This window comes from Mesoterricola sp. JemC181 (assembly GCF_055384585.1).
The window spans coordinates 4,179,830-4,292,179 of sequence record NZ_AP045076.1 but is presented as its reverse complement, the minus strand read 5'-3'; the positions used below and the strand labels follow the sequence as shown (position 1 = coordinate 4,292,179).

The 112,350-nt window shown below is 69.9% G+C and carries 98 protein-coding genes and 1 tRNA gene (2 of these 99 only partly in view); 45 read left to right on the top strand and 54 right to left on the bottom strand.

Features of this window, described 5'->3' with window-relative positions; genetic code table 11:
• The 5 genes in view from ACZ5MC_RS18825 to ACZ5MC_RS18805 are tightly spaced (at most 59 nt apart) and all read right to left on the bottom strand, a layout consistent with a single transcriptional unit that may run on beyond the window.
• On the bottom strand, positions 1–3,263 hold the 5' portion of the coding sequence (locus ACZ5MC_RS18825; protein ID WP_464516486.1) for a GH36-type glycosyl hydrolase domain-containing protein. Its footprint begins 22 nt before the window's first position; 3,263 of the gene's 3,285 nt are visible here — the first part of the coding sequence; the start codon lies at positions 3,261–3,263; its stop codon lies beyond the left edge, outside the window.
• Positions 3,264–3,279: 16 nt separating this feature from the next.
• Positions 3,280–6,228, bottom strand: coding sequence for a discoidin domain-containing protein (locus tag ACZ5MC_RS18820; protein WP_464516485.1), 2,949 nt, complete (start codon positions 6,226–6,228; stop codon positions 3,280–3,282).
• Complete coding sequence (locus ACZ5MC_RS18815; RefSeq protein ID WP_306602024.1) at positions 6,225–7,661, bottom strand: glucoamylase family protein; 1,437 nt, start codon at positions 7,659–7,661, stop codon at positions 6,225–6,227. The genes ACZ5MC_RS18820 and ACZ5MC_RS18815 overlap by 4 nt, the downstream gene beginning before the upstream one ends.
• 19 nt (positions 7,662–7,680) lie before the next feature.
• Positions 7,681–10,533, bottom strand: coding sequence for a TonB-dependent receptor (locus ACZ5MC_RS18810; protein WP_464516484.1), 2,853 nt, complete (start codon positions 10,531–10,533; stop codon positions 7,681–7,683).
• A 59-nt stretch (positions 10,534–10,592) separates the two neighbouring features.
• Positions 10,593–11,666, bottom strand: coding sequence for a LacI family DNA-binding transcriptional regulator (locus ACZ5MC_RS18805; protein ID WP_306602022.1), 1,074 nt, complete (start codon positions 11,664–11,666; stop codon positions 10,593–10,595).
• Positions 11,667–11,905: 239 nt separating this feature from the next.
• Between ACZ5MC_RS18805 and ACZ5MC_RS18800 the strand changes: the two genes are divergently transcribed.
• Entirely contained in the window at positions 11,906–13,321 is a 1,416-nt protein-coding gene (locus ACZ5MC_RS18800; RefSeq protein ID WP_306602021.1) for an MFS transporter, read from the top strand.
• A 1-nt stretch (position 13,322) separates the two neighbouring features.
• On the opposite strand, the gene ACZ5MC_RS18795 is transcribed toward ACZ5MC_RS18800, so the two are convergent.
• The 6 genes from ACZ5MC_RS18795 to ACZ5MC_RS18770 are packed head-to-tail and all read right to left on the bottom strand — an operon-like array spanning position 13,323 to position 20,487.
• Positions 13,323–14,072 carry an SDR family NAD(P)-dependent oxidoreductase gene (locus ACZ5MC_RS18795; protein WP_306602020.1) on the bottom strand — a complete coding sequence of 250 codons (750 nt, stop codon included), beginning with the start codon at positions 14,070–14,072 and terminating at the stop codon, positions 13,323–13,325.
• A 29-nt stretch (positions 14,073–14,101) separates the two neighbouring features.
• Positions 14,102–15,556 (bottom strand): hydrogenase large subunit, encoded by a 1,455-nt coding sequence (locus tag ACZ5MC_RS18790; RefSeq protein ID WP_306602019.1) that lies wholly within the window; start codon positions 15,554–15,556, stop codon positions 14,102–14,104.
• Positions 15,553–16,980, bottom strand: coding sequence for a proton-conducting transporter transmembrane domain-containing protein (locus ACZ5MC_RS18785; protein ID WP_306602017.1), 1,428 nt, complete (start codon positions 16,978–16,980; stop codon positions 15,553–15,555). The genes ACZ5MC_RS18790 and ACZ5MC_RS18785 overlap by 4 nt, the downstream gene beginning before the upstream one ends.
• 4 nt (positions 16,981–16,984) lie before the next feature.
• Positions 16,985–17,620 (bottom strand): hypothetical protein, encoded by a 636-nt coding sequence (locus tag ACZ5MC_RS18780; RefSeq protein WP_306602016.1) that lies wholly within the window; start codon positions 17,618–17,620, stop codon positions 16,985–16,987.
• A gap of 3 nt (positions 17,621–17,623) precedes the next feature.
• The gene (locus ACZ5MC_RS18775; RefSeq protein WP_306602015.1) at positions 17,624–18,550 is read right to left on the bottom strand and encodes a respiratory chain complex I subunit 1 family protein; all 927 of its coding nucleotides are present in this window, start codon (positions 18,548–18,550) and stop codon (positions 17,624–17,626) included.
• Positions 18,547–20,487 (bottom strand): proton-conducting transporter transmembrane domain-containing protein, encoded by a 1,941-nt coding sequence (locus ACZ5MC_RS18770; RefSeq protein ID WP_464516483.1) that lies wholly within the window; start codon positions 20,485–20,487, stop codon positions 18,547–18,549. The genes ACZ5MC_RS18775 and ACZ5MC_RS18770 overlap by 4 nt, the downstream gene beginning before the upstream one ends.
• A 168-nt stretch (positions 20,488–20,655) precedes the next feature.
• Here ACZ5MC_RS18770 and ACZ5MC_RS18765 point away from each other — a divergent pair, with 168 nt between their 5' ends.
• The 9 genes from ACZ5MC_RS18765 to bioA all read left to right on the top strand — a co-directional run bounded on the left by ACZ5MC_RS18765 (position 20,656) and on the right by bioA (position 27,439).
• On the top strand, positions 20,656–21,072 hold the full coding sequence (locus tag ACZ5MC_RS18765) for an organic hydroperoxide resistance protein (protein ID WP_306602012.1): 417 nt from the start codon (positions 20,656–20,658) through the stop codon (positions 21,070–21,072).
• Complete coding sequence (locus tag ACZ5MC_RS18760; RefSeq protein WP_306602011.1) at positions 21,069–21,554, top strand: glutathione peroxidase; 486 nt, start codon at positions 21,069–21,071, stop codon at positions 21,552–21,554. The genes ACZ5MC_RS18765 and ACZ5MC_RS18760 overlap by 4 nt, the downstream gene beginning before the upstream one ends.
• 1 nt (position 21,555) lies before the next feature.
• Positions 21,556–22,014 (top strand): MarR family winged helix-turn-helix transcriptional regulator, encoded by a 459-nt coding sequence (locus ACZ5MC_RS18755; protein WP_464516482.1) that lies wholly within the window; start codon positions 21,556–21,558, stop codon positions 22,012–22,014.
• Positions 22,015–22,077: 63 nt separating this feature from the next.
• Positions 22,078–23,019, top strand: a complete 942-nt coding sequence (bioB, locus tag ACZ5MC_RS18750) for a biotin synthase BioB (protein WP_306602009.1) — start codon at positions 22,078–22,080, stop codon at positions 23,017–23,019.
• A gap of 2 nt (positions 23,020–23,021) precedes the next feature.
• The gene (locus ACZ5MC_RS18745) at positions 23,022–24,191 is read left to right on the top strand and encodes an aminotransferase class I/II-fold pyridoxal phosphate-dependent enzyme (protein ID WP_464516481.1); all 1,170 of its coding nucleotides are present in this window, start codon (positions 23,022–23,024) and stop codon (positions 24,189–24,191) included.
• Entirely contained in the window at positions 24,188–24,766 is a 579-nt protein-coding gene (locus ACZ5MC_RS18740) for an alpha/beta hydrolase family protein (RefSeq protein WP_306602007.1), read from the top strand. Before ACZ5MC_RS18745 ends, ACZ5MC_RS18740 begins: the two co-directional genes overlap by 4 nt.
• Positions 24,763–25,506, top strand: coding sequence for a methyltransferase (locus ACZ5MC_RS18735; RefSeq protein WP_306602006.1), 744 nt, complete (start codon positions 24,763–24,765; stop codon positions 25,504–25,506). Before ACZ5MC_RS18740 ends, ACZ5MC_RS18735 begins: the two co-directional genes overlap by 4 nt.
• Complete coding sequence (gene bioD / locus ACZ5MC_RS18730; RefSeq protein WP_464516480.1) at positions 25,506–26,132, top strand: dethiobiotin synthase; 627 nt, start codon at positions 25,506–25,508, stop codon at positions 26,130–26,132. The genes ACZ5MC_RS18735 and bioD overlap by 1 nt, the downstream gene beginning before the upstream one ends.
• Positions 26,132–27,439: an adenosylmethionine--8-amino-7-oxononanoate transaminase gene (gene bioA / locus ACZ5MC_RS18725; RefSeq protein ID WP_464516479.1), complete on the top strand. Its 1,308-nt coding sequence runs from the start codon at positions 26,132–26,134 to the stop codon at positions 27,437–27,439. The genes bioD and bioA overlap by 1 nt, the downstream gene beginning before the upstream one ends.
• 1 nt (position 27,440) lies before the next feature.
• Here the strand turns inward: bioA and ACZ5MC_RS18720 are convergent, their stop codons facing one another.
• Positions 27,441–28,724, bottom strand: coding sequence for an O-acetylhomoserine aminocarboxypropyltransferase/cysteine synthase family protein (locus ACZ5MC_RS18720; RefSeq protein ID WP_464516478.1), 1,284 nt, complete (start codon positions 28,722–28,724; stop codon positions 27,441–27,443).
• Positions 28,725–28,826: 102 nt separating this feature from the next.
• Between ACZ5MC_RS18720 and ACZ5MC_RS18715 the strand changes: the two genes are divergently transcribed.
• Entirely contained in the window at positions 28,827–29,270 is a 444-nt protein-coding gene (locus tag ACZ5MC_RS18715; protein WP_464516477.1) for an RrF2 family transcriptional regulator, read from the top strand.
• Between the two features lie 71 nt (positions 29,271–29,341).
• Positions 29,342–29,755 carry a globin family protein gene (locus ACZ5MC_RS18710; protein ID WP_306602001.1) on the top strand — a complete coding sequence of 138 codons (414 nt, stop codon included), beginning with the start codon at positions 29,342–29,344 and terminating at the stop codon, positions 29,753–29,755.
• On the opposite strand, the gene ACZ5MC_RS18705 is transcribed toward ACZ5MC_RS18710, so the two are convergent.
• Entirely contained in the window at positions 29,752–32,718 is a 2,967-nt protein-coding gene (locus ACZ5MC_RS18705) for a PEP/pyruvate-binding domain-containing protein (protein ID WP_464516476.1), read from the bottom strand. The genes ACZ5MC_RS18710 and ACZ5MC_RS18705 overlap by 4 nt on opposite strands.
• An 86-nt stretch (positions 32,719–32,804) precedes the next feature.
• Here ACZ5MC_RS18705 and ACZ5MC_RS18700 point away from each other — a divergent pair, with 86 nt between their 5' ends.
• Positions 32,805–33,848 carry a GAF domain-containing protein gene (locus tag ACZ5MC_RS18700; RefSeq protein WP_306601999.1) on the top strand — a complete coding sequence of 348 codons (1,044 nt, stop codon included), beginning with the start codon at positions 32,805–32,807 and terminating at the stop codon, positions 33,846–33,848.
• Here ACZ5MC_RS18700 and ACZ5MC_RS18695 read toward each other — a convergent pair whose 3' ends face one another.
• From ACZ5MC_RS18695 to ACZ5MC_RS18650, 10 genes are all read right to left on the bottom strand, one after another.
• A complete protein-coding gene (locus ACZ5MC_RS18695; RefSeq protein WP_306601998.1) occupies positions 33,849–34,496 on the bottom strand; it encodes a cytidylate kinase-like family protein in 648 nt (215 codons plus the stop codon). It lies immediately after the preceding gene.
• Between the two features lie 84 nt (positions 34,497–34,580).
• A complete protein-coding gene (locus tag ACZ5MC_RS18690) occupies positions 34,581–35,525 on the bottom strand; it encodes an NmrA/HSCARG family protein (protein ID WP_306601997.1) in 945 nt (314 codons plus the stop codon).
• A 9-nt stretch (positions 35,526–35,534) separates the two neighbouring features.
• The gene (locus tag ACZ5MC_RS18685; protein WP_306601996.1) at positions 35,535–35,822 is read right to left on the bottom strand and encodes a hypothetical protein; all 288 of its coding nucleotides are present in this window, start codon (positions 35,820–35,822) and stop codon (positions 35,535–35,537) included.
• Between the two features lie 11 nt (positions 35,823–35,833).
• Positions 35,834–36,268, bottom strand: a complete 435-nt coding sequence (locus ACZ5MC_RS18680) for a YybH family protein (RefSeq protein WP_306601995.1) — start codon at positions 36,266–36,268, stop codon at positions 35,834–35,836.
• Between the two features lie 164 nt (positions 36,269–36,432).
• Entirely contained in the window at positions 36,433–37,482 is a 1,050-nt protein-coding gene (locus ACZ5MC_RS18675; protein ID WP_464516475.1) for an aldo/keto reductase, read from the bottom strand.
• A gap of 20 nt (positions 37,483–37,502) precedes the next feature.
• Complete coding sequence (locus tag ACZ5MC_RS18670) at positions 37,503–38,642, bottom strand: iron-containing alcohol dehydrogenase (protein WP_464516474.1); 1,140 nt, start codon at positions 38,640–38,642, stop codon at positions 37,503–37,505.
• A 19-nt stretch (positions 38,643–38,661) separates the two neighbouring features.
• A complete protein-coding gene (locus tag ACZ5MC_RS18665; protein ID WP_306601992.1) occupies positions 38,662–39,246 on the bottom strand; it encodes a TetR/AcrR family transcriptional regulator in 585 nt (194 codons plus the stop codon).
• A 62-nt stretch (positions 39,247–39,308) separates the two neighbouring features.
• A complete protein-coding gene (gene mobB / locus ACZ5MC_RS18660) occupies positions 39,309–39,806 on the bottom strand; it encodes a molybdopterin-guanine dinucleotide biosynthesis protein B (protein WP_306601991.1) in 498 nt (165 codons plus the stop codon).
• Between the two features lie 23 nt (positions 39,807–39,829).
• Complete coding sequence (locus ACZ5MC_RS18655) at positions 39,830–40,084, bottom strand: hypothetical protein (RefSeq protein ID WP_306601990.1); 255 nt, start codon at positions 40,082–40,084, stop codon at positions 39,830–39,832.
• Positions 40,081–41,325: a DUF438 domain-containing protein gene (locus ACZ5MC_RS18650; protein WP_306601989.1), complete on the bottom strand. Its 1,245-nt coding sequence runs from the start codon at positions 41,323–41,325 to the stop codon at positions 40,081–40,083. Before ACZ5MC_RS18650 ends, ACZ5MC_RS18655 begins: the two co-directional genes overlap by 4 nt.
• A 141-nt stretch (positions 41,326–41,466) precedes the next feature.
• Between ACZ5MC_RS18650 and ACZ5MC_RS18645 the strand changes: the two genes are divergently transcribed.
• The 3 genes from ACZ5MC_RS18645 (at position 41,467) to ACZ5MC_RS18635 (ending at position 50,429) form a co-directional block, all read left to right on the top strand.
• A complete protein-coding gene (locus ACZ5MC_RS18645; protein WP_306601988.1) occupies positions 41,467–43,350 on the top strand; it encodes a S9 family peptidase in 1,884 nt (627 codons plus the stop codon).
• 124 nt (positions 43,351–43,474) lie between these two features.
• Positions 43,475–47,557 carry a putative Ig domain-containing protein gene (locus ACZ5MC_RS18640; RefSeq protein WP_464516473.1) on the top strand — a complete coding sequence of 1,361 codons (4,083 nt, stop codon included), beginning with the start codon at positions 43,475–43,477 and terminating at the stop codon, positions 47,555–47,557.
• A 100-nt stretch (positions 47,558–47,657) separates the two neighbouring features.
• A complete protein-coding gene (locus ACZ5MC_RS18635) occupies positions 47,658–50,429 on the top strand; it encodes a putative Ig domain-containing protein (RefSeq protein WP_464516472.1) in 2,772 nt (923 codons plus the stop codon).
• Between the two features lie 36 nt (positions 50,430–50,465).
• On the opposite strand, the gene ACZ5MC_RS18630 is transcribed toward ACZ5MC_RS18635, so the two are convergent.
• The 8 genes from ACZ5MC_RS18630 to ACZ5MC_RS18595 form a co-directional block, all read right to left on the bottom strand.
• Positions 50,466–50,645, bottom strand: a complete 180-nt coding sequence (locus ACZ5MC_RS18630; RefSeq protein ID WP_306601985.1) for a hypothetical protein — start codon at positions 50,643–50,645, stop codon at positions 50,466–50,468.
• Positions 50,642–51,661, bottom strand: a complete 1,020-nt coding sequence (locus tag ACZ5MC_RS18625) for a hypothetical protein (RefSeq protein ID WP_464516471.1) — start codon at positions 51,659–51,661, stop codon at positions 50,642–50,644. The genes ACZ5MC_RS18630 and ACZ5MC_RS18625 overlap by 4 nt, the downstream gene beginning before the upstream one ends.
• Positions 51,662–51,667: 6 nt before the next feature.
• A complete protein-coding gene (locus ACZ5MC_RS18620) occupies positions 51,668–52,189 on the bottom strand; it encodes a c-type cytochrome (protein WP_306601983.1) in 522 nt (173 codons plus the stop codon).
• A gap of 25 nt (positions 52,190–52,214) precedes the next feature.
• On the bottom strand, positions 52,215–53,213 hold the full coding sequence (locus tag ACZ5MC_RS18615; RefSeq protein WP_306601982.1) for an alpha-ketoacid dehydrogenase subunit beta: 999 nt from the start codon (positions 53,211–53,213) through the stop codon (positions 52,215–52,217).
• Positions 53,214–53,225: 12 nt separating this feature from the next.
• The gene (locus tag ACZ5MC_RS18610) at positions 53,226–54,188 is read right to left on the bottom strand and encodes a thiamine pyrophosphate-dependent dehydrogenase E1 component subunit alpha (protein ID WP_464516470.1); all 963 of its coding nucleotides are present in this window, start codon (positions 54,186–54,188) and stop codon (positions 53,226–53,228) included.
• Between the two features lie 156 nt (positions 54,189–54,344).
• Positions 54,345–55,694, bottom strand: a complete 1,350-nt coding sequence (locus ACZ5MC_RS18605) for a GAF domain-containing protein (protein ID WP_464516469.1) — start codon at positions 55,692–55,694, stop codon at positions 54,345–54,347.
• Positions 55,691–56,176 (bottom strand): hypothetical protein, encoded by a 486-nt coding sequence (locus ACZ5MC_RS18600; RefSeq protein WP_306601979.1) that lies wholly within the window; start codon positions 56,174–56,176, stop codon positions 55,691–55,693. Before ACZ5MC_RS18600 ends, ACZ5MC_RS18605 begins: the two co-directional genes overlap by 4 nt.
• A 98-nt stretch (positions 56,177–56,274) precedes the next feature.
• Positions 56,275–56,469, bottom strand: a complete 195-nt coding sequence (locus ACZ5MC_RS18595; protein WP_306601978.1) for a hypothetical protein — start codon at positions 56,467–56,469, stop codon at positions 56,275–56,277.
• A gap of 192 nt (positions 56,470–56,661) precedes the next feature.
• On the opposite strand from ACZ5MC_RS18595, the gene ACZ5MC_RS18590 reads away from it, so the two are divergent.
• Entirely contained in the window at positions 56,662–58,089 is a 1,428-nt protein-coding gene (locus ACZ5MC_RS18590) for a PAS domain S-box protein (RefSeq protein WP_464516468.1), read from the top strand.
• Here the strand turns inward: ACZ5MC_RS18590 and ACZ5MC_RS18585 are convergent.
• Positions 58,078–60,396 carry an ATP-binding protein gene (locus tag ACZ5MC_RS18585; RefSeq protein ID WP_464516467.1) on the bottom strand — a complete coding sequence of 773 codons (2,319 nt, stop codon included), beginning with the start codon at positions 60,394–60,396 and terminating at the stop codon, positions 58,078–58,080. The two genes, ACZ5MC_RS18590 and ACZ5MC_RS18585, sit on opposite strands and share 12 nt — an antisense overlap.
• A gap of 331 nt (positions 60,397–60,727) precedes the next feature.
• Between ACZ5MC_RS18585 and ACZ5MC_RS18580 the strand changes: the two genes are divergently transcribed.
• The 8 genes from ACZ5MC_RS18580 (at position 60,728) to hisD (ending at position 70,089) form a co-directional block, all read left to right on the top strand.
• On the top strand, positions 60,728–63,154 hold the full coding sequence (locus ACZ5MC_RS18580; RefSeq protein WP_464516466.1) for a hypothetical protein: 2,427 nt from the start codon (positions 60,728–60,730) through the stop codon (positions 63,152–63,154).
• A gap of 36 nt (positions 63,155–63,190) precedes the next feature.
• A complete protein-coding gene (locus ACZ5MC_RS18575; RefSeq protein ID WP_306601975.1) occupies positions 63,191–64,522 on the top strand; it encodes an OmpP1/FadL family transporter in 1,332 nt (443 codons plus the stop codon).
• 320 nt (positions 64,523–64,842) lie between these two features.
• Positions 64,843–65,682: an ATP phosphoribosyltransferase gene (gene hisG / locus ACZ5MC_RS18570; RefSeq protein ID WP_306601974.1), complete on the top strand. Its 840-nt coding sequence runs from the start codon at positions 64,843–64,845 to the stop codon at positions 65,680–65,682.
• 22 nt (positions 65,683–65,704) lie between these two features.
• Entirely contained in the window at positions 65,705–66,265 is a 561-nt protein-coding gene (gene hisB, locus ACZ5MC_RS18565) for an imidazoleglycerol-phosphate dehydratase (RefSeq protein WP_306601973.1), read from the top strand.
• Positions 66,262–66,846 carry an imidazole glycerol phosphate synthase subunit HisH gene (gene hisH / locus ACZ5MC_RS18560; protein WP_306601972.1) on the top strand — a complete coding sequence of 195 codons (585 nt, stop codon included), beginning with the start codon at positions 66,262–66,264 and terminating at the stop codon, positions 66,844–66,846. Before hisB ends, hisH begins: the two co-directional genes overlap by 4 nt.
• Positions 66,837–67,592, top strand: coding sequence for an imidazole glycerol phosphate synthase subunit HisF (gene hisF / locus ACZ5MC_RS18555; RefSeq protein ID WP_306601971.1), 756 nt, complete (start codon positions 66,837–66,839; stop codon positions 67,590–67,592). The genes hisH and hisF overlap by 10 nt, the downstream gene beginning before the upstream one ends.
• The gene (hisE, locus tag ACZ5MC_RS18550) at positions 67,586–68,854 is read left to right on the top strand and encodes a phosphoribosyl-ATP diphosphatase (RefSeq protein WP_306601970.1); all 1,269 of its coding nucleotides are present in this window, start codon (positions 67,586–67,588) and stop codon (positions 68,852–68,854) included. The genes hisF and hisE overlap by 7 nt, the downstream gene beginning before the upstream one ends.
• On the top strand, positions 68,848–70,089 hold the full coding sequence (gene hisD, locus ACZ5MC_RS18545; RefSeq protein WP_306601969.1) for a histidinol dehydrogenase: 1,242 nt from the start codon (positions 68,848–68,850) through the stop codon (positions 70,087–70,089). Before hisE ends, hisD begins: the two co-directional genes overlap by 7 nt.
• Position 70,090: 1 nt before the next feature.
• Here the strand turns inward: hisD and ACZ5MC_RS18540 are convergent, their stop codons facing one another.
• Positions 70,091–71,002 carry a prohibitin family protein gene (locus ACZ5MC_RS18540; RefSeq protein ID WP_306601968.1) on the bottom strand — a complete coding sequence of 304 codons (912 nt, stop codon included), beginning with the start codon at positions 71,000–71,002 and terminating at the stop codon, positions 70,091–70,093.
• A 224-nt stretch (positions 71,003–71,226) separates the two neighbouring features.
• On the opposite strand from ACZ5MC_RS18540, the gene ACZ5MC_RS18535 reads away from it, so the two are divergent.
• Positions 71,227–72,408, top strand: a complete 1,182-nt coding sequence (locus ACZ5MC_RS18535) for a GGDEF domain-containing protein (RefSeq protein ID WP_306601967.1) — start codon at positions 71,227–71,229, stop codon at positions 72,406–72,408.
• A gap of 59 nt (positions 72,409–72,467) precedes the next feature.
• Entirely contained in the window at positions 72,468–73,169 is a 702-nt protein-coding gene (locus ACZ5MC_RS18530; protein WP_306601966.1) for a cytidylate kinase-like family protein, read from the top strand.
• Between the two features lies 1 nt (position 73,170).
• Here ACZ5MC_RS18530 and ACZ5MC_RS18525 read toward each other — a convergent pair whose 3' ends face one another.
• Complete coding sequence (locus ACZ5MC_RS18525; protein WP_306601965.1) at positions 73,171–73,416, bottom strand: hypothetical protein; 246 nt, start codon at positions 73,414–73,416, stop codon at positions 73,171–73,173.
• Positions 73,417–73,651: 235 nt separating this feature from the next.
• Here ACZ5MC_RS18525 and ACZ5MC_RS18520 point away from each other — a divergent pair, with 235 nt between their 5' ends.
• Positions 73,652–74,614: a serine O-acetyltransferase gene (locus ACZ5MC_RS18520; RefSeq protein WP_306601964.1), complete on the top strand. Its 963-nt coding sequence runs from the start codon at positions 73,652–73,654 to the stop codon at positions 74,612–74,614.
• A gap of 15 nt (positions 74,615–74,629) precedes the next feature.
• Here the strand turns inward: ACZ5MC_RS18520 and ACZ5MC_RS18515 are convergent, their stop codons facing one another.
• The 3 genes from ACZ5MC_RS18515 to ACZ5MC_RS18505 form a co-directional block, all read right to left on the bottom strand.
• On the bottom strand, positions 74,630–75,292 hold the full coding sequence (locus ACZ5MC_RS18515; RefSeq protein WP_306601963.1) for a MarC family protein: 663 nt from the start codon (positions 75,290–75,292) through the stop codon (positions 74,630–74,632).
• A 57-nt stretch (positions 75,293–75,349) separates the two neighbouring features.
• Entirely contained in the window at positions 75,350–77,842 is a 2,493-nt protein-coding gene (locus ACZ5MC_RS18510) for a S9 family peptidase (RefSeq protein WP_306601962.1), read from the bottom strand.
• Between the two features lie 133 nt (positions 77,843–77,975).
• Positions 77,976–78,050 (bottom strand) — tRNA-Thr (locus ACZ5MC_RS18505).
• A 132-nt stretch (positions 78,051–78,182) separates the two neighbouring features.
• Here ACZ5MC_RS18505 and ACZ5MC_RS18500 point away from each other — a divergent pair.
• From ACZ5MC_RS18500 to ACZ5MC_RS18455, 10 genes are all read left to right on the top strand, one after another.
• On the top strand, positions 78,183–79,511 hold the full coding sequence (locus tag ACZ5MC_RS18500; RefSeq protein WP_464516465.1) for a PhoH family protein: 1,329 nt from the start codon (positions 78,183–78,185) through the stop codon (positions 79,509–79,511).
• A 10-nt stretch (positions 79,512–79,521) separates the two neighbouring features.
• Positions 79,522–80,025, top strand: a complete 504-nt coding sequence (locus ACZ5MC_RS18495) for a hypothetical protein (protein ID WP_306601960.1) — start codon at positions 79,522–79,524, stop codon at positions 80,023–80,025.
• Between the two features lie 40 nt (positions 80,026–80,065).
• A complete protein-coding gene (tyrS, locus tag ACZ5MC_RS18490; protein WP_306601959.1) occupies positions 80,066–81,256 on the top strand; it encodes a tyrosine--tRNA ligase in 1,191 nt (396 codons plus the stop codon).
• Entirely contained in the window at positions 81,253–82,980 is a 1,728-nt protein-coding gene (locus ACZ5MC_RS18485) for a hypothetical protein (protein WP_464516464.1), read from the top strand. The genes tyrS and ACZ5MC_RS18485 overlap by 4 nt, the downstream gene beginning before the upstream one ends.
• 155 nt (positions 82,981–83,135) lie before the next feature.
• Positions 83,136–83,993, top strand: coding sequence for a septal ring lytic transglycosylase RlpA family protein (locus ACZ5MC_RS18480; protein ID WP_464516463.1), 858 nt, complete (start codon positions 83,136–83,138; stop codon positions 83,991–83,993).
• Positions 83,983–84,720, top strand: coding sequence for an IspD/TarI family cytidylyltransferase (locus tag ACZ5MC_RS18475; RefSeq protein ID WP_306601956.1), 738 nt, complete (start codon positions 83,983–83,985; stop codon positions 84,718–84,720). The genes ACZ5MC_RS18480 and ACZ5MC_RS18475 overlap by 11 nt, the downstream gene beginning before the upstream one ends.
• 54 nt (positions 84,721–84,774) lie before the next feature.
• A complete protein-coding gene (gene lpxC / locus ACZ5MC_RS18470) occupies positions 84,775–85,695 on the top strand; it encodes a UDP-3-O-acyl-N-acetylglucosamine deacetylase (RefSeq protein ID WP_306601955.1) in 921 nt (306 codons plus the stop codon).
• Between the two features lie 82 nt (positions 85,696–85,777).
• Entirely contained in the window at positions 85,778–87,025 is a 1,248-nt protein-coding gene (locus tag ACZ5MC_RS18465; protein WP_306601954.1) for an HAD family hydrolase, read from the top strand.
• The gene (locus ACZ5MC_RS18460; protein WP_464516462.1) at positions 87,022–87,645 is read left to right on the top strand and encodes a type 1 glutamine amidotransferase family protein; all 624 of its coding nucleotides are present in this window, start codon (positions 87,022–87,024) and stop codon (positions 87,643–87,645) included. Before ACZ5MC_RS18465 ends, ACZ5MC_RS18460 begins: the two co-directional genes overlap by 4 nt.
• Before the next feature lie 9 nt (positions 87,646–87,654).
• Positions 87,655–88,290 (top strand): HisA/HisF-related TIM barrel protein, encoded by a 636-nt coding sequence (locus tag ACZ5MC_RS18455; RefSeq protein WP_464516461.1) that lies wholly within the window; start codon positions 87,655–87,657, stop codon positions 88,288–88,290.
• Between the two features lie 3 nt (positions 88,291–88,293).
• On the opposite strand, the gene ACZ5MC_RS18450 is transcribed toward ACZ5MC_RS18455, so the two are convergent.
• Positions 88,294–88,608, bottom strand: a complete 315-nt coding sequence (locus ACZ5MC_RS18450) for an addiction module antidote protein (protein WP_464516460.1) — start codon at positions 88,606–88,608, stop codon at positions 88,294–88,296.
• 29 nt (positions 88,609–88,637) lie between these two features.
• Complete coding sequence (locus ACZ5MC_RS18445; protein WP_464516459.1) at positions 88,638–88,928, bottom strand: type II toxin-antitoxin system RelE/ParE family toxin; 291 nt, start codon at positions 88,926–88,928, stop codon at positions 88,638–88,640.
• Positions 88,929–89,006: 78 nt separating this feature from the next.
• Here ACZ5MC_RS18445 and ACZ5MC_RS18440 point away from each other — a divergent pair, with 78 nt between their 5' ends.
• Entirely contained in the window at positions 89,007–91,187 is a 2,181-nt protein-coding gene (locus ACZ5MC_RS18440) for a hypothetical protein (protein WP_464516458.1), read from the top strand.
• Between the two features lies 1 nt (position 91,188).
• Here the strand turns inward: ACZ5MC_RS18440 and ACZ5MC_RS18435 are convergent, their stop codons facing one another.
• The 3 genes from ACZ5MC_RS18435 to ACZ5MC_RS18425 form a co-directional block, all read right to left on the bottom strand.
• Positions 91,189–91,365, bottom strand: coding sequence for a hypothetical protein (locus ACZ5MC_RS18435; protein WP_306601948.1), 177 nt, complete (start codon positions 91,363–91,365; stop codon positions 91,189–91,191).
• The gene (locus ACZ5MC_RS18430; RefSeq protein ID WP_306601947.1) at positions 91,365–91,778 is read right to left on the bottom strand and encodes a hypothetical protein; all 414 of its coding nucleotides are present in this window, start codon (positions 91,776–91,778) and stop codon (positions 91,365–91,367) included. Before ACZ5MC_RS18430 ends, ACZ5MC_RS18435 begins: the two co-directional genes overlap by 1 nt.
• 117 nt (positions 91,779–91,895) lie before the next feature.
• Positions 91,896–92,951 (bottom strand): tartrate dehydrogenase, encoded by a 1,056-nt coding sequence (locus ACZ5MC_RS18425; protein ID WP_306601946.1) that lies wholly within the window; start codon positions 92,949–92,951, stop codon positions 91,896–91,898.
• 2 nt (positions 92,952–92,953) lie between these two features.
• Here ACZ5MC_RS18425 and ACZ5MC_RS18420 point away from each other — a divergent pair, with 2 nt between their 5' ends.
• Positions 92,954–93,991 (top strand): alpha/beta fold hydrolase, encoded by a 1,038-nt coding sequence (locus tag ACZ5MC_RS18420; protein WP_464516457.1) that lies wholly within the window; start codon positions 92,954–92,956, stop codon positions 93,989–93,991.
• 155 nt (positions 93,992–94,146) lie between these two features.
• On the opposite strand, the gene ACZ5MC_RS18415 is transcribed toward ACZ5MC_RS18420, so the two are convergent.
• From ACZ5MC_RS18415 to ACZ5MC_RS18380, 8 genes are all read right to left on the bottom strand, one after another.
• Positions 94,147–94,692 (bottom strand): OsmC family protein, encoded by a 546-nt coding sequence (locus tag ACZ5MC_RS18415; protein ID WP_464516456.1) that lies wholly within the window; start codon positions 94,690–94,692, stop codon positions 94,147–94,149.
• Positions 94,693–94,901: 209 nt separating this feature from the next.
• Entirely contained in the window at positions 94,902–96,170 is a 1,269-nt protein-coding gene (locus ACZ5MC_RS18410; protein WP_306601943.1) for an ABC transporter permease, read from the bottom strand.
• Positions 96,163–97,413, bottom strand: coding sequence for an ABC transporter permease (locus tag ACZ5MC_RS18405; RefSeq protein ID WP_306601942.1), 1,251 nt, complete (start codon positions 97,411–97,413; stop codon positions 96,163–96,165). Before ACZ5MC_RS18405 ends, ACZ5MC_RS18410 begins: the two co-directional genes overlap by 8 nt.
• Positions 97,410–98,093, bottom strand: coding sequence for an ABC transporter ATP-binding protein (locus ACZ5MC_RS18400; protein ID WP_306601941.1), 684 nt, complete (start codon positions 98,091–98,093; stop codon positions 97,410–97,412). Before ACZ5MC_RS18400 ends, ACZ5MC_RS18405 begins: the two co-directional genes overlap by 4 nt.
• Before the next feature lie 280 nt (positions 98,094–98,373).
• Positions 98,374–99,588: an efflux RND transporter periplasmic adaptor subunit gene (locus ACZ5MC_RS18395; protein ID WP_306601940.1), complete on the bottom strand. Its 1,215-nt coding sequence runs from the start codon at positions 99,586–99,588 to the stop codon at positions 98,374–98,376.
• A gap of 170 nt (positions 99,589–99,758) precedes the next feature.
• Entirely contained in the window at positions 99,759–100,946 is a 1,188-nt protein-coding gene (locus ACZ5MC_RS18390; protein ID WP_306601939.1) for an acetate/propionate family kinase, read from the bottom strand.
• A 71-nt stretch (positions 100,947–101,017) separates the two neighbouring features.
• Positions 101,018–101,893 carry a TIGR02757 family protein gene (locus ACZ5MC_RS18385; RefSeq protein WP_464516455.1) on the bottom strand — a complete coding sequence of 292 codons (876 nt, stop codon included), beginning with the start codon at positions 101,891–101,893 and terminating at the stop codon, positions 101,018–101,020.
• Positions 101,890–102,492, bottom strand: coding sequence for a hypothetical protein (locus ACZ5MC_RS18380; RefSeq protein WP_306601937.1), 603 nt, complete (start codon positions 102,490–102,492; stop codon positions 101,890–101,892). Before ACZ5MC_RS18380 ends, ACZ5MC_RS18385 begins: the two co-directional genes overlap by 4 nt.
• A gap of 112 nt (positions 102,493–102,604) precedes the next feature.
• On the opposite strand from ACZ5MC_RS18380, the gene ACZ5MC_RS18375 reads away from it, so the two are divergent.
• Positions 102,605–103,435, top strand: a complete 831-nt coding sequence (locus tag ACZ5MC_RS18375; protein ID WP_464516454.1) for a GspE/PulE/PilB domain-containing protein — start codon at positions 102,605–102,607, stop codon at positions 103,433–103,435.
• 1 nt (position 103,436) lies between these two features.
• Here the strand turns inward: ACZ5MC_RS18375 and ACZ5MC_RS18370 are convergent, their stop codons facing one another.
• Genes ACZ5MC_RS18370 through ACZ5MC_RS18360 form a run of 3 tightly spaced genes read right to left on the bottom strand, consistent with a single transcriptional unit; the run spans position 103,437 to position 106,030 of the window.
• Complete coding sequence (locus ACZ5MC_RS18370; RefSeq protein ID WP_464516453.1) at positions 103,437–103,616, bottom strand: hypothetical protein; 180 nt, start codon at positions 103,614–103,616, stop codon at positions 103,437–103,439.
• 7 nt (positions 103,617–103,623) lie between these two features.
• The gene (gene feoB, locus ACZ5MC_RS18365) at positions 103,624–105,783 is read right to left on the bottom strand and encodes a ferrous iron transport protein B (RefSeq protein WP_464516452.1); all 2,160 of its coding nucleotides are present in this window, start codon (positions 105,781–105,783) and stop codon (positions 103,624–103,626) included.
• Between the two features lies 1 nt (position 105,784).
• On the bottom strand, positions 105,785–106,030 hold the full coding sequence (locus ACZ5MC_RS18360) for a FeoA family protein (RefSeq protein WP_306601934.1): 246 nt from the start codon (positions 106,028–106,030) through the stop codon (positions 105,785–105,787).
• A 119-nt stretch (positions 106,031–106,149) separates the two neighbouring features.
• Here ACZ5MC_RS18360 and pgsA point away from each other — a divergent pair, with 119 nt between their 5' ends.
• From pgsA to ACZ5MC_RS18340, 4 genes are read left to right on the top strand one after another with little or no spacing between them, the layout of a single operon-like run.
• Positions 106,150–106,710: a CDP-diacylglycerol--glycerol-3-phosphate 3-phosphatidyltransferase gene (gene pgsA, locus ACZ5MC_RS18355; protein WP_306601933.1), complete on the top strand. Its 561-nt coding sequence runs from the start codon at positions 106,150–106,152 to the stop codon at positions 106,708–106,710.
• Positions 106,707–107,750, top strand: a complete 1,044-nt coding sequence (locus ACZ5MC_RS18350; protein ID WP_306601932.1) for an AI-2E family transporter — start codon at positions 106,707–106,709, stop codon at positions 107,748–107,750. Before pgsA ends, ACZ5MC_RS18350 begins: the two co-directional genes overlap by 4 nt.
• Positions 107,747–111,637: an ATP-binding protein gene (locus tag ACZ5MC_RS18345; RefSeq protein ID WP_306601930.1), complete on the top strand. Its 3,891-nt coding sequence runs from the start codon at positions 107,747–107,749 to the stop codon at positions 111,635–111,637. Before ACZ5MC_RS18350 ends, ACZ5MC_RS18345 begins: the two co-directional genes overlap by 4 nt.
• Positions 111,638–111,663: 26 nt before the next feature.
• Positions 111,664–112,275, top strand: coding sequence for a response regulator (locus ACZ5MC_RS18340; RefSeq protein ID WP_306601929.1), 612 nt, complete (start codon positions 111,664–111,666; stop codon positions 112,273–112,275).
• 36 nt (positions 112,276–112,311) lie between these two features.
• Here the strand turns inward: ACZ5MC_RS18340 and ACZ5MC_RS18335 are convergent, their stop codons facing one another.
• Positions 112,312–112,350: the end of an asparagine synthetase B family protein gene (locus ACZ5MC_RS18335; protein WP_306601928.1), read on the bottom strand. It continues 1,704 nt past the right edge of the window; the window shows 39 of its 1,743 coding nt (coding positions 1,705–1,743); its start codon lies beyond the right edge, outside the window — the gene reads right to left on this strand; its stop codon occupies positions 112,312–112,314.

Sequence of the window (112,350 nt, the reverse complement as noted above, 5' to 3'; positions counted from 1 at the left end):
ACCGTGTGGTCACCGGCGGCGAGGGGCACGCGGATCTCCGGGCTCCAGGGCAGGGCCAGCCCGTCCAGGCGCGCCTCCGGGATGGACGCGGCGCGCTCCAGGAGGATGTCGTACGTGCCGCCGGTGCGGGGATCGCGGTAGCGGATGCGCGCCCGGTCCCAGGCCGAGGGCAGGGCGGGCCGCAGGCGGATCGTGTCGCCGCCCTCCAGGCCGAAGCCCAGCACGTCCTCCACGGCCACGCGGTACATCCACCCGGCCGACCCCGTGTACCAGGTCCAGCCGCCGCGCCCGGTGTGGGGGGCCACGCCGTAGACGTCGGCGGCCACCACGTAGGGTTCGGTCTGGTAGGTGGCGGGCCTCCGGCCGTGGGACACGGGGCTCAGCATGGCCAGGAGCGAGGCGGCGCGGTCCAGCCTGCCGGAGGCGGCCACGGCCTTCACGGCCCACAGCGCGCCGTGGGTGTACTGCCCGCCGTTCTCGCGCACGCCGGGGATGTAGCCCATGATGTAGCCGGGATCGTTGGGGAACGTGTCGAAGGCGGGGGTGAGCAGGCGGATCATGCCGGCCTCCTCGTCCACCAGATGGGCCTCCATGGCCGCCAGGGCCTGCTCGGAACGGGCCTTCGGCACGGCTCCGGAGAGGGTGGCCCAGGCCTGGGCCAGGCAGTCGATGCGGCACTCCGGGTTCTGGGCCGAGCCCAGGGGGGTGCCGTCGTCGAAGTAGGCGCGGCGGTACCAGTCGCCGTCCCAGCCCGAGGCCTCCAGGGCCGCCGAAAGGGAGGCCATGCGCTCCCGGAACCGCCGGGCGCGGTCCGGGTCGCCGCGCCGCTCACAGACGGGGGCGAAGGCCTCCAGGATCGAATAGAGGAAGAAGGCCATCCACACGCTCTCGCCGCGGCCTTCCCTGCCGACGCGGTTCATGCCGTCGTTCCAGTCGCCGGTGCCCATCAGGGGCAGGTCGTGCGCGCCGGTGCGGCCCAGGGCCAGGTCGAGGGCGCGGCAGCAGTGCCCGTAGAGGTCGCCGCGCGTGCCGGAGTCCTCCGGCGCCAGGTAGGCCTCGTCCTCCCCGGGCTGCAGGGCCCGGGCCGTGAGGTAGGGGGCGGTCTCGGCCAGGATGCCCCAGTCGCCGGTGGTGCGCAGGTAGTGGGCGGTGACCAGGGGCAGCCACAGGAGGTCGTCGGAAAAGCGCGTGCGGATGCCCTGCTCGACGGGGGGGTGCCACCAGTGCAGCACGTCGCCCTCCACGAACTGGTGGGCGGCGTGCAAGAGGATCTGGTTGCGCGTGAGGCCCGGCAGCAGGTACAGCAGGCCGGCGGAATCCTGAAGCTGGTCGCGGTAGCCGAAGGCGCCTCCGGACTGGTAGTAGGCGGTGCGGCCCCACATGCGGCAGGCCAGGTTCTGGTAGGGGAGCCAGCCGTTGACCATGAGGTCCAGGGCGGGTTCGGGCGTCTCGACCTGGAGCGTGCCCAGCGTCCGTTCCCAGTAGTCGCGCACCCCGGCCAGGGAGGGGCGGGTGGCCGAAAGGCGCCGGGCCTCGGCCAGGTCCGCGGCCTCGCCGGAGACGATGACGCAGGTGCGGGTCTCGAAGGGCTCCAGCTCAACCTCCAGCTGGAAGGCGAAGCAGGGATCCGCCACGCGGCCCGTGGCCCCGTCCAGGGGCCGCGCGCCGGTGACGGCGGCGGGTTCCGACGGGCTGCCGGGGCGCCCCAGGAAGGAGCCCCGGTCGGTGGTCACGGCGCGCAGGATGCCGTCCCCGGCCACGGAGGCGAAGGCCACCCGGCCCCGGAAGGGGCCGGGGGCGGTGCTCCAGGCGAAGAGGCCGTCGCCCTCGCGCACCGTCTCCACGAGGCCCGCGGTGGCCTCCGGGGTCTCCCCCAGCACCAGGTGCGCGTGCCAGAACAGGGTCAGGCGGCGCCTGGCGGCGCCGGTGTTGGCCAGGCGCACGCTCAGGACCTTCATCGGGTCCTCGAGGGACGCGAAGACCGTGACGTCCTGGTCCAGGCCGTCCAAGGAGCTCTCCCAGCGCGTGGATCCGAAGCCGTGGCGCACGGTGAAGGCGATGCCCGGGCCGGAGGGCCCCGGGGTGGGGGACCAGAACTCCCGGCTGTCCTCGTCCCGCAGGTAGAGCGACTCGGAGAGGGGGTCGGCGATGGGGTCGTTGTGCCACGGGGTGAGGCGGTGCAGGCGGCTGTTGCCCGCCCAGGAGCAGCTGATGCCGCGCTCCGTGGTGATGAAGCCGAAGCCCTCGTTGGCGATGACGTTGGACCAGGGCATGGGGGGCAGCACGGGGTGGCCGTCCGCGCCGGGGCGCACGTGGATGACGTATTCGCGGCCGTCCGGGGAGAAGCCGCCGAGGCCGTTGTCCAGGCGCGTCTCCGGCTCGCGGAGGGCGGCGGGCCGGAAGGGCCTGGGGATGAAGAGGGCCGGCTCCGGAAGCCGGATCGGCCGGATCGCGCCCGTGGGTGGGAAGGGCGTTTCCGCCGCGCACAGCGCGATGGCCTCCTCCCGCTCCAGGGCGAAGCCCAGGCCCAGGGTGAGGGAGGCGCTGGCGCCGGGGGCGAGCTCGAGGACGCAGCGCAGGGCCAGGACCGGGTCCAGGACGGAACCCGCGGTGCCGGCGAGGGGGCCGCTTGCGAGGAGCGCCGCGGGCTCGGCGAGGGTGCGTCCGCGGCCCAGGAAGGAGGCGCGGTCGGTGGCGAAGGACAGGCCCCCGGGGCCGGAGGCCAGCCAGTGGCACATCCACCGGGGCTTCTCGTCGGCCCCCCGGGGCCGGCGGCGGGCCAAGAGGGCCCGGGACTCCGGGCACCACTCCGTCTGCACGAAGAGCTTGGAGAAGGCGGGGTGGGCCAGGTCGGCGCCGCGCTCGTTGAGCACCGCCTCCAGGCACGAGGTGACTTCGATGCGCCGGGGCAGGGAGGTGCGGTTGACGAGGGTGAGGCGGCGCGCCTCGGCGTCCCGGCCGGGGAGCACGGCCACTTCCAGGGTCGTCTCGATGCCGCCGTCCGCGCGGGTCAGGGTGGCCTGGCCGTCCTGGAACGAGGCGCCGGCTGAATCCGGGACCTTCCGCGCCGGACGGAGTCCGGCGGACCACAGTTCGTTCGAATCCAGGTCCTTGAGGTAGATGAAGAAGCCGTCCGGGTCCTCGACGCCGTCGCCCCTCCAGCGCGTGAGGGCCTGCCCCGCGCACTCGGAGTATCCGGTGCCCAGCTCCGTCAGGAGGACGCGGTACCGGCCATTGGAAAGAAGATGCCCACGGTTATCCATTACTTCGACTTCCTTTTCACTGTTCCATCACCACCGTGGCGGGAATCCGCCGCAGGGTCACGCTCGTTCCGGAGAGACCTTCCATCACCTTCCCATCGATCCGCGCCCGGCGGAACGCCCCGGCCAGGGGCCACCGGAGGACAAGGCCCCCCGGAGGGCAGGGCGCCGTGCCGGAGAGGACGTAGGTGACCCGCGTCCCTTCCGCCCGGGCCGAATAGCCCAGCTCGCCGCCCGGGACCCTCAGGCCCGCCAGGCTGAATCCGCTCCGGAACCAGGCTTCCGGGACGCCGGCCCCCAGTTCCAGCGCGCCGGCATCCTCCCGCTCCAGCACCAGGAGGGCCAGGAGGGAGCGGATGTAGTCCGAGCCCACCCACGCGTGGGGCAGGTCGCCCAGGTAGACCGGGCTGCGCAGGCCGCGCTGCACCACCTCGGGCCACTGGTTCCAGGCCAGGGGGCGCCGGTCCTCCAGGTAGGCCGCGAGCAGGTCCCGGGCGCGCTCCGGCCAGCCCAGGTGGGCGCAGGCGCCGATGATCCGGGTCTCGTAGGGCGTGTAGCGGTCCTCGGGCGCGCCGCCCTTGCGGCGCTCCTGGAACTGCCGCCAGAACTCCCCGAAGGTGGCCTCCAGGGCGGGCCTCGGCAGGAAGGGGAGCTCCCCTCCCGGCAGGAGGGCCACCGTGGTGGAGGTGGCGTCGAAGTCAGCCAGCTCCGCGCACCCCGGGAGCCAGGCGATGCGGCCGCGCTCCATGGTCGCGCGCAGGGAGGCCAGCAGGTCCGCGCGGAACCGGTCCCGCAGGGCCTCGAAGTGCCGGGCCGAGGCCGGGTCCCCCAGCTCTGAGCAGATCCAGGCCGCGTCCTTGAAGCCGCGCAGGGTCCAGAAATCGTCCCAGTAGCTGTGCATGGGCTTGGCGGAATAGCCCTCGTGGCTGATGGAGGCCGGCATCATGCCGTCCTTTTCCAGGATGCTTTCCATGTAGTCCGCCGCGCGCCGGCCCTGGGGCCACACCCGGGCCAGGAAGGCCCGGTCCCCGGTGAAGCGCGCGTACTCGGCCAGCAGGTGGAGGAATTCGCCGTGGCTGTCGTTCTCCGGCACGGGGTCCGCGCCGCGGTCGTCCACGACGCAGGGCACCTTCCCGTTGGGGAAGAGGTTGGGGGCGTACCACTCGATGAACTCCCGCACCTCCCGGGCGTGGCCCAGGCGCAGCAGCGCAACGGCCATCATGGCGCCGTCGCGGATCCAGCTCCGGGCGTAGGAGCGGGTGCCGGGCCGGAGCGCGGGGCCCTTGCGGCTGATGAGGATGTGGGCCAGGCAGGTGCGGAGGGTGTCGGCCGCCCCGGGCTCGGGGAGGTCGACGCGCACCCGGTTGAGCTTCTCGTCCCAGGAGGCGATGGTCTCCCGCAGGTCGGCCTCGAAGGGGGGCCGGGGGGCGGCGTCGCCCAGCGGCAGGTCCACCAGGATGTCGCGGGTTCCGCCCGGGGCCAGGTCCACGTCGTACCGGAAGGCGCCGGAGGCGTGCCCGGCGGGGTCCTCCACGGCCGCGGCCGGGGGCAGGACGCCCCGGTGGAGATGGTCCACGATGGAGCCGCCGTGGAACCCGGCAGCGCCGGCCCCGTCGGGGCGGGTGGCGGAGACCAGCAGGCGCTTGCCGTTGACGGCGGCCGAATCCGGGCCGAAGGCCAGGGCGCGGATCTCCGTTGCGCCCCCGGGCGTGCCCAGGAACTGCAGGGGCGGGTTCACCTGGAAGGGGCGCACGGCCAGGAAGAGGGTGCCCTTCCAGGGCTTGGCGCCCGCCGACAGCCGGTAGCGGGCCCGGATGACGGGCGCCGCGGGCGTTCCGGTCCCGAAGGCGGTGACGCGCAGGGTCAGGTCGCCGTGGGTGCGGGTGACGGTAGGGATGGGCAGGGCGCCCCGCTCCAGCGACTGGGAGGTTTCCCCCTGGGCCCAGCCCAGGAGTTTCCCGCCGCTCCACAGGAACGGTTCGACGGAGGGCCCCCCGGCGCCGGCCTCGAGGGAACCGTCCTCGCCCATGAGGGCCGAGTCCAGCCCGCCGTCGACGCCCACCAGGGTCCAGTAGGGCTGTTCGCCCAGGTAGGCCCGGGGATAGTCGCCCCGCGGGGCCTTGCGGGCGATGGCCTCGAAGGCGGCGTTCCAGGACTCGCCGAAGGCCAGGGGCTGCACGGCCAGGGACCGCGCCGCGCCCCCTTCGACCCGCAGGAACCGCGCCTCCGTTTCCGGAAGGAGCAGGTGGCTGGCGGCGCCCGCCGCCCCGCGCACCTCGGCGAGCGTGGTCCAGGTCGAGCCTTCGGGTGAGCCCAGGACCCGGAAGTCCCGGGGGCCCGGGTCGGCCCAGTCGATGCGGAGCCCGCCGAACTCGCGCGGGATCCCGAAGTCCAGCTGGCGCCAGCCGGGCCCCCGGGTGTCGGCCGGGGTCCGGTCGTAGGGGACGTCCACCGGCAGCTCGCGGATGGCCAGGTCGCGGAACTCGGCGTGGCCCTTGCCGCCGGAGCCGGCGGTGACGCACCACTCGATGGAGGCGATGCGGGTGGGATCGGCCCCGCCGGGGCCCCAGGCGAACGAGACGTGGCGCTTCTTCAGCGTCACGCGGGTCCACGCCTTCGGGAAGGCGAAGGCGGGCCTGCGCACCCACCAGACGTTCTCTCCGGAGGGATCCACCAGCTTGAACTCCAGGTTCTCGGGCGGGCAGTCCCCGCGCACCTCGAAGGTGATCTCGTAGTTGGGGGGCAGGGTGAGGGGCAGGTTCCGGCGCGCGGCCGCGTAGCCGCCCCGGCCCTGGAAGTCGAAGTCCATGCGCAGGCTGCCGGCGCCGCCAAGGGCCAGCAGCACGCCGTCGGAGGGGACCGCCTTCCAGGCCTGGACGGTCTCGAACCGGTCCAGGACCCGGGGAGGCGCGGCCAGGGCCGCCCCGGCCGCCAGGGCCAGGAGGAGCCCGCGGAGGCGTCCGGTCATGGCTTCTTCGCCGCGGAAACGTCGAGCCAGCCGCCCTTGAACCCGGCCAGGCGCATGCCCCGCTGGAGCGTGGGGTCCTTCCTGAGAAGGCTCCAGACCAGGCCCGAGCGGTAGTTCTCGACCATGCCCAGGATCAGGCCCTGGTCGATGCCCAGGTAGTCGGTGTCCACCCAGCCCAGGCCCGGGACGCTGCGACCATGATGGGCCGGGGCCCCCGCGGGGAAGGTCTCGTTGAAGGCGTCCAGGAAGCCGTACGTCGAGAAGAGGCTGTCCCCGAAGCGGCGGCGCATCTCCTGCAGGGCCGGCAGGGAGATCTCCGGCGTGAAGGGCAGGGAGCCCGCGGCCGCGTTGGGGGTGATGGTGCCGTCGTCCAGGATGCCGTTCGCGGCGGCGCCCCGGGCGGCGTAGGTGAGAAAGGTGCGACGGACCCCGTCCACGGTGAGGACGGCGTCGGAGGGTCCGTCGCAGGCCGAGATGCCCCAGATGTTCGGGCCGTAGCCCTTCCAGTTGCCGGGGTTGGCCATGGCGTAGGAACGTTGGGCCAGGGTGGCCCGGCGGGTCTCCTCGGCGTAGTCGATGCCCGCTGCCGCCGCGGAGGCGTCGCGCACGCCGCGGAAGTCGACCCAGACGTGGGAGAACTGGTGCCCGAAGAGCGGGCCGAACTGGAAGGAGGCCTGGCCCTGGAAGGTGCCCCAGACCTGGGACTTCGTGTACTCGGGCCAGGCGGCGGGGGGGATGGGGTGGGTGGGCGAGCCCATGGCCAGGAACTCGAGGAGCATCGCCTCCATGTAGCCGTGCCAGTCCCAGGTGTTGAAGCCCTCCTCGGGCGTCCAGCCCATGCTGACGCGGTTGGCGCGGGGCATGGCCCAGGTCCACTCGACCCGCTCGTTGAGGCGGGACGCGATGGCGCGGATCTCGGCCTCGGCGGGCCGGTCGAAGTAGGCCTGGCAGGTGAGGGCGCCGGCGATGAGCAGGGCCGTGTCGATGGTGGAGAGCTCGACGTTCTTGAACCGGAGCCCGGTCTTCATGTCGAGGAAGTGGTAGTAGAAGCCCCGGTAGCCCGAGGCGTTGACCGGATCGGGGCCCTGGGGGGCCCGCTCCAGGAAGCGCAGGGTCTTGAGGACCCGCTGCGCGGCCTGGTCGCGGGTGACGTAGCCGCGCTCGGCGCCGATGACGTAGGCGGTGAGCCCGAACCCCACCGCCGAGATGCTGGCGAAGGAGGGGGTGGGATGGCGGTCCGGGATGAGTCCCGTCCCCGGATCCGCCGTGTCCCAGAAGAACTGGAACGTCCGCTGTTCCAGCAGTTCAATGAATGCCTGGTCCGAAAGCTCCGGCACGGGAGGGGCGGGCTTGGCGGCGCCGCAGGCGGTGGACACCGCCAGCAGCATCGCCAGGCCTACGGACGCCTTGGTGAAAAATGTAAACGTTCCCATGTCGGTTGGACCTTCCTGCTCAGAACTGGAACGTGGCGCCGAACTGGATGCGGCGGCCGGTCATGGCGTCCACGGGCTGGCCGAACTTCGCGGCCGCGCCGGCGGATCCGTCAATGTACCCCGAATCCCAGCCATAAATGAAGTTGTGATAGTTGAAGACGTTGAGCGCCTCCACGTTCACGCCCAGCCTGCTCTTGCCGATCCGGAAGTCCTTCTGGAGCTTCAGGTCGACGGAGCGGTAGCCCCAGGCGTCGGGGATGATGAAGCTGAACTTCTGGGGGCGGCCGGCGTTGTAGTGGAAGTGGCGCTGGTTGTAGCCCCAGCCGTTGGTCACGTCCCACAGGGTGTAGGGCAGGCCGGAGCTGAGGGTGATCAGGCCGCTGAGGCGGAAGCCGAAGGGCAGGCTCACGATGCCGTCCATGACCAGGCGGTTGCGCTCGTCGTCGGCAGTGGGGTGCTTGCCGTAGGCGTCCGCGTTGACGAAATCGAGGCTGAACAGGTCGTTGCCGGTCTGCTTGGCGCTCGAGAGCGTGTAGTGGACGCCGGCGCCCCAGCCCGAGGCCTCGGTGAAGGGCTTCTCCACGACCACGTACATCGCGTCGTACCAGGTCTTCTTGGTGTCGCTGAGCAGGACGTTGGAGTAGCCGGGGACGGGGATGTAGTTCAGCTGGGCGTCGCGGTTGCCCCACTTCCAGGTGATCGCGTCGAAGCTGCGCACGTCCGTGAAGGTGACCGAGGCGTTGACGCTGCCGACCTTCGTCCGGAAGCCCAGGCTGACCTGGTCGGAGTGGGCGGGCTTGGCGTTGTTGTCGAGGAGGAAGACCTCGGGGTTGGGGGCCACGCCCTGGGCGATGAGGCCGTTCAGGCCGTCCTTGGACATGTACTTGGGGTCCCACTTGATGGCGGGGGTGCCGTTCACGGGGGAACCGTCGGCGGAGAAGGTGAAGGTGCGCACGCCGTACTGCAGGCGGAAGCGCTCGTCGAGCACGTTGTTGAAGGACTCGCGGTCGTAGTAGCGGCCCACGCCGCCGAACACCACCGCCGTGCCGTCGCCCTTGACGTCGTAGGAGAAGCCGATGCGGGGCTGGAAGGCGCCGTAGAAGGGCTTGCGCTGGCTGCCGTTGGAGAAGTACTTGGAGTCGTACGTGGAGCCGAGCGCCGTCACCACGGCCTGCGGGGTGACATAGTCCTTGTTGAACATGTCGGCCTCGAAGTCCCAGCGCAGGCCGAGGTTCACCAGGAGGCGGGGGGTGACGTTCCAGTCGTCCTGGGCGTACCAGCCGATCTGCTTGTTGGTGGCGCTCATGTCGGGGTTGCCCGTGCCGTACTGGGCCTGGAAGGGGATGGTGAGGGTGGGGTCGATGTTGGGGTCGAAGTTGAACACGGGGTTGCCCACCTGGTACTTCTTGATCCCGTAGTCCATGAAGTCGATGTTGCCGCCGAACTTGAAGCTGTGGTTCGCCACGGCGACGTAGGAGAAGTCGTCGCGCAGGGAGATGCGCTTCTGGACGAAGTCCTGCTGGTCGGTGTGGCCGCCGGTGACCAGGATGCCGAAGTAGTTCTTGGCGACGAGATCGGGGTTGATGGCCTTGGGATTCCACTCCGATTTCTGGTAGGTGACCATGAACTCGTTGACCCAGTTGGCCGTGGTGAACTTGTCCTTCAGGCTCGTGGTGAAGACCTTGTTGGACATGTCCGAACCGTTCTCGAACGTGGTCTGGCCGCCGAAGTCGCGCTTCTCGTGCTCGGAGCGCAGGTTGAGGGAGTACTCCAGCACGTGGGCGGTGTCGATCTGGTAGTCCACCTTGGCGAACAGGAGGTTGGACCGGAAGGGGGAGCCGTAGTTGCCGGCGTAGCTCTTCAGCTGGCTCACCAGGGCGGGCGAGGCGCCGCTGATTTTGCCGCCGCCCAGGAAGACCTGGTTGTCGCGGTTCTGCTGGTTGCCTTCATAGGACACGAAGTAGTGCATCTTGTCCTTGATGATCGGGCCGCCTGCGCTGAAGCCCTCCTGGGTGCGGGAGTATTCGGGCTTGGGCTGGCCGCGCTTCTCGGCGAAGTAGTTGTTCGAGACCAGGGACTTGTTCTGGTAGTAGACGAAGAGGTCGCCGTGGAAGTCGTTGGTGCCGGACTTGGTGACGGCGCTGATGACGGCGCCCGAGGCCTTCTGGTATTCGGCCTTGTAGTTCTCGGTCATCACGCGGAATTCCTGCACGGCGCCCAGGGGGAAGGGGTTGCCGCGGCTGCTGTCCTGGCCGACGGTGCCGCCGGAGAGGAGGTCGCTCTTGTAGCTGGCGCCGTCGATGAAGATGTTGACGCGCTGGTTGGTCTGGCCTCCGGAGGAGAAGGACTGGTTCATCTCGTCGTTGGAGAGCTTGATGCCGGGGGCCAGGGCGGCGTAGTTCAGGAAGTTGCGGTTGCCCTGGGGCAGGTCCTCGAGCTGCTCGAGGGTGATGTTGGTGGCCACTTCGGCGGAGCGGAGCTCGACGAGGGAGCCCGTGACCTCCACGACCGCGGCGGCCTGGGGCGCCAGGGCGAAGTCCAGGTCGAGGGCCTGGCCCACCTGCACGCGCACGGACTTGACGGCGGTGCCGGAGCCCGGGGCGGTGGCGGTGAGGGTGTAGGTCGCCGGCTCCAGCGTGAGGTGGTACGTGCCGTCGGCCTTGGCCACCGCGATGGTGGTGAAGCCCTTGGCCTTGTTCACGGCCGTGACCCTGGCGCCGCCCACGGCGTTCCCGGCGAGCCGGACGTGGCCCCGGAGGATGGCCGTGGTGGTCTGGGCCATGAGGCATGGGGCGGCGCCCATGGCGATGAGGGCCGCCGCGAAGGCGGGGATATGGGCTGCGCTAACCCTGGCTCGGAGGGTTCGGCTCATGTTTCTCTCCTTTTGTTGTAAAAATTTAACTTATGGTAATGCTGGGGTGGAGGGGGGGGTCATTGACCCCCGCTTCCGGAAAGGGGCGGGCAGGTGGAGCCGCGGGGGACCAGGAGCACTTCGAGGGTCTGCTGCCGGGGCTGGACGGCGCCGCCGGACTCGATGACCGTCAGCAGCCTCTCGGCGGCCCTGGCGCCCAGGTCGGAGATGGGCGCGCGGATGGAGGTGAGGGCGGGGGTCAGGTACCGCACGATGGGCACGTCGTCGAAGCCCGCCAGGGAGATGTCCTCGGGGACCCGGAGGCCCTGGTCCTTCAGGGCGGCCAGCGCCCCGATGGCCATGTCGTCGTTGGCCGCGAAGATGGCGGTGGGGCGGACCGGGGCCTTCAGGAGGCGGCACGCGGCGCGGTAGCCCGAGGCCTCCCCGAAGTCGCCCTGGGCCTCCAGGGTGCATTCCCGCGTTCCGGGAAGGGCCGCCATGGCCTCCCGGTAGCCCTGGAGGCGCTGCTGGGCGTCGGTGTTGTTCTCGGGCCCGCGGATGAAGGCGATGCGCGCGTGGCCCAGGCCGATGAGGTAGCGCACCATGGACAGGGCGCCGCCGTGGTTGTCGACGCTGATGGAATCGAAGCGCTCCTCCAGGCCCCCCGCCACCTGGCTGAGGAAGACCGCCGGGGTGCGCCGGAGAAGCCGGGCCATGCCCTCGTGGACCTCCAGCTCGGAGGACAGGATCACCAGCCCGTCCACCTTCCCGTGCATGGTCCTGAGCATCGCCTCGGCGGACTCCATGTCCCCGTGGGTGCAGGTCACCAGCAGGCTGTAGTGCCGGTTCCGCGCCACCTGGTCGAGGCCCCGGATCACCTCCGAGAAGAACTCGCCGAACATGTCGGGCAGGAGGGCCCCGATGGTGCGGGTCTCCTTCTTGATCAGGCCCCGGGCGCCGCTGTGGGGGATGTAGCCGAGGCTCTCGATGGCCTCCTGGACGCGGGTGCTCGTGGCGCCCTTGACCGGGTTGCTGCCGTTGAGCACCCGGGACACGGTGGCGATGGAGACGTTCGCCATGCGGGCCACGTCGTGGATGGTCACCTCGGCCCGGTCGTCGTGGCTGGCGGCACCTTCCTGGGGGCGCTCCGTCATGGCTCGGTTCTCCGGGTGAGAGGAAATGAAAACGTTTACAAGATGGGGACAAGTAGTAATATACCCCTGACCTTGAAACCTGCAAGAAGAAAGTAACGAATCTGTAACGGGCCGCTTGGCGTTGAAACAGGCTTGGCCCACATGGATCCGGCAAGGCAAAAACAGGCATGCATGTTGGAACACTGAATCGGATTCTCGCTTTTTCCCTTCAAAATTTCCCACTCCCGTCAGGAACCCCCATGGCCAGCCGCCCCCACCACACGACCCTCGCCGCCGACCGGGTTCCCGTCCGGCAGAAGATCGCCTACGGGCTGGGGGCGATCGTCACGATCGTGGCGGTGAATTCCGTCGTCCAGCTCACGAGCCTCGTCTACGTCGTGGGACTGGGCATCAGCGCCATCTGGATCGGGTACGCCCAGGCCATCCCCCGCCTCTGGGACGCGCTCGTGGACCCCTTCCTGGGCAACCTCTCGGACAACAGCCGCTCGCGCTTCGGGCGCCGGATCCCCTTCCTCGTGGTGGGCGGGATCCTCCTGGGCGTGGCCTTCACGCTCCTGTGGACGGTGCCCAGGGACTGGAGCCGGCCGGCGATGTTCGGCTACTTCATCGCCACCTCCCTGTTCTTCTACACCGTCGTCCCCATCTACTCCATCCCCCACGGCGCGCTGGGCCTGGAGATGACCGAGGACTACCACGAGAAGACCAGCATCTTCGCCTACGCCAGCTTCATCGGCAACGTGGGCGCCTTCTTCCTTCCCTGGGTGTACTACCTGGCCAACAGGCCGGTGTTCCACGGCGACACCGTCGCCGGGATCAAGTGGGTGTGCCTGGGCATGAGCTTCTTCCTGACGGGTTCCGCGCTGGTGTGCGCCCTGGTGTGCAAGGAGGGCAAGCTGACCCAGGCCCGCAAGCAGGAGCGGATCCCCATCCTCAAGGGCTTCCGCGCCACCTACCGGAACCGCGCCTTCCTGAAGCTGGTGGCCGCCTTCACCCTGCTCATCGTGGGCTTCCAGGTGGTGATGGGCTTCAGCAACTTCACGACGATCTTCTACCTCTTCGGAGGCGACAAGGACGCCGCCTCCAGCCTCATGGCCCAGAACGGAACCCTGTGGGCCGCCGTGGGCATCGCCGGCGTGTTCCCGATGCTCTGGCTCTCGAAGCACCTGGGCAAGAAGGGCACCGTGATCCTCAGCTTCTCCGTCATCGCCGGCGGCAACCTGCTCAAGCTCGTGTGCTACAACCGCGCGTGGCCGCGGCTCACCTTCCTGCCGACGATCTGCCTGTCGCTGGGGATGGTGTTCTGCTTCTCGCTGGTGAACTCCATGATCTCGGACATCTGCGACGAGGAGGAGGCGCGGGTGGGGACCCGCCAGGAGGGCGTCTACTTCGCCGTCTACAACTGGTGGTGGAAGGTGGGCGTCTCCATCGCCTCCGTCACCGGCGGCTACCTGCTCCGGTGGACGGGCTTCCTGGAGGGCGTCGGGACCCAGACGGCGAGCACGATGTTCTGGATCCGGTTCTGGGAGATCGGACTGCCGACGGCGCTTTGCCTGGCGGGGATCTTCCTGCTGGCGAGCTATCCGCTGACGGAGGAGAAGGCCTACGAGACCAAGGCCCTGCTGGCCGGGCGCAAGGATGCCGCCGCGGCGACCTGAACTAGAGCATCATCCCGCCGCCCCCGGCGGACAGGTACTGGCCGGTGAGGTACCCGGCCTCGTCCGAGGCCACCAGCGCAATGATCCCCGCCACGTCATCGGGCTGGCCGATGCGCCTCAGGGGCAGCCGGCTTCCCGCGGCGGTCTTGGCCGCCTCGGGGAAGTGGGCGGTGGCGTCGGTCTCCGTGAGGCCGGGGGCCACGACGTTCACCCGGATGCCGTGGGGGCCGAGCTCCAGGGCGAGGGACTTCATCAGGGCGTCCAGGCCCGACTTGGCGGTGGTGTGGGCCGAGAAGCCCTCCCCGGGCTGCCGGGAGAGGCCGCTGCTCACGGCGATGATGCAGCCCTTCCGCCGCTGGATCATGCCGGGCACCGCCGCCTTGCACGCGTGGAAGGCCGAGGCCAGCTCGCCCAGGAGCTTCTGCTGGAACCCCTCCCAGGGCATCGCGGTGAAGAGGGCCACGGGGAAGCTCATGTTGGCGTTGAGCACCAGGGTGTCGATGGGGCCCAGGGCGGCCTCGGCCTGCCTGAAAAGGGCCTCGACCTGGACGGGGTCCCGGGCGTCGGCCTGGATGGCGACGGCCCGGCCGCCCGCGGCCGTGATGGCTTCAACGACGCCGCGGGCCGCTGCCTCGTTGGAAGCGTAGTTCACCGCGACGGCGGCGCCGTGGCCGGCGAGACGGCGCGCGGTGGCGGCGCCGATGCCCCGGCTTCCGCCGGTGACGAGGATGGTGCGTCCTGCGAGCAGCATGGTCTGCCTCCTGGGGGTCAATGTCCGTTTCAGAGATCATGCCCGCAATAGGAGAGGTTGAAGCTCTTGTTGCACAGCGGGAAGTCCGAGATCTGGCCCTCCCGCATGGCCAGGGCCAGGCCCATCCAGTTGTGGAAGGAGGGGTCGACGAGCTTGTAGAGGCGGAACCGGCCCCGGGCGTCGGTGATGGCCAGGTGGAGCACCTCGCCGCGCCAGCCCTCCACCAGGGACACGCAGAAGCTCTCGGGCTCCAGGGCCGGCGGGGGGGCCGGGGCCGGATCGCAGGGGAGCTCCGCGAGGGCCGCCAGGCCCTCGTCGATGAAGCGGTGGCTTTCAGCCAGTTCCAGCCACCGCACCCAGGCGCGGGAGAAGACGTTGCCGCTCTGCGCCAGGGCGGGGACGACGGGGCGGAGCCCGTAGGGCCCGAAGGGGTGGTCCCGGCGCACGTCCAGGTCCAGGCCGCAGGCCCGGGCGGGGACCCCCACGAGGCCGATCTCCCGGGCCGCGATGGGATCCAGCGCTCCGGCGGCCTCGAAGCGGTTCATGGCCGAGGCGGCGTCCCACAGGAGCTGGACGGCCTGCCGCGTCTCGGCCCACACCCCGGCCAGGCGCGGGGCCAGGGCCCGGGCGCGGCCGGGCTCCAGGTCCATGCGCAGGCCCCCGGGCCGCAGCCAGTCCCGGCCCAGGCGGCTGCCGCACACGGCCGCGGTAAGGTTCAGCCAGTCGCCCCGCACCAGCCCGCAGAGGGCGGAGGTGGGCTGGAACCCGACGTCCCCGGCCAGGGCGCCCAGGTCTCCGGTGTGGTTCGCAGCCCGCTCCAGTTCCAGGGCCACGCCGCGCACCAGGTCCGAGCGGGGCGGCACCTGGGCGCCCGAAAGGGCCTCCAGGATCCGGCAGTGCGCCCACCCGTGGGCGATGGAGGAATCCCCGGCGGCGGTCTCCGCGTGCTTCAGGCTGAGGGGGTGCGGGCCCCCGAGCAGGGCGCGCTCGACGCCGCGGTGCTGGTAGCCCAGGACGATCTCCAGGTGGAGCACCTTCTCGCCGTGGCACTGGAAGCGGAAGTGGCCCGGCTCGATCACGCCGGCGTGGACGGGGCCCACCGAGACCTCGTGCACCTCCTCCCCGCTGGTGTGGTAGTACGCGTGGCGCCGGGGCTCGCGCACGGGCTGGAGCCAGGGATGGCCTTCCGGGACGATGCCGCCGTGCTCGGCCAGCTCCCGCTCGAAGAGGTGGGCCTGGGGGAACCTCGGCGTGAAGGCCGGATACCGCGGGCCGTCCAGGTGCGTGCGCCCCGCCAGGAGCCGGCCGTGGCCGTCCTCGGCCAGGACGGCGTAGAGGTTGAGGTCGCCGTCCGCGCAGAGGCAGGCCAGGCGCGCACCGCCGGTGAGCCCCTGGACCACGGCCTCCCGGAAGTCCGGCCACCGGAGGTCCCGGATCTCCTTCAGGGGCAGCCTCTGCCCGTTGCGGAAGGGCTGCAGGGTCATGGGCGCGCCTCCAGCAGGGCCGCGGAGCTCCGGAGCATCGAAGCCAGGGGGCTCGGCAGCCAGAGGCCCATGACCAGGGCCAGGGCGAGGGCGGCGATGAGGGGGGCCGTGGTGCCGAAGGTGTCCCGGTAGGGGGTGCGGGCCCGCTCGCGGCTGGGCGCCCCGAACACCACCTTCACCAGCGTGTCGCTCATGGCGAGGAAGACTCCGGCCAGAAGGATCAGGAAGAGGAGCCCCGGCCAGGTCCGGCCCGGTCCCAGGGCCAGCAGGGCCAGGTTGAACTCGCTCACGAAGGGCGCGAAGGGCGGGGTGCCGGTGATGGCCAGGAAGGCCAGGAGCAGGAGCCAGGCCGACACGGGCGTGCGCCGGATGGCCCCGGTGACGTACGGCAGCTGGCGGGAATCGTACGAGCGGTGGATGTTGCCCACGGAGAGGAAGAGCACGCACTTCACCAGGGCGTTGGCGGCCAGGTGGTAGAGCGCGAAGGCCGCGGCGGGTCCGCCCAGCCCTATGCCGAAGAGCAGGATCCCCATGTGCTCGACGCTGGAGTAGGCCAGCATGCGCTTGAGGTCCCCCTGGCGAACCAGGAAGACGAAGGCCCAGGCCATGGAGACCAGGCCCAGCACCACCATGAGCCCGCGGGCGAAGGGGCCCTCCCCGGCGGCGGCCATCACGGTCTGGACGCGCAGCAGGGCGAGGAAGGCGCAGCTGGTCATGCCCCCGGCCAGCAGCGCGCCCACGACCCCGGGCGTCTCGCCGTAGGCGTCGGGCTTCCAGGTGTGCAGGGGCGCGATGCCCATCTTGGTGCCGTAGCCCACCAGGCTCAGGATGAAGCCCACCCGCAGCCAGGGCCGGGAGAGGCGCGCGGCCTCCAGGCAGAGCCGGTCGAAGCGGAGGGGTTCCCGCAGGCCCCCCATGTGGGCCGCGTAGGCGATGAACAGCGTTCCCAGCAGGGCGAAGGCGATGCCCACGGAGCCGATCATGAGGTACTTCCAGGCGGCCTCCAGGGAGCGCTGGTTCTTGTTGAAGTAGATGAGCGGAGCCGTGGACAGGGTGAGGGTCTCCATGGCCACCCACACCAGGCCCGGATGGGTGGCCTGGGCCAGCAGGGAGGCCAGGCCCAGGAAGCTGAGGAAGCACGTGATGAAGATCCGGTTGTCCCGGTTGGGGCGCAGGGCCAGGTAGGCCGGTGTGTACCAGGCGCAGAGGAGGAACAGCACGCTGATGACCAGGAGGACCCAGCCGCCCATGGGATCCAGGGCGAGCCACGCGCCCGGCCTCAGGGGTCCGCGCAGGGCCGCCAGGAGCCCGCCCAGGTGGAGGACCGCCGTGGCCGGCAGGATCCGCGGCCGCCACGCCGGGCTGGGCGTCAGGAACGCGAGGAGCGCGGCCAGGAGCGGGAGGAGGATGAGGTACCAGGCCATCGCGTCAGTCCTTCAGCTTGGCCAGGTGGTGCGTGTCCATGGAGTCGAACGCCACCGAGATGTGGTTGATGACGATGCCCATGACGAAGATGCCCACGAACAGGTCCAGGAGGATGCCCGCCTCCACCAGGAGCGGCATCTCCTCCACGAGCATGAGGCCGAAGAGGTAGATGCCGTTCTCCAGCACCAGGTAGCCCACCACCTGGGTGAGGGCCTTCTTGCGCGACACCAGGAGCAGGCACCCGGTGAAGAGGGTGGCGAGCCCCGCGGGGAGCAGGAGGGGGTGGGCCGCGCCGGGCTCCAGGGGCAGGGTGTGGGCCAGCATCAGGCTCAGTGCCGTCCCCAGGGCGCAGAAGATGACCGAGGTACCGTACCCGATGTAGGGCTCGACCTCCCGCGGCGTCTTCACCTGCTTCAGGGCGCGGCGGAAGAGGAAGGGGATGAACCAGCCCTTCACGGCGACGGTGCTGACCGCCATGAGCAGGATGTGGGGATGCCGGCCCAGGCCCATGGCGATGGGCAGCGAACCCAGGATGATGCCCTGGATCACCGCCAGCCGCACCACCTTCGCCACCCGGCTGGAGGTTACCAGCGCGAAGTTGGTGAGCATCGTCAGGGCGATGAGGAGGTCGCAGAGCATCGTCTACACCAGCAGGATCAGGAAGGCGAAGGCCGAGGCCAGCACGCTGGCCACGAGGAACTGGGGCACCCGGGTCATGCGCAGGCGCGAGGTGACGCTCTCCACCACGCCCACCCCCGCCGCGAGCAGGGCCAGGCCCAGGAAATAGGCGCCCCAGTCCAGCCATGGGTGGCGGGTGCGCGGCAGGAGGGGCCCCAGGATCAGGGCCCCCAGCACCTGGAGCTTGAGGCTGGCGCCGTAGAGCACCAGGGCCAGGGGCCGCCCGGAGTGGTCCAGCACCATGGCCTCGTGGATCATGGTCAGCTCCAGGTGCGTGTTGGGGTCGTCCACCGGGAGCCGGGCGTTCTCGGCCAGGAAGACGATGGCCCAGCTCACCAGCACCAGGATGAAGGGCGCCATGGCGCGGGAGAGCCCGAAGCCCGGGGAAGCCAGCATGTCCGAGAGGGAGACGCTGCCCGAGGCCTTGGCCAGGGCCGCGAAGCCCAGGAAGAGGGCGGGTTCGGCCAGGGCCGAGAAGGTGGCCTCCCGGGCCGAGCCCATGCCCTCGAAGCTCGAGCCCGTGTCCAGGGCCGCGAGGATGGTGAGGAAGCGCGCGAGCCCGAAGAGGTAGACGAACAGCACCGCGTCCCCCTGGAAGTGCACCGGGGCCGGGAAGTGACCGAAGGGCACCAGCAGGGCGGCGGTGAGCACCGCCGCCACCGCCGCCACGGGCCCCGCCAGGAAGATGGGGGTGGTGGTGCGGCTGAAGAGGGCCCGCTTGCGGGAGAGCTTGGCCAGGTCGTAGTAGAGCTGGAGCACCGGGGGCCCCGTGCGTCCGGCAAGGACGGCCTTGACCTTGTTGATCAGGCCCGGGACGAGGGGCGAGAGCGCCAGGGTGGAAACCACCTGGAGGAGCACGTGGAGGATCCGGACCCCGGGCGTCCCGATCATGCCGCCGTCCACAGGAGAAGGAGGATGAGGGTGAGCATCACGTAGAGGAGGTACACCGGAAGGTGCCCCCCCTGGAAGAACCGGAGCCGCTCCAGCCAGCGGGACGCGAGGCCCGCGAGGGGGATGCCGGCCCGGTCCAGGACCGGGTCGGGCAGGTGGCTGGCGAAGCGGGTCGGGAAGGGGAAGAGGGTCGTGAGCCGGCGCCAGTGGACCTTGGGCCACAGCGCCCAGTGCATGCCCGTGACCAGGCCGTCCGCGAAGGAGGAGGCGGTGTACTGCATGCGGGGCGTGCCCCCCTCGAACCCGCAGTCCCAGGTGGGGACGTCGCGCTCCGAGCGGGACCGGCCCGCCCAGCGCCACAGGAGGGCGCCCAGCGCCAGGAGCAGGGCGGCCAGGATCGAGAGGGCGGGGAGGTTCACCAGGGTGCCCAGGCGGGGCAGGGCCTGCGCGCCGGTCATGCCCGCCACCACCCGGTCCAGGGCCGGGGCCGCCAGGGCCGGCGCCAGGCCGATGGCGAGGCACGCCAGGGCCAGGATGCCCATGGGGGCCAGCATGGCCCGGGGCGCCTCGCGGGCCTGGTCCGCCCCGGGGGACCGGGGCATCCCCAGGAAGGCGATCCCGTAGGCCTTGGCGAAGCAGGCCAGGGCCAGGGCGCCGATGAGGGCCAGGGACGCCAGCGACACGGCGGGCCAGGGGGAGCGGGACAGGGGCAGGGCGTGGAAGGCGGCGAGGTAGATGAACAGCTCGCTGACGAACCCGTTCAGGGGCGGCAGGCCGCAGATGGCCCAGGCCCCGGCCAGGAAGCCCCCGGAGGTCCAGGGCATCCGGTGGGCGAGCCCGCCCATGCGTTCGAGGTTCCGGGTGCCCGTGGCGTGCACCGCCGAGCCCGCGGCCAGGAAGAGGAGGCCCTTGAAGAGTCCGTGGTTGAGCACGTGGAGCATCGCGCCCGCGTAGCCCAGGACCATGATGGCGGGGTGCCCCGTACTCTTTCCCAGGGTGCCCAGGCCCAGGCCCAGGAGGATGATCCCGATGTTCTCGATGGAGTGGTAGGCCAGGAGCCGCTTGAGGTCGTGCTGGCCCAGGGCCAGGGCCACGCCCAGGATGCCCGAGAGGGCGCCCAGCGCCACCCAGGCCCCGCCCCACCAAAGCGGCGGATCCGGAACCCAGGAAAGGAGCCGGACCATGCCCAGGATCCCCGTCTTGATGAGCACGCCCGAAAGGTAGGAGGACACGTGGCTGGGCGCGGCCGCGTGGGCCGGGGGCAGCCAGTAGTGCAGCGGCAGGGCCCCGGCCTTGAGGCCGAAGCTCACCAGGTAGAGGACGAAGGCCGCCGTGCCGCGTCCGCTGGCGACGAAGCCCCCGGGTAGGGCTCCGAAGCCCAGGCCTCCGGTGGCCGGGACCGTCAGGGCGAAGGCTCCGAACAGGCACAGCGTTCCCAGGTGGGTCGTGACCAGGTAGAGCCACCCGGCCTGTCGGGCCTCGGGCTCCCGGTCCTCGGTGGTGACCAGGAAGAAGGCGGCGATGGCCATGCCCTCCCAGGCCACGAGGAAGGTGACCATGTGGGAGGCGGCGGTCAGCAGCCCCGTGAAGGCCGCCAGGATCCCCAGCAGCAGCCGCAGCCTGCGGGCGTTCTCGTGGTGGTCCTCCCAGTAGCGGACGCCGTACAGCGCGCCGCAGGCCGAGAGCGCCACGACCGGAATAAGGAAGAAGGCCGCGACGGCGTCGAAGGCCAGCGACCCCGCCGGCCCCAGGGGGGTGGCCGGGAGGGCCTGGCTCCACGCGAGGCCGAAGCAGAGGACCCGCGCCGAGGCGGCGAGGCCCGCCACCGCGGCCAGGCAGAGCAGGACCGCCGACGCGACCCCGCCCTTGCGCGGGAGGAAGAGGCCCGGGATCCCCGAAAGGGCCGAGAGTCCCAGAGCGGTCCAGTACAGGATCATGATCGCGGGCTCGCGGGTACAGGTCGTCGCATGGGTTGCATGGGTCCGTCTCGGGGTTTTTCCAGAGTCTAGCAGAGGGGGGGCCGCAGGCCGGCCTTGACAGGGCGGCGGGGGGGCGTATTGTTATCGCAAGCGACTAAATCGCTTGCGATATATAAGGGACCCGCCATGAACGCACTGTACGAAATCAAGGCTTCGGCCAACGGCGGCCGCGCCGGCCGCGTCACCAGCAGCGACGGCGTCCTGGACCTCCAGCTCGCCCTTCCCAAGGGCCTGGGCGGCCCGGGCGGACCCAATCCCAACCCGGAGATGCTCTTCGCGGCGGGCTACGCGGCGTGCTTCCAGAGCGCCCTGGGTTTCGTCGCCGGGTCCGCCAAGGTGCGCCTGGGCACCCAGCGGGTGGACGCCACGGTGGGCATCGGGCCCAAGGATGGCGGCGGCTTCCAGCTTGCGGTGAAGCTCGAGGTCTTCCTTCCCGACGTCTCCCGGGAGCAGGCCCAGTCGCTGATGGAACAGGCCCACCAGGTGTGTCCCTACTCCAACGCCGTGCGCGGCAACGTGCCGGTGGAGCTGGTGCTGCTTTGAGCGGCCTCGAGGCCTTCACGGCCACCTCCCTGAAGGGGGAGGAGATCCCCCTCTCCCGGTACCGCGGCAAGGTCGTGCTGGTGGTGAACACCGCCAGCGAGTGCGGCTTCACGCCCCAGTACGCCGGTCTGGAGCAGCTCTGGCGGGACCACCGGGACGAGGGCCTCGTGGTCCTCGGCTTCCCCTGCAACCAGTTCGGCAGGCAGGAGCCGGGGGACGAGGCCTCCATCGCGGGCGGGTGCCTGCTGAACTACGGCGTCACCTTCCCCATGTTCGCGAAGGTGGAGGTGAAGGGCCCCAAGGCCCACCCGCTCTTCACGTGGCTCACCGGCGCCCTGCCGGGGGTCCTGGGCAGCGAGGCCGTGAAATGGAACTTCACGAAGTTCCTCCTGGACCGGGAAGGGCGGCCGGTGAAGCGGTACGCGCCGTCGACCGTCCCCGCGAGGCTGGAGAAGGCGATCCTGCAGCTCCTGGGAAGGTGACATGGACCCCCTGCTCCTGGAACGCCAGCTGTGCTTTCCCCTCTACGCCGCCTCGCGGCTCGTGACGCGGCTCTACCAGCCGCTGCTGGAGCCGCTGGGGCTCACCTACCCGCAGTACATCGTCCTGATGATCCTGTGGGAGGACGCGCCGTGCGCCGTTTCACGCCTCTGCGACCGGGCCCTGCTCAACACCAACACCCTCACCCCGCTCCTCAAGCGCCTGGAGGCGTCCGGCTTCATCACCCGCACCCGCAGTCTGGACGACGAGCGCGTGGTCCGGGTGGACCTCACCCCCCGGGGCGCCGCCCTCAAGGAGGCGTGCGGGTGCGTCCCCGGGACCCTCTTCGCGGCCCTGGGCTGCCCGGAGGAGGATCTGTTGGCGCTCAAGGAGCAACTGGACGGTCTGGTCGCGCATCTCCGGAACCTGGAGACGGGCCTGGAAAACAAGGGCGGTCTCTAGCTCGTCCGGCTGTGGCCGCGGGGCGCCCATGCTAGGCTGTGTCCTTTGTTCCAAAGGCCACCCATGACGACTCCCGCCGAGATCCGCGCCATCCATGACCTGCCCCTGCCCGAACTGGTCTTCCGGGCGGCGACGGCGCACCGGGCCCACTGGAACCCCGAGGAGATCCAGTTCTGCACCCTGGACTCCATCAAGACCGGGGCCTGTCCCGAGGACTGCGCCTACTGCCCCCAGAGCGCGCGGTACGACACCGGCCTCAAGGTCGAGCCCATGAAGGAGCTGGAATCGGTCCTGGAAGGCGCCCGCGCCGCCCGGGACCAGGGGTCGACCCGCTATTGCATGGGCGCCTCCTGGCGCGAGGTGCGGGACAACGAAGGCTTCGAGGCCGTCCTGGCCATGGTGCGGGGCGTCTCCGGGCTGGGCATGGAGGTGTGCGTGACCCTGGGCATGCTCACCCAGGACCAGGCCCGGCGCCTGAAGGAGGCCGGCTGCCAGGTGTACAACCACAACATCGACAGCAGCAGGGACTTCTACGAGACCGTGATCAGCACCCGGAAGTTCGAGGAGCGCCTGCGCACCATCGACGCGGTGCGCCGGGCGGGGCTGGAAGTCTGCTGCGGCGGCATCGTGGGCATGGGCGAGACCATCGACCACCGCATCCACTTCCTCCACGAGCTCACCCAGCTGCACCCGGCCCCGGAGAGCATCCCCATCAACCACCTGGTGCCCGTGGCCGGCACGCCCCTGGCGGACCTGCCGCCCGTGCCGCCCCTGGAGTTCATCCGCATGATCGCCACGGCGCGGATCCTGTTCCCCGCCAGCCGAATCCGCCTCAGCGCCGGGCGCACCGCCATGAGCGACGAGATGCAGGCCCTGGCGTTCCTGGCGGGGGCCAATTCGCTCTTCACCGGGGACAAGCTCCTCACGACTCCCAATCCGGGCGAGAACCACGACCGCCGCCTCATGGCCGCCCTGGGCATGAGGGTGGAAGGCGCGCGGGTCTAGGCGTGGACCCCTACCGCGACACCCTGGCCCGGGCCCTGGACGACCTGGGCCGCGCCTCGCGGCGCCGCACGCTCACGCCGGTGACCCCCCTGGACGGCATGGCGGTGGAGCGCAACGGGCGGCGCCTCGTGAACTTCTCCAGCAACGACTACCTGGGCCTGGCCCGGGATCCGCGCCTGGTGAAGGCGGATGCGGGGGGAACCGGGGCCACGGCCTCGCGCCTGGTGTGCGGCACCCTCCCCGTGCACCCGCGGCTGGAGGGCGCGCTGGCGGCCCTGAAGGGCACGGAGGCCGCCCTGGCCATGGGCTCGGGCTTCCAGACCAATGCAGCCGTGCTGTCGGCCCTGCTGGATCCGCGGGCGGCGGGCCACGAGCCCCGGGTTTTCATCGACCGGCTCGCACACGCCTCGATGTACGAGGGCCTGCGCCTGGCCGGGGTGCGCGCCCAGCGGTTCCGCCACAACGATCCGGGGCACCTGCGGGAGCTGCTGGAGCGGGGCGGGGGCACGTTCCGCATGATCCTCACGGAGAGCGTCTTCAGCATGGACGGGGACCGCGCCGACCTGCCGGCCCTGGCGGACCTGGCCGCGGAGCACGGGGCCTTCCTCTACGTGGACGAGGCCCACGCCACCGGCGTGCTGGGCCCCAGCGGCGCAGGCCTGTGCGCCGAGGCCCGGGTGAAGGGGCGCGTGGACCTGGTGATGGGCACGTTCGGCAAGGCCCTCGGGGGCTACGGGGCCTTCGTGGCCTGCGACGGCGTCCTGGTGGACTGGCTTGTGAACACGTGCCGCGGCTTCATCTTCAGCACGGCCCTGCCGCCCCCCTCGGCCGGGGCGGCCCTCGCGGCGGTGGAGCTGCTCCCCCGCCTGGACAGGGAGCGGGCCGTCCTCTCCCGCCACGCGGAGCGGGTGCGGAGCGCCCTGCGGGCCTTGGGGATCGACACCCTGGCCTCGGACACCCAGATCGTCCCCGCCGTCCTGGGCTCGGACGCCGATACCCTGGCGGGCTCGCGGTTCCTGGAGGAGCGGGGCGTTCTGGCCATGGGGATCCGTCCTCCGACGGTGCCTCCGGGCACCGGAAGGCTGCGCCTGGCCCTGAGCGCGGCCCACACCGAGGAGGACCTCGGCCTGCTCGTCCACGCCCTCCAGGGGCTGGGGAGGGCGGGCGCGTGAGACGGATCCTCCTGGTGCACGGCTGGGGCTTCGGCCCGTCCCTCTGGGGGCCGCTGCGGGCCGCCCTGGCAGGGCCCGAGTGGTTCGAGGCGGACCTGGGGTACTTCGGGCCTGAGCGGCTGGCGTTCCCGCCGGACCTGGACCTGGTGGTGGGCCACTCCTTCGGGTGCCTCTGGGCCCTTCGGGAGCCGGCCCTGGCGGGGGTTCCGCTGGTGTCGGTCAACGGCTTCGCGCGCTTCTCCGCGGCGGGGGACTACCCGCAGGGGACCCCGGTGCGGGTCCTGGACCGAATGCTGAACCGCCTCGAGAAGGCTCCCGGCGAGGTGCTTCAGGCCTTCCACGCCCGCCTCGGCACGGCGGTGCCCCCCGGGGAACCCGACGTCCCGCGGCTCCGCGCCGACCTCCTGCGCATGCGCGACGAGGATGCGCGCGGGCTCCGCCGGCCGGTCCTGGCTTTCGGCGCCGAGGACGACCCGCTGGTGTCCATGGCCTTCCCGGGGCAGGTCTGGCCCACCGGCGGCCACGTCCTGCCGTTGACCCGGCCCCTGGACCTGGCGAAGGCCCTCCAGCCATGAGCGAGTGGAAGGAGACCATCCTGAGGCGCTTCGACGCCGCCGCCGGCACCTACGACGGGCAGGCGGGGCCCCAGCGGCGGGTGGCCGCGGCGCTGGCGGGCCAGGTCCTGGCCCTGCCCCCCAAGGCGGCCCCGGACGTGCTGGAGATCGGCTGCGGCACGGGGTTTCTCACCGGCGCCCTGGCCCCGGCCCTTCCCGGGTGCCGATGGCTGGCGACGGACCTCGCCCCGGCCATGGTCGCGGCGTGCTCCCGCCGCTTTCCCGGGGTGGATGCGCGGGTCATGGACGGGGAGGACCCGGATGTGGGCGGGCGGCGCTTCGATCTGATCGTCTCCAGCCTGGCGGTGCAGTGGTTCGGCGACCTGGCGGCGGGCCTCACCCGGCTCCACGGGCTCCTGAACCCCGGCGGCGCGCTGGCGGTGACCACCCTGGGCGCCGGCACCTTCCCCGAGTGGCGCGGGAGGTGCCGGGCCGCCGGAGTGGAGCCGGGCACGCCGGCCTACCCCACGCCGGAGGGGCTGGAGGCGCTGCTGCCCGGGTGCCGCGTCGGGCGGCGGTCCTTCCCGCTGCGGTGCGGGAGCCTCCACGGCTTCCTGGACCACCTGCGGCTCACCGGGGCCCGCACCGCCGCCCCGGGCCACGCGACGCTCTCCCCGGCCGCCCTGGGCCGGCTCCTGCGCTCCGGCGGCGGCGAGTTCCTCGCCACCTACGACGTGCTCACCGTGATCTGGAGGGCCTGATGGGAAGCGTCTTCGTGACGGGAACGGACACGGACGCAGGCAAGACCGTCGTGGCGGCGGCCCTGGTGGCGGCCCTGGGCGCGGGCTACTGGAAACCGGTGCAGAGCGGACTGCGCGGGGCGCCCGGGGGCGACACGGCCGTGGTGGCCAGGCTCACCGGGCACCGGCCCGGGGACTTCCCGCGCCCGGCCTACGAATTCCAGGCGGCCCTCGCGCCTGACCAGGCCGCGGCGGAGGAGGGCCTGGCCATCGACCCCGCCCGCATCGCCCTCCCGGAGGGCCTCCTGGTGGTGGAGGGGGCGGGGGGCCTCCTGGTCCCGCTGGACGCCACGACCCTCATGATCGACCTCGCGGCCCGCCTGGGGCTTCCTGTGGTTCTCGCCGCGCGCACCGGGCTGGGCACGATCAACCACACCCTGCTGTCCCTGGAGGCCCTGCGCCGGCGGGGTCTCCCGGTGGCGGGCATCGTCTTCAGCGGGCCGGACCATCCTCTCAACCTGGCGGCCATCGCCCGCCTCGGAGGCGCACCCATCCTGGGCCGCATCCCCTGGCTGGACCCCCTGACCCCGGCGGCCCTGGCGGCGGCCGCCGCACGGCTCGACCTGTCGCCTATCGGAGGCCGCTGATGGACCGCACCGCCCTCGCGGATCTGGACCGCTCCCTGGTGTGGCACCCCTTCACCCAGGCCCTCACCGCGCCGCCGCCCATCCCCATCCGCTCGGCCCGGGGCGCGGTCCTCACGGACGTCGAAGGCCGGGAGATCCTGGACCTCGTCTCCTCCTGGTGGGTGACCCTCCATGGCCACGGCCACCCCGCCATCGCCCGGGCCATCGGCGACCAGGCCCTGCGCCTGGAGCAGGTGATCTTCGCGGGGTTCACCCACGAGCCGGCGGTGGAGCTCTGCCGGCGGCTCACGGCCCTCCTGCCCCCGGGCCTCCGGCGCTGCTTCTTCTCGGACAACGGCTCCACCGCGGTGGAGGTGGCCCTGAAGATGGCGCTCCAGGCGCGGAGCAACCGCGGGGAGGCCCGGGACCGCTTTCTGGCCTTCGACGGCGGCTACCACGGAGACACGGTCGGAGCCATGTCGGTGGGCGTGTCCTCGCGGTTCTTCGAGGCATGGCGGTCCCTGATGTTCCCGGTGGACGTGCTGCCCGTGGCGGACACCTGGCTGGGCGACGGGGACGTGGAGGCCAAGGAGGCCGCGGCCCTGGCCGCACTGGACCGCCACCTCGAACGCCACGGCGCGGCCACCGCCGCGGCCGTCATCGAGCCCCTGGTGCAGGGCGCCAGCGGAATGCGCATGCACCGGCCGGACTTCCTGCGCGGCGTGGTGGAGCGCATGAGGAGCCGCGGGATCCTGGTGATCCTCGACGAGGTGATGACGGGCTTCGGCCGGCTGGGACCGCTCTTCGGGTGCCTCGGGGCGGGGGTGGAGCCTGACTTCATCTGCCTGTCCAAGGGCCTCACCGGAGGCGCGCTCCCCATGAGCCTCACCATCACCACCGAGGCCGTGCACGACGCCTTCCTGGATCCCTCCACGGACCGGGCCTTCCTCCACGGCCATTCCTTCACCGCCAATCCCCTGGGCTGCGCGGCGGCGCTGGCCTCCCTGGACCTCCTGCTGGACCCGGCCTGCCTTGCGGCCCGGGCGGAGATCGAGCGGCGGCACCGCACGGACCTTGCGCGGATCGTCGCGGCGAGTCCGCACGCCGCGAGGTTGCGGGTGCAGGGGACCATCGCGGCCTTCGACGTGGTCCCGGACCTCCCCGGCCTGAACGCCCGCATGAAGCGGTTCTTCCTGGAGCGCGGGCTGCTGCTCAGGCCCCTGGGCCCCACGCTCTACCTGCTGCCCCCCTACTGCGTGACCGGGGAGCAGCTGGACAGGGCGTATTCGGGCATCGAGGCGGGGCTGGAGAGCGGCTTCACGGACTGAGTCAGGCGTTGGCCAGGCCCGCGTCCAGGGCCTCGAGGATGTCGTCGATGTGCTCGATGCCGATGGACAGGCGCACCAGGTCCGGCGTGAGGCCGCCCTCGCGCTGCTGGGCCTCGCTGAGCTGGGAGTGGGTGGTGCTGGCGGGGTGGATGATCAGGCTCTTGGCGTCGCCGACGTTGGCCAGGTGCGAGAAGAGGGGGATGCTGTCGATGAGGCGCACGGCGGCCTCGGACCCGCCCTTGATGCCGAAGACGACCATGCCTCCGAAGCCGTTCCGGAGATACTTCGACGCGAGCTCGAAGCTGGGGTCGCCGGGCAGGCCGGGGTAGCGCACCCAGGCCGCTTTCGGATGCTTCTGCAGGTGCCGGGCCACGGCCAGCGCGTTCTCGCTGTGGCGGACGATGCGCAGGGGCAGCGTCTCGATGCCCTGGAGGAAGATCCAGGCGTTGTCGGGGGAGATGGCCGCGCCCAGGTTGCGCAGGGGCACCGTGCGGGCCCTGAGGATGAAGGCCAGGGGGGCCAGGGGCGCGGGCAGGTCGATGCCCCAGCGCAGGCCATGATAGTTGGGGTCGGGCTCGGTGAAGAGGGGGTGCCTTCCGCCCTTCCAGTCGAAGGTGCCCGCGTCGGTGATGATGCCGCCGATGCCCGTGCCGTGGCCTCCGATCCATTTGGTGAGCGAATTCACGACGATGTCCGCGCCGTGCCGGATGGCCTGGAGCAGGTACGGCGTTGAGAAGGTGGCGTCCACGATGAGGGGCAGGCCGTTGCGGTGGGCCACGGCGGCGATGCCTTCGATGTCGGCCACGTCCAGCAGCGGGTTGCCGATGCTCTCGATGAAGACGGCCCGGGTCCTGTCCGTGATGGCCTTCTGGAAACTCGCGGGGTCCCCGGGATCCACGAAGCGGACCTTGATGCCCAGGGCCGGCAGGATGGCGTCGAACTGGGTGTAGGTGCCGCCGTAGAGGTTGTTGGCCGCCACGATCTCGTCGCCGGCCTGGGCGAGGGTGATGATGGCGTAGAAGATCGCCGAGGTCCCCGAGGCCAGGGCCAGGGAGGCCGCGCCGCCCTCCAACTGGGAGATGCGCTGCTCCAGGACGTCCTGGGTGGGGTTGCCGATGCGCGTGTAGATGTTGCCCAGCTCCCGCAGGGCGAAGAGGTTCGCGGCGTGCTCGGTGCTCTTGAACACGTAGGAGCTGGTGCGGTGGATGGCCACGGCGCGGCTGAGGGTGGTGGGGTCGGGAGTCTGGCCGCCATGCAGGGCGACGGTTTCGGGGCGGTAGGTCACGGGCGGCTCCTCGGGAAGGTATTCTTAGTGATAAAATAAGAATACTCAACAATGGCTCGCCGTCAAGATGATTTCTTAGTAAGAAGTGGGTATTCTGGGGCCATGAAATTCTCTTCGCGCGCCATCTACGGAATGCGGGCCCTGCTGGCCCTGGGTCGCCTGCATGGGCACGGGCCCACCTTCCTCAAGGACATCGCGGAGGCCGAAGGGCTTCCGGGGACCTACCTGGAGCAGCTGATGGTGCCGCTGCGCAAGGGCGGGATCGTCCAGGCCGTGCGGGGGGCCCGGGGGGGCTACACCCTGGCGCGCAACCCGGCCGACATCTCCGTGCTGGCCATCCTGGAGGCCCTGGAGGGGCCCCTGACCCTGTCGGACTGCCCCGGGGGCTCGGGCTGCTGCGGAAAGCCCGAGGCCTGCACGCTCGAGGACCTGTGGGCCGAGGGCAGCCGGGCCCTGGGGGACATCTACGGCGGGATCTCCCTGGCGGCGCTGGTGGAGCGGGACCGCGCCAAGCGCTCCGACGCGGTGAGCAACTACGCGATATGAGTCTCATTCCCGATTTTTCTTGATTGTCCCGCCCTTCGCTATAAGTTGTCCTCATCATCCCGGAGGATCCGATGGACGACGCCACGCTCCAGGTCTTCGGGGACAGCCTCGAGCGATGCAGGGCGAATCCGGATTTCCTGGATCTCTTCTATGAGCTCTTCCTCGCCTCCTCCCCCAAGGTCCGGGAGAAGTTCGGCACCACGGATTTCGCGAGGCAGAAGGAGATGCTGCAGAGCTCCTTCACCCTGATGCTCCGCGCGGCCCGCCAGGACGGCCTGGGACCTCCGGAGTTCCTGGACCACCTGGCCCGGCGCCACGGGGCCGCGCAGCTGGCGATCGGAGCGGAGCTGTACGACAACTGGCTGGACAGCCTCCTGTCGGCGGTGCGGGTGGCCGACCCCGCCTGGACCCCGGAGGTGACCCTGGCCTGGGAGGCCAGCATGGGCATCGGCATCCGCTACCTGGTGTCCCGCTTCCACGCCTAGCCGCGCAGGCTGCACCCGGGCTTGAGCACGGCCCCGCGGTTCCGCCGGCCGTTGAGCGCCACCTCCAGCGGCGCCGTGAACGCCAGGTGCCGCAGGTGCTCCGTCTCGTAGGTGGCCTCCTGCGCCTCCAGCCACCCGAAGTCCAGCAGGTCCTCCTTCCCCTGGGTCTCCACCGTGAGATATCCCACTCCGAACGCCATGAGGTTCTGGAAGAAGTGCGAACCCTGCGACGGATCCACGTGCATGTCCCCCATGTCGGTCTCCACGATGCAGCGGGCGCCGGCGATCTGGGACCAGGCCACGGGGATGCCCAGCCAGGGGTCGCTGCTGCCCCAGCGGCCGGGGCCCACCAGGAGGTAGGGGCGGCCCTTGAGGCGCTTGTTGAGGTCGCCCACCTCGGCGGCGATGCGCGTGGTCAGGGCGCGGCTGAAGGTCCCGGGGCGGACGTAGACCAGGTCCTGGATGCCCTCCAGGAACCCGTTGCCCATGGCCATGCGGGAGGTGCAGATGGCGTCCCCGGGCTTGAGGGCGGCCATGGGGATGTCCTGGGCGTCGGTGCCCATGACCATGGGGCGGATCTGGAGGAAGTCGAAGGCGTGGGGCTCCCCGGGGTTCTTCGAGAGGGTGACGGCGAACTCCATCTCGACGGGGCAGGAGTTCGCGGCGGCGCCGGCCTTCAGCAGCAGGGTGAGCACCTCGCCCAGGGGGAACACCGAGCCCTTGAACACGCCGGCCATGGTCACCAGCGGCACCCCGGGACGGGAGCAGCCGTCGTAGATGGCGTCGTTGTCCGGGGAGTAGACGCCGCCCACGGGGTAGAGCGTGCCGTGCTCCCTGGCCGCGGCCAGGTCGAGGGTCGCCAGGTTGAGCATGCCGCCGTGCCCGGTGCCGTGGCTGTCCAGGTCCAGGGCGAGGAACTCCCGCTGGGCGTTCTGCAGGTAGTCCCGGGGCGAGAACCACTGGAGGGGCTTGGCGGGCTGGGCGGGGCAGAACCGCGCGCAGCGGCCGCCGTCCACCACGGTCTTGCCCAGGCCCAGGGCCACCGAGCCCACGCCCTCCTCGGGCTTCATGCCGGGCATGGGGTAGAAGTTCAGGGAGCGGCCCACCCCGGCGAAGTCGGGATACATGTAGCGGCCGTGGCGCCTTCCCGCCATCTGCTGGATCACCACCGCCATCTTCTCCTCCTCCACGCGGTTGGGCGTGGACTGGAGATAGGCCTTGGCCTCGGAATGGAACGTCGAGGCGTAGACCCGCTTCACCGCGTCGCCCAGGCGGGCCAGGCGCAGTTCCGGATCCTCCTCGTTGTTGGGGATCATGTACGTCTCGTAGATCCCCGCGAAGGGCTGGTAGGAGGCGTCCTCCAGGAGGCTCGAGGAGCGCACCGCCAGGGGGTAGCGGATCCAGTCCAGGAAGGTCCACAGGGCGTCCACCGCGTCCCGCGGCAGATCCGCGGCCAGGAAGGCCCGGGTGATGGCCTCGTTGTCCTGCTCCTGCTGCGCGAAGGCCCGCAGGCCGGGCGTCTGCATGAACTGGTCGAAGACGCTGGTGGCCAGCACCAGGGTGGGGGGCACGGCGATGCGGATGCCCGGGAAGCGGTTCTCAAGGTGGTAGGAGGTGATCAGCGAATTGACGAAGGCCAGGCCCCGGCCCTTGCCGCCCAGGGAGCCCGTGCCCAGCCGAACGAAGCGGCTGCTCCCCTCGAAGCCCGTGGGGGAGAACTCCGCCACGACGCCCGCGCCTGCCCGGGCCCGGTGGGCGTGGAGGGCGTCCAGGATCCGCGAGCGCAGGTCCTCGCCCTGCGGGTTCTGGGCGATGATCCGGGCCAGCGTCCCGCTCAGCTCGAACTCCGTGCGCACCAGGAGCCACTTGCTGAAGTCGCCGCGGTGGGCGTGGAACTCGAGGCTCTCGATGGGCACCGCCTGCACCGACCACTCCAGGCTGCGGAGGTCGTCGGCCTTGGAGACGATGGCGCCGTCGGTGTTGCGGAAGATGAACTCGCCGAAGCCCAGGTAGTCCTGCATGAAGGTCCGCAGCTCCTGGCGGAGGTCCGGGGAGCGCTTGTCCACGAAGGTCACGGTGGACTCGGGCCCGGGGTCCCAGAATTCGGAAGTGGACTGCACCAGGATGGGGAGGTCCGGGCTGCGCTCGGCCACGATCTTGGCGAAGGCCGGTCCCGCCGCGAAGTCCATGCGCCCGCCCCGGGGGAAGGCGATGTCCAGGATGACCCCCACCAGGTCCTCCCGGTACTTTCCGTAGAAATCCATGGCCTGCTCGAAGGTGTGGGCCAGGAGGATCTTGGGCCGGGCGCGGCGCCGGATGATGCGCTGGGACCGGTTCACCCCCTCGGCCATGAGGGTCAGGGTCTGCTTCATGACCTCCGTGTAGAGCTCGGGCAGGTTCGCGGAATAGAAGGGGACGTTGTCCTCCACCACCAGGATGCACTTGACGCCGGCGAGCCGGGCGTCATGCCAGGCGTTCAGGCGGTCCTCCACCGACTTGATCATGGCCAGGAACAGCCGCACGTCCCCCAGCCACACGAAGACGTCGTAGATGCCCTTCAGGTCCGTGAGGGGCTGGAGCTGCGCCAGTTCCCGCAGGCTGCTGGCCAGGAGGATCACCGGCAGCCCCGGCGCCCGTTCCTGCACCCGCTCCCCGAACTCCCGGACGTTCATCTCCCCCACCCGCGGCATGGAGATCACCAGGTCGAAGTCCATGCGCGAGATGAGGTCGAGCGCCTCCAGCGCCGTGGACACCCGCTGGATATGCGGGGAATACTGCAAGTTGAGTTCCATGAACTCGTTGAGCAGCATCTCCGAGAGACGGCCGTCCTCGATGAAGGTGTAGCTGTCGTAGAGGCTGGTCACCAGGAGCAGGTTGTTGACCCGCCTCGGGATCAGGGAGTCGTACAGGGTCTCGGTCTGCTCCGGGATGCCGAGGAGGTCGTCCAGGATCCGGTCTCGCATGGTCATTTCCGGGAAGGTGTCCGCATCATAGCATTGAAATTCGGGCAGAATAGGCCCATCGAGCCAGCATTCCGGAGGTTCCCGGCATGATCGAGTCCACCCACGACGGCAACCCGCTCCTGGCCTGGGGCGGCGCTTCGCATTTCCGGTTCCGGGACCTGCTCCACCGGCTGTTCTCCATGGCCAACCAGGGCTTCCTGCGGCTGGAATTCCTGCAGATGGCCAGCGGCTCCATCCTGGAGTTCCTGGCCTGCGACATCCTGGAGGTGCGCCTGGAGGACGGCGGCAAGGTCTACCGCTGCAGGGCGGAGGTGGGGGAGGGGGGCTTCCGCTTCCTCTGCGACCTCGTCCCGTCGGACCCGGACCCGTCCCTGCTGGCCGACCAGATCATGGCCTCGGTGCTGAAGGGCCAGTTCCTGGCCGCCTCCCCCTTCTCCACCCGGGGGGGGAGCTTCTGGACCAGCGACTCCACCCGTCCGGTGCTCCTCCGGGAAAGCGGCCGCCTGGACGCCCAGGCCCATTCCGTGGTCATCGGCGGGGAATACCGGTCCCTGGCCTTCGTGCCCGTCCCCGTGGACGAGCGCATCCGGGGCGTGCTGTACCTCGGAAGCCGGAAGGCCGACTACTTCACGCGCAACGATGTGCAGTACTTCGAGGGCGTCGGCGAGACCCTCGGCGTGGCCGTGGCCTTCCAGGCGGCCCAGTGGGCCCTGCGGGAACGGGTCAAGGAACTGGACTGCCTGTACGGCATCGCCCAGGTGTCCCAGCTGGATGGCCGCACGCTGGAGGAACAGCTGCAGGACATCGTGGAGCTGCTGCCGCCCGCGTGGCAGTACCCCGAGCTCACCTCCGCCCGCATCCTCTTCAACGGCCGGATGTTCGACACGCCCGGCTTCCAGGAGACCCCGTGGCTCCAGGAGGCGGACATCCTGGTGGCCGGCAAGCTCCGCGGCGCCGTGCAGGTGTATTACGTGCGGGACATGCCCGCCTTCGACGAGGGGCCCTTCCTGCAGGAGGAGCGCAACCTCATCGAGGAGGTGGCCCACCAGGTGGGGCTTCTGGTGAACCGCGGGGAGGACGCCCTGGCCAAGGCCAAGCTCTTCCACATGCTGGAACAGCGCCGGGAGTAGTCAGGCCTCCCGGTCCAGCAGGAAGCGCCGGCCGGCCTCCGCGACGATGCTTCCCACGCAGGCTTCGAGGCCCTCGCCCGAGGGGTCCAGCACCAGGTCGAAGTGCCTGGGATCCCGCCAGTCCGCGCCGGATATGGCCTTGATGAACCCGGCCCGGCCCCGGTCGGAGTCCTCGATGGTGGCCAGGGCGGCCCGGCGGTTGGGGGCCTTGTGGCGCCGGATCAGCGATTCGACCCGGAAGTCCAGATCCGCGTGGATGCTCACGTGGAGCACGTCCGGCTGGTCCTTCAGGGCGATGAACCCGCCTCTCCCGACGATCACCGAGGGGGCGTGCTCCACCATCCGGTGCATCACGGCCTTCTGCACGTCGAACAGATCCCGGCTGTAGATGGGCACCTCATGCAACAGGGTGAAGGGCGCCTCCGGGGAGCCCAGCGCGAAGATGGTCATGAGCCAATCCTTGAATCCGCTGGGGTGGTCCTCCTGGTGGGCCAGGCTGGCGACGGAGTGGCCCATGGCCCCCGCGGCCAGACGCAGGATCCGCCGGTCGCAGAAGTGCCAGCCGAGCCTGCGCGCCGTCAGGAAGCCCGCCTCGGTGCCGCCGCTGCCGATGCTGCGGGAGATGGTGATGGCGGGGTGGCTCGTCATGGACGCCTCCACCCCCAGTTTTCGCTTCCGGGAACCGGATGTAAAATGGCATTTCACATCCCGGTCAAATTCCCTGGGCTGGTCTCAGCCCGGGATCTCCTTCACATGCCGCGCGAGCCACTGGGCGAAGGTCTGCAGCTCCGGATTGACGGAACGGGAGAACGCGAGGTCCCGCCTCGCGCAGAACGCGTCGGCGAAATCCCGGTTGTACTGGAACATGTTGCCCAGATCCTCCGCCCCGGGGAACCCGAAGGTGCGGTAGACCTCCGGCGGGACGTAGGCGTAGGCGATCTGCCGGTCCAGGGCGCTGGAGAGGGCGGATGCCATGGCGGCCCCCGTCAGGTGCTCACCGGCGATGCCCACGGTCCGGCCCACGAGTCCCGCGCCCCGCTTGAAGATGCCGTACGCGCAGCGCCCGATGTCCTCGGCGGCGATGCCGGGCAGCTTGCGGTCCGCCATGGGCAGGACGAAGGACCACTTCCCGTCCTCGCCCTTCTTCGGGCCCATGCCGAAGTGGATGAGGTTGTCCCAGTAGAAGGACGTGAGCAGGAAGGTGGTGGGCACCCCCTCCTCCGCGAAGAACGCGTCGGCGCTGCCCTTGGCGTCGAAGTGGGGGACCTTGTACGTCCCCATCAGCGTGGGCATGCGGTCGTCGGTGAGGGGCACCGAGAGCCGGGTGTCCTCCAGGGTGGACCAGATGACGTGGCCCACGCCCGCGGCCCTGGCGGCCCGGGCGAGGTTCTTCGCCTGGGCCAGCTCCTTCTCGGGGGAGAAGTGCTCCCAGAAGTTGGTGACGCAGTAGGCGCAGTCGGCCCCTTCGAAGGCCTTCACGAGGCTCGCGGGGTCGTCGAGGTCCGCTGCCGCCACCTCGGCGCCTGCCCTGGCCAGCTCCGCGGCCCTGCCTTCCCCGGGCTTGCGGGTGACGGCCCGCACCGCGAAGCCTCCGCCCGGATCCGCGAGCACGGCCCGCACGAGGCCGCCGCCCTGGGCGCCGGTGGCGCCGATCACCGCGATGAGCCGCTTGGCCATGGGACCTCCCTAGGACAGCACGAGGTGGGTTTCGAAGGCCGTCTCCAGGGGCGGCGTCTTGAAGCCGCCGGGGATCCCCTGCCGCATCCTCGGCATCAGGATCTCGTCCCGGAACTCCTCCCAGCTCGCCTTCGAGTCGTGGACGGCGATGACCGTCCAGCCCCCGGGGGAAGGCCCGGCGGCGTGGTAGACCTGCCCCTTGGGAAGGACGGTCCTGCCGGGATGCACGGCGCCGACGGACGCCTCGTACTGCTCCTTGGTGCCGCCCGGGAAGTGGTGAACGATGGCATAGGGCATGGCTTGCCTCCTCAGGCCTTCGCCGACAGGCGATCCAGGATCTCCACCATCGACGGCGACACGTCCGTATGGTGGTGGACGATCCTCCAGGTCCCTTCGTCCTTGCGGTAGATGTTCGTGACCCGGCTGTCGACGGTGGACTGGAGGCCCCCGAGCTTGACGGCTCCGCGTTCGACGCCCAGTTCATAGGCCAGGTCCCCCACGACCCGGACGAGCTGCTCCTCAAGCCGGATCTGTCCTTCCGAGGCGAGGTGGGCCACCTGCGCGAACGAGGCCTGGACCGGTCCCCAACCCGCCTCCCGGCCGCCCACCGGGTGCATGGTGGTCGCCTCGGCGCCATGGTGCCAGACCTCCGCCAGCGGATCCGCATCGCCGTTGGCCATGCGGTTCAAGGCGGAATAGAAGCGCGCCGAAGCTTCACGGACTTCGTCTTCCGGGGTCTGCATGGGTTCCTCCTTGGGGTGGACCTGCGTCCGGCGTCCTCTGGGAGGCGCCTGGCGGGGGCAGGGTGCGGAACAAACCACGGCAAGGATAAACGAAAATGGGAATGAGTCAATGTCTCAACATTGAAATTGCGGTCCGGGGAATCCCGCCGTTCCGGGCCGGATCGTCAGCTCTTCGGCTGGAAGGGCTTCGGCCGCCGCGATCCGCCCTGGCGCTGCAGCATCCAGCCCGGGTATTCCGGCGGGAGGGCGCTGACCGCATCGAGGCGCGCGAGCTCTCCGGCGGAGAGCTCCGCGTCCGTCGCCGCGAGGTTGTCGTCCAGCTGGGCCTGGGTGCGGGCGCCGATGATCACGCTCATCACGTGGGGCTGGGCGAGGAGCCACGCCAGGGCGACGCGGGCCACCGAGATGCCGCGGGCCTCCCCGATTTCGCGCATGGCGGCCACGCAGGCCCAGGCCCGGTCCCTGTCCACGGGCGGGAAGTCGAAGGTGGTCCGCCGGGAGCCTTCCGGGGTGGTGGCGCCGGGGCCGTACTTGCCCGAGAGCAGCCCCCCGGCGAGGGGGGACCAGACCATCAGGCCCAGCTTCTCCTCCGTGAGCATGGGCACCAGCTCCCGTTCGATGTCGCGCCCGGCGATGGAGTAGTAGGCCTGCAGGGTCTCGAAGCGGGCCCAGTTCCTGGCCTCGCTCTGGCCCAGGGCCTTGGCGATCCTCCAGGCCGTCCAGTTGGACACGCCCACGTGGCGCACCAGGCCCTGGCGCACCAGGTCATCCAGGGCCCGCAGGGTCTCGTCGACCGGCGTGACGGAGTCGTTGCCGTGGATCTGGTACAGGTCGATGTGGTCGGTCTGGAGGCGCTCCAGGCTCCCGTGCACCGAGTCCATGATGTGGCCCCGGGAGGCGCCGCGGTCGTTGGGGCCGGGGCCCATCTCCCCGAAGACCTTGGTGGCGAGGACGACGTCCTTGCGGGCCACCCCCAGGTTCCTCAGGGCCTGGCCCACGAGCCGCTCGGACTGGCCGTAGGAGTAGACGTCGGCGGTGTCGATGAAGTTCACGCCCGCGGCCAGCGCCCGGCCCACGATGCCGTCCACTTCGGGCTGGCCGAGGTCGCCGATGGTCTTCCAGAAGCCGGCCTCGGGGTTGCCCCCGAAGGTCATGGCGCCCAGGCAGATCTCGGACACGAAAAGGCCGGTGCGGCCCAACGGGTTGTATTTCATGGTGGCCTCCTTTCCTGGGACTAGAGGGCCCGCTCCAGGACCCGGCGCGACACGTCCAGGGTGACGTCCCGGCGCTCGCCCAGGGCCGTCATGCCGTGGGCCTCCAGGGCCGCGAGCAGGCCCGGGATGGAGTCGGCGCCGACGCCGTAATCCTGAAGGCGGGTCTTCACGCCCAGGCTCTCGAAAAAGGCCCGGGTGGCTTCGATGGCTTCCGGGGCCGTCCTAAGGCCCCACACGCGCTCCGCGTACTGCTCGAGCTTGGCCCGCTTGGCCCCGATGCGCTCCTCCAGCATCGACGGCAGCACCACGGCCAGGCTCTGGGCATGGTCCAGGCCGAACTTCGCCGTGAGCTCGTGGCCGATCATGTGGGTGGCCCAGTCCTGGGGCACGCCCGCCCCGATGAGGCCGTTGAGGGCCAGGGTGGCGGCCCACACGAAGGCCGCGCGCGCCTCGTAGTTCTCCGGCTCGGCGAGGGTCGTGGGCCCGACGCGGATCAGCGTGCGCAGGATCCCCTCCGAGAACTCGTCCTGCATCGGGGCGTCCGCGGGGTAGGTGAGGTACTGCTCCACCGTGTGCACGAAGGCGTCCACCACGCCGTTGCCGATCTGGCGCGGGGGCAGGGTGTAGGTCTTCTCGGGGTCCAGCACCGAGAAGCGGGGGAAGAGCAGGGGGCTGCCGAAGGGCAGCTTGGTCCCCAGCGAGCGGCGCGTGATGACGGCGCCGCTGTTCATCTCCGAACCCGTGGCGGGCATGGTGACCACGGTGCCGAAGGGCAGGGCGGACTTCACGGGCGCCTTCCGGGCGACGAGGTCCCAGGGGTCCTCCCCCGTGAAGGGCACCGCGGCGGCGATGAACTTGGTGCCGTCCATGACCGAGCCGCCCCCGACGGCGAGGATGAATTCGGTGCCGGTCTCCCGGGCCAGCTTCACGGCGCCCATCAGGGTCTCGTAGCTGGGGTTGGGCTCGATGCCGCCGAACTCGGTCACGGCGGCGTGCCGGAGGGCCTCGCGCACCTCGCCGAGGGTGCCGCTGGCCAGGGCGCTGCCTCCGCCGTAGGTGACGAGCACGCGCTGGCCGGCCGGGATCTCCTTGGCCAGGTCCTGGATTCGCCCCTTGCCGAAGAGGATCTTGGTCGGGTTGCAGAAGGTGAAGTTTTGCATGGGATTCCTTGAAGGGTTTTCAGGTGCCGAGCGCGGCGCGGGTGGTGGCCAGGGCCGACTCGAAGGGGGTGGGGTCGCGGCGGACCTTGGCCAGGAGGCTCGCGCCCAGCCAGAGCTGGTAGAGGGAGAGGGCGACGGCGTCCGGGTCCTGCCCGCGCAGGGAACCGTCCCGGACGCCCTCGGCCACGCAGGCCGAAAGCTGGGCCAGCACGCCGTCCGTGCCCCGCAGGAGGACGGCGCGCATCGCTTCGGAGAGGTCCGACACCTCGGCGCTGAGCTTGACCACCAGGCACTGGAGCGCCTCGGGATCCTGGATCTGCGCGTCCCGCCACCGGAGCCAGTAGCGCATCAGGCGGTCCCGGGCGGGCAGGTCCCTGGCGTCCAGCAGGGCCTCCGTTCGCATGAGGTAGTCCGTGAAGTACGCCTCCAGGAGGGCCTCCCCGAACTGTTCCTTGGACTCGAAATAATGGTAGAAGCTGCCCTTGGGCACCTGCGCCGCCTCAAGGAGCTCGGTGAGGCCCATGGCGGAGAAGCCCTTGCGGGAGATGATCCCGTAGCCCGTGGCGAGGATGTGCTTGCGGACGTCGGTTTGGGGCTGCCTCATGGCTTTCAGCCTACTTGAAGTAGACCGGTCGTCTAGAGAAATGTTCCGGAACCCCTGAAGCCTCAGCCCAGCCCGGTGTGGGCCAGGATGAAGTCCGCGATGGCCGCGGGGTCGTTCAGGTCCAGCTGGGGCAGGGCGAGGCCCGGAAGGGGGCTGTCCGTGGCCACCGCCACGATGTCCGGGTCGCCGGGGGCGAGCAGGGGCTTGCCCTCGGATTTCCGGTGGATCTCGAGCTTGGGGTGGGGGTGGGTCTTGAAGCCCTCGATGAGCAGCAGGTCCACGGGGGTCATGCGCTGGATCAGGGACTCGATGGAGGGCTCGGGCTCCTCCCGGGACTCGTGCATGAGCACCCAGCGGCTCGACGTCACCACCAGCACCTCCGAGGCCCCGGCCTCCCGGTGCTGGAAGGAGTCCTTGCCGGGGCGGTCCACGTCGAAGCGGTGATGGGCGTGCTTCATGGTGGAGACCTTCAGCCCCCGATCCCGCAGGAGAGGGAGGACCTGCACCAGCAGGCTGGTCTTGCCGCTGCCGCTCCAGCCGACGATGCCCATGACCTTCATACCGGCGACCTCCGTCAAAGATCCTAGCCGGGTTTCCGGATGCAGGTCCGGAAAGCCCCTGCCTCCCCTTCGCACCAGACGTCCATGCGCAGTTCCCGGAAGACCTCCAGGAGGGGCGCGGGTTCGAAGGTGCTGCGCAGTTCCACGATGCTCCCGGGGGCGCAGGCCTCCAGGGCTTCCCGCACCGGCTGGAGGGGATGGACGCCCTTGGCGAGCATCGCGGTGACGTCCACGGTGAGGATCACCCGGGCGGGATCGTACCAGGTGGGGGCGCTCACAGGGCCTCCTCGTACTGCAGGAGCCGGCGCTCCCCGCTCAGGGCGCGAAGCCGGCTCAGCTCCTGGGTGACCTCCAGGGTCCCCAGGTATTCACCTCCCTCGTTGCGCACGGCGAAGTAGCGGATGTGGACGAACTTCCCGCCCATCTCGATCCAGAACTCGGCCACGTTCTGGCGCCCCTCCCGGAAGTCGGCGAGGATCTTCTCCACGATGGCCATGCTCTTGGGCGGGTGGCAGTTCTGCACGGCGCGGCCGATGATGGCGCGGCTCCGGGCGAAGACCCGTTCGGGCCCTTCGCTGAAGAAGCCCACGTTGTCCTGGGCGTCCACGAAGGTGAGATCCACGGGCAGGGCATTGAAGATCCCCAGCAGCTGCTCGAAGGAGAGGGTCCCGCTGGGGAACTGCACGGCCTTGGCCGCGGGCAGGAGCAGCGGGTCCTGGGGCAGGCTGGCCTGCGGGGGCCGCCAGCCCTCGGCCGGGGCCACCAGGCACCAGCCGTATTCCCGGCTCTGCTCGAACACCTCGCCCCACTCGCCCTCGGTGAACAGGTGCAGGGCCATGGGGAAGAGGATCTTCTCCTCCTTGTAGATCATGGATTCCAGGGCGTCCAGGGCGGGCGTCACGCCTGATGCGGCCAGGATCTTCAGCTCGGCGCCGCACAGCGTCTCCTCCCGCAGGCCCGCCAGGGCGCCCTTGAGCAGATCCCGCACCTCGTCGTCCTTGCCCCACATCACCTTGGAGGGGCCGGTGTTGCCGTGGCGCTCCAGGATGGTGAACACCAGGTGCTCCTTGCGCCCGTAGTGCTTCTCCACGTCCATGAGGGGGGCCAGGGCCTCCAGGAGGGCCAGGCGCTCCGCCGTGGGCGTCCCCGAATCGGGCAGGGCGGCGCAGGCCGCGGCGCGCTTCCGGGCGAGGTCCGCGGCCTGCTCCAGGGCGCGGTTCTCCCGCTGGAAGGTGTCCACGGGGTGCCCCGGCAGGAGCACCGGCGGCGCGCTGGGCTTGGCCATGACGTCCTTGAGCACGTCGGCGTGCAGGTCGCACATGCTGCGCACCTGCTCCGCGGAGAGCCCTTCGGCCATCAGCTGCTGCTCCATGGCGGCGATTTCAGCGGCGTCCACCTCGGACACGAGCCCCTTGAGGCGCTCCCGTACCGCCTCGGGGGCCTCTCCCCGGTGCAGGTGGAGGATGACCTCCTTCAGGGTCTTGATCCGCAGTTCCTGGTTGTTGATAAGTTCGCTCATGTTTCACGTCCCGGATCCCACTATTCGGCCGGGAGGGGGGCGCCGCCTTGACGGAGGTCAATTTGTTATTTTTTAATGCCGGGCAACCCGATACCCGGGCATAAAATTCCGCCACATTGGGCCACCATCAATGGAGGAATTATGAGTCGTACGCTTTCAGGTTGTCTCATCACGGGTCTGCTGGCCGTGGGCATGCTCGCCACGGCGGTGCCCCCCAAGGCCCCCCCGGCCCTCAAGGACTTTTTCCGCAACCCGGAGAAGACGGCGTTCGCCGTTTCGCCGGATGGGAAGTACCTCAGCTGGGTGGCCCCCTACGAGAACCGCCAGAACGTCTTCGTGCGTCCCCTGGCCGGCGGCCCCGAAAAGCGCGTCACGTCCGAGACGGCCCGGGACATCTCCGGCTACTTCTGGAAGGGCGACCGCATCCTCTACGTCAAGGACTTCGGCGGGGACGAGAACTTCCACGTGGTCAGCGTGGACCTGGAGGGAAAGGACCTCAAGGACCTCACCCCGGGCGAGAAGCTGCGCGCGGAGATCGTGGACGACCTGGAGGACGACCCCGGGTTCCTGCTGCTCTCCCACAACCGCCGCGACCCGCGCGTCTTCGACGTGTTCCGCGTGGACGTGAAGACCGGCAAGGAGGAGCAGGTCGCCCAGAACCCCGGCAACATCACGGGCTGGATGACCGACCACGCGGGGCGCCTGCGGGTGGCCCTGACCACGGACGGGGTCAACAACAGCCTCCTGTACCGCGAGACGGAGAAGGATCCCTTCAAGGTGATCCTGACCACCAACTTCAAGGAATCCGTCTCGCCCCTGCTGTTCACCTTCGACAACAAGGGACTGTACGTGGCCTCCAACCGGGGCCGGGACAAGTCGGCCATCTTCGAGTTCGACCTCGCCACCGCCAAGGAAGGGAAGCTGATCTTCGAGCACCCGCAGGTGGACGTGTCGGGGCTGGCCCACTCCAGGCTCCGCAAGGTCCTCGTCGCCGCTTCCTACACGACCTGGAAGCCGGAGCGCCACTTCCTGGACGGCGAGTCCAAGGCCATGTTCGAGAAGGTTTCCGCGAAGCTGCCGGGCTACGAGGTGGCCTTCACGGCCAGCGACAAGGCCGAGAAGCACTTCATCGTCGCCGCCTACAATGACCGCTCCCGGGGCGCCCGGTACCTCTACGACAAGGCCACCGGCAGCCTCACCCTCCTGGCCCAGGTCTCGCCCTGGCTCAAGGAGGCCGACATGGCGCCCATGAAGCCGGTCACCTACACCTCCCGGGACGGCCTTACCATCAACGGCTACCTCACCCTGCCCAACGGCAGGGAGGCCAAGGGCCTGCCCGTGGTGATCAACCCCCACGGGGGCCCCTGGCACCGGGACGTCTGGGGTTTCAACCCCGAGGTGCAGTTCCTGGCCAGCCGCGGCTATGCCGTGTTCCAGATGAACTTCCGGGGCTCCACGGGCTACGGCAGGAAGTTCTGGGAAGCCAGCTTCAAGCAGTGGGGCGGCACCATGCAGGACGACATCACCGACGGCGTGGCCTGGCTCGTGAAGCAGGGGATCGCCGATCCCAAGCGGGTCGCCATCTACGGCGGCAGCTACGGCGGCTACGCCACCCTCGCCGGCGTCACCCTCACGCCCGACCTCTACGCGGCGGCCGTCGACTACGTGGGCGTCTCCAACCTCTTCACCTTCATGAAGACCATCCCGCCCTACTGGAAGCCCTTCCTGGAAATGATGTACGAGATGGTGGGCAACCCTGAGACGGACAAGGCCCGCATGGAGGCCACGAGCCCGGCCTTCCTGGCGGACCGCATCAAGACCCCGCTCCTCGTCGCCCAGGGCGCCAAGGATCCCCGCGTGAACAAGGACGAGAGCGACCAGATGGTGGCCGCCCTCAAGAAGCGCGGCGTGGAGGTGGAGTACCTGGTCAAGGACAACGAAGGCCACGGCTTCCATAACGAGGAGAACCGCTTCGCGTTCTACGGCGCCATGGAGACGTTCCTGGGCAAGCACCTCAAGCCCTGATGGGCCGCTTGTCTGATCGTTAATCGGGATCAGCCATTGCCCATGGCCAAACCCATCCTCGGATGGGAGTATTGATTCATACCGAGGGGGCACGATGCGACCATTCCGTTGGTTTGGCCTGGTTTTGACTGTCTGTCTCCTCGTCCTTTCGGGTTGCAGCGGCGGCGGGGGGGGTTCGTCCACCCCGGCCGTCCAGGCCCCCTCGGGCCTGGCGTACTCCGCCAATCCGGCCACCTTCACGCTGGGGCAGGCCATCGCCAACGACGTCCCCTCCCACACGGGGGGGGCGCCAACCTCCTACAGCGTCACCCCGGCCCTCCCCGCCGGGCTCAGTCTGGGCGCCGCCTCCGGTGTCATCAGCGGAACCCCGGGGGCCATCACCGCGCGGGCCACCTACACCGTCACGGCTTCCAATTCGGCGGGCAGCGCCGCGGCGGCCGTGGCCATCACGGTGAACGACGCCGCGCCCTCGAACCTCGCCTACACCCTGGCCACGGCCGTCTACCGGCGGGGCCTGCCCATCGCGGCCAACCTGGCCTCCAGCGCAGGGGGCGCGGTGGTCTCCTACGCCGTCAGTCCGGCCCTTCCCGCGGGTCTCGCCCTCGACGCGGCCACGGGCGCGATCACCGGGACGCCCCTCGCCACGGCCTCCCCGGCCTCATTTACGGTCACGGCCACCAACACCGGCGGCTTCGCCCAGGCCATCCTCGTCCTCTCGGTGCTGGAGCAGGCACCGACGGGCCTGGCCTACAGTGCCAACCCGGCGGTGTTCTTCCGGGGCGCCGCCATCGCCGCCGACCTTCCTTCCAGCGCAGGCGGCCCGGTGGCCTCCTACCTGGTGGCCCCGGCGCTTCCCGCGGGGCTGTCCCTGGACGCCGGCACCGGGGCGATCACCGGAACCCCCACCGTCCTCGCAGCCGCGGCCCCGTACGTGGTCACGGCCACCAACACCGGCGGCAGCGCCCAGGCCACCCTCATCCTGTCGGTGGTGGAACCGGCCCCCACGACCCTGGCCTACGGCCTCAACCCCGCGGTCTACACCCGGGGTGCGGCCATCGCCGCCAACGCCCCCTCCCACGGCGGGGGCGTGGTCGTCTCGTACGCGGTCAGTCCGGCCCTCCCCGCCGGGCTCGCGCTCAATACCTCGACCGGCGTGATAACCGGGACCCCCACGGCCCTCGCCGCCCCGGACGCCTACGCCGTCACCGCCACCAACGCCAGCGGGTCAACCCTGGCGACCCTCATCCTCTCGGTGGTGGACGTGACCCCCACGTCCCTCGCCTACAGCCTCAATCCGGCGGTCTACGCCCGGGGCACCGCCATCCCGGCCAACACGCCCTCCAATGCGGGCGGCGTCCCCAGCGCCTACGCGATCAGCCCGGCCCTGCCCGCGGGCCTGGCCTTCAGCACCGCCACCGGCGCGATCACCGGGACCCCCACGGCCCTCGCCGCTGCGGTCCCCTATGTCGTCACGGCCACCAACACCGCGGGCAGCGCCCAGGCCACCCTCACCCTGTCGGTGGTGGACCAGGCCCCGACGGGACTGGCCTACAGCGCCAATCCGGCGGTGTACACCCGGGGCGTGGCCATTCCGTCCAACGTGCCAACGCACGGCGGGGGCGGGCCGACCGCCTACGCCGTCGCCCCGGCCCTTCCCGCCGGGCTCGCGCTTGACACCGCCACCGGCGTCATAGCGGGGACGCCCACGGCCCAGACCGCCGCCGCCACCTACACCGTGACGGCCTCCAACGCCCTGGGCGGCACGCAGGCCTCCCTCACCCTCACGGTGGTGGAACCGGCGCCCACGGCCCTGGCCTTCAGCCTCAACCCGGCCGTCTACATCCGCGGAACCGCCATCACCGCCAACACGCCCTCCCACGGGGGCGGGGTGGTGGCCTCGTACGTGGTCAGCCCCTCCCTGCCGGCGGGCCTGGCCCTCAATACCTCCACCGGCGTGATCACCGGGACGCCCACCGCCACGGCCGCCTCGGCCCCCTACCTCGTGACGGCCTCCAACACCGGCGGCAGTGCGCAGGCCACCCTCACCCTCACCGTGGTGGAACCGGCCCCGACGGCCCTGGTCTACAGCCTCAACCCCGCCGTGTACCAACACGGCACCGCCATCACGGCCAACGCGCCTTCCAACGCGGGCGGGGTCCCCGACGCCTACGCGGTAAGTCCGGCCCTCCCTGCGGGCCTGGTCCTCAGCACCTCCACCGGCGTGATCACCGGTACCCCCACCGCCGCGGCCGCCTCGGCCCCCTACGTGATCACGGCCTCCAACACCGCCGGGAGCACCCAGGCCACCCTCACCCTCCGGGTGGTCGAGGCGGCCCCCACCGGCCTGACCTACACCCTGGCGAAGGCCTACTATTCCGTGGGCGTCCCGGCCACTCCCAACACCCCGTCCACCAGCGGCGGCGATCCCGCGACCGCCTACGCGGTGTCCCCGGCCCTTCCCCAGGGGCTCGCCATCAGCGCCACCACGGGCGTCATCAGCGGGACGCCCACCACCTCCACGGCGAAGGCCAACTACACCGTGACCGCCTTCAATCCGGGCGGCGCGGCCACGGCCTCCCTGTCCATCGTGGTCTATCCTCCCGGCCCGACCCTGGACCTGACCGTGGACGCCATCGAGCTCATGCAGAGCCCCCAGACCCTCGACAACAGCGTGCCCATCCTCGCCGGCAAGAGCGGGGTCGCCCGGGTCTTCGTGGTGGCCAACCAGGCCAACACCGTGGCGCCGGCGGTGCAGCTCACCCTCACCAACGACGGGATCCCGGTCGCGGGCTACCCCAGGACCATCCCGGCCCCCGGCGCCAGCGTGCCCCTGGCGGTCGCCGAAGGAACCCTGGCCTCCAGCTGGAACCTGGCCATCCCCGGCTCGGACCTGGCCGCCCCCGCGGGGACCGGCTACGCCCTCACGGCCGTGGTGGACCCCCAGGCCCTGGTCGCCGAGGCGGACCGCACGAACAACACGACCACGGTGGCGCTCACCGGCGCCACCGTGCCCACCTTCCGCACCACGATCTTCCCCGTGGTTCTCTCCAGCGGAACGGGCAACATCACGGAGGCCAACAAGGCCGCCTGGGTGGCCCGGCTGGCCAAGATGTGGCCCGTGGCCGACGTGGACGTCCTCGTGGGGGCCACCTTCACCGGCTCGGTGGCGACCCTGGGCTCCGACGGAACGGGCTGGAGCGCCCTCCTCAGCGATCTCGCGCTCAAGCACCAGGCGGATGCGGCCACCAACCGCTACTACTACGGGGCCCTGAGCATCTCCTACGGCAGCGGCGTGGCCGGCCTGGGCTACATCGCCGGCCCGGGCGCCAACTACCGCTACCGCACGGCCATCGGCTGGGACAAGGCCAGCGGCTACGCCGACGGCGGCAAGTACCCGGAGGTCTTCGCCCACGAGATCGGCCACACCTTCGGCCTCTATCACGCCCCCTGCGGCGGAGTCGCCAACCCCGACGCCGGCTATCCCTACGCCAACGGCATCATCGGCACCTGGGCGTACGACAGCGTCTCCAACACCCTCTACGCCCCCACGTCCTGGAACGACATCATGGGCTACTGCAGCCCCAACTGGGTCAGCGACTACAACTACAAGAAGGTTCTCGCCAACCGCAACGCCACCGGCGGGTTCCTGGTGGCCTCCCCCGAGGACCCCCGGGAGTGCCTGCTCGTGCGCGGCCTCCTTCACGAGGACGGCACGGTCGAGCTGCTCCCCGGGTTCCGCACCGGGGCGGCGCCGACGATCCCCCCGGCGGAATCCGACCTGCGGGTGGAGGGCCTGGACGCCACGGGCCGGCTCCTCTTCACCGCGCCCCTGGAGGCGGTGGAGGCGGGCTGCGGAGGGGCCCCCCGCGACCGGCATTTCCTGGCGGCCCTTCCCCTGGCCTCCAGCGACCTGGACGCCCTGGCGGACCTGAGGATCCTGAAGGAAGGCCGGATCCTGGCCAGCCGCACCTCGGCCGGGGCCCCAAGCGCCGGTCCCGAGGTCCGCCGCGCCTCCGGCGAGGACGTGACGATCACCTGGGATGCCCGTATCCATCCGGGCCTGCTGGTGCGGGACGCCTCCACCGGGGAGGTCATCGCCGTCCTCGCCGGCGGGGAGCGGACGATCCGGACCCAGGCCGCCGCCCTGGACCTGGTGTTCAGCGATGGAATCAAGGGCCACACCACCCACCTGAAACAGGTGGATTGAAGCCCGGAAACGAACGGAGAAGCAGTTATAAAATATTCAACGAACCCCATGAGACTCATTATCTTATAATTGGGTTGGCGACGTTTGCCGCGGGGGCATGATGCGACCTTTCCGATGGATCGGCCTTTTCCTGGCCGGCAGTCTCCTTGTCAACCTCGGATGCGGGGGGGGAGGCTCCTCCACGCCGGCGCCCCAGGGACCCGCCAATCTCACCTACGCCGCCAACCCGGCGGTCTTCACCATCGGCGAGGCCATCACCCCCGATCTGCCCTCCTCCACGGGCGGAACCCCGGCCCGGTATTCCGTCACCCCCACCCTGCCGGCGGGTCTGAGCCTGAGCTCCTCGACCGGCGCCGTCAGCGGAACCCCCACCGCCATCACAGCCAGGGCCACCTACACCGTGACGGCCACCAACTCCGCAGGCGGCACCACCGCGGGGCTCACCATCACGGTGAACGACGCCGCCCCCACGGGGGTGTCCTACGGCATCCCCACCGCCGTCTACGCCCGGGGCGCCGCCATTGCCGCCAACACGCCCTCCCACACCGGCGGCACGCCCACCGGCTATTCGATCGAGCCGGCCCTTCCCGCGGGCCTGTCGCTCAGCTCCGCCTCCGGCGTCATCACCGGAACCCCCACCGCCGTCACGGCCGCCGCCGCCTACGTCGTGACGGCCTCCAACGCCACCGGCAGCGTGACCACCACGCTCACCCTGTCCGTGGTGGAAGTGGCCCCGGCCAACCTCACCTACACCCGGACGACGGCGGCCTACCCCCGCGGCATCGCGATCACGGCCAACAGCCCCTCCTTCAGCGGCGGCGCGCCGACGGGCTACGTCGTCAGCCCGGCCCTTCCCGCGGGCCTGGCCATGGACCCCGCCACCGGCGTCATCTCCGGGATGCCCACGACGCTGACGGCTCCGGCCAGCTATGTCGTCACGGGCTCCAACCCCGCGGGCAGCGCCCAGGCCACCCTCACCCTCTCCGTCGTGGAGGTGGCTCCCTCGGGCCTGACCTACACGGTGACCAGGGCCTACTACGCGGTCGGCACCGCCATCGCGGCGAACGTCCCATCCACTTCGGGCGGCGGCGCCGTGGCCTCCTACGCGGTCAGCCCGTCCCTGCCCCCAGGGCTGGCCCTGAACACCGCCACCGGCGTCATCAGCGGCACGCCCACGGCGGCGACCGCCATGGCGACTTACACCGTCACCGCCTCCAATGGCGGCGGCTCCGCCACGGCGGCCCTGTCCATCGTGGTCTTCCCCCCCGGCTCCACCCTGGATCTGGCGGTGGCGAAGATCGAATTCACCCAGAGCACCCAGACCCCCGACAATTCCGTGCCCATCATCGCCGGCAAGAACGGACTCGCCCGGGTCTACGTGCTGGCCAACCAGGCCAACACCGCCGCGCCCGTGGTTCAGGTCACCCTCACCAACAACGGAACCGCCGTCTCCGGCTATCCCAAGACCGTCGCCGCACCGGGCGCCGGCACCCCGCTGACGGTGGCCGAAGGCACCCTCGCCTCCAGCTGGAACCTGGCCATCCCCGGAACGGACCTGGCGTCCCCGGTGGGCACCGGCTATGCGATCGAGGCGGTGATCGACCCCGGAGGCCTGGTCGCCGAGGGGGACCGCACCAACAACACGACCACGGTCGCCCTCGCGGTGACCACGGTTCCCACCTTCCGCACCACGATCTTCCCCGTGGTGCTGTCCAGCGGCACGGCCAACGTGACCGAGGCCACCAAGGCGTCGTGGGTGGCGCGGCTGGCCAGGATGTGGCCCATCGCCGACCTGGACATCCTCGTGGGGGCTCCCTTCACCGGTTCGGTCTCCACCCTCAGCGCCACTGACGACACCACCTGGAGCAAGCTCCTGAGCGACCTCTCCGCCAAGCACGCCGCGGACGGCGCCACCGGCCGGTACTACTACGGGGCCGTGACGACGCCCTACGCCAGCGGCACGGCCGGGATGGGGTACGTACCGACCCTCAACTCCCCCTACTCCGCGCGCACGGCCATCGGCTGGGACAAGAGCGCCAACTATGCCGACGGCGGGCTCTACCCGGAGGTCTTCGCCCACGAGGTCGGGCACAATTTCGGCCTGTCCCACGCGCCGTGCGGGGTCTCCTCGTACGACACCGGCTATCCGTACGCCAGCGGCGTCATCGGCGTCTGGGGCTACGACAGCACCCGGAACATCCTCGAATCGCCCACCTCGGTGGTGGACGTCATGAGCTACTGCAGTCCGGTCTGGGTGAGCGACTACAACTACAAGAAGGTCATCACCACCCGCGCGGCCACCGGCGCCTACGTGGCCACGGCCGCGGATACGGCCCGGGAGTGCCTCATCGCCAGGGGCATCGTGCACAAGGACGGCTCCGTCGAACTGCTCCCCGGATTCCGCACCCGCGCCGTCCCGTCCCCGGTCCAGCCGGAAGGGGACCTGCGCCTGGAAGGCCTGGACGCCGGCGGAAAGGTGGTCCTTACCTCCCCCCTGGAAGCCGAGGAGATGGGTTGCGACCCGGGTCCCCACGACCGGCACTTCCTCGTGGCCCTGCCCGCGGCCTCCGCCGACCTGGATGCCCTGGCCAGCCTAAGGGTCCTCAAGGACGGGCAGATCCTCGCAAGCCGCACCTCGCCCCGGGTCGTTGCGGGGCAACCCTCCCTGCGCCGGGTCTCGGCAGGCGAGGTGGCCCTGGACTGGGACGCCGCCGCGCACCCCGCCGTCATGGTCAGGGACACGGCCACAGGGGAGGTGGTGGCCATCCTCGAAGGCGGCCAGCGGACCTTCCAGACTTCGGCGACCTCGCTGGACCTCGTGTTCAGCGACGGCGTGAAGGGCCACACCACCCGCATGAGGCAGGTGGACTAGCCATCATCGCGGGGCCTTCTATTTCTAAAACACCCTTTAGAGGTTAGGGCGCTGGAACCGGTTGAGCAGGCTCTTCAGGTTGGCCTCCCGGGCCTCCAGGCCCAGCTTGAAATCCATGTTCCTGGCGTGATGCACTTCCACCCGGGTCTCCTCCAGCTCCTTCACAAGAAGGAGTTTCAGGAGATCCGCCTCCTGCTCGGCAAGTTCCATGATCATGGCGCCCTCCTCGGGTCGGATGGGCCGTTTCCTGCGGGTCCGGGGGGAAGCGTACGGCCGTCGCCGGGGTCGCGCAAGGACGCGATCCAGGCCCGTACGAGTTCAGCCGCTTCCCGGTCCGGCAGGGCGTTTCCCATGGGGGGCATGCGGGCCTCGGCGTGGCCGGAGGCCATGCGGTAGAGCAGGGAGCTGTGCCCGGGGTCTCCGGGGCGGACGATGGAGCTCGGGGCCTCGTCGCCGGGGATGCGGTAGTGGCCGAGGCGGCCCACGGTGGTGGCGGTGCCCGAGCCGGGGGTCAGGTCGAGGCTGACGCCCCGGATGGGGCTCGCGGGGGTATGGCAGGTGCCGCAGTTGGTCGCGAGGTAGCCCAGCACGGCGCGGGCCCGGGGACTGTCGGCCTGGATGCGCGGGGCGGGGCCCGGCGGCAGGGGCGGGTCCAGGAGGCGGCGCTCGGCCAGGGTCCGGAGGGTGGCCATGTCCGGTTCGAGGGGCTCGGCGTGGGGGGCCAGGGGATCCCGGTCGGGGGAGAGCTGCAGGGCGGTGAAGCCCAGCACCGGAGTGGGGCCGTTCTCGTGGCAGGCCCTGCAGTCGGCGGTGGAGGGGATGGCGTGGCTCAACCCGCCGCCCAGGTCGGCGGTGTCCCCCACGCCCGCGGCCGGCGCCAGGTCGGCATCGCGCTGGTCCTCCCGCCAGCGGTAGGCGGCGTAGACCCACTCGGTCTCCGCCGCCTTCCACAGCATGCGGGTCTCCACCTTCCGGCCACCGAAGGCGAACTCCTTCCAGAACTTCGTGCCCACCGGGAAGTCCCAGGCGCCGGGGTTCTGGGTGCCGATGGCGGTGCCCGGGGGCAGGGCGATCCACCGCGACTTGCCGGCCCCGTCGGACCAGAGCGGGTACTGGGGGGAGTAGCGCAGGTTGCCCGGGGCCACCCGGCCCTCCTCGTAGAGTCCGGTGAGGGAGAGCTGCGCGGGGGGGGCGGCGGCCAGGGTCAGGGCGAGAAGGAACCGGGGGAGCACGGGACCTCAGGAGCGGGGCGGGAGGATGTCCGGCACCGCGTTGCGGATGGGCCTGGTGGTCTGGAGGAAGGCATAGATGGCCTTGATGTCCTCGTCGGTGGCCTCGTTCACGGCGGGGATGGGCATGGGGGGCAGCACGGGGCGGCCCTTGCCCAGGTGGCGCCCGGTGCGGAATATCTGGATGAAGTCCTTTTCGGAGACGGCGCCCATGCCGGTCTCCTTGTCCGAGGTGAGGTTGGCCGAGAAGGTCGTGCCCCAGGGGCCGGAGAAGGCGGTCATGGTGCCGCTGCCCACCCAGGCCCAGGGGCCCTGTCCCAGGTCGGGGGCGGGGGGCATCTTCAGGCCCGCGGGGTGGCCGGAGAGGAAGCGGTCCATGTCCGGTTCGGGGCCCTTGGGCCCCATCTTCAGGGGGGTGTGGCAGTCGTTGCAGCCCATGGTCTTCACCAGGTAGGCGCCGCGGGCGGCGGGGGTCTGGGCCTGGAGGGAGGCGGCCACGGCGAGGACGGCGAAAGTCGGAAGCAGGTTCACGGAATCTCCTTGGGTGGGGCGGGAATCAGGCTCCCGCGGGGCTGGGGGCGAGCTTGAGGGCGGCGGAGTGCGAGGCCAGGCGGAGGGCGGCCTCGGCCACGGCGCCGGCCTGGGGGATGTAGGCCTGCTCGAGGACGTAGCTGGAGGGCGGAGGCACGTCGGGGCCGGTGAGGCGCACGATGGGGGCCTTGAGGTCGGCGAAGGCCTTCTCGGAGAGCAGGGCGGCCACTTCGGCGCCGACCCCGCAGAGGCGTCCGGCCTCGTGCACGATCACGGCCCGGCCCGTCCGGGCCACGGACGCCAGGATCGTGGCCTCGTCCAGGGGCTTGAGGGTGCGCAGGTCGATCACCTCGGCCTCCACGCCCTGGGCCGCCAGGGTCTGGGCGGCCTCCAGGCAGGCGTCGACGGTCTTGGCGTAGGAGATGAGGGTCACGTCCGACCCCTCGCGCACCACCGAGGCCTTGCCCAGGGGCACCAGGTGGTCGCCTTCGGGGACCTCGCCGGGCTTGAACGAGAGGGCCATGTCGGTGAAGAAGAGCACCGGGTTCTCGTCGCGGATGGCGGACTTGAGCAGGCCCTTGAAGTCGGCGGGGTTGGAGGGCATCACCACCTTCAGTCCGGGGGCGTGCACGAACCAGGACTCCAGGTTGTGGTTGTGGTGGGCGCCCACGGTCCAGCCGCCGCCGGTCATCGCCATGACGACCATGGGGAACTTGAACTGGCCGCCGGACATGTAGCGCAGCTTGCCCGCGCTGTTGACGATCTCGTCCATGGCGAAGCAGAGGAAGGGCGCGAAGAGCAGGTCCACCACGGGCCGCAGGCCCGTGGCCGCGGCGCCGGCGGCGGTGCCGGCGATGATCCCCTCGGCCAGGGGGGTGTTGCGCACCCGGGCTGAGCCGAAGGCCTCCAGGAGGTCCTTCCGCTTGGTGGCGACGCCCTCCCCGAAGATGAGGACGGTGGGGTCGCGGCGCATCTCCTCGGCAAGGGCCTGGCCCACGGCGGCTTCAACGGTGATGTTCTGCATGGGGGATTCCTTTCAGGCGTAGACGTCGGTGAGGAGTTCGGCGGGGTCGGGGAAGGGCGAGGCGGAGGCGAAGGCCGCGGCGGCCTCCATGGCCTCCCGGGCCCGCGCGGCCATGTCCGCGAGGCCGGCCTCGGTGGCCAGGCCCCGGTCCAGGAGGCTGCGCTTCATACGGAGGATGGGGTCCTGCGCGCGCCAGAGTTCCAGCTCCGACGGGTCAACGTAGGACTGGTCGTTGGGCTCCATGTGGCCGCGCAGGCGGTAGGTGTAGGTCTCCAGCAGGAAGGGCCTGCGCGTCGCCCGCACCTTGGCGGCGGCGTCCTTCGCGGCGGCCAGCACGGCCTCCACGTCGTTGCCGTCCACCGTGAGGCCCTCCACGCCGTAGCCCGCGGCCCGGGGCGAGATCCGGTCCCCGAGCATGGTCTCGTTCCGGTGCACGAAGGCCTGCCAGTGGTTGTTCTCGCACACGTAGAGGATCGGGAGCTGCCACACCGCCGCCAGGTTCAGGGACTCGTGGAAGATGCCCTCCGCCGCGGCTCCGTCGCCGAAAAAGCACACGGCGATGGCGTCGCTGCCCTGCATGGACAGGGAGAGGCCAACGCCCGTGGCCAGGGAGAGCTCGCCCCCCACGATGGTCGACGTGAGGATGACGCCCAGCTCCTTGGCGGAGACGTGCAGGGTGCCGCTCTTGCCCTTGCAGTAGCCGCCGGACCGGCCCATCACTTCGGCCAGCACCCTGCCGGGGTCCGCGCCCCGCGCCAGGAGGTGGCCGGCGCTGCGGTGGTTGGTGAGGATGAGGTCGGCGGGCTCCAGGGCGGCCACGACGCCCACCGCGGAGGCCTCCTGGCCCACGGAGGTGCACACGTGGGGGAAGGGGCCCTTGGTGTGGAAGTCGGCGATCTGCTCTTCGTAGGCGCGGATGAAGAGCATCCGTTCCAGGAGGGCGCGCGGGGTGGGTTCAAAGGGGTATCGGTTCATGTTCTCCTCGTCAATTTCCAAAGGTCTGCCAGGAGTGGCGTGCGGCTCCGGGGGGGAACGCTGCCTTGGGCGACATTGCAAAATTACGCCCCCGGACGGGGGCGGGTTATTCCAAGTTCCTTAATAAGATTTTTTTAAGATCCCTTTAAGGTTCCCTTAGGATTGCGGGACGTCCTCGAGGTGCAGGGCCCGCTCGACGCAGAGGCGGAACCGGCCCCGGCCCGTCTTCTCCATGCGGACGCAGGCCTCCCGCTCCACCAGGCGCCGCCCCAGCAGCACCAGCCGCGCCTCCAGGTTGTCGCTGAGGCCGGGCAGCTTGATCCTGGGGTCCAGGCGCAGCTCCCGGTTGTTGAAGGTGGTGCGCTGGAGCGTGACGTGGTCCCTGACCAGCGTCCAGAAGATGCTGCCGGCCACGCCCTTGATGAGGTAGTCGCCGTCCAGGAAGATGCTGTCGTCCTCGGCGTAGTGCCGCACCACCAGGGGGCCTCCCCCCACGCACCCGGGCGGGGGCTCCGGAAGCTCGGAGGCGGGGTCCTCCGGGGGCTCCTGGCCCGTCTCCAGGTCCTGGACGACCATGCCGAACTGGGCGGCCACGACCATGAGGGCGTCCTCGTCGTCGTAGGTGAACCGCGAATCCTGCGGGCTCTCCACGTACAGGACCCCCAGGAGCCGGCCCCGGGCCTGGATGGGTATGGCAAGCTGGCTCGCGGGTTCCGCCAGGCCGGGCAGGGGGATCCGGGTGTCCAGGCGGTCCCCCATGCCCTCCTCCTCCGCGCTCCGGCGCAGGGCGCGGCCGTAGCCGTACTCGGAGGTGGCGTGTCCGATGCGGATGGGAGTGGCCATGCGGGCGCAGACGCCGATGACCCCCTCGCCCATGGGGATCTCCGAGCCGATCCCGGAGCGGTCGTAGCCGCGGGTCGCCAGCGTGTACAGCTTGCGGCCCGCGGTGTCGGCCATCAGCACCATGGTGTGGCCGATGTCGAAATCCTTCTCCATGCAGTCCAGGATGCCGCCCAGGAGGCTCTCCAGGTCCTGGGCCGCGGCGAGGCGGGCCGCGGAGGAGCGCAGGGCCGTCATGCGGCTGGGCTGCGCCGGCGGCGGCAGGGGCTGCCCGGGCACGAGCTCGATCTCCAGGACCTCGAAGACGTCCGAGCCCAGGAGGCGGAACACCCCGGTCATGCCTTCGTGGGAGGCGATGCCCGCGAGCTTGGCCTTCATGGTCTCGAACAGCGGTCCCTGGGTCTCGGTGCGCAGGTAGCGCAGCGTCATGCGGTACTGGGCCGCGGTGAGGGGGCTGGTCACCTGGAGCCGGGCCGTGGGGTTGGCCAGGATGTTCCGGCGGGTCTTGTTGAAGAACTGGTAGGAGAGCGCCAGGTGGCGCTCGTCCACGTACTGCACCTGGGAAAGGGCCGTGATGTTGGGGGTCCCGTCGGGATCGCAGGTCGCGACGTAGCCCGGCACGGCGCCCTCCAGGCAGTCGCGGATGGTCTCGAGCCGGATGGTCATGGGGCGTCCCCCAGGGGATCGCCCGCGGACGGGCCCGGTGTCTGGCTGAAGGCGGAGGTGGGCGTGAAGGTCACCGCCACCCAGTCCTCGGGGGTCTCCCGGGGGCTGGCGAAGAGGGCGCGGATGAGGTGGGGCGGGTAGCCTTCGGGTTCCACAACCCGGAGGAAGGTCTCCACGTAGGCACGGATGCGGGCCGGTTCACCCCTGCCCAGGGGCGCCACGGCGGCGTCCGTGCCCTTGAACTGGTAGGAGCGGTGGGTGACGGGATGGGAGGCCACCACGGCGATGGTGCCGTTGGCGCGCACGTCCTCCAGGATGTCCGCGGCCTGGGACCGGGAGAGGAACACCGACAGGCGGCGGCGGTCCCGGGAGACCCGGCAGCCCAGGGCCCGGCTCACCGCCGGGATCCCCCCCCTTCCCCGGGAGGCCACGCACACCGACATCCCGCCCTCCAGGAGGGCGACAAATTCGTCATGGGCCAATGGAGAAAACTTCTGGTTCATCGGCCTGGAATGGTACCAGACCCGGCAGCCAAGCCAAGGGAAAGTCGATCAAAACCGTCGGAGATCCTCCGGTCCGTTCAGCCCTTCTTGGCGTCCTTGGGGCATTCCTGCTTGCAGCAGTCCTTCTTCTTCTCGGAAACCTTCTTTTCACAGGCTTTCGAGTCCTTGCAGCCTTCTTTCGCACAGGCGGCGGCCTTGGCCGGCTTCTTGGGCTCTTCGGCGCGGGCGGCGGCGAAGGAGAGGATGGCGAGGGCGGCGATGAACGTCTTCACGGAAGCTCCTGGAGATGGAATTCCAGCATTTTAGCGCGTTTTCCCCGTTTGCGATAAGAAAAAGAATTGGAATATACCCGCATGGCCCGGCCCCGAATTGTATACTTGAACATGTTCTTCCTGGGCCGCAGAGCCAAGTCGCCCGCTGACCCGGGCGCCCTTCTGGACTGGATCCTGGATAAGGATCGGGAGGTGGTGTACAGCCTTGGCGCCGACCGGCGGTTCCGCATGGTCAAGGGGGCCTCCTCCCGCCTGTGGGGCTACGGCAACGAGGAACTGCTGGGAAAGGACTTCGCCGACATGGTGGTGCCCAGGGAGCGGCGCACCGTCCTGTCCATGTTCGATGGGCACATGCGGGGAAAGGTATCTGGGATTCATGAAAGCCATTTCCAGAAGCGGGACGGCACCCCCATCCGCATGGTCTGGAAGCTGGCCGACGGCCCCACCGGGGACGCGATCCTGGGGGAGGCCCGGGAGTACGCGGTGCGCAAGCCCAGGATGGACGCCCAGTCCTGGGGGGCGGTCGGGATGGAGAGCTACCAGCGGGCCCTGGACGAGCACGCCATCGTGTCGCTGTCGGACGCCAAGGGCCGGATCCTGGCCGTGAACGACAAGTTCTGCGACCTGTCCGGCTACGCCCGGCCCGAGCTGCTCGGCAGGACCTACCAGCTGGTCAACAGCCGCTTCCACGGCGCGGTCTTCTTCCAGGAGCTCTGGCGCACCATCCTGGCCGGCCAGGTCTGGAAGGGCGAGATCCGCAACCGGGCCAAGGACGGCGAGCCCTACTGGGTGGCCACCACCATCGTGCCCGTGCCGGGCCAGGGCGGCGCCCCGGGCCACTTCATCGCGATCCAGGCCGACATCACGGCCCTCAAGGCCGCCGAGGAGTCCCTGCGCGAGACCCACAAGATGGAGGGCCTCAAGGCCTTCGCGGGCGGCGTGGCCCACGACTTCAGCAACCTCCTCACCGCGATCCTGGGCAACTGCAACCTGGGCGTGCGGGACGTGCACCCCGAAAGCCGCGCCCGGGCCAGCTTCGACCGCATCGAGCAGGCGGCGATGAGGGGGTCGGATCTCACCAACCAGCTCATGGCCTACCTGGGCCAGACGGTCTCCGCCATGAGGAGGGTGGACCTCAACGCGCTGGTGGAGGGCTCCCGCGAATTCCTCATGGCCATGGTGCCCAGGAGCACCCGGCTGGAGTTCCTCCTGGACCCCGCGGCCCCCCAGGTGCTGGCGGATCCCAACCAGCTCCTCCAGGTCGTGCGAACCCTGGCCGTCAACGCCTTCGAGTCCCTGGACCCCGCCTCCTCGCGGGAGGTGGCCATCCGCACCGGCGGCGAGATCCTGGACCGCCGCTGGGAATCCTCCCTGGCGCCGAACCTCGGCGTCGGCGCGGGCGCCTACGCCTTCCTGGAAGTGAGGGACACCGGAATGGGCATGACCCAGGAGGTCCTGCGGAAGATCTTCGATCCCTTCTTCACGACGAAATTCATCGGGCGGGGCCTGGGCCTGCCCGCCGTGGCGGGAATCATCCGCAACCACAAGGGCACGGTGCAGATCCAGAGCGATCCGGGGCGGGGCACGGTGGTGAGGGTGCTGCTGCCCCTAGCCAACTAGCCAACCCCTGGCTGCGATGTCCTCCAGCGCCCTTCGCAGGTCGGCCATCGTGAAGGGCTTGGCCAGGAGGGCGACCCTGGGATGGGCCAGGGTCAGGTCCAGGGCGCCCTGGTCCGCCCTTCCCGTGGAGAGGAGGACGGGCAGGGCCGGACACTGTGCGCGAAGGTGCGGGAGGGTTTCCGCCCCGCCGAGGCCCGGCATGTTCATGTCGAGGATGACCACATCGGGGATGAGCCCGCTCCCGACCCGGTCCAGCGCCTCCCTGCCGCTGGAGGCAAGCGCCACCGTGTGGCCCAGGGCTTCCAGCACGGGTCCGATGGACGTCCGGATCAGCTCGTCGTCGTCCACCAGGAGCACCCGGAGGGCCAGGGTCCGGGCCTTCGGCCCGCCGGCGGTGCCGCCTCCGGAAGGCGACGGAGCGGGACGCGAGGCCGGGAACCGCAAGGTCACGACCGTGCCCCTTCCCGGATCGCTGTCCACGGTCATCCGCCCCTGGTGGGCCTTGACGGTGCCATGGACGATGGAGAGCCCCAGGCCGGTGCCGTGGGCCTTGGTGGTGAAGAAGGGATCCAGGGCCCTGGCGAAGACCTCGGGGGGCATGCCCCGGCCGGTGTCCCGGACCTGGACCTCCACCCACCCGGACTCCGCGTTACGGGTGCGCAGGGTGAGGATGCCGTCGTCGTCCATGGCGTCCACGGCATTCACGCAGAGATTCATGAGGGCGTGGGTGAGGGCGCTCGCGTCGCCGCGGATGGGCTCCAGGCCTTCGGCCAGGTCCATCGACAACCGGACCCGGGCCAGCGTCGTGCGCTCCAGGAGCTGCACCTCGTCCCGCACGAGGCCGTTGAGGTCCAGGTCCTTCATCTCCGTGAGCCCTTTGCGGGCGAAGGCAAGCAGGCCGCGCACCATGGTCCCGCCCCGCGTGCAGGCCTTGGTGATGGTCTCCAGGGCCCGGGCCAGGCCCGAGCCCGGCTCTGCCTGGTCCTGGAACGCGGAGGCCAGGCCGAGGATGGAGCCCAGGACGTTGTTCATGTCGTGGGCGACGCCCCCTGCAAGGCTGCCGAGGCTCTCCAGCTTCTGGGTTTCCTGGAGGCGGGCTTCCAGGACGCGGTGCTCCTCCGCAAGGCGCAGGCGCTCGGTGATGTCCTCGGAAAGGCCCAGGAGCAGGCTGGGGCGCCCGGCGGAATCCGGCACCGCCACCTTGACGGTGTGCAGCTGGATGGGTCCCCGGGAGCGCGAGTCCACCGGCTCCCGGGGGACGTCCACCACCTCGCCCCGGCGGAGGACATCGAGGTCCACCCCGCGGAAGAAGGCGGCCTGGTCCGCCGGCCAGAGGTCCTCGTCCCGCCTCCCCACGACCTCTTCCCGCCGAAGCCCGAAGATCTCCTCGGCCTCGGTGTTCCAGAGCACGTAGCGAAAGCCGTTCCTGGGGTCCTTGGCGAACAGGCCCAGGGGCAGGGTGTCCACGATGGCAGCCAGGAGCCTCTCGTTCTCCCGGATGGCCTCGTTGGCCTGGGCCAGATCCCGGGTGCGGTCCTTCACCTGGCGCCGCAGGGCGGCGGTCCATGCCAGCGCCCCCAGGAGAAGGACGGCCCCGCCCAGCCCGGCCCATCCCGCCAGCCGGAGCAGGCGCGTCCGGGGCGCCGGATCCAGGTGCCCGAACCACCTGCCGTAGATGGCGTCGTAGCCCTTGGTCCGGTTGACGATGGCGAGACCCGTCTCGAGGGTCGCCTTCAGGTCCTCCCTTCCCCGGGGAACGGCGAAGCAGAGGTCACGGGCATGGACGGAGCCTCCGGAGGCCTTCAGGTTGGTCAGGCGGAACTCCTCGATCAGGCACAGGCCCGTGATGCGGGCGACGATGGCGGCATCCTGGGCGCCGGATGCCAGCAGGCGAAGGGCCTCGGGCTCGGAGGCGACGGGCTCCGCGCAGTCCGCCATCCCCTGGGAGGCCAAGAATTCGGCCATCTCGCCGCCCTTCTCCACGAGGATGCGCCGCCCCCGCAGTCCGGCCAGGTCCTGGACCGGCGGGGAATCGCGCCTCTGGAAAATGGAATAGTGGACCACCAGATGGGCCTGGCTGAACGCGAGATACCCGGCCCGCTCCCGGGACCAGAGAACTCCCGGCGCCACGTCGACCCTGCCCGCGGCGAGGTCCTGGAGGGTGGTCTCCCAGGGCGCGGCCTTGAAGGTCAGGGGCACGTCCATGACGGCCGCGGCGGCCTTCAGGACTTCCACGTCATAACCGTCCGGCTCGCCCTTGCCGTTCAGGAACTCGAAGGGCGGGAAGTCCTTGGAAATGCCCGCCACCAGCGGCTTGCGGGAAGGCCCTGCCGCCAGGCGCCAGGGGCACAGGAGCAGGAGGAGGGCGATCAGTGCAGCGCGGAACAGGGATCCTCCCTTGGAAGAAGACGCGGAATCCTTGAAGGGCCAAGGTTTGGGTTCACGGGGCGAGTCGACCGTCCATCTTATCCCGATTTCGGACGCGGCCTGGTCCCATCCAGGGCGCAGGTTAAAACGACCTTCCGATCGTCTTATTTCCCCGAAAAATAAGCCTTTTCTGACAATTTTTTGTGGAAGACAACTTCGAAGGCGTTTAGTCTCTGGACCCAATCCATCAACCCGCCTCCCGAGGTGAAGAATGAATGCCTTCCTTCGAACGTCGCTGACCTGCGTGTCCCTCCTGGCCCTGGCGGGCTGCTCCTCCCGCCAGGAACCGGTGCCCAACCCGGCCCCGGACATGAGTTCCAACGCAGCAGCCTTCGATCCCACGACGGGGGACGTGCCCCTGCCCAACATCCTGGCCACGGCGGTGGCGGCGGACCCCCTGGCCACGCTCGCGGCGGGCACGAGCCTGGACCCGGCCAAGGCCATGGCCTACATCAACAAGTACGAGGTGGGCAGCACCAACGCGGTGGCCGGGGTGAACGCCCCCATCTACCTCCACTTCACCTACCCGCTCCTGGCCTCCACGGTCACGCCGGCCAACATCAAGGTGTTCCAGATCACCCCCGACCCCGCCGGCACCGAGAACAACCCGCTGGGGTTCACCGACGTCACGGGCATGTTCACCTTCAAGTACCCCGCCGGCGGCACGGACCTGTGGCTCTTCCCGTCCTTCCCCCTGGCGCCCGCCACCCGCTACGTCTACGTGGTCACCAGCCGGGTGCAGGACGCCGCCACGGGCGGGGCGGTGATCCCGTCGGTGTACTTCAACTACCTCAAGTCCACGGTGCCCCTCACGGGTTCCACCGCGGCCCTGGAGGCCATCCGGGCCAACGCCACCTCGGGGACCAACATCCTCCTGTCGGGCTACGCCAAGGTCATGGACGACCTCATCGCCGCCAGGACCACCACCACCATCGCCTCCCGCGCCGACATCGCGCTCATGGGCCGCTTCATCACCTCCGGCGCGGGGTTCGTCGCGCCCAACCCCGCCAGCCCCACGACGGTGATCCCCGTCGAGTCGGCCCTGCGGGCCTTCGCCGCCGGCGCGCCCCTGGGCGGCCTGTCCGGCAAGACCTGGGACAACGCCGTCACCGTCACCACCACCTTCACCAAGGGCAACGCCAATCCGCTCCTGGACGTGGGGGCCTTCTGGCAGGGCGTCACGGGCGCTCCGGCCAGCACCGTGCCCGCCACCCTCGGAACCGTCGTCCTGGGCACCATCAACACCGCGTTCCTGAACATCGATCCCGTCCTGGCCCGGGCCAACGCCGCCTCCATGGACCTCACCGCCGTGACCGGCGCCTTCAATCCGGCCTCGGGCGTGGTGCAGCCCTTCCGCGGCGCCGGCGGCGTCCTCACCGGGTACTACCACGTGCCTTCGCCCATCCCGTTCGTCTACTTCGCCCCCGACGCCGCGGCCCCCGCCGGCGGCTACCCCGTCGTCCTCTACCAGCACGGCATCACGAGCCAGAAGGAGACGGTGATCGGCCTCGCCCAGGTGCTCACGGGCGGCGGCTACGCGGCCCTGGCCGTGGATCTTCCCCTCCACGGCGCCCTGGCCCCGCCCGCCCTGCAGGTGGCGGCCGGCGACAGCGCCGCCGTGAAGGCCCAGAAGCAGGCCGGCTGGGGCCAGGCCTTCATGGCCGTGGGCGCGCCGCTGGCCACCCGGTCCAACATCCAGCAGGCCGCCTTCGACCTCCACCGGCTCGAGCTGGTGCTGGCCACCCACGGCTTCGACGTCCTGGCCGCCAAGGCCCCCGCCACGACCAAGGCCAGGTTCGTGGGCATCAGCCTGGGCTCCATCGTGGGGGCCTACTACCTCGCCGGCAACACCACCCTGTCCACCACCGCGCCGCCCTACACCCAGGCCACCCTCGCCAACGACATGAAGGGCCTGCTCAGCGTCCCGGGTGCCCGCACCGCCTACCTGATCCAGGCCAGTCCGGCCTTCGGGGCCACGATCGACGCGGGTCTGGCGGCCGCCGGGATCGCCAAGGGCAGCGTGACCTACAATTCCTTCTTCCAGGCCACCCAGACCGTGGTGGACACCGCGGATCCGGCCAGCATGACCACGCCGCTGGCCTCGGGCCTGCCCAGCCGGCTCTCGGGGCGCCTCCTCATCCAGGAGGCCACCTCCTCCACCTTCGATGCCAACGGCAATCCCACCGACGGCGACCTTGTGATCACCAACCCCTACACCCGCTACCTGGGCAACGCCCTGGGAGGCCGGGCGGTGCTGGGCACCGCGGCCGCGGCCGCCGTGGCCCCGGGCTTCTTCCAGCTGGGTTACGGCGCGGCGGACCGGATCCCCGCGACCTTCATGTACACCCTGAACGGAACCTCCCCGGCGCCCAAGACGCAGCCTGCGGCCCTGCTCCCCACCGCCACCACCCCGGTGGAGGGGTACTTCCAGTTCGACCAGGCCGGGATCTCCCACGGCGGCCTGCTGGATCCGACCCACCCCGCCAACGCGGGCCTCATGCAGAAGCAGCTTCTCTACTTCCTCGGCGTGACCGGGACGTCCATCGCCCTGGATCCCACCCAGACGGCCTCCGGGCTGGTCACGGGGGTTTCCTCCGAGGTCCAGGTTCCGGCCATCTGGACCATCCTCGGCCACTGACCCGATCCCCCCATCCGAACGAGGAGCCCCCTTCCCATGACCAAGCGCGCACTTTCCTCCCTCACCCTCTTCCTCGCCATCGCCTCCACCGCCTCGGCCTCGGGCTTCCTGCTCCGGGAGCAGAGCGCCTCCGGGCTGGGCAACGCCTTCGCCGGCGCCAGCGCCGGCGCCCCGGACATCTCCTCCCTCTTCTGGAACCCGGCGGTCCTGCCGCTCTTCCAGGGCGGGGAGGTGTCGGTGAGCGGTTCCTGGATCGGCATCCACATGGACCTCTCCAACGCCGCGGGCTCCCGCGCCCCGGTGTTCCAGCCCGCGTCCCGGACCATCTCCGGGCCCCCGGACCTGCCCAACGCCACCAGCCAGCCCATCCTCCCGGGCATCTACGCCCACTGGGCCCTGAACGACAAGGTCCACCTTGGTTTGTCGGTGAACGTGCCCTTCGGGCTGGTGACGAACTACCCCGACTCGTTCATCGGACGCTACCACGGCCTGCGCACCGACCTGAAGACCTACGACGTCGCCCCCAGCGTGGCCTTCCGGGCCAGCGAGGCCTGGACCTTCGGCGTGGCCTTCGTGGCGCGCAAGGCCGAGGCCACCCTCAGCAACTCGGTGGATTTCGGCGCCATCGGCAACGCCCTTGGGGTCCCCGGCTTCACCCCCGGGAGCGCGGACCGCACCGCGACCCTCAAGGGCGACTGCTGGGCCTACGGCTACAAGGCCGGCTTCACCTTCCAGCCGTCCACGGACCTGAGGTTCGGCGTGGGCTACCAGGGCAAGACCACCCTGAAGGTGAAGGGCCAGATCGCCTACGACCCCGTCCCTGCCCCCTTCAACACCACCTTCGTCAACGGCGGCGGGACCGCGGACGTGAACCTGCCCGCCACGGCATCGGCGGGCTTCACCTGGCAGGTCACCCCCACCTTCAGCCTCCAGGGCGAGGCGGCCTGGACCGGGTGGTCGGACTTCAAGGAGCTGCGGGTGAAGTTCGCCTCCAGCCAGCCCGATTCCGTGGTGGACGAGAACTGGAAGGACTCCTGGTTCCTTTCCGTGGGCACCCTCTGCAGGGTGTCGCCCGAGTGGGCCTTCCGCTTCGGCCTGGCCTACGACCGGTCCCCGGTGGACAACGCCCACCGCACGCCCCGCATTCCCGACGCCGACCGCAAGTGGATCTCGGCGGGCGTGTCCTGGACCGTCTCGAAGGCCACCACGGTGGACTTCGGCGCCACCCAGATCTTCGGCTCCACGGTCCCCCTGGGCCAGGTGTCGGGCACCTCCCAGTCCGATCCGAACTTCTTCCGGGGCGGCCTGACCGGCACCTACAAGGTGGGGGCCACCATCATCGCCCTGGGCGCCAAGTTCCGCTTCTGACTTGACGGAAGCCCCCAGGGGACGCTAGAGTGGTGCCTCTGAGGTATCCGTGACCTTCATCGTCATCCATCATCCCCATTTCCACGCCTTCACCGGCGGGGCAGGGGCATGCGGGACGGGCGCTTAACCGAACAAGGCGACACGAACCCAGCACGACCCCCCCGGCCTCGACCCCCGGGGGGTTCTCGCATTCAAGGAAGACCATGAACCTTCACCTCCACCATGCACGCCCATCCGCCCCTTCCGGGCTAGGCCGGGCCTTGCAAGCCTGATACCTCGCCCCGGAACCCATCCGGGGCTTTTTTCTTTCTGGAGATTCCATGGACACGATCAATCTGGCGATTCCCAAGGGGCGCATGGCCGAGGGGGTCCTCCGCCTCATGGAGGACGCCGGGTTCAAGGTGCTGGCCAACGGCCGCAACTACCGGCCCGCCTGCGCCGACCCCCGCTTCCAGCTCAAGCTGCTCAAGCCCCAGGACATCGTCCGCATGGTGGAGCTGGGCCGGCACGACCTGGCCTTTGCGGGCCACGACTGGGTGGTGGAACTGGGCGCCGAGGTGGACGACCTCCTGGACACGGGGCTGGACAAGGTCCGCCTGGTGGCCGCCGCCCCCCGCACGGGCGTGGCCTCCCTCCGGAGCCGGCGCATCGTGGTGGCCAGCGAGTACGAGACCATCACGCGCACCTGGCTGGACAAGGAGGGCTACGACTACCTCTTCGTGCGCAGCCACGGCGCCACCGAGGTGTTCCCGCCCGAGGACGCCGACATGATCGTGGACAACACCGCAACGGGCCGGACCCTGGTGGAGAACGACCTGGAGATCGTGGACACCCTGCTCACCTCCTCCACCCGGCTCATCGCCAACCCCCGCCTGGGCAGGCGCGCCGAGGTGGACGAGTTCGTCCTCCTCCTCAACTCCGTGCTCGACGCCCGCAAGCGGGTGATGCTGGAGATGAACGTGGCCGCCTCCAACCTGGACGCCGTCCTGGGGATGCTGCCCTGCATGCGCATGCCCACCGTCATGCCCCTGGCCGGGGAGGGCGGGTTCGCCGTGAAGTCGGCCGTGCCCGCCAAGGAGGTGCGCCGCCTCATCCCCCTTCTCAAGGCGGCGGGGGCCACGGACATCCTGGAGTTCTCCTTCAGCAAGGTGGTGTCGTGAACGATTTCCCGGGAGGCAGGTCATGACCAGATTCGAACGCATCACCAAGGAGACCCGGGTCGCCCTGACCCTGGGGGCCGGAGGCGCCGTGGCCACCTCGGTGCCCATGCTCACCCACTTCCTGGACCAGCTCAACCTCTACGGCGGGCTGGGCCTCGAACTCGAGGCCGTGGACCTCATGCCCCTGGGCGACGGCCACCACCTGGCCGAGGACGTGGCCATCGCCCTGGGCCGCGCCCTGGACCAGGCTCTGGGCGGCCGGGAGGGACGGGCCCGCTACGGCCAGCGCCTGCTGCCCATGGACGAGACCCTGGCCACGGTGGCCCTGGACATCGGCGGCCGGCCCTACCCGGTGATCGACATCCCCTTCCCGTCGGAGACGCTGGGGGGCCTCGCCACCGAGAACATCGTGCACTTCTTCCGGACCCTGGCCCTGGAGGGCCGGTTCACCCTCCACCTGAAGGTCACCGGGGAGAACGCCCACCACATGGCCGAGGCCGCCTTCAAGGGCGTGGGGTTCGCCCTGCGGGAGGCCATGGCCGAAGCCGACGGCCTGCGCTCCACCAAGGGGGTGCTCCGTTGATCGGCATCGTCGACTACGGCTGCGGGAACCTCCGGAGCCTGGAGAACGCCCTGGAGTTCCTGGGCCTGGAATCCCGGCGGGTCTCGGCCCGGGAGGACGTCCTGGGCATGGACCGGCTCATCCTCCCCGGCGTGGGGAACTTCGGCCACGCCGGCGCCGAACTGGCCCGGCGGGGCCTGGGGGACGCCCTGAAGGAGCGGGCGGCCCTGGACCGGCCCCTGCTGGGCATCTGCCTGGGCATGCAGCTCCTGTTCGAGGGCTCGGAGGAGGCTCCGGACACGCCCGGCCTGGGGCTCCTGCCGGGCCGCAGCGAGCTCTTCCTGGACCCGTCCCTCAAGGTGCCCCACATGGGCTGGAGCGCGGTGGACTTCGGGGACCTCTCGGGCGCGGCCTACTTCGTGCACTCGTACTTCGTGCCGGCCTTCCCGGACGGCCGCGAGGCGGCCGTGGCCACGGCCCGCTACGGCCGGCCCTTCCTCGCCGGCTTCCGCAGCGGGAGCCTGGCCGGGTTCCAGTTCCACCCCGAGAAGAGCGGCACCTACGGGCTGAACCTGCTCAAGGAGGCCCTCGCATGGTCATGAAGCGGATCATCCCCTGCCTGGACGTGAAGAACGGCCGGGTCGTCAAGGGCGTCCAGTTCCAGAACCTGAAGGACAGCGGCGACCCCGTGGAGCTGGCGGCGCGCTACGACGCCGAGGGCGCCGACGAACTGGTGTTCCTGGACATCACCGCGGGCATCGAGAAGCGGGACACCGCGGTGAGGATGGTGGCGGCCGTCGCCCGCGAAGTGTTCATCCCCTTCACCGTGGGCGGCGGCATCCGCACCGTGGCCGACGCCGAGGCCCTGCTCATGGCCGGCTGCGACAAGGTGGCCATCAACACCGCCGCCGTGCGCCGCCCGGAGCTCATCACGGAGCTGGCCACCCGCTTCGGCAGCCAGTGCGTGGTCCTCGCCGTGGACGTGCGGCGCCCGGCCTACGGGATCCTGGTGGCCGTGGACGCGGGGCGGACGCTGACCCAGCTCACCATGGGCGCGTGGCTGGCCGAGGCCCAGGACCGGGGCGCGGGCGAAGTCCTGCTCACCTCCATGGACCGGGACGGCACGGGGTCGGGCTACGACCTGGACGTGCTGCGCCGCGCCTCGCGCGGCCTGAGGATCCCCCTGATCGCCAGCGGCGGCTTCGGGGAGGCGGACCACGCCGTGGAGGCCTTCGGGGCGGGCGCCGACGCCGTGCTCGCGGCCGGCATCTTCCACACCGGCGGCCTCACGGTGCGCCGGCTCAAGGAACAGCTCGCCCAGCGGGGCGTGGAGGTGCGCCCATGCTGATCCCCAGCATCGATCTCATGGACGGCAAGGCCGTGCAGCTGGTGGGGGGCCGCACCAAGGTCCTGGAGGTGGAGGACGTCCTGGGCCTGGCCCGGCGCTGGCGGGTCTACGGCGACCTGGCCGTCATCGACCTGGACGCCGCCATGGGCAGGGGCGACAACCTGGCCCTGGTGAAAGAGCTCTGCGGCGTGGCCCGCTGCCGCGTGGGCGGCGGCGTGCGCACCGCGGAGCGCGCCCATGAGCTGCTGCGTGCGGGCGCGGCCTCCATCATCCTGGGCACCGCCGCCTCCGAGGAGCTGCTGCGCAGGCTCCCCCGCGAGCGCACCCTGGTGGCCGTGGACCAGCGGGCCGGAAAGCTCCAGTCCAGGGGCTGGATGGAGGACGAGGCCGAGGCGCCCCTGGACCGCCTGCGGCGCCTGGATCCCTTCTGCGGGGGCTTCCTCATGACCGTGGTGGACAAGGAGGGCCGCCTCGAGGGCCTGGACTGGGAGGCCGCCCGGGCCGCCCGGGCCGCCACGAAGCTGCCCATCGTCTACGCCGGCGGCGTCACGACGGTGGAGGACGTGGCCGCCCTCGATCGCCTGGGCCTGGACGCCCAGGTGGGCATGGCCCTCTACAAGGGCCTCCTGGACCCCGCCGAGGCCTTCCTGGCCTGCCTGGACTGGGACAAGCAGGGCGGCCTGATCCCCGCGGCCGTCATGGACGAGGCCGGGAGGCTGCGCATGGTGGCGTACGAGAACCCGGCGTGCCTGAAGGAGGCCCTGGAAAAGGGCAGGGGCGTCTACTGGTCCCGCTCCCGCCAGGAACGCTGGGAGAAAGGGGAGCGGAGCGGCCACGGCCAGGAGCTCCTGCGCGTGGAGGCCGACTGCGACCGGGACACCCTGCGCTTCGTGGTGCGCCAGGACGGGCCCACCTGCCACACCGGGGCCGGCACCTGCTTCGGCCGGTCCGAGTTCGCCCTGGACGATCTCGAAGCCACCCTGCGCTCCCGCCTGGAGAGCGCGGCGCCGGGCAGCTACACGGCGCGCCTCTTCCGGGAGGAGGGCCTCCTGGGCGCCAAGCTCCTGGAGGAGGCCGCCGAAGTGGCCGGGGCCGCCACCCAGGACGATCTGGTGTGGGAGGGGGCAGACCTGCTCTACTTTCTCATGGTCCGCCTCACCCAGGGAGGGGTGCGCATGGAGCAGGTGCTCCGCGAACTGGAGCGCCGCGCCACCACCGACACCCGCAAGCCCGGCAACGCCAAAGGAGCTCCCGCATGCTGAAGACCCTCTCCTTCGCCAAGGCCATGGACCAGGCGGGGACCGTGTTCCCGCCGGTCCCCCCCGAGGTGGGGACCATCCTCGACGACATCCGCAAGCGCGGCAACGAGGCCGTGTTCGGCTGGGCCCGCAAGCTGGACGGCTTCAAGGGCGGCCCCTTCGAGGTGGACCCCGTCAAGGTCAGGGAGGCCCCGGACAAGCTCCACCCCGAACTGCGCGGCCACCTGGTGGAGGCCATCCGCCGCGTGGAGGTGTTCGCCAGGGCCCAGAAGGAGACCTTCCGGGACTTCAGCACCGAGGTGGACGGCATGGTGCTGGGCCAGCGGGTCCTCCCGGTGCGCCGCGCCGCGTGCTACGCGCCCGGAGGGCGCTACCCGCTGCCCAGCTCCGTGCTCATGGGCGTCGTCCCCGCGCGGGTGGCGGGCGTCGAGGAGGTCATCGTCCTCAGCCCCCGCCTCCACCCCGTCACCCTCGCGGCGGCGGCGCTGGCCGGCGCGGACCGGGTCTTCGACCTGGGCGGCGTGCACGGCATGGCCGCCGTGGCCTGGGGCCTGGCGGGGGTCCCCCGGGCCGACCTGGTGGTGGGCCCCGGCAACCGCTTTGTCACCGGCGCCAAGCGGCTGCTGTACGGCGACGTGGGCATCGACTTCCCCGCGGGTCCCAGCGAACTGCTCGTCATCGCCTCCCCGGGGGCCCGCCCCGCCTGGATCGCCGCCGACCTCCTGGCCCAGGCCGAGCACGACCCCGACGCCAGGCCTCTCCTGGCCGTCTTCGACCCCGCCCTGATCCCCCAGGTGAACGGAGAGCTGAAGACCCAGCTGGCGGCCCTGCCTCCGGACTCCCCAGCCCGGGACAGCCTGCGCAACGGCTTCGCCGTGGTGCTGGCCGGCGACGCCGAGGCCGTGGCCCTGGCCGACGCCCTCGCACCCGAGCACCTGGAGCTCCAGGGCGCCAGGGCCGAGGCCCTGGAAGGCCGCTTCCGCAGCTACGGCAGCCTCTTCGTGGGCGAGGACGCCGCGGAGGTTTTCGGGGACTACGGAAGCGGCACCAACCACATCCTGCCCACCTCGGGCGCCGCGCGGTTCACGGGCGGGGTCTCGGTGGCCACCTTCCTGAAGATCCTCACCTGGCAGCGGACGCTCCCGGAAGGCCGGGCCCCCCTGGCCGCCCAGGCCGCGGCCCTGGCCCGGGCGGAAGGCTTGGCGGCGCATGCGGTCTCGGCGAGAATGAGGGGGTAGCCTACTTCTTCGAAGGCATCTGGATCAGGGGCGTGGCGCCGCCGCCGCCCGTGATGATCAGGTTGCCCTTCTCCCCGACGTAGCGCAGGGCCTGGATGCGCTGGTACTCCAGGATCTGCGGCGTGAGGGAGGCCGACACGATCTGCTGGGCGCGGGCCTGGCCCTCGGCCTCGATGCGCTTGCGTTCCGCCTCCTGCTTCTCCTTCTGGAGGACGAAGGTCATCTTCTGGGCCTCCTGGTCCGCGGCGATCTTGTCGTTGATGGCCTTGGTGATCTGGTCCGGAAGGAGGACGTTCCGGAGCAGCATCTGCTCGAGGATGATGCCGCGCTCGGCGAAGGCCGTCTTCAGGGTCTTGCTCACGTTGTCCACGAAGCCCTGGCGGTGCGAGGTGTAGAGCTCGGTGGCGGTGAGGCCCGCGGCCGAATCCCGCAGCGAGGTGCGGATCTGGCCGCGGATGATGATGCCCTCCACGTCGGGTCCGATCTGCCTGTAGATGGCGGGGACCTTCTCCTGCTCCAGGTGGTAGAAGACGGAGACGTCCAGCTTGACGGTGAGGCCGTCGGAGGTGATCACGGGAATGGCGTCGTCGCCCTTCTTCTGGCCCTCGTCGCCGATGCCCGACATGGTGTAGTTGCGGGTGCGCACCTCCATGGTCTGCACTTCGGAGAAGGGGTTGATGAAGTGGAGGCCCGAGGGAAGCGCGTCATCCTTGACCTTGCCGAAGAGGATCACCACCCCCGCCTGGCCGGGATCCACGATCTTGGCCATGGACGCCACCAGCAGGACCGCCCCCGCGACCCAGGCCACGATGTGGAGAAGACCCAGCCGCTGGGACATGGGGAAGCCCATCTGGGCCTTGGCCCGCCAGGCCACGAAGCCGGCGATGAAGAGAAGCACTGCGATGAACACCATGGTCGGCTCCGGAAACAAGGTCGGTTGTAAGCTTCATTTCGGGTTAAGCCTAACACCTTGAGAAATTCACGGCGCGTGGAACCGGGCATTGGACGGAATGGTGATTAAATAATAATAATCTATCTTTTTTACCTGACGAACCCACTATCCATTGACGGGAATCGTCGTCTATTCGAATATTGAACACTTTCCCCGGGTGAAGGCCGGCCCCCCACAGGAACCCCATGACCCCGCCGCTTGCGGCCATCTTCGCCCTGGATGTCCGAACCGTCCTGGTGCTGCTCTTCACGGGAAACGCCGCCATGGCGGCGCTGATCTTCCTGTTCGAGTGGTTCACGGCCGAATCCGGGCACCGGCATCCGCTGCACTGCTATGCCCTGGCCCGGCTCCTGCAGTCCCTGGCCTGGCTCCTGATGCTCCAGCGGGAGGTGCTGCCCGGCATCCTCGCCGTCCTGGCCGCCAACAACCTGCTCCTGGCCGGCTTCTTCCTGGAATCCATGGTGGCGCTGGAACTGGCCCGCATCGAGAGGCCCACCGCGCGCCGGGTCCACCTCGTCCTTTCCGCTTCGGGCCTCCTGCTCATGAACCTGGTGACCCTCGCCCTGGGCGCCCCCGGCTACCGCATGGCGGCCACGTCGCTGGGGGTGGGGCTGTGCATGGCGATCCCCTCGATCCTCTTCGTCACGGATCCCCGGGAATCGGCGTTCCGCCGGGTCCTGGGCACCGGCAACCTCGTCTTCATCGGGGTCCTGGGGGTGCGGGCCGTCCTGGCCACCCTGGACAGCACCTTCAACCTGTTCTCCACCGGCCTGGTGCAGAGCCTCACCTTCTTCCTCCTGATCCTCATGATGGTGGTCGGGGGGGCGGTGGTCCTGCTCATCGCCAAGGAGGACGCGGACCGCGAGCTCCGGGAGCTGGCCACCCAGGACTCCCTCACGGGCCTTTCCAACCGGCGGACCTTCACGTCCCAGGCCGCCCGCGTCCTGGCCTACCACCAGCGGTACGGCCTGGAGGCCTCCGTCCTGTTCATCGACATCGACCACTTCAAGGCCGTCAACGACCGGCACGGCCACGCCGCGGGGGACCTCGTGATCCAGCATCTGGCCGAGGTGCTGCGCCGCACGATCCGGGAATTCGACCTCCACTGCCGGTACGGCGGGGAGGAGTTCGTCCTCCTCCTGCCCAATTCCTCCCTGGCCGAGGGCCTCCACGTGGCCGAGCGCATCCGCGAGGAGGTCGCCCACGCCGGTGGCGTCACGGTGCCCTACACCGTCAGCGTGGGGCTCGCCTCCAGCCAGGCCCAGGCGCGGGATCCCCTGGAGGACCTCCTGGCGCGCAGCGACGCGGCCCTCTACCGGGCCAAGAAGGCCGGCCGGAACCGCGTGGAGGTGGATGGCGGGTCGTAGGGACCTATAATTGCGGTGATTCCTTCCATGCTTGGGCCGGCATCCCCGGGAGGTGCGCCATGACGTCCGGAACGAACCTGCCTGCCAGCGTGCAGGAGCGCCTGTCGGGGTGGGTGGCCATCCAGGAGCGGCGGGGCCAGGCTCCCGTGAAGGCCCGGCCGGGACCCGTCGTCACGCTTTCCCGGGCCTACGGCTGCGAGGCCTTCGCGGTGGCCCAGCGCGTGCAGGAGCTGTTCACCGGGAGCGCGGGCGAGCCCTGGAGCATCTGGGACAAGGCCCTCCTGGACAAGGTTGCCCAGGATGAGGGCATCGCCAAGAGCCTCCTGGACGACCTGGGGGACGCCACCCGGAGCCTGGAGGCCTTCGGCTTCCGTCCCAGGGGCGGGGTCACCCACGACGAGCTGTTCGACAAGGTGGCCGAGACGGTCCTGAAGGTCGCCCGCCAGGGCAACGCCATCATCGTCGGGCGCGGCGGGGCCGTGCTCTGCCGGAGCCTGGACAATGCCTTCCATTTCAGGCTGGACGCCAGCCACGCGTGGCGGGTGGACTCCCTGGTGCGCCGCATGGGGGGAACCCGGGCCGAGGCCGAACACCTCATCCGGGACGAGTCGAGGCTGCGGGAACAGTACATCCAGGAGCGCCTGGGCGCCGACATCGCCGACCCCGTCCACTACGACGCGGTGTTCAACAACGAGCGCCACACCGCCCGCCAGGTGGCCGCCGCCATCCATGCCTACGTCCTGAGCGCCTGGAAGGGCTGACTCAGAACCGGAAGCCCGCGGGCAGGCCGGGCAGTCCCCGGGGGGGCTCCGGCTGGCCGGGGCGGACCAGGCGGTAGGCCTCGCCGGGCTTGCCCGGACGCGGGGGCGGCCCTTCCTGGGTCAGGGCCACCGGGCGTTGCGGGGCCGCGGGCCGCAGGGCCGTCCAGGGCGGGGCGTCCGCACGCTGGGGCTGGAACATCCAGGCGGTGGCCAGGCAAAGCATCAGCCACCCTTCGCGCATGGGCATGGTTCCTCCTGGAATCGGTCAGGGTCCTGGGTCGGGACTGTATGAGAAGATTATAGGATTTGGAGAAAAGCTGGCGAGGGGTTGGGAACAATTTATCTTCTGAAGGCATTCTTGGCTTGATGAGTTGCTCAATTCAATTTATATCCAATAATCTACTAATTGATCCCTGGGCCCCTCCCCTGGGCCCCTTGGCGCCTTGTGTATTCTGGTTCCAGAACTTCCGCAGAGGATTCCCATGAACCCAGCAACGCGACCGGAGCAAGGGAATCCAGCCCCCCTGGGCCCCGTGGTGGAGGCCCTCTGCCGTGCGGGCATGGGCTGGGAGGGGGCCCACTCCAAGCCGAACCTCCGCCGCGAATTCCCGTCCCGGCAGGCGGTGGTGGACCTGGTGGAGGATCTGCGGTCCGTGCTCTTCCCCGGCTACTTCGGCCCCTCGGAGCTCACCGCCGAGACCATGGGCTTCCATGCGGGCGCCGCACTCGACCGCATCCTCCACGGCCTCCAGGAACAGATCCGGCGCGGCTTCTGCGCGACCTCCGGCAACGGCGGGGAGCCCTGCACGTCCCCGGAACGCGCCCGCGCCCTGGCGGAGACCTTCATCACCCGCCTGCCCGAGGTGCGCCGCATGCTGGGCACGGACGTGGAGGCCGCCTACGAGGGCGACCCCGCCCTCACCAACCCCGACGAGGCCATCTTCTGCTACCCGGGGATCCTGGCGGTCACCAGCCAGCGCCTCGCCCACGAGCTGCACGTGCTCGGCGTCCCCCTCATCCCCCGCATGATCACCGAGCACGCCCACAGCGTCACCGGCATCGACATCCATCCCGGCGCGCGCATCGGGGAGGGCTTCTTCATCGATCACGGCACCGGCGTGGTCATCGGCGAGACCACCATCATCGGCCGCAAGGTCCGCCTCTACCAGGGCGTCACCCTGGGCGCCAAGAGCTTCCCGCTGGACGAGCACGGCAACCCCATCAAGGGCGTGGACCGGCACCCCATCGTGGAGGACGACGTGACGATCTACTCCAACGCCACGATCCTCGGCCGCATCACCCTGGGCCGGGGCTCCACCATCGGCGGCAACGTCTGGCTCACCCAGAGCGTCCCCGCCGGGGCGATGGTCACGCAGCTGTCGCAGTACACCGCCACGCAGATCCACGGGGCCTACAGTCCTTCCTGGTCGTCCTGGATGATCTAGTTCGGCGCCCCGCGATCAGGGTTCCGCCGCCACCCCCGGATTCCGGATCTCCGCCGCCACCTCCTTCACCCCGTTGATGAGGAACTGCATGGCCACGGCGGCCAGGATCAGGCCCATCAGCTTCGTGACGATCTTCGTCCCCGTGCTCCCCAGCCGGTCCGTGATCCAACGCGCCTGCAGGAGGAAGAGGTGGATCAGCCATCCGTTCACCAGGATCGCGGCCAGCAGCACCAGGGCCTCGGAGATGCTCAGGCCGGCGATGAAGCCCATCACCGTCGAGATGGTGCCGGGGCCGGCCAGCATGGGGATGCCCAGGGGGATGACGGCGATGTCGGAGGACTTGGGCTTCTCGTGGGTGGCGTCCTTGAGGTGGGGGTCCTCGCCGTAGAGCATGCCCATCGCGGAATACATCACGAGGATGCCGCCCACGAACCGCATGGCCAGGGCGGTGAAGCCGAAGACCCCGAAGACCACCTTGCCCAGGAGCGCGAACCCCACCATGACGCAGGTGGCGGTGAGGCTGGCCCGGAAGGCGGTCTGGCGCACCTTGGCGCGGTCCCAGCCGGCGGTGAGGCCGGAGAAGATGACGGCGGCGCTGGTGGGGTTGATCACCGAGAACAGGGAGGTGAAGACCCCCAGGGCGAAGGCCAGGGTGGGGAAGGGGCGCAGGTGGAACATGGGCGATTCTAGCGCGGAAACGCCCCGGCGCCCTGGGGCGCCGGGACGGGTCCCCCTTCACGGGCGGGGCGGGGCGTTCTTCACGTAGGTGTCGAACCAGGTGAGCATCTCATAGACCAGATGCTCGTTGGATTCCCTCGCGGTGTACCAGTGCGGCTCGTGGGGCAGCATGACGAGCCGGGTCGTGCCGCCGTTGCCGCGGATGGCCTCGAACAGCTTCGTGGCCTGGAGCGGCGTGGTGCCGGGGTTGGCGTCGTCGGCGCCGTGGACGATGAGGAGGGGGGTCTTCACCTTGTCGGCGAAGAAGAAGGTGGACACCTGCCGGTACACCTCCGGGGCCTCCCACACGGACCGCCGCTCGCTCTGGAAGCCGAAGGGGGTCAGGGTCTTGTTGTAGGAGCCGCTGGTGGCCACGCCGGCCCGGAACAGGCTGGAGTGGGCCACCAGGTTGGCCGTCATGAGGGCGCCGTGGCTGTGGCCGGTGACGCCGATGCGGGCGGGATCGGCCACGCCCAGTTCGACCGCCTTGTCCACCGCGGCCTTGGCATCGGCCACCAGCTGCTCCAGGTAGGTGTCGTAGGCCTTCTTCGGATCGCCCACCACGGGGAAGGAGGCGTCGTCGATGATGGCGTAGCCGGCCATCAGCAGCAGCCGGTAGTCCCGCAGGCGGGTGAAGGTGTACTGGGAACCCGTGATCTGGCCGGCCTTGGAAGGATCGGCGTAGTCCAGCGGGTAGGCGTAGAGGATGGTGGGCACGCGGGTGCCCTCCTGGTAGCCGGGAGGGGTGTAGAGGGTGAAGGACAGGTCAAGGCCGTCGGCCCGCTTGTAGGTCACCAGGCGCTTCCTGATCTGCCGGACCGCCGGAGTGGGATCGGGAATGTGGGTGAACGGCGAGCGCTTGGAAACGAAGACCGCCTCGCCTGCGGGGGCCTTGCAGGCGGCGCCCAGCGTGCGGATGAAGGCGTTGGGCGGGTCGGCCGGCGTCTGGTGCCAGGTCAGGAAGGTCCTGGACCCGGGGCCCGTGAAGGCGAGGAAGCGCTCGAATTCGGTCTTCCCGCTGCGGAACAGCCGCTCCGTCTTGAGGGTCCCGAGATCGAGCCGGTCGAGGAAGGGCCGTTCCCCGTCGGGGGAGGCGCCCATGCCCGACAGGAAGATGGAATCGCCCTCCTGGCGCAGCACCGCCGCCCCGTTGGGCAGCTGGCGCCAGACGGGGTTTCCGGGGTGTGCATACTGCTCGTCGGTGGACAGGTCCCACAGCAGGCGGGGCGCCTTCTTCGGGTTGTCGAAATCGACGATGAAGGCGCGGAACCAGTGGCGGTTGTTGTCGTACTCGTAGAGGAGCGCGAGTCCGGGCTGCTCGCCCCACGCCAGGCCCGCGAAGCGCTGCTCGGTGCGGAAGGCCTCCGCCGGGGGCGCGGTGAAGGGGGCCCTCTGGACCATGACCTTGTCCCGGTGGGGGACCTTCACGTCCCAGTCGCCCCTGTCCAGGGCCTCGGCCCAGGTGAGGGTGGCGGGGTCCGTGGCCCGCCAGGCGAAATCCCGGGGTCCCATCGGCTCGCCATGGACCGGAACGCGGTCGGCCAGGGGCAGGGAAGCAATGGGATGGCTGGCCGCGACGGCCCGGCCGGCCAGGTCCCAGACCTCGACCTGGCGGGGGAAGCGCTCGAAGGTCGTGACGTAGGAATAGGGCTTGCGCAGGGTCGAAACCAGGACATGGGCGCCGTCGGGCGAAGGGCTCAGCTCCAGGAGGCGGTCCGCCTTGCCCAGCGGGGTGACGGCGCCGGTCTCCGCGTCGACCAGGGCCGCCTGGGAGGTGCCGTAGTAGTCGAACAGGTCCTCGTCGTGGGCGCTGCCCAGCGTGTCGCGGTTCTCGTAGGTGCTGCTCTGCCCCTTGCCGCCGATGGACTCCTGGATGCTGGGCCCCGCGGGGACCGCGGGCTTCGGAGGGGGCGCGCCCTGGCCGGCGGGCACCAGCTTGACCAGGAGGGTCTTCTGGTCGGGCATCCACTGGAGTTCGCCGCCGAGCATGGGGTTCAGCCTGGCCGCGGGAACGCGGCGCACGGCGCCGGTGGTGCCGTCGCCCACCCACAGCTCCACCGATTCATCGGCCACGTTGTGGAAGGCGAAGCGCCGTCCGTCGGCGCTCCACACCGGGCCTCCCGGGGAGCCCCCCTTGGGCAGGTCCACGTGGATGGGGGCGCCGTCGGGAAGCCGCATCAGGTCGTAGCTCCGGGCCGAGGGGGTGATGCCGTAGCCCCCGGGCGTGTCGTGCCTGCTGTGGTTCCTCGGCTCCACCCGCACTCCCGCCAGGCGCAGGAAGGGCGCGGCGACGCGGCCGATGGAGGGATAGGATTCCCAGGCCACCAGCAGCATGCGGTCGCGGGTGGGGTTGAGGTACGGGACCGGAGCCGAGGGCGCCCGCATGACGTCGAGGATGGCCTGCGATGGCTGCCGGTAGCCCGGGCCGGGTCCCTGGGCTAGGCCGGCGAAATGGAGGGTGGCGCACAGCAGGATCGCCTTGCCGGCGACCTCGATCCGTCCAGGGGACATGGGAACCTCGTGGCTGGGGGTTGGGGTGGTGCGAATCCCCCAAGTCTCACATCCGCCCGCCCGGTTTTCCAGGCGGAACCGCTCTCCAGGCATGGAAAAACCCTCCAGGGCGAAGGGCCTTGGAGGGCTGGTCTGGAGCCGGTAGAGGGATTTGAACCCCCGACCTACGGTTTACGAAACCGTTGCTCTACCCCTGAGCTATACCGGCTGGTCCTGTCGGGCAGGACCCCTAGACTAACGCGGCCCGGGCCCTCCGTTCAAGCCTCCAATTGGGCGGCACCCTCCCGCGGGGACGGTGCTAGGCTTCAGCAGAGCGCCCCAACTGATGGAGGTTCCCAAGATGGTCGCATCCAGCAAGAAAGTGTTCGTCCTGGATACCAACGTCCTCCTGCATGACCCCGCCGCCATCTTCCACTTCCAGGAACATGAGGTAGTCATCCCGATCGTGGTCATCGAGGAGATCGACACCTTCAAGAAGGACCAGACGGAGATCGGCCGCAACGCCCGCAACGTCTCGCGCCAGCTGGACAGGCTCCGGGCCCAGGGCAACCTGGCCGCCGGGGTGCCGCTGGAAGGGGGCGGGTCCCTGAAGGTGGACGTGGCCCACCACCCCCTGGACCTGACCATCACGACGCTGGACAAGCACAAGGCGGACAACCAGATCCTGGCCTGCGCCCTGGCGCTCCTGGGCACCCGCAAGGAGAAGGTGGTCATGGTGTCCAAGGACACCAACCTGCGCATCAAGGCCGATGCCCTGGGCCTTTCGGCCGAGGACTACACCACCGACCGGGTGGCCCTGGACGAGCTCTACACCGGCACCGCCACCTGGACCGTGGACCCCGTGAAGGTGGACCAGCTCTTCGACGGCGGGCTCCTGCCCGAGCCGGACCAGTTCCTGAACCCCAACCAGTTCGTGACCCTGGTGGACCGCTCCAACGAATCCCACACGGCCCTGGGCCGGTTCTACGCCTCCGACGGCCGCGTGCACCCCCTCAAGCGCCTGGAGATGCCCCCCTGGGGCGTCAAGCCCCGCAACCGCGAGCAGCAGTTCGCCCTGGACCTCCTCCTGGACGATTCCATCCAGGTCATCACCCTCATGGGCAAGGCCGGCACCGGCAAGACCCTCCTGGCCATCGCCGCGGGCCTCCAGCAGGTGGTGGACGAGGAGCGGTTCAACAAGCTCCTGGTGAGCCGCCCCGTGATGCCCCTGGGCCGCGACCTGGGCTTCCTGCCCGGCGACATCAGCGAGAAGCTGCGGCCCTACATGCAGCCCATCTACGACAACCTGGACTTCATCGTGGCCGCCAACATGGAGCAGCGCCGCCGGTCCTCCATGACCCCGGCCCAGCTCGAGGAGGGCGGCTACATGGCCGTCGAGCCCCTCACCTACATCCGCGGGCGCAGCATCCCGAACCAGTACATCATCGTGGACGAGGCCCAGAACCTCACGCCCCACGAGGTCAAGACCATCCTCACCCGCGCCGGGGACGGCACCAAGATCGTGTTCACCGGGGACCCCTTCCAGATCGACAACCCCTACGTGGACGCCTCCAGCAACGGCCTCAGCTACCTGGCGGAGCACTTCAAGCACCTGGAGCTCTCCGGCCACGTGACCCTGGTGAAGGGCGAGCGGAGCAAGATGGCCGAACTGGCCAGCAACCTTCTGTAGGAGCGCGACCATGCCCGATTCCTCCTGGGACCAAGCGGCGGCCCCGCCCCCCAAGAAGGGGCTCTCCCTCTTCGGCAAGGTGGCCATCGGCTGCGGCGGGGCCCTGCTGTGCTTCCTCCTGGCCATCGGGGCCATGGCCTGGCTCGTCTTCAGCAAGGCCACCAAGGCCCTGGACCAGGGCTGGGCCGAGCTGCACACCGAGCTCCGGAGCCTGCGCACCGAGCAGGGGGCCCGGACCCTCTACCGGGAGAACCCCGGACTCGCCCAGAACTACCCCACCGAGGAGGAGTTCGTGAAGGCCTCGGCGGAATGGCGCTCCAAGCTGGGCGACATCCCGGAAAAGCGCCCGGACCTCAAGAAGATGCTGGAGGGCAGGGCCCCCGGGGGCATCAACATCCGCCGCCGGGACGCCGGGGGCCGGAAGTCGCTCAGCATCAGCATGCGCATGTCCACCGGGGCCACCCTGACGGTGGAACTGGAGAACGACAAGCTTGTGGACATCCAGGTCGACTGAACCGCTGGAGAAATACGGCCGGATAAGCCAATATGCTTGCATGGTAAATGCTTCTCCCCTGGATGCCCTGGACCTGCTCAAGAAAGGTACGGTCACGTGCCACACGGAGGAATTGCTGCTGGCGCGCCTGCGCACCGGCAAGCCCCTTCGCGTGAAGGCCGGCTTCGATCCCACCGCCCCCGACCTGCACCTCGGCCACGGCGTCCTGCTGCGCAAGATGGCCCAGTTCCAGGAGCTGGGTCATACCGTGATCTTCCTCATCGGCGACTTCACGGGCCTGATCGGCGACCCCACCGGCAAGAAGGCCACCCGGCCCCCCCTCACCCGGGACGAGGTCCTGGCCAACGCCGAGACCTACAAGACCCAGGTCTTCAAGGTCCTGGACCCCGCCCTCACCGAGATCCGCTTCAACAGCGAATGGATGGGCGGCCTCCACGGCGAGGACTGGATCCGCCTCGCCAGCCGCTTCACGCTCGCCCAGATGCTGGAAAGAAATGACTTCCAGAAGCGCATGAACGCCAACGAACCCATCGCCCTCCACGAGCTGCTGTACCCCCTCGTGCAGGCCTACGACTCCGTGGCGCTCCAATGCGACGTGGAACTGGGCGGCAACGACCAGCTCTTCAACCTCATGAAGGGCCGCGACCTGCAGGCCGCGCTCGGCCAGCCCCCCCAGGTGGTGCTCACCGTGCCCCTGCTGCTGGGCCTGGACGGCGTGGAGAAGATGAGCAAGTCCCTGGGCAACTACATCGGCTTCATGGAGGACGCCGACACCCAGTTCGGCAAGGCCATGAGCATCTCCGACGAGAACATGTGGAGCTGGTGGCTCCTGCTCACCGACCTCCTGCCCCGGGAGATCGAGGTCCTCAAGCAGGGCCACCCCATGGACGCCAAGAAGGGCCTGGCCCGGGAGATCGTGGGCCAGTTCCACGGCAAGGCCGAGGGCCTGGCCGCGGAGGAGCGCTGGGTGAAGCGCTTTTCCGAACGGAAGACCGACGACGCCCCCGAGGTCGAGGTTGCCGCCTTCCAGGGCGAGAGCCTGGCCAGGCTCCTCGCGGAGCGGGGCATGGCCGCCTCCCGCAAGGAGGCCGAGCGCCTCATCCAGCAGGGGGCCGTGAGCCTGGACGGCGTCAAGGTGCAGGACCCCCGGCTTGCCGTGGAGCTGGCCGCGGGCCAGTCCCTGCTGGTGAAGGCGGGCAAACTGAAGCTTCAGAGGTGGGTGGTGCGATGAGCTTGCTGGCCCTCCAGGATCTTTTCCGGCGGTACCGAGACAGGGCGACGGGGGTCTGGAAGCTGGGCCAGGACCCGAGCCGCACCATCTACTTCGACTACGGGGACACCGTCTTCGCGCAGAGCACGCACCTGGCGGACCGGCTCACCACCATCCTGGTGGAGCGGGGCCGCATCACCCAGGCGCAGATGGACTATGCCCTGGCCAACCTCAAGCCCGGCATCAGCATCGGCAAGAACCTCATCGAGATGGGCTTCATCACCCAGCGCGACCTGCTGGACGTGGCCAAGGTGCAGGTGGAGCGCATCATCCACGGCTGCCTCGCCCATCCGGACATGCTGCCGGTCTTCGAGGCCCGGGAGCTGGACGCCCACGTGGTGCGCCTGCCCCTGAACACCGCCCAGCTGCTCCTGGGCGGCATGCTGGCCATCCAGGACCGGGAGCCCCTCCTGGAGCTGCTGGGCCCCCTCAACCAGGTGGTGGTCCTCCAGGGCAAGAGCCTCCTGGACCTCACCCTGCCGCCGGACCTGGGACGGCTCACCACCCTCCTGGACGGCACCCACACCCTGCTGGAGCTGAGCCGCGAGGCCCAGGCCGAGCCCATGCGCGTGGGGGCCTTCGCCCTGTTCCTCCGGGAGATGGGCTGGGCCCGGCTCCACGAGATGCCCCCCGTGGACAAGCAGGCCCTGGACCTGGCCCTGTCCCCGGAACCTGAGCCCCTTTCCGTTCCGTTGACCGAGCCTCCGGTGGAAGCGGCGCCCTCCCTCTTCGCGACCATCCAGGAAGCCGCACGGCCCACCACCAACCTGGAGCACCTCTCCCAGGCCCTGGACGAGGAGCCGCCCCCCGCACCCGAACCCCTCTACCTCCCCGAGGGCCTCCAGGTCCCCGGCATCCCCGAAGCCCCGCCCGAGCCCGAGGTGCACGTGGAGACCGGCCAGGCCGACCTCCCCACCCCCTCCGTGGAGCTGCCCCCCCTGCCGGAGGCCGTGCCCGAGGAGCCGCGGGTGATGCTGACGGTCCCCCCGGAGGAGGCCCCGGAGGACCTGCCGCCGCCCGAACCCGAACTTCCGCGGCCATCCAGCCTCCGCTGGGCGGTGGTGGGCCTCCTGGCGGCAGCCTGCCTTCTAGGCGGCTTCTTCTGGATGCGCCGGCGGGGCCGCCCGCCCGTGCCCAAGCCCCTTCCCGGGGAACCGGCCCAGCCGGTGGCCGTCAAGCCCAAGGCCGATCCCGCCCCGGCCATCGCCGTGCCCCCGCCCGCCGAACCCCCCAAGGCCGACCCCCCCCCGGCGGAACCCGCCAGGCCCGAACCCAAGCCCGAACCCAAGCCCGAGCCCAAGGCCGAGCCCAAGGCCAAACCCGTGGGCGCCAGCATCTCCGAGCGCCTGGAAGCCCTGCGCAAGGGCGACCTGGTCAAGGCGGTGGCCCAGGGCGCACAGCGGGTGAAGGACGCGCCGGCCGGCCACTACGTCCTGCGCCTGGAGATCGCCTGCCAGGGCGAGACCATCCGCCGGGTCTCCGAACTCTTCAAGGGCGACAAGCCCGACCTATTCATCCTCCCCATGACCCTCCGGGACGGGCGGACCTGCTACCAGGTGCTCTACGGCAACTTCCCCGGCAAGGAGGCGGCCGAGAAGGAGCTGAAGCGCCTCCCCGCCGCCTTCCAGGGCGAGAAGAACCGTCCGAAGCTCTTCACGTTCTCCGAAATCCCCAAAGCGCAGTAAAAATATTCTGCAGTATATTACTCGACATACTCGATTAAGGCCGCGAATTTGTAAATTTGATACACCACTTGGCTGGATGTCAATTTACAAATGCAAGGAAATGGTTAATATGGAACCTTGGGACGAAAACCGCCCAAAGATCTTTCCGGAGAACCATGGACTTCAATGCGCTGTGCACTCAGAACTGGAGCAGGCATTTCAGCATCTGGATCGAAGACATCCAGGTGGTCTGCCACCCCGTCGTCACGGCGCCCTTCGGCCTCCAGGTGAACCTCCTCCGGAAGGCCCGGTCCCTGAGCCGCTATACGGCCGTGGTGGTGGTCCTCCTCTTCTCCCTGCACTGCACCCGGCCCCAGGCCACCCCCGTCGCGTCCTTCCCGGACGTCCCGGCGGCCGAGGAGCCTAGCGATCATGTGGACGCCAAGGTCTACACCGAGACCGGCGAAGCCAGCTGGTACGGCGGCGACGACGGCTTCGCCGGCCGGGCCACCGCCAACGGCGAGACCTTCGACCCCCGCGAGCTCACCTGCGCCCACCGCACGCTGCCCTTCGGCGCGAAGATCGAGGTGCGGAACCTGGACACCGGCAAGCGCGCCGTGCTGCGGGTGAACGACCGCGGTCCCTTCATCCGGGGACGCATGCTGGACGTGTCGGAGCGGGCCGCCAAGGAACTGGGCATGCACGGCCGCGGCACCTCCCGGGTCCGCATCACCTCCGTGGACACCAAGGGCAAGCCGGCCCCCATCGATCCCGCCACCCTGCTGGGCGACGCCTACACGGTCCAGGTGGCCGCCCTCTCCGACCCCGCCAACATCGCCCGCATCTCCAAGGAGCTGCAGTCGGCCGTGGGCCCCGTGAACCTCGTGGAGGCCCGGACCCAGGGCGGTGTGACCGTCAAGCGGGTGCGGGTGGGCAGCTACGCCACCCAGGACGAGGCCCAGAAGGCCTCGGACCTCATCTCCAAGCTGTTCCGGGACCGGGGCCTCGAGCCCTTCATAACGCGTGAGAATTGACCGGCCTTTCCTGGTGATCCCCGCCGGCGGGCGGGGCGTGCGCATGGGCGGCGGAACGCCCAAGCAGTTCCGGGACTGGGGCGGCGTCACCCTTCTCGAGGCCACGGTGCGGGCCTTCCTCGCCCCCGGCATGCCGGACCTGGCGGGCATCGCCCTGGCCGTGCCCGAGGATCGCCTGGATGAGGTGCGGGCCTGGCGCTTCGGCCTTCCCCACTGGACCGTGGTGGGGGGCGCGACCCGGCAGGCGTCCGTGGCCCTGGCCCTGGCCGCCCTTCCCGACGTCCCCTCGGCCCCCGTTCTCATCCACGATGCCGTGCGCCCGTTTCCGCCCGCCTTTCCCGTCCAGGAGGCCCTGGCCGCCCTGGAGGCTTGGGACGGCGCGGTGCTGGGCGAACCTTCCACGGATACCCTCAAGCGGGTGGACGCCCAGGGCCGGATCCTCGGCACGGAACCCCGGGAAGGCATCTTCCGGGCGCAGACGCCCCAGGTCGCACGGCTGTCCCTTTGGTTGGACGCCTTCCGGTGGGCCGCGGACCAGGGGTTCGCCGCCACCGACGACGTCTCCCTGCTGGAGGCCAAGGGCCTGCGCGTGAAGCTTATCCCGTCGCCCCCCACCAACCTCAAGCTGACCACCCCGGAGGATTGGGACCGCTGGCATCCCGGAACCACAGGGTGTGGTGGATCGGCCCACAGTCGGGGCGGTCCCGTAGCGAATCAAGGCCTTTAGATTCAAGCATTAACGATTGGGCATGGTTCTTGCTGTAAACCGGGCGAGGATTTTATGCACCGGAACCGCCACGCCCAGACGCTCCGCCAGGCCGCGACACTGTCGGGCCGGGGGCTCCATGGCGACCTCCCCTGCACCGTGGTGCTCCGGCCTGCGGAACGGGCCTCCGGCATCACCTTCGTCCACACCCCCACGGGCGTGGAGATCCCCGCGCTCGCCGAGTTCGTGGGCGACTGCAGCCTGGCCACCTCCCTGACCCGGGACGGCGTCCGCCTCCAGACCGTCGAGCACCTCCTCTCGGCCCTCATGGGCCTGGGCATCGACCACGTCACCATCGAGGTGGACGGCGAGGAGCTCCCCATCCTGGACGGCTCCTCCGAGCCCTGGGTCCGCCTGATCCTCGAGGCCGGCATCCGCCCCATGGCCATCTGGCCCCGCACCCTGCGGATCCTCAAGCCCGTGGAAGTGCGCATGGGCGACAAGTGGATGCGCGTGTCCCCCTGGAACGGACTGCGGCTGGCCTACACCATCGTCTACGACAACCCCTACATCGGGCGCCAGAGCCGCGAGCTGACCCTCACCACGGAGAAGTACGTCCGCGAGCTGGGGCTGGCCCGCACCTTCTGCCTGGAGAGCGACATCAACTTCATGCGTTCGCGGGGGCTCGCCAAGGGCGGCAGTCTGGACAACGCGGTGGTGTTCGGAGCCAACGGCCCCCTCAACGAGTCCCTGCGTTTCGAGGACGAGGCCGTCCGCCACAAGATGATGGACCTGGTGGGCGACCTGGCCCTCCTGGGCGCCCCCCTGGAAGGCTTCGTGGAGGCCCACTGCGCCGGCCACGCCGTCCACGTGGCGCTGGCCAAGGCCATCCTCGCCGATCCCACCGCCTGGACCTGGGCGGATTCCGAGGCCGGCGTCAGGCCCAGGAAGCTTTTTGCCCAGGGCCTTCCCGCCGCCCACGCCATCCCCGCCTGATTTCCCCGCTCCCGTCCCGGCGGCCCTGGGCTAAGCTGGAAGGGTGAAGGCATCGGGAGAAGGCGCAGTGGAGAGACGTGACATGGCGGTGCTCGGCGCCCCGCCGGGCGGAGCCCTGGCGGGAACGTCCATCGATGCCCTGCTGGAGGCCCTGCTGCGGGGCCGGGCCCCGAAGCGGGTCTGGGTGGCGGAATCCCTGCGGCCCGCGTGGGAGGACCGGATCCGGGCCGCCGGCGCCGAGTGCCGCTCCCTCTGGCTGGAAGGGCGGGAGGTGCTGAACACCCTCATGGACGCCGCCGCCGAGTGCGGTCCCCAGGAACAGATCTGGTTGAACCTGGACCGCACCCCGGCCCTGGACACCATGGACCTGCTCACCCTGGACGCCTTCCTGGCCTTCGCCGCAACCCGGCCCCACCCCCCCCTGGCGGTGCTCCTGCGGGACGACGCGCCCGGCCTGGTGCGCACCCAGCGCCTGGCGGTGGACCGGCACGGCATCGTGCTGCTTCTCCGGGAGGGGCCCTACGGGGCTTGCGCCCTGGGCCGGCCCGAGGTGCTCGCGAGCCTGGGCGCTGCGGCCGGCGGCAGCCTGCCCGCGACCTTCGCCACCGCCACCCGGGAGCGCCAGCTCCTGGCCCTGGACGTGGACGGCGTCCTCATCGATCCGGGCCGTTCCTTCGTGGAGGCCGTATCCGCCGCCCTGGCCGAGCTGGCCCCGGCCCTGGTGTGGGATGACGAGCACTTCGCCGCCTTCAAGCGGGTGGGGGGCTTCAACAACGACTTCCGGCTCACCGCCGGGGCCCTGGCCCTGGCCGAGATCGGCGGCCTGGACGATCTCCGGCACGCCACCGGCAAGGGCTTCCCCCACCTGGAGCCCCGCATCCGGGAACTCGAGCCCCGCTGCCAGGACGTGGTGCAGAAGCACTATGCCCGGACCCGGCGCATGGAGCGCCCCATGGTCAGCCGGGAGGACCTGGACGCCTTCCCCGGGGACCTGGCCATCTTCACCGGGCGCCCCCCGGACGAGCTCACCCTCGCCTTCCAGGTGCTGGGCTTCCGCATCCCCGCCGTGTCCGACAGCGCACCCCACCTGCGCAAGCCCAGGGCCGAAGGCCTCATCCAGCTGGCCGACGCCTTCCGGAGCACCCGGGTGGTCTTCGTGGGCGACACCTGCGACGACGCCTCGGCGCTGCGCGGCGCCCGGGCCCTGTGCCCCGGCGTGGACTGGGTGTTCGCCGCCGTGGGCCCGGACCGCCAGTGGGTCGCCGGGGAGGAGGACCTCCAGGCCCCCCGCCTCAAGGACCTCCTGCGCACCCTGGGCTCCCGGCCGTGATCACCCTCATCGGCCCGGGCGCCGGAAGCCTGCACACCCTGGAAGGGGCCCTGGACCACCTGGGCTTCGAACACCGGCGGGCCCCGGACCCCGGTTCAGCCGCTTCGGCCGGCCCTCTGGTGATCCTGGGCTCCGGCCCCTTCGACCCCGCCTGCGCCGCCCTGAAGGCGAGCGGCTGGTGGTACGAACTGCCTCAGCTGGCCGCCGCCGGCCGCCCGGTTCTGGGCATCGGCCTGGGCCTCCACCTGCTGGCCGAAGGGAGCGAGGAATCCCCCCGGGGCACCGGCCTGGGGCTGATCCCCGGCATCGTGCGGAGCCTGGGCCCCGGCGTGAAGCTCCCCCACGACGGCTGGACGGTCATCACCCGGCACAGCCCCCACCCCGTCATCCCCGAGGCCAAGGGGGCCTGGCTCTACTTCAAGCACGCCCATGCCCTGGAGCCCGGCAGCCGCACCCTGCACACCGCCGTCCACGGCCGTCCCTTCTCCGTGCTGGAGATGCGCGGCCAGACCCTGGGCCTCCAGGCCCATCCCGAGAAGTCCGGCGCCTTCGGCCTGGCCTTCCTGGAAAGGATCCTGGCCGGCCTGGGCGAATTCCCCGCCGCCCGCGCCGGCAACTGAGGTCCGAAAATGGATGCCAAACGTCTGGTCCCGGTGCTCCACGTCCTGGAAGGCCGCGTGGTGGACCCCGCCGACGCCGCCGACCTGGGCGCCCCCGCCGACTGGGCCCGCCGCCTGGAACTGGAGGGCGCCGACGGCCTCCTGTTCGTGGAACTGGGCCGGGGAAGGCGCCTGCGCCAGGCCTGGATGCTGGACGTGGCCCGTGCCCTCTTCCTTCCCTTCGCCCTGGAGGCCCCCTTCCAGGACCCCGCCGAGCTCCAGGAGACCCTGGAGGACGGCGCCGACCGCGTGGTGCTCCCGGCCCGGGACCTGGACGCCCTGGACGCCGCCCGCTTCGGCCGCGCCCGGATCACCGCCTCCCTGGAGGCCGCCTGGTCCGGCGGCTGGGACGCGGCCCTGGAGGACCTGCGCGACCTGGGCGGGGCAGGGGAGATCCTCCTCAAGGCCGGCGACCGCCACCTGGCCGATCTCTGCGCCCGGGCCGCCCACCTGCCGACCCCCATCCTGCTCGCCTGCTCCGACCCCGCCCTGGCCGTGGAGGCCCTGGCGCACGGGGCGGACGGCATAGCCTATCCCGCGGCGCTGATGACCGCGGGGGCGTTCAAGGAACGGCTGGAACCTGCGGGGATTCCCCTGAGGCGGTAGATCCTAGGCGGAGGCGTGAAGGTGGAGACCCAGGGCCCTCACAACCTTGATGAACGTCTCGAGTTCAGGATTCCCTTCCCCCGAAAGGGCCCGGTAGAGGGATTTTTCATTCAGCCCGGTGACCTTGGCGATCCTTGCCATTCCCTGGGCGCGGGCGATCGCCCCGAGCGCGGCGGCGATGACCCGGGGGTGCCCGTCCTCGAGGGCGGCCTCGAGGAGCGCGGCCATGCGTTCCGGTGAATCCAGGTTGGAGGCGGGGTCGTAGGGCGTGGTGACCGTTTTTCCCGGGCGCGCCACTCGGGGGATTCGTGAGGTCATGGGTTTGGGGGATTCCATTGGGGACACCTTCACAGGGCATTGGCCAACTTGATGGCATTTCGGATGTCCTTGGCCTGGGTGCTCTTGTCTCTACCGGCAAGGATTAGGATCAGGGTGTCTCCTTGTCTTGTGAAGTTCACCCGGTAACCGGGGCCATAATCGATTCGCAGCTCGGAAACGCCATGCCCCACCGGCTTGGCATCCCCTGCAAGGCCAATAGCGATACGGAAGAGCCGAGTCTTGATGTGGGCGTAAGCCTGGGAACCCTTTAAGTTATCAAGCCACTTCTGAAACTGGAGCGTTTTGCGGACTTCGCTCATGGGACTATAGTCGCTCAAAAGCGACAGTCCGGCGAGGTGCGTTTCGGTCCGTAGAACCAAGGTCCGCATGAATTAGACTTGGTTATGCCCCCCACCAGCCGTTACGCCGCGATGGCCCTCGTCAGCTTCCTGTTGCCCGTCCACGCCCAGGACACCCTGGAAGGCGCCCTCAAGAACGTCCGGCCCGGGGACTTCGCCCTCCTCATCCGCGCGGAGGACAACAGCGCCTTCGTGGCCCAGTGGGACGAGGATGCGCTGCGGCTCCGCATCGAGGGCCAGTTGCACCGCACTGTTCTGGGACCCCAGACGGCGGCGAAGCTCTGGAAGGCCCACGGCTGGGGGAACGGGATCGGCTGGATCCTGGTGGACGACCGGGGTGCCGAACTGGATGCCGGCACCGGCGCGCTCTACGGGACCCGCGCCCTGGCCGTCCTCCGGGACAAGGGCTTCGTGCCCCGCTGGGAGGCGCGCCGGGCCTTCCTCAAGGAGCATCCGGAGAACGGCGAGGCCTGGGCGGAGGAAGTCTTCCGCTGCCTGCGCATCGCCATGCTCCACATGAACAGCCTTGCGCGCCAGGGCAAGGCGGTCCGGGGCGCGGAGACGGTGCTGGACGTGGTCGGAGCCCTGGCCCTCACGGAGCCGGACCCGGAGGCGCGGGAGCGCCAGGCGGACCAGATCTTCAGTGAACTGGCGGCGGCCCTGGAGGGGGCGAAGTCCGTGGCGGACTGGTGGAGAAGCGAGTTCGACGCGTCGATCCTTCTGGTGATCGCAGGGGCCCAGGAATCCCCCCGCATTCGGGACGTGTGTTCCCGGCTCGCGGCCGACCTTGAGGAGGCCTTCGCCCGGAGCGAGGTGGAACATTCGCTCGAGGGGCGCCTAGCCAGTTTCCGCACCGCCGCGGGGCGGCCCCTGCGGGACCTGCCGGACCGGGTGGCGCTCCCGGACCTGGACCTGCCGCCCCTGACCCTTCTTCGGGCCTGCCTGGCCGCCCGGGAAGCGGCGGGGGACTGGGAGGGAATCCTCGCCTTCCTGGATAATCCGGCCCTCGTGAGGGAGGGGGAGGTGCGCTCCTCCGCCGACTGGGAGTCCCGTTGCACGGCCAAGGCCCTGGTCGCCGCCATGAAGGTCCGGCCCCTCCTGGAGCTGGGCCGGACCCGGGAAGCCCGGGAGGCCATCGCCGACGCGCGGTCCTGGGACGGCCAGATCACCAGGACCTCCCTCGACTTCTTCGTAGGCGAGAAAGTGGTGAACCAGACCCTCTTCAAGGAGGCGATGAAGGAACCCGTCCGCCCCCGTCCCCCCATGCCGCCCCTGCCGCCGGCCCCGCGCCTCGCCCTGCTGGGCGCCCCCGCCTGGCTCAAGGACTGGGAGGCCGTTCGCGGTTCCGAGGCCCTCCTCCCCTGGTCCCGGGCCGAGCTGGCCTGGACCACCCTGGCCCCCGCGGAGGCCGATGCCCTCCGGGTCCGGATGGGCTGGGGCCCGGAGCCCCGCTGGGTGCTGCTCCTGGGCGAGGAATCCGTGGCTTCGGGCACCCAATGCCCGGAACCCGGCCTGCTGGCCGGGATCCTGGAGCGGGAGCGCCCCTCCAAACTCCAGCGCCTGGATCGGATCCTGGAGCGCCACCCCACCCACCTGGGCGCCCGCCGGGCCCGCCTGGCCCTGCTGAAGGCGCGCATGCCCGAACCCCGGCTGGAGCGGGTCCTGGCGGAGGATGCACGGGCGGCCTTCCCGCCGGCGGAAATGGGCTTCCAGGACTACCCCCTGGATTTCGGCCCCGACGCCCCCTGGAAGCCCGATCCGGCCCTGTGGCAGTGGTCCGCCCAGCAGGTCCTGCCCCGTCTGGAGTCCCTGCTCCGCAGCTGGCCGAACCAGCAGGCCGTGTGGAAGGCCTGGCTGGCCTGGGCCCGCTTCCATCCCGAACGCCCCTCGGTGGTGGCCTTTTCCGGGACCCTGACCCTCTGGACCAGCCGGGAGCGGTGGATGGGGGGCCTGTCCCTGGAGGTGCTCCGGGCCGTCACCGAGGAGCTGCGCCGGGACCGCAACTACCCCGAGCTGGCCCGGTGGCTGGACGCGGCCTGGCGGGCCCGCCTCGCGCAGCGCAGGAACACGACGACTACCTACGTGGAAGAGCAACGCAAGGACTGGGAGGCCCTGGGCCCGGCGCTGGTCGCGCCCCTGGTCGAAACCCTGCGCCTGATCGGGCGGCCGGACCAGGCCCGCGACGTGGAAACGACCTACCGGGACATAATGGCCCGCTAGGTCACTTCCCCTTGTTGCCGCCGTTCTGGTGTGCGATGGACGTGCGCGCCGGGCGGATGCTCTCCCGCTCCGTGAGGGAGCTCTTGGGCTTGGCCTCCGCCTTGGGCGCGGCGGCGGGGGCTTCCTTGGCCTTGCGGATGGCGGCGAGGATGTCCGGGGAGATCGCGGGCTTGGCCACTAGAAGATCGGATCGCCCGGCTTGCGTCGCCAGGCTTCGGCGCGGTTCTTCCCGCCCTCGTTCTTGGCCTTGGCGTCCTTGGCGGCGTTGGCCAGGCTCTCCAGGAGGCTGCCCCCCACCCGCGTGGCGGCCGCCCGGGTGATGCCGGGGGTGTGAACGCGCTCGGGTCCCTTGGGGCTCTCGGCGGCGTTCTCCGTGGCCGCTTCGGCCTGCTCCCGGAGGCGCTTTTCGTACCAGAGCTTCCGCTTCGGGTCCAGGGCGCGGACCTGCTTGACTCCGCCCCCCTTCCGCGTGGCGGTGGGTTTGGGTTTCAACTCCCTCTTGTCCTCCCGATGATCGGAACCAGGATCAGAGGCTTCTTCCAGGATCTTGGCGAGGTCCGCCAGGCTTCCAAGGCCGCGCTGCTTGCTCATGTGTCGACACGACTCCCAAAGGACCTAAGCCAGGCCCAGTCCTCAAGCCTACCCCCGTACCCAACAACGGCCAAGACCAATTAAGGTCCTGGCCGCGAATTCCGGAAATTCCCTAGTCTAGAGCGCGTCGGCGATGGCCTTGCCCATGTCCACGGTGGTGGCCTTGCCGCCCAGGTCGGGGGTCCGGGGGCCTTCCGCCAGCACCTTCTCGATGGCCCGCATGATCGCGGCGCCCGCCGCGGGCTGGCCCAGGTGGTCGAGCATCATGGACCCGGCCCAGATCTGGCCCACGGGGTTGGCGATGCCCCTGCCGGCGATGTCGGGGGCCGAGCCGTGGACGGGCTCGAACATGGAGGGGTGGACGCGCTCGGGGTTCAGGTTGGCCGAGGGGGCGATGGCGATGGTGCCCGCGCAGGCCGGGGCCAGGTCCGACAGGATGTCGCCGAAGAGGTTGGAGCCCACCACCACGTCGAACCAGTCGGGGTTCTTCACGAACTGGGCCGTGAGGATGTCGATGTGGTACTGGTCGACGCGCACCTCGGGGTAGTTCTTGGCCATGAGGGCGAAGCGCTCGTCCCAGTAGGGCATGGTGATGGCCAGGCCGTTGCTCTTGGTGGCCGAGGTGACGTGCTTGCCGCGCGTCATGGCCTGCTCGAAGGCGTACTTCAGGATGCGGTCCACGCCCTTGCGGGTGAAGGTGGCCTCGCCGACGACGAGCTCGTCCTCGGTGCCCTTGTTCTCGAAGTGGCCCTTGGTGCCGTACTCGCCCTCGGTGTTCTCCCGGACGATCATCATGTCGATGCTCCCGGGCTCGCGCCCGGCCAGGGGGGACTTCACGCCGGGCATGAGGTACACGGGGCGGATGTTGGCGTACTGGTCGAACTCCCGGCGGATGGGGATGAGCAGCCCCCACAGCGAGACGTGGTCGGGCACGCCCGGGAAGCCCACGGCGCCCAGGAACACGGAATCGAAGGGCCGCAGCTGGTCGATGCCGTCGGCGGGCATCATGGCGCCGTGCTTGGCGTAGTACTCGCAGGACCAGTCGAAGTGCTTCCAGTCCATCCTGAAGCCGAACCTGGAGGCGGCCGCGTCCAGGACGCGGATGCCTTCGATCATGACCTCCTTGCCGATGCCGTCGCCGGGGATGGACGCGATGCGTAAAGTAGTGGACATGGATGGCCTCCAGGGTGAAGTTAGGCGTGGGAGGAACCAGTATGATCCCATTGCGGGCGTCCCTGCTGTGCCTGATTGCCGCCTTCACCTTCGCCTCCGCGCCGCCGGAACCCGTGTACGGACCCGAGCTGGAGGGCTTCGAATACGCCTTCCCCGTCCACCGCTTCGCCTTCACCAGCCAGGGCACGCCCCTGCGCATGGCCTACCTGGACGTGGCCCCCGAGGTCCCCAACGGCCGCACCGTCGTCCTCCTCCACGGCAAGAACTTCACCGCCGGCACCTGGGAGGCCACCATCCGGGTGCTCGCCAAGGCCGGCTACCGGGTCGTGGCCCCCGACCAGATCGGATTCGGGAAGTCCACCAAGCCCGCCCACTTCCAGTACACCTTCCAGGAGCTGGCCCGGAACACCCGCGCCCTCCTGGCCTCCCTCGGCATCCCGAAGGCCGTCCTGGTGGCCCACTCCACCGGCGGCATGCTGGCCGTGCGCTACGCCCTGATGTTCCCCGCCCAGGTGGAGCAGCTGGTGCTGGTGAACCCCATCGGCCTGGAGGACTGGAAGGCCGAGGGCGTCCCGTCCCTTTCCGTGGACCAGTGGTACCAGCGGGAGCTCGGCGTCACCGCCCAGCGCATCCGCGCCTACGAGCAGGCCACCTACTACGCCGGCCAGTGGCGCCCCGAGTTCGAGGTCCCCGTGGGCATGCTGGCGGGCCTCTTCCGGGGCCCCGGCAGGGAGCTGGTGGCGTGGAACTCCGCCCTCATCTACGACATGATCTTCACCCAGCCCGTGGTGTACGAATTCGGGAAGCTGAGGGTCCCCACCCTCCTGCTCATCGGCCAGAAGGACATCACCGTCATCGCCAAGGACGCCGCCCCCCCCGCCGTGGCCGCCCGCCTGGGCAACTACCCCGAACTGGGCCGCCGCGCCGCCAAGGCGATCCCCGGCGCCAGGCTGGTCGAGTTCCCCGGCCTGGGCCACGCCCCCCAGTTCCAGGACCCCGACGCCTTCCACAGGGAACTGCTGAAGGGACTCGCCCACTAGCCCTTTCTCTCCTCGGCGAGCCTCAGTCCCTCGGCCACCTCGGCGATGCCTTTCTTTTCTTTACTCATGCGGCGCAAAGGTTTGATGCGCCGCACGGTTTTGAAACAGAATGCATCGCCGAGGCGGCCGAAGGACCGAGGCTCGCCGAGACGAGCCTAGTATTTCATTTTTATATCGACCGGATTCTTGAAGGTGTCGTACAGCGGCGACGTCCGGATCACGGCCTCATGGAGCTCCTTCACCTGCTGGGGCGTGCCGTTGCAGGCCAGGTTCACCTTGACCCTTATCTGTGAAAGTCCCGGCCGGATCTTCTTGTCCAGCTCCATGAACCCCCGGAGGTCGGTATCCGTCTCCACGTCGAAGCTCAGGCTGTGGATATCGATGCCCATGGCCGCCGCGTTGTAGGCGTAGGTGACGTTCAGGCAGCTGGTCAGGGCGTGCAGGGCCGCCTCGCCGGCGTTGGGGGCCACGTCGGTCCCCAGCAGGGTGGCGGGCTCGTCGGCCTCCAGGAAGACCGGGGTGTTCCGCTTGTGCTCCTTGCCCAGGGCGTAGTGGGAATCGAAGGTGCTCTGGGAGTGGGCGCCGTTGATCCACTTGGAGCGGGACCGGAACATCAGTTTGCCCATGGCGGGCGTGGCCTTGACCTTGTCCATGAGGGCCGTGAGCTCTTCCGTGGACACGCCGTTATGAGTAGCTTGCATCGTGCTCATTTCGCCTCCTCGGGGGCGGCCTTTTCCGTTGAGGCACACCCTGGCCGCCCCAGTCTCTGAGGTGGACGTGCCGGTCGGTGGAGAGCGGCTGAACAGGGTAGGTGCCCACGTTCGTGCCCTCGCTGGTAAACCGAGGCTAAGGTAGGTCAAACCTGGGTTGAGTCAAGGTCGCAGGGGGAGGCGGTTCCCGGCTTGAATGATTAACGCATGGCTTCCATGGGGCTGAGTCGCATGGCCCTGAATGCGGGATACATGCCGAACACCAGGGAGAGCGCCAACGCCACGCCCCAGGCCATGAGGAGGCCATACATATTCACCACGAGACCGTAGGGGAAATTGCTCGAGAGGGCCTTGCACAGGGCCCCGCCCGCCAGGGTGCCTGTCAGGGCGCCGAGGGCTGCCAGGACGGCCGCTTCCAGGAGGAACTGCACGAAGATCTCCTGGTCCGAGGCGCCCAGGGCCTTGCGCAGGCCGATCTCGTAGCGGCGGTCCGAGAAGGAGATGAGCATCACCGAGAGCACCCCCACGCCGCCCACCAGGAGCACGGTGCCCGCCAGGCTCATGAGGACGATGGTCCAGCCCCGCATCTGCTGCAGGAAGTTCTGCCAGCTGCGCGCGGCCTCGGCGTCCAGGTCCAGGATCTCCACGTCCTCGATCCCGTGGTGGGCCTGCTTGGCCCGGCCCAGGACCAGGGCGGTGACGTCCTTGGCGTCCCGCTTGGCCTTGAGCTTGACGCCCAGCTGGCTCAGCTTGTGGGTGGGGTCCAGGCGGTCCATGTAGGCTTCCAGGGGGATGAGCATGCCGTTGGCGTCCACCCAGGAGTCCTCGTTGAAGATCATCAGGGGGGCCAGGACGCCCACCACCCGGAAGGGGATGCCGTCGACCATGATGTCCTTGCCCACCGGGTCCGCCCCGCCCAGGAACTTGGAGGCCAGGCTTGCGCCCAGCACGGCCACGGTGGAGCGGCGCTTCTGGTCGTCCTCGGTGAGGCCGCGCCCGGAGGCGATCCTGCGGTTCATGACGGGGATGTAGTCGGGGACGTTGCCCGCGACCATGATCCGCTCGTTGCCGCTGGCCACGCGCACACTGGTCTGCTTCACGGCCCGGGGCATGAACGCCATGACCTTGTCGTAGGGCGCGGTGAGGCGGGGCACGTCCTCCATTCGCAGGCCGGGGCTCATGGCGAAGCGCTTCTGCTCGTCCGAGGTCTCGGCGGTCTTGGGGGCCACGACGAGGGTTCCGTCCCAGCTCATGCCGGAAAAGCCCGTGCCGATCTTGTCCAGGATGCCGTCCAGCACGGAGGTCATCACCACCAGGGCGAAGACGCCCAGCATGAGGAGCGTGAGGGTCAGGATGGACCGCATCTTGTGGGCCCACAGCTCGGTCAGGCCGCTGACCACCACCTCCCAGGCCAGCGCGGCCTGGTGCCCGATGCCCCGCGCGGCCACGGGAGTCGTCATTTCACTCATAGCGGAGGGCCTCCATGGGGGAGAGGCGGCTGGCCTTCCACGCGGGATACAGGGCGAAGGCGAAGCCGAAGACGGCCGCCAGCAGGAAGGCCCACACGAAGCTCGAGGCCCGCATGTAGAGCGGCACGCCCAGGCTCAGGCAGATGGTCCAGGAGAAGAGCACGCCGGCGGAGAGGCCCAGGAAGGCGCCCAGCAGCGTGAGGAGCAGGGCCTCGGTCATGAAGCCCTTGAACACCTCCCGGCCCGAGGCGCCGATGGCCATCTTGACGCCCACTTCGCGCACGCGTTCCTTGAGGGAGGCCATCTGGATGTTCACGTTCACGATGCCTCCGCCCAGCAGGGCCAGGACGCCCGAGAGCAGGAAGATGATGTTGTAGACGTCGCCCTGGCTGCGCCGCTTGGCCATGCGCGCGGCCACGTCGTCCAGGCGGAAGTCCTCCTGCTGGCGGTGGCTGGCCTTGAGGAAGGCGGTGAGGCCCTTGGCGAAGCCCTGGATGGCGTTGACCTCGGGGAGCCGGAAGGTGACCCGGTCCGTGCGGCGGTACTGGTCGCCCTGCATGCGCTTCTGCACGAAGGCCGAGGGCAGGGCGATGATGCGGTTGCGCCAGCGGAAGATGTTGCCCTGGCCCTCCCGGAAGCGGAACACCCGCTCCTGGAACGTGCCGATCACCGTCACGGGGATGCCGCCGATGGTGAGCACCTGCCCCAGGGCGTCGCCCGCGGGGAAGTAGGTCTGGGCGGCTTCCGCGCCGAGGATGGCCACGGCCTCGCCCTGGTCCAGGTCCGTGGCGCTGAAGGAGCGCCCGGTGGCCACGGCGTAGCCCTCCATGGGAATGAAGTCGGCGCCGATGCCCGTGAGCTGGCGGTCCTGGTCGGCGTAGGCGCTCTTCGTGCGGGCCCTGGCGTTCTTGCGCACGCTCACGCCGGCCACGGCCTTGGTGTCCAGGTCCGAGCCGTTCACGGCGTCGTCGTTGCGCAGGCCGCGGTTGGCGGTCTGGAGCGCCGTGGCCTGGCCGTCCTTGACGATGGCGTTGGGCTGGACGTTGAGCTTGTCCAGGCCCCCCAGCTTCACGAAGAGCCGGTCGCTCTGGGCCCGCTGGCTGTCGGAGATGGAGAAGCCCCCCAGCACCGAGGCCACGCCCAGGATCACGCCCAGGGCCTGGAGGATGGAGCGGCCGAGGTTCTCCCGGATCTCCACCCAGGATTCCAGGAGCCGTTCGCGAAAGGCGCCCGAGCCGCTCATTGGGGTTCGCCCGTGGCGATGAGGCCGTCGCGGATCTCCACCTTGCGCTGGGCCATGGCCGCGATGCCCAGGTCGTGGGTGACGAGGATGACGGTGTTGCCCTGGCGGTTGAGCTCCTTGAACAGGTCGAGGATCTCGGCGCCGGTGTGGGAATCCAGGGCCCCGGTGGGCTCGTCGGCGAGGAGGATGGTGGGGCGGTTGGCCAGGGACCTGGCGATGGACACGCGCTGCTTCTGGCCTCCGGAGAGTTCGCCGGGGAGCTTCATGGCCTTCTCGGCGATGCCCACGCGGTCCAGCATCTCCATGGCCCGGGCCCGGCGCTCCTTGCGCCCCACCCCGGCGTAGAGCATGGGCAGTTCCACGTTGCGCACCACCGAGGCCTTGGGCAGCAGGTTGTAGGCCTGGAACACGAAACCGATCTTGGTGTTGCGGATGCGGGCCAGGTCGCCGCCCGAGAGGCCCTGGACGGGGTGGCCGTCCAGCTCGTAGCTGCCTCCGGTGGGGCGGTCCAGGCAGCCCAGGATGGCCATGAGGGTGGACTTTCCGGAACCGCTGGGGCCGATGAGGGCGATGAATTCGCCGGCTTCCACCTGGAGGTCGACGCCGCGCAGGGCGTGGACAGCGGTGCCGTTGGCGCCGAAGACCTTGGTGATCTCCCGCGTTTCGATGACGAGCGGCATGGTGGCTCCAGCTAGGGTCTGTTCGGAATGTAGAAGGCCCCGCGACGGCGTCTGGAGGCCCGATGATCGGGCGCAAGGCCCGCGGGAAATATAGGGCATATTTTCAAGGGACTTGCACACGATAAGCGGGCCTCCAGACGCCGCCCTTCGGGTGGTGGCATCGGCCACGGCAATCCTGCGTTCCGCTCGTCGAACGATTTCCCGAATCGCCCTCCTCGCGGGCCTTGTCTTGCCATGGCCGGTGCCACCATCGCGGGGCCTCCTACATTCCGAACAGACCCTAGAAGTTGTCTTCGTCCTTTTCCACCTTCTTGCGGGTGGGGTCCTCGAGGCACACCTGCTCGTCCTTGTTCAGGCCCGAGATGATCTCCACCCGCTCCAGGGTGGCGATGCCGGCCTTCACGGGGACCACGTCGAAGTAGTCGCGCCAGTGGTCCGAGAGCCACACGAACTTGGAGCGGCCGGAGAGGCCTTCCTTGGCGGCCGCCATCTTCTGGGGATCGAGGTCCTTCTTCAGGCGGAACACCACGGTCCCCCCGTCCCGGCGCTGCAGGGCCTCCAGGGGCACGCTCACGGCCTTGTCGCGCTTCTCGCCCAGGATCTCGACGTTGGCGCTCATGCCGGTGCGGTAGGCGTCGCTGAGCTCGTCCAGCTTGATCTCCACCTTGAAGACCTTGATCTTGTCCACCAGCTCGGCGGCGGGGGACACGAAGCGCACGCGGCCGTTGAAGGTCCGCTGGGGGAAGGCGTCCAGGGTGATGCGCACGGGCTGGCCCACCTGCACCTTGGCCACGTCCACCTCGTTGACGTTGACCTTGATGATCAGCGACTTCAGGTCGGCCACGGTGTAGACCACGGTGCCGGCGTTGAAGCTGTTCACGCCCGACATGATGGTGTCGCCCAGTTCCACGCCCTTCTTGATGACCATGCCGCTCATGGGGCTGATGACCTTGGCGTGCTGGGTGGAGGCGTTGCCGGCGATGGGGATGCCCCGGTCCTCGACGATCTGGTAGCGGGTCTGGGCGGACTTGAGGGTCTCGGAGGCCATGTCCCGGGCCGTCCTGGAGGAACGGAAGGCCTGCTCGGACACGAGGCCCTCCTTGAAGAGCGCCTCCTGCTGCTTGAAGTCCTTATCCGCGTTCATGAAGGCCACCTTGGCCGAGGAAACGCTGCCCTGCACGTCGGAGAGGGTCTGGGCCTGGTTCACGTCGGGCTCGACCTCCGCCAGCACTTCGCCTGCGGTGACCATGTCGCCCTCGCGCACCTTGTAGGAGAGGACCCGGCCGCTGACCGTGGACTTGATGTCCACCTTCACGAAGGGATCCACCACGCCCACTTCCCGCACGCTGACCTGGAGGTCCTCGGCCTGGACCTTGCCCAGCCGGAACGGCGTCTCCTGGTTCCCTTTGGGCTTGTGGGTGCTCTTGGCCGCCACGAGCAATCCGCCCACGACCAGGAAGCCCGCCACGCCAACGATCCACCAGCGCTTCTTCATAACCTCTCCCGCATGTCCATGAACCTGGAACTGAATTGACTACGTCCCAAGTTTCCCCCCGTTTAGGGGGCGGGGAACCGCCCATTCGGCGGCCACGGGGGCTGGATCGGCCAACGCTCCCGCCTGACCGGGGAACGGTCCCCGGCGGCGGAAGTACGACCGAGCGGGTGCTATTTCCCGGAGGTCAGCCGCTTGGCTTCCCGGGCGATCATTAGTTCCTCATTCGTCGGCACGACCACCACCGCCACCTTGGAATCGGGGGTGGAGATGAACCGGTCCGCCTTGCTGCGGGTCGCGTTGATCTCCTCGTCAATGGCCACGCCGAGGAAGCCCAGGCGCTTGCAGATCCAGCTGCGCAGGCCGGGGGAGTTCTCGCCGATGCCGGCGGTGAAGCAGATGGCGTCCACCCCGTTCATGGCGGCGGCGTAGCCGCCCACGTACTTCAGGACGCCGTAGCACAGCACCTCGTGGGCCAGCTTTGCGCGCTTGTTCTTGTCCATGGCCTCCTCCACCTCGCGGCAGTCCGAGGAGACGCCGGAGATGCCCAGCAGGCCGGACTTCTTGTTGAGCAGGGCGGACAGGGCGGGGCCGTCGAGCTTCTCCTGCTCCATGAGCGTGGTGAGGACGCCCGGGTCCAGGTTGCCGCTGCGGGTGCCCATGATCACGCCTTCCAGGGGCGTGAGGCCCATGGAGGTGTCCACGCTGTGCCCGTTGTGCACGGCGGTGATGCTGGAGCCGTTGCCCAGGTGGCAGGTGACGATCTTGGTGGCGTCCAGGGGCCTGCCGATGAGGTTGGCGGTGCGCTCGGCCACGTAGCGGTGGCTGGTGCCGTGGAACCCGTAGCGGCGCAGCCCCAGGCGCTGGCAGAGCTCGTAGGGCAGGCCGTAGGTGTAGGCGTATTCGGGCATGCTGTGATGGAAGGACGTGTCGAAGACCGCCACCTGGGGCACGCCGGGGAAGAGTTCCTGGGCGGTGCGGATGCCCGAGGCCGAGGCCGGGTTGTGCAGGGGGGCGTAGAAGGCCAGCTCCTCGATCTCCTTGAGCACCGCGGGGGTGATCACTTCGGAGTCCCCGAAGTTGGGGCCCCCGTGGGCCACGCGGTGGCCGACGGCGTCCACGTCCCGGTCCTCGCCCAGCACGGTGTGCTTGAGCTGCTCCATGATCGCGGAGAGGGCCTTCTTGTGGTTGGCCATGTCGAGCTCGAGGCGGCCCTTCTCGCCCTGGATGGTCCAGCGGATGAAGCCTTCGGAGATGCCGATGCGCTCGGCGATGCCCTCCGCCAGGGTCTTCTCCTCCTCCATGTCGACAAGATTGAATTTCAGCGAGGACGAGCCGGCATTCAGGACGAGGATCAACACAAGATACTCCTATCGTTAATTCGATTCTCCTTAGTCTAAACCGAACGGAGGCCTGATCTGCATCCCCCGGGTCACTTTTGAGCAAGATCACCCGCCCTGCACAGGTCCACCAGGGGGCACGCGGCGCACCCCGGCAGGCGCCGCACCCCGGGGCAGTCCCCGAGGATGCCCAGGTGGGCCATGGGGAAGTCGTACCGGAGGGGATCCTCCGGGCACATGGCGCGAAGCGCCTCGGTGATCTCCCGGGCCAGCTTCCCGTCGGGGGTCTTGCGGCGGCCGATGCCGATGAAGCCCGAGATCCGCGCCACATGCGTATCCAGGGGCACCACCAGGTCCCTCCTCGGGTAGTCGCGCCAGAGGCCCAGGTCGGGCCACTCGTCCCGGACCATCCAGCGCAGGAACATGCGCCACCGCTTGCAGGCCGCGCCCCGGAGCGGATCGGGCAGATTGAATCTCAGTCCCGGCGTTTCGGGGAGCTCCCGGCGCAGGCGCAGCACCAGCGCGGAAAGCCGCTGGTCCGCGGTGGCGCCCTCCCGGGGGACGAGGTGGGGCTCCAGGCCCCGGCCCCCGGACTCGCGGGACAGGCGCACCCAGGCGAGGATCCACTGGGCCATGTCCTCCCCGGTGTGGAAGCGCCAGGCCCAGCCCTTCAGGGCGGCCCGCAGATGGTCCAGGGCGCCGGGCTCCGCGGCCCTGGCCGCCGGATGGTCCCCGAGGGGCGCCAGGACCGCCTCGATGGCCGCGAGCATGGGAGCGACCCTGCCGTAGGCCAGGTGCGCGGCGACGAAGGCGGCCAGTTCCTGGTCCCCCCCGGACGCGAAGCTCCGCGGGATCACCAGGGGATCCAGGGCAAGGGAGGCTTCCCCGAGGTAGCGGTCATGGAGTGCGTCCAGCCGGAGCTTCAGCGGGTCGTCGGGGGTCTTCGCGGGTTTGGCGGGTCTTTTCAAGGTCTGGGGGCCTGCAGCATCAGGCCTCCATCATCGCAGGTCAGGGTGATGCCCAGGGTGTGTCCCAGGGCCAGGGCCCAGCGGGCGCTGATGTCGCCCGGCCGGTCCGGATTCTGGGCGGTCAGCCCCTCGGGCAGGAGGCTCACCGGGTCCATGCGAATGCACCACCGGTTGGGTTCCGAGGCGCACCGGATCTCGAGGAGGTGGCCCCGCACGTAGGGCAGCGCCTGGCGCGCGGCAGCCCGCAGGTAGGAACGGAGCATGGCGCCCGGCCACCGGTCGGGCCCGCCCCGGTCCTCGAACGTCAGCACGAACTCGCACTTGAACAGGAGGCTCATGGGCTTGAGCTCGTCCAGCAGCTGGGCGCGCCAGTCGGGCCCCTCCTGGAGGCCGGCTTCCGGCAGTGTGCCCATGGCCAGATGGCGGGCCCGAGCCAGGGTGGCCATGCCCTCCTCCACGACGGCGTCCAGCCGGTCCTTGTCCCGGATCCCCAGGGGCCGCTCGGGATCCGTCAGCTCCAGGATCCCCTGGATGCCCGCGAGGACATTGGCCATGTCATGAAGCGCGGCCCGGATGAGGAGTTCCGCTTGTTTTTCCATGTTCACAACTTTCTGGGCAACGGAGCCATACTGTGATTAAACTTCTGGGATAGTAACCTGGAAAGGTCCAACCCAAATGCACTCCGAGACCAAGAAATTGGGTGAAATGCTCGTGGATGCCGGTCTGATCACGCCGGCCCAGCAGCAGGAGGCGCTCCGGTACCAGAAGGCCGCGGGGGGGCGGATGGGCAGCAACCTGGTGGCCATGGGCATGATCAGCGATGACTCCCTCATGGACTTCCTGGCCCAGCAGACGGGGGTGCCCCGCCTGGACGTGAAGCACCTGGACGTCCTCCCCTCGGTCCTCGAGCGGATCCCGCGCCGGCTGGCCGAGCAGATGACGATCCTCCCCGTGGCCTTCAAGGAGCCCAAGTCCCTGGTCCTGGCCATGGCGGATCCCTCGGACCTGAACGCGGTGGACAGCGCGCGCTTCGCCTCCGGCCTCAACATCGAGCCCATGGTGGCCTCCCACTCCGCCCTGCGCCTGGCCATCGCGGACCAGTACCGCAAGCTGGAATCCGGGCCCCTGGGCGTGACCGTCGAAGTGAACCGCACCCCGGTGGACGAGAGCCTTCCGGTGAACTTCGAACTGCCGTCCTCGCTGCCGACCATCAAGCTGCCGCCTGCGGCCTTTCCCCGCGACCCCTTCTTCGACGGTCTCCCCTTCAAGGCCGAGCCGACCCCGGCGGGGCCTTTCGAATTCTTCGTCGACCCCGAACCCGAGCAGCCCGCCGACCTCCCGAGCCAGATCATCCATGCCCGCTCGGCCATGGGCGAGCAGATCCAGCCCATCGACCGCATCCCCTCCCGCGCCCTCCTGCTCGGCCTCATCCGCCTTCTGCAGCGCCGGGGCATCCTGGGCGCCGACGAACTGCAGCGCTACATCGCCAACCTCGTTGAAGCGGGCGAGCTTCCCGATGGGAGCAGCAGCCAGCAGCTGTGAGTCACACCTCCGAGTGCGAATTCTCCAGCTTCGCGCGGATGGCCTCGAGTTTCTTGGCGGGGCACTCCTTCGACTTGCACGCTCCGCACCCGGACCCGCAAGCGGACTTGAACAGGCCGCGGGCCATGTAGGCGCCGGCGAGGGTCGTGAGGGCGAGCATGATCCAGTGCTGAAGCGTCATTTCATCCTCACACGTAGCCCAGCAGGTGGCCGCCCACGACCGTCAGCCAGGCCATGAGCCAGGCAAGTCCGGAGCCGTAGACGATGGTGAAGCCGGCCCACAGGAAGCTGCGGGTCTCCTTCATGATCATGCCCACCGTGCCCAGGCAGGGGGTGTAGATGAGCGTGAAGACCATGAAGGCCAGCGCCGTCAGGGGCGTGAGGCCGGAGCGCTGCTTGAGGGCCTCCTGGAGGGCGCTGGCCTCGTCGCCCTCCCCGGCCTGGGCCTGGTGGATGACGGCCATGGTGCTCACGACGATCTCCTTGGCGACGAAGCCGGCGGTCAGCGCCACGGTGTCCTTCCAGGCCTCGGGGCGGGTGTGGTAGGGATCGAGGATGGGGGCCAGGGTGGGTTCCAGGACCTTGCCGAACCGGGCGGCGAGGCTGGAGTTCACCACGCGGCTCTCGTGGGCCCGGTCCAGGGCGGCCAGCCGGGTGTCCCGGTCGGCCTCGGGGAGGTTCAGGGCCCGAACGGCCGCATGCTGGGTCTGCAGTTCGGCGCTCCAGGAGGTGTTGGCGATGCCCGGATAGTGCGAGAGGAACCACACCAGGGTGGAGCCCGCCAGGATCACCGTGCCAGCCCGGTTCAGGAAGACGCTCCCCTTCTCCCACATGTGGATCATCGTGCTCTTGAGCACCGGGAGGCGGTAGGGGGGCAGCTCCATGACGAACGGGGCGTTCTCGCCCCGGAAGAGCGACAGGCGCAGGAGCTTGCCCATGGCCATGGCCAGGAAGAAGCCCAGGAAGTGCATGGCCAGGATGGCGAAGGCCGCCTGCACGGGCCTGAAGAAGGTGCCGGCGATGACGATGTAGATCTGGAGCCGGGCCGAGCAGGAGATGAGCGGCGCCACCAGGATCGTGATGAACCGGTCCTCCCGGGCCTCGATGGTGCGCGTGGCCTGCACCGCAGGCACGTTGCAGCCGGTGCCCATGATGAGGGGGATGAAGCTCTTGCCGTGGAGGCCCATGAGGTGCATGAGGCGGTCCATGATGAAGGCCGCCCGGGCCATGTACCCGGTGTCCTCGAGGAAGGCGATGCAGCCCATGAGGAGCATGATCACCGGCACGAACACGATGACCGCGCCCACGCCCGGGATGATGCCGTCCACCAGGAGGCTGGAGAGCTCCCCCGCGGGAAGGTGGGCCGCGGCGTAGCCGTGGAGCCACCCGAAGGCCCCCGCGATCCAGTCCTGGGGGTACTTGCCCACCACGAACGTGAGGGTGTACACCCCGATCATGATGGCGATGAAGATGGGGATGCCCAGGTACCGGTGGGTGAGCAGGGAATCCAGGCGGCCGGTGATGTCGGCGTGCTTGCGGTCGGTGCGCTCGACCACCTCCTCCACGAGGCCGTGGACGAAGCCGTAGCGCCCCTCGGCCAGCAGGGTGGAGCCGTCGGCGCCCAGGTGCGGCTCGAGGAACGCGAGGCTGGCCTTGACCTGCGCGCCGATGGCCTTGCGGGCGTGGCTGCGCTCCACCAGCTCCAGGGCGTGGGGCATGCCTTCCAGCAGCTGCAGCGCGAGGCGGCGGGGCGGCTGGGACTGGGCCAGCTCCTCGTCCCGCAGGATCTCCTGGCGGATCTTCTGGAGCTCCCCCTCCATGTCCGGGCCGTAGTTCACGGAGGCCAGCTTGCCCAGGGACGCGCCGGCCACCTTCAGGATGGCGTCCTTGAGGCTCTGGATGCCCTCCTCGCGGTTGCCCACGGTGGGCACCACGGGGCCGCCCAGGAGCCTCTCCAGGGCGGGCAGGTCGATCCTCAGGCCCTTCTCCTCGGCGTCGTCCATCATGTTCAGGACGAAGACCATGGGCCGGTCCAGCTCCAGGAGCTGGGTGGTGAGGTAGAAGTTGCGCTCCAGGTTGGAGGCGTCCAGCACGTTGACGATGACGTCGACGCTGGGGTCGGCCACGAAAAGGGCGGCGATCCGCTCGTCCTCGCTGCGGGCGGAAAGCGAATAGGTGCCGGGCAGGTCCACGACCTCAACAGGACCCTGGGGCGTCTCGAAGGTGCCGCTGCGGCGCTCGACCGTGACCCCGGGCCAGTTGCCCACATGGTGCCGGGAGCCGGTGAGGGCGTTGAAGATGGTCGTTTTACCGCAGTTGGGGTTGCCGGCAAGCGCCAGGGTCGTCATTTCAGGTCTCCTCGGACACGAGGATGCACTGACCCTCTTCCCGCCTCAGAGACAGGTGGTAACCCTTGATCACAAGTTCCATGGGGTCCCCCATGGGGGCGAGTTTCTCCACCTTGATCCGCGCGCCGCGGACGAACCCCATCTCCAGGAGACGGTGGCGGATTTTCCCCGTCGCCAATATTTCGGTTACGACTGCCTCGGCGCCCGGTTGGAGGTCGCTGAGGGTTCTGGCTTGCACATGAGACATGATCTCAACTCCGTTCGTCCAGTCTAGAACAACAGGTCCCTGAAACAAGCGGGAATGCTGCGACACTAATCACAAGACCGCCAGGTTCCATTGCTACAATGCTTGTATAAACGGCTCCCATGGTCATCACATTTCCAAACATCCTGACGTTTCTGCGCATCTGCGCGGTACCGTTCTTCGCGATCGCCGTGTGGTACGGGCGGACGACTGAGGCCTGCGTCCTGTTCGCCTGCGCGGGTCTCACGGATCTCCTGGACGGGTGGTTCGCCCGGCGCTTCAACCAGAAATCCACCCTGGGCGCCATCCTGGACCCGGCCGCGGACAAGCTCCTCATGACGACCGCCTTCGTGCTCCTGGCCTTTCCCCGGGAGGTCTACACCGTCCGCGTGCCCGCCTGGGTCGCCATCCTCGCCATCTCCCGGGACGTGCTCATCTCCCTGGTGGCCCTGGTCGCCTACGAACGGCTCGACCCCAGCAAGTTCGCGCCCTCCTGGCTGGGCAAGGCCACGACCTTCGTGGAGCTGGTGGCCATCTCCCTGGCGCTGCTGTTCAACCACCTGGGACCCCGGGACTGGTACAAGTACCTGGTACCCTGGATCTTCTACCTCATCGCAGCCATGGTCGTCGCCTCGGGCGTCCACTACTTCTTCCGGGCCACCCACGTGACGGAGCCCTCGTGAGCGGGCCGGCGAAGGTCCGGATCCCCTTCGGATTCCTGGCCCTGGCCGGGGCGGCCCTGGCGGCGCTGTGGTTCCTGCGCAGCGCCCTGGCGCCCTTCTTCCTGGCCCTGGTCCTGGCCTACGTCCTGGAACCCGTGGTGGCCCGGTTCGCCCGGAGGCTGGGACGGGAATGGGCGTCGATCCTCGTCATCCTGGGGGCGGTGGCCCTGGCGGCGCTGTTGGCCTGGGCCCTGGTTCCCCTGCTTTGGGACCAGGGGGAGCGCCTGGTGGCCTCCCTGCCCGGCCTCAAGGAACGCCTGGAAGGCCGCTACCTCCCCTGGCTTCAGGCCCACCCCGTGGTCCAGGTCAAGATCAAGCAGGGACTGGAGGGGCTGGACCCCATGGCCCTCGTGAAGGAGGTGGGCCTGGCCGGCGCGGGTCTCCTGGGCTGGCTCCTGTCCCTCATCACCCTGATCCTGGTGCCCCTCATCCTCTATTACCTGCTGGTGGAGGGCCACAAGCTCCTCCAGGAGCTGGACGACCTGGTCCCCAGCCGCCACCTGGAGCGGGCCAAGGGCATCGCGGGCGAGATCAACGGGCGCCTGGGCGGCTACATCCGCGGGCAATTGGCGGTGTCCCTGGTCATGTCCCTCCTCCAGGGCCTCGCCTTCCAGCTCCTGGGGGTGCCCAACGCCTGGCTCCTGGGGCTCGTGGCGGGGTTCTCCAACGTGGTGCCCTATTCGCCCTACATCACCGCGCTGCCCCCGGCGCTGCTGTTCGCGGCGGTGAACGGGACCTCGGGCGGCGGGCTCCTGGTGGTGGCGCTGGTGTTCACCGCGGTGCAGAAGGCCGAGACCCTCTACTTCACCCCCGTGTGGGTGGGGCGCGCCAGCGGGCTCCACCCGCTCGAGGTACTCCTGGCCATCCTCTCCTTCGGCTACGCCTTCGGGGTGGTGGGCCTCATTTTCGCCGTGCCCATGATGATCGTCCTCAAGGTCGCCACGCGGATCGCCCTCGAGCACTACAAGGCCCACCCCTGGTTCGTGGGCGAGGAGCCGTGAGGCCCGTGCTGGCCGTCCTGGCCCTGGCGGCGGCGCTGTGGGCGGGGCCGCCGGGGGAGCTGGGGCTTCCCTTCATCACCAATTTCCGGCCCCGGGAGTACGCGGGCCCGCCCCAGAACTGGGACTTCGTGGAGGACGCCCGGGGCGTCATGTTCGTGGGAAATACGGCGGGCGTCCTGGAGTTCGACGGCAACACCTGGCGGATGATCCCCACCCGGAACCGCACCGCCGCGAGGTCCCTGGGCATGGACGCCACCGGGCGCATCTTCGTGGGCGCCAAGAACGAGTTCGGCTACCTGGCCCCGGACGCCAACGGGCTGCTGCGGTACGTGCCGCTGGAGGACCTGGTGGAGCCCTCGGCGCGGTCCTTCTCCGACGTGTGGAACGTGCTGCCCACGCCGGAGGGCGTCTACTTCCAGACCCGCGAGTACCTGTTCCTGTACGACGGGAAGACCGTGAAGACCCTCAAGGCCGACACCTCGTTCACGCTGGCGTGGAAGATCCGCGGGCGCATCCACCTCTACGAGCGCGGGATCGGGCCGGTGGTCCTGGAAAAGGGCCGGTTCAAGCCGCTTGCCGGCGCGGGGAAGTTCACCAAGGAGCTGGTGAACTTCATGCTCCCCTGGGGCGCGGGACAGTCGATCCTCCTGGGCACGAGCCACCAGGGGCTGTTCCTCTACGACGGCTGGGACATCCTCCCGTTCCCCACCGACGCCGACGCCGACCTGGCCCGGATCACCATCAGCCACGGGGCGATCCTGCGGGACGGGAACCTGGCGGTGGCGGGCATCCGCGGAGGCGCGTGGATCTTCGACCGGCAGGGGCGGCTCCTGATGCGCCTGGACCGGCAGGGGGGGCTGCAGGAGGAGTTCGTGAACCGGGTCTTCGTGGACCGGAGCTCGCGGCTCTGGCTCGGCCTGAACCGGGGCCTCGCGAGAGTGGAATGGCCGTCACCCTTCACGACCTTCGGCGAGGACTCGGGCCTGGAGGGCACCGTCAACGCCCTGACCCGCCACGCGGGGCTTCTGTACGCCGGCACCAGCAAGGGCCTGTTCGTCCTGGGGCGCGACCGGCCCAACTCCGCGACCGGCCCCGCCGCCATCCCCGCCGGAGGCCCCCTGTGGCGCTTCCGGCGCGTGGACGGGATCCGCGGCCAGGTGTGGGGCTTCCGTCCCGTCAAGGGCCGGCTCTTCGCATGCAGCAACGCCGGGCTCTTCGAGGCGCGGGGGGACAGGGCTGTCCTGGCCTTCTCCACCGCCGGCGAGCGGGACGCCTTCTGCCTCGTGCCCTCGCGCCGGGACGCCTCCCGGTACTTCCTCGGACTCGCGGGGGGCGTCGCCCTGCTGCGCTGGAACGGCGCCCGCTGGAAGGACGAGGGGCGGATCCCGGACCTCAAGGTCGAGGCGCGCACGCTCGCGGAGGCCGACGACGGGGCCCTGTGGGTGGGCACCCAGTCCTCGGGGGTGAGGCGCGTGACCCCCGGGCCCGGGGGGACCCTGGGCGTCGAGGCCTTCGGCCTCGCCCAGGGCCTGCCCAGCCTGGCCCACGACTTCGTCAAGGAGCTCTCCACGGGGCTGGTCTTCACCACCCACGCCGGGTTCTACCGGTTCAACGAGGTCACCCGGCGCTTCCAGCCCGATCCGCGGTTCGCCACGCTGTTCCCCCAGGGGCCGCGCTATCCCGACGGGGTCGTCGAAGGCCCCGGCGGCAGGATCTGGATGCACGCGCATGACGAGGGGACCCAGGAGCGGGACACCGGCTACGCCGCGGCGGCCCCCGGCCTCCCGTTCCGGTTCGAGAAGGGGCCCTCGAGGCGCCTGGGGGACGCCACCGTGTACGCCATCCTGCCCGAGGAGGACGGCGCGGTCTGGATGGGCGGGCCCGAAGGCCTCGTGCGGTACGATCCCGGCCAGGAGTTCCGCCTGCCCTGGAACACGGGGCCGCTGGTGCGCCGGGTCACCGGTCCCGGGCGGCAGACCTTCTTCGGCGGGGAGGGGGCCTGGAACGGATCGGACCGGCTGCCCTTCGCCTCCAACACGCTGCGGTTCGAGTTCGCGGCCCCCGGCGGATCCCCGGAATCCGCCACCCAGTACCGCGTGCGCCTGGAGGGCTACGACCGGGCCTGGTCGCCCTGGACCTCGGAGACCTTCCGGGACTACACCAACCTCCCCGAAGGCTCCTACCGTTTCCTGGTCGCCGCCCGCAACGGGGACGGCCAGGTGGCCCCGGCCAGCGCCGTCTCCTTCCGCCTCCTCCCGCCCTTCTACCGCACCTGGTGGGCCTACATGGGCTACGTCGCGCTGGGGGCCCTCTCGCTCAACCTGGTGATCCAGTGGCGCCTCTGGCGCAGCCGCCTGGCGCGGCGGGTCCTGGTGCGCAAGGTGGTGGAACGCACGGAGCAGCTGCGGCGCAAGACCGCCCAGCTGGAGTTGGCCAAGTCGGAGGCCGAGGCCGCCACCCGGTCCAAGAGCGAATTCCTGGCCAACATGAGCCACGAGATCCGCACCCCCCTGAACGCCATCCTGGGCTACTCGGAGATCCTGAGGGACGAGGTCGCCGAGCCCCGGCTGCGGGAACACCTCGCGGCGATCTCCAGCGGCGGCAAGGCCCTCCTGGGCATCATCGGCGACATCCTGGACCTCTCGAAGATCGAGGCGGGCCGCATGGAGCTGGAATACGCCCCGACCCATGCGGCCGGACTCGTGCGGGACGTGGTGCACACCTTCTCGCTGCGCTGCCGGGAAAAGGGGCTGGACCTCCGGGTGGAGGAGGATCCCGCGCTGCCCAGGATCCTCGTCGTCTCCCCGGTGCACCTCCGGCAGGTCCTCTTCAACGTGGTGGGCAACGCGGTGAAGTTCACGGAGAAGGGCTCGGTCTGCGTGACCCTGCGGGCGTGGGGACGGGGCCCGGACACCGTGGACCTGGCCATCGAGGTGCGGGACACGGGCATCGGGATCCCCCCCGGGCAGCTGGAGACGATCTTCGACGCGTTCCACCAGGTTTCGGGCCAGGACGCGTCCCGGTACGGAGGCACGGGCCTGGGCCTGGCCATCTGCCGGCGCCTGGCCGGCATGATGGGCGGGGAGCTGCGGGTGGCCAGCACCGAAGGCCTGGGCAGCACCTTCACCCTCCTCCTCCACGGCGTGGCCGTCTCCAGCGAGGACGCCGTGCACGAGGACCTGGAGGCGCCCTTCCGGGGCGAGTTCCTGCCGGCCACGGTGCTCCTGGTGGACGACGTGAGGCCCAACCGCGAACTGCTCAAGCACTTCTTCGAGAGCTTCCCCTTCCGCTTCGAGGAGGCCGCCGACGGCGCCCAGGGCGTCGAGGTGGCCCGGAGGATCCTCCCCGATCTCATCATCATGGACCTGCGGATGCCCGTCATGGACGGCGTCCAGGCCACGCGGATCCTCAAGGCCGACGACCGCCTGAGGGCCATCCCCGTCATCATCCTCACCGCCTCCACGACCCAGGCCGACGAGACGCCGGTGTGGGAAAGCGGGGCCAACAGCTTCCTGCGCAAGCCCATATCCCGGTCCAGGCTCGCCGAGGAGATCGCGAAGTACCTTCCCTGCCGGCCGGAGGCCGGGCCGGGCGCCCCCGCGGAGCTGGCCCCCGAGGTGCGCGCCGCCCTGCCGCGGCTCCTGGCGGAACTGGAGGGCGAGGCGCTGGTGGAGTGGGGCCAGCTCAAGGACTCCTTCTTCATCGACCGCATGACGGGTTTTTCCGCGCGCATGTCGGCGCTCGCGGACACCTTCCGGGAGCCGGGCCTGAAGTCCTGGTCCGGCCAGGTCCTGGACCAGGCCGGCGCGTTCGACATGGAGAACCTCCCGGCGACCTTCCGGCGCTTCCCCGAAGTGGTGGAGGCCATCCGCGCCCAGTGCAGGTAGACTGGACCCATCCCAGGAACATGAACGTGCCCGAAGCCCTTCCCCACATCCTCATCGTGGACGATATCCCCCGTAACCTCCAGGTGCTGGCCCTCCTTCTCGACAAGGCCGGCTACCGGGTCTCCATGGCCATGGACGGCGCCAAGGCCCTGGAGATGGTCAAGGTGGAGCCGCCCGACCTCATCCTGCTGGACGTGATGATGCCCGACGTGGACGGCCTGGAGGTCTGCCGCCGCCTCAAGGCCGACGCCGCCGTACGGGAGATTCCCGTGATCTTCCTCACCGCCAAGGCCGAACTGGAGGACCTGCAGGAGGGGTTCCGCCTGGGGGCCGTGGACTACGTCACCAAGCCCTTCCGCGGCGCCGAGCTCCTGGCCCGGGTCGCCATCCACGTCAAGCTGCGGCAGGCCCTGGAGCGCGAGCGCGGGCTGAGGCGGAGCCTGGAGGAGACCCTGGCCCAGGTGAAGACGCTCTCCGGGCTGCTGCCCATCTGCGCCAGGTGCAAGAAGATCCGGGACGACAACGGATACTGGAACCAGATCGAGGCCTTCATCTCGGCCCACAGCGACGCCGACTTCACCCACGGCATCTGCCCGGACTGCTCCCGCGCGCTCTATCCGGAGATGGACGAGCCCTGACGCCGGTCCGGCCCGCCGGGGCGCCGGAGGATCAGGTCAGGTCCCCGCCCGTTCCGGCATGCCCCCCGAGGGGGT

What these genes read in the sequence shown, in the direction of transcription:
- ACZ5MC_RS18480 (WP_464516463.1), top strand. Translation starts at nt 83,136, where the DNA reads ATGGACTTCAATGCGCTGTGCACTCAGAACTGGAGCAGGCATTTCAGC.
- ACZ5MC_RS18690 (WP_306601997.1), bottom strand. Translation starts at nt 35,525, where the DNA reads ATGGCCAAGCGGCTCATCGCGGTGATCGGCGCCACCGGCGCCCAGGGC.
- ACZ5MC_RS18500 (WP_464516465.1), top strand. Translation starts at nt 78,183, where the DNA reads ATGGTCGCATCCAGCAAGAAAGTGTTCGTCCTGGATACCAACGTCCTC.
- ACZ5MC_RS18810 (WP_464516484.1), bottom strand. Translation starts at nt 10,533, where the DNA reads ATGAGCCGAACCCTCCGAGCCAGGGTTAGCGCAGCCCATATCCCCGCC.
- ACZ5MC_RS18630 (WP_306601985.1), bottom strand. Translation starts at nt 50,645, where the DNA reads ATGATCATGGAACTTGCCGAGCAGGAGGCGGATCTCCTGAAACTCCTT.
- ACZ5MC_RS18410 (WP_306601943.1), bottom strand. Translation starts at nt 96,170, where the DNA reads ATGAGTGAAATGACGACTCCCGTGGCCGCGCGGGGCATCGGGCACCAG.
- ACZ5MC_RS18795 (WP_306602020.1), bottom strand. Translation starts at nt 14,072, where the DNA reads ATGCTGCTCGCAGGACGCACCATCCTCGTCACCGGCGGAAGCCGGGGC.
- ACZ5MC_RS18815 (WP_306602024.1), bottom strand. Translation starts at nt 7,661, where the DNA reads ATGGGAACGTTTACATTTTTCACCAAGGCGTCCGTAGGCCTGGCGATG.
- ACZ5MC_RS18665 (WP_306601992.1), bottom strand. Translation starts at nt 39,246, where the DNA reads ATGAGGCAGCCCCAAACCGACGTCCGCAAGCACATCCTCGCCACGGGC.
- ACZ5MC_RS18400 (WP_306601941.1), bottom strand. Translation starts at nt 98,093, where the DNA reads ATGCCGCTCGTCATCGAAACGCGGGAGATCACCAAGGTCTTCGGCGCC.
- ACZ5MC_RS18705 (WP_464516476.1), bottom strand. Translation starts at nt 32,718, where the DNA reads ATGCGAGACCGGATCCTGGACGACCTCCTCGGCATCCCGGAGCAGACC.
- bioD (WP_464516480.1), top strand. Translation starts at nt 25,506, where the DNA reads ATGGGAAGCGTCTTCGTGACGGGAACGGACACGGACGCAGGCAAGACC.
- ACZ5MC_RS18770 (WP_464516483.1), bottom strand. Translation starts at nt 20,487, where the DNA reads ATGATCCTGTACTGGACCGCTCTGGGACTCTCGGCCCTTTCGGGGATC.
- ACZ5MC_RS18635 (WP_464516472.1), top strand. Translation starts at nt 47,658, where the DNA reads ATGCGACCTTTCCGATGGATCGGCCTTTTCCTGGCCGGCAGTCTCCTT.
- pgsA (WP_306601933.1), top strand. Translation starts at nt 106,150, where the DNA reads ATGGTCATCACATTTCCAAACATCCTGACGTTTCTGCGCATCTGCGCG.
- ACZ5MC_RS18785 (WP_306602017.1), bottom strand. Translation starts at nt 16,980, where the DNA reads ATGGCCTGGTACCTCATCCTCCTCCCGCTCCTGGCCGCGCTCCTCGCG.
- ACZ5MC_RS18710 (WP_306602001.1), top strand. Translation starts at nt 29,342, where the DNA reads ATGGACGACGCCACGCTCCAGGTCTTCGGGGACAGCCTCGAGCGATGC.
- ACZ5MC_RS18645 (WP_306601988.1), top strand. Translation starts at nt 41,467, where the DNA reads ATGAGTCGTACGCTTTCAGGTTGTCTCATCACGGGTCTGCTGGCCGTG.
- lpxC (WP_306601955.1), top strand. Translation starts at nt 84,775, where the DNA reads ATGCACCGGAACCGCCACGCCCAGACGCTCCGCCAGGCCGCGACACTG.
- ACZ5MC_RS18605 (WP_464516469.1), bottom strand. Translation starts at nt 55,694, where the DNA reads ATGACCATCCGGCTCGAGACCATCCGCGACTGCCTGGAGGGCGCCGTG.
- ACZ5MC_RS18790 (WP_306602019.1), bottom strand. Translation starts at nt 15,556, where the DNA reads ATGACCCTGCAGCCCTTCCGCAACGGGCAGAGGCTGCCCCTGAAGGAG.
- ACZ5MC_RS18805 (WP_306602022.1), bottom strand. Translation starts at nt 11,666, where the DNA reads ATGACGGAGCGCCCCCAGGAAGGTGCCGCCAGCCACGACGACCGGGCC.
- mobB (WP_306601991.1), bottom strand. Translation starts at nt 39,806, where the DNA reads ATGAAGGTCATGGGCATCGTCGGCTGGAGCGGCAGCGGCAAGACCAGC.
- ACZ5MC_RS18580 (WP_464516466.1), top strand. Translation starts at nt 60,728, where the DNA reads ATGAATGCCTTCCTTCGAACGTCGCTGACCTGCGTGTCCCTCCTGGCC.
- ACZ5MC_RS18370 (WP_464516453.1), bottom strand. Translation starts at nt 103,616, where the DNA reads ATGACGCTTCAGCACTGGATCATGCTCGCCCTCACGACCCTCGCCGGC.
- hisF (WP_306601971.1), top strand. Translation starts at nt 66,837, where the DNA reads ATGGTCATGAAGCGGATCATCCCCTGCCTGGACGTGAAGAACGGCCGG.
- ACZ5MC_RS18420 (WP_464516457.1), top strand. Translation starts at nt 92,954, where the DNA reads ATGGCCTCCAGGGTGAAGTTAGGCGTGGGAGGAACCAGTATGATCCCA.
- ACZ5MC_RS18520 (WP_306601964.1), top strand. Translation starts at nt 73,652, where the DNA reads ATGAACCCAGCAACGCGACCGGAGCAAGGGAATCCAGCCCCCCTGGGC.
- ACZ5MC_RS18800 (WP_306602021.1), top strand. Translation starts at nt 11,906, where the DNA reads ATGGCCAGCCGCCCCCACCACACGACCCTCGCCGCCGACCGGGTTCCC.
- ACZ5MC_RS18425 (WP_306601946.1), bottom strand. Translation starts at nt 92,951, where the DNA reads ATGTCCACTACTTTACGCATCGCGTCCATCCCCGGCGACGGCATCGGC.
- ACZ5MC_RS18495 (WP_306601960.1), top strand. Translation starts at nt 79,522, where the DNA reads ATGCCCGATTCCTCCTGGGACCAAGCGGCGGCCCCGCCCCCCAAGAAG.
- ACZ5MC_RS18515 (WP_306601963.1), bottom strand. Translation starts at nt 75,292, where the DNA reads ATGTTCCACCTGCGCCCCTTCCCCACCCTGGCCTTCGCCCTGGGGGTC.
- ACZ5MC_RS18535 (WP_306601967.1), top strand. Translation starts at nt 71,227, where the DNA reads ATGACCCCGCCGCTTGCGGCCATCTTCGCCCTGGATGTCCGAACCGTC.
- tyrS (WP_306601959.1), top strand. Translation starts at nt 80,066, where the DNA reads ATGGTAAATGCTTCTCCCCTGGATGCCCTGGACCTGCTCAAGAAAGGT.
- ACZ5MC_RS18395 (WP_306601940.1), bottom strand. Translation starts at nt 99,588, where the DNA reads ATGAAGAAGCGCTGGTGGATCGTTGGCGTGGCGGGCTTCCTGGTCGTG.
- ACZ5MC_RS18735 (WP_306602006.1), top strand. Translation starts at nt 24,763, where the DNA reads ATGAGCGAGTGGAAGGAGACCATCCTGAGGCGCTTCGACGCCGCCGCC.
- hisB (WP_306601973.1), top strand. Translation starts at nt 65,705, where the DNA reads ATGACCAGATTCGAACGCATCACCAAGGAGACCCGGGTCGCCCTGACC.
- bioA (WP_464516479.1), top strand. Translation starts at nt 26,132, where the DNA reads ATGGACCGCACCGCCCTCGCGGATCTGGACCGCTCCCTGGTGTGGCAC.
- ACZ5MC_RS18530 (WP_306601966.1), top strand. Translation starts at nt 72,468, where the DNA reads ATGACGTCCGGAACGAACCTGCCTGCCAGCGTGCAGGAGCGCCTGTCG.
- ACZ5MC_RS18575 (WP_306601975.1), top strand. Translation starts at nt 63,191, where the DNA reads ATGACCAAGCGCGCACTTTCCTCCCTCACCCTCTTCCTCGCCATCGCC.
- ACZ5MC_RS18445 (WP_464516459.1), bottom strand. Translation starts at nt 88,928, where the DNA reads ATGAGCGAAGTCCGCAAAACGCTCCAGTTTCAGAAGTGGCTTGATAAC.
- ACZ5MC_RS18700 (WP_306601999.1), top strand. Translation starts at nt 32,805, where the DNA reads ATGATCGAGTCCACCCACGACGGCAACCCGCTCCTGGCCTGGGGCGGC.
- ACZ5MC_RS18670 (WP_464516474.1), bottom strand. Translation starts at nt 38,642, where the DNA reads ATGCAAAACTTCACCTTCTGCAACCCGACCAAGATCCTCTTCGGCAAG.
- hisE (WP_306601970.1), top strand. Translation starts at nt 67,586, where the DNA reads ATGCTGATCCCCAGCATCGATCTCATGGACGGCAAGGCCGTGCAGCTG.
- ACZ5MC_RS18755 (WP_464516482.1), top strand. Translation starts at nt 21,556, where the DNA reads ATGGACCCCCTGCTCCTGGAACGCCAGCTGTGCTTTCCCCTCTACGCC.
- ACZ5MC_RS18525 (WP_306601965.1), bottom strand. Translation starts at nt 73,416, where the DNA reads ATGCCCATGCGCGAAGGGTGGCTGATGCTTTGCCTGGCCACCGCCTGG.
- ACZ5MC_RS18695 (WP_306601998.1), bottom strand. Translation starts at nt 34,496, where the DNA reads ATGACGAGCCACCCCGCCATCACCATCTCCCGCAGCATCGGCAGCGGC.
- ACZ5MC_RS18650 (WP_306601989.1), bottom strand. Translation starts at nt 41,325, where the DNA reads ATGAGCGAACTTATCAACAACCAGGAACTGCGGATCAAGACCCTGAAG.
- ACZ5MC_RS18715 (WP_464516477.1), top strand. Translation starts at nt 28,827, where the DNA reads ATGAAATTCTCTTCGCGCGCCATCTACGGAATGCGGGCCCTGCTGGCC.
- hisG (WP_306601974.1), top strand. Translation starts at nt 64,843, where the DNA reads ATGGACACGATCAATCTGGCGATTCCCAAGGGGCGCATGGCCGAGGGG.
- bioB (WP_306602009.1), top strand. Translation starts at nt 22,078, where the DNA reads ATGACGACTCCCGCCGAGATCCGCGCCATCCATGACCTGCCCCTGCCC.
- ACZ5MC_RS18405 (WP_306601942.1), bottom strand. Translation starts at nt 97,413, where the DNA reads ATGAGCGGCTCGGGCGCCTTTCGCGAACGGCTCCTGGAATCCTGGGTG.
- ACZ5MC_RS18540 (WP_306601968.1), bottom strand. Translation starts at nt 71,002, where the DNA reads ATGGTGTTCATCGCAGTGCTTCTCTTCATCGCCGGCTTCGTGGCCTGG.
- ACZ5MC_RS18675 (WP_464516475.1), bottom strand. Translation starts at nt 37,482, where the DNA reads ATGAAATACAACCCGTTGGGCCGCACCGGCCTTTTCGTGTCCGAGATC.
- hisD (WP_306601969.1), top strand. Translation starts at nt 68,848, where the DNA reads ATGCTGAAGACCCTCTCCTTCGCCAAGGCCATGGACCAGGCGGGGACC.
- feoB (WP_464516452.1), bottom strand. Translation starts at nt 105,783, where the DNA reads ATGACGACCCTGGCGCTTGCCGGCAACCCCAACTGCGGTAAAACGACC.
- ACZ5MC_RS18485 (WP_464516464.1), top strand. Translation starts at nt 81,253, where the DNA reads ATGAGCTTGCTGGCCCTCCAGGATCTTTTCCGGCGGTACCGAGACAGG.
- ACZ5MC_RS18430 (WP_306601947.1), bottom strand. Translation starts at nt 91,778, where the DNA reads ATGAGCAAGCAGCGCGGCCTTGGAAGCCTGGCGGACCTCGCCAAGATC.
- ACZ5MC_RS18510 (WP_306601962.1), bottom strand. Translation starts at nt 77,842, where the DNA reads ATGTCCCCTGGACGGATCGAGGTCGCCGGCAAGGCGATCCTGCTGTGC.
- ACZ5MC_RS18765 (WP_306602012.1), top strand. Translation starts at nt 20,656, where the DNA reads ATGAACGCACTGTACGAAATCAAGGCTTCGGCCAACGGCGGCCGCGCC.
- ACZ5MC_RS18685 (WP_306601996.1), bottom strand. Translation starts at nt 35,822, where the DNA reads ATGCCCTATGCCATCGTTCACCACTTCCCGGGCGGCACCAAGGAGCAG.
- ACZ5MC_RS18615 (WP_306601982.1), bottom strand. Translation starts at nt 53,213, where the DNA reads ATGCAGAACATCACCGTTGAAGCCGCCGTGGGCCAGGCCCTTGCCGAG.
- ACZ5MC_RS18450 (WP_464516460.1), bottom strand. Translation starts at nt 88,608, where the DNA reads ATGACCTCACGAATCCCCCGAGTGGCGCGCCCGGGAAAAACGGTCACC.
- ACZ5MC_RS18775 (WP_306602015.1), bottom strand. Translation starts at nt 18,550, where the DNA reads ATGATCGGGACGCCCGGGGTCCGGATCCTCCACGTGCTCCTCCAGGTG.
- ACZ5MC_RS18360 (WP_306601934.1), bottom strand. Translation starts at nt 106,030, where the DNA reads ATGTCTCATGTGCAAGCCAGAACCCTCAGCGACCTCCAACCGGGCGCC.
- ACZ5MC_RS18465 (WP_306601954.1), top strand. Translation starts at nt 85,778, where the DNA reads ATGGCGGTGCTCGGCGCCCCGCCGGGCGGAGCCCTGGCGGGAACGTCC.
- ACZ5MC_RS18415 (WP_464516456.1), bottom strand. Translation starts at nt 94,692, where the DNA reads ATGCAAGCTACTCATAACGGCGTGTCCACGGAAGAGCTCACGGCCCTC.
- ACZ5MC_RS18455 (WP_464516461.1), top strand. Translation starts at nt 87,655, where the DNA reads ATGGATGCCAAACGTCTGGTCCCGGTGCTCCACGTCCTGGAAGGCCGC.
- ACZ5MC_RS18380 (WP_306601937.1), bottom strand. Translation starts at nt 102,492, where the DNA reads ATGGAAAAACAAGCGGAACTCCTCATCCGGGCCGCGCTTCATGACATG.
- ACZ5MC_RS18820 (WP_464516485.1), bottom strand. Translation starts at nt 6,228, where the DNA reads ATGACCGGACGCCTCCGCGGGCTCCTCCTGGCCCTGGCGGCCGGGGCG.
- ACZ5MC_RS18610 (WP_464516470.1), bottom strand. Translation starts at nt 54,188, where the DNA reads ATGAACCGATACCCCTTTGAACCCACCCCGCGCGCCCTCCTGGAACGG.
- ACZ5MC_RS18780 (WP_306602016.1), bottom strand. Translation starts at nt 17,620, where the DNA reads ATGCTCTGCGACCTCCTCATCGCCCTGACGATGCTCACCAACTTCGCG.
- ACZ5MC_RS18680 (WP_306601995.1), bottom strand. Translation starts at nt 36,268, where the DNA reads ATGCAGACCCCGGAAGACGAAGTCCGTGAAGCTTCGGCGCGCTTCTAT.